The following is a 115,343-nucleotide window of genomic DNA, read 5'->3' as shown; positions in this document are numbered from 1 at the left end:
GCGAGTTCGGATCCGTCGTCGACGAGTTCGTACTCGGTGGCGTGGTCGAGCAGTACGTTGGCGGCGCCGGCCGACACGAACGAACTCGCGGGGAAGGTCGGGATCGGGTATTCGCCCCAGCCGCCCTCGGCGGTGAGCCCGCGCTCGGTGACGGCGAACTGCCCGGCGGATGCGGACACGGCCGCCGGCTCGGGCAGCGGCACGTGGAAACGCAGCCGGTGGTCGGCGGACTGGTTCAGGAACGACGTGGAGACCCGGACGAACGGCTCGCCTGCGCGCACCTCCACGAGTGTCTCCACCGGGGTCGGAACGGTCTGACTGCTGCGCAGGTCGCGCTCGGAGGAGAGCGCGGTGGGCCAGTCGTAGACGCGGGTGACACGCATCCTCGACCGCAGCGGGCCGTTCTCGATGAGCTCGACGGCGACATCCGCCGGCTCCTCCACGAGCAGGTCCTGTGCCGGCGGAGCGTAGTTGTAACTGTCGCCGCGGTCACCGCCGTCGACAAGGCGGCCGACTCCGTGCAGTACGGTGCCGTCGGCCCCCGTCACGTCCAGGGTGCCGTCGGCGGCGACCGCGACCTCGACCAGTCCGTTCGAGAGCGCGCGGGCCCTCGCCGTCGCGGGTGCGAACGCCGTCGACGGCGCGGCGGCCCGGTCGCTCGGTCCGACGCGGAAACTTGCAAGCCCGGAGGCGGGGACGTTCACGGGCACCAGCGCGGTCGCGCGGGCTTCCTCCAGTGTCAGCACCCTCCACTCACCGGGGTGCTCGGCGGCCGCGGCAGCGACCTTGAGGCGCAAGGTCAGCAGGTCGAACGGTCCGCTCGTCGGTACCTCGGCGAGGTGGAAGACGAGCGACCCCGGGGTGAGTTCGTAGTGGTCGATCAGACGCCCGAAGAGCTCGCGGCGGTGGATGCGGCGCAGCACACGTTCGAGCTGCGCGGCGTCCATGCGCTCGTCGCTGAGCACGGTCGGAGCCTTCGAGACCAGCTGCACGGGCTGCGCCGAGCCGTCGGCGGCGGTCGCGGCCAGAACGGTTCCCTCGGGCGGGGCCAGGACATCCACCTCCACCAATGCCGTGCGCGGGAACGGCAGTGGGTTGGCGACGAGGTGGCCGTCGCTCGGCACCAGGGCGGCGGGCTCGGCGAGGGCCGCATCCCGGACCGCCCGTGCGGTGTGCGTGGCTTCGGCGAGACGCGCATCGACCTGATCGCAGGTCTCGTCGGTGCCGGAGCCGACGACCGAGTCGTGCGCCGTCGACTCGATGATCTTGTGCCACGCGAGCGAGAGGAACGGTGAGTCGTCGCGCCGGGACCACAGGGCGTTCACCCGCTCGGCGTGGTCGATGGTGCGCTCGGCGACGGCCATGCGCTGCTTGAGCCCGAGCCGCACGGAGAGCACGCCCGGGAGAATGTTTCCGCGCACATGGCTGCGCAGCTCACCGGTGACGACGGCGGAGACCTCGTCGCGCACGTGCTCGCGGATGTACTCGTCGAGCGTCGCCATCGTGATGGCGCGCTCGTCGCCGGCCGCGCGCCGCAGCCAGGTCGCGAGTTGCGGGTCGGGCGCGTTGTGGTCGGTGCCGGCCATCGCGAGCACCGGGTCGTCACCCCACCGATCGGCCGTCATCTGCGCGTACTCGTCGAGGGCGCGTCCGATCTGGTCGGGCACGAGCAGGACGTCGAGGCCGTTGTCGTAGCCGTCGAAGAGGAACTCGGTGCGCACCTCGGAGCCGTCGGGAGCGCGCCAGCGGAAGGCGTGACCGTCGACGGAGCCGGGCACACCGCGCCACAGCGCCGCATGCTCGATCCCGGCGCGCGCCAGGATCTGCGGCATCTGCGCGACGTGGCCGAACATGTCCGGCAGATAACCGATGCGCATCGAGCCGCCGAGGTCCGCTGCGGCCGCCCATCCCATCTGCAGGTTGCGCACGATGGTCTCGCCGGAGCAGAGGAACTCGTCGAGCAGGATGAGCCACGGGCCGATGGCGAGCCGGCCGCCGGCGACCAGGGCCACGACCCGATCGCGGTTCTCCGGTCGCATCTCCAGGTAGTCCTCGACCGCGGCCATCTGCCCGTCGACGGTGAACCGGAAGTCCGGGTTCGCCTCGGCCGTGTCCAGCACGGTGTCGAGAGCGGCGACGAGCCGGTGCCGGAACACCTGGAAAGGCTCGTACCATTCCCGGTCCCAATGGAAGTGGGGCACGAAGACGGCGGAATTGCGCATGGGGAGCGGGACCTTCTGTGCTGGCGGGGCGATGCGGAGGGACTGGAGAGCGGGGGTGCGGAGTCACTTGAGGGAGCCGGAGGCGAGTCCGGTGCGCCAGAACCGCTGCAGGAGCACGAACAGGATGATCACCGGCACGATCGACACGAGCGAGCCGGTGATCACGGATTCCTGGAGGAGCGGGGCACGGGCGGTCTGGCCGTTCCACTGGTACAGGCCGAGCGTGATCGGGAAGAGCGACTCCTTCTGCAGCATCACCATCGGCAGGAAGAAGTTGTTCCAGATGGCGACGAACTGGAAGAGGAATATGGTCACCAGCGACGGCGCCATCAGCCTGAACGCCACCGAGAAGAACGTGCGGAACTCGCCGGCGCCGTCCAGGCGCGCCGACTCGAGGATCTCCTGGGGGACGGCGGCGGAGGCGAAGATGCGGGCCAGGTAGACACCGAACGGACTGACGATGCTGGGCAGGAACACCGCGAGGTAGGTGTTCACGATCCCGGTGGCCGAGAACAGAAGGAACAGCGGGAGCGCGAGCGCGGTGGTGGGCACGAGGACGCCGCCGAGGATGACGGAGAACAGCAACTCGCGGCCCCGGAAGGTGAACTTGGCGAGCGCGTAGCCGCACAGCGCGGAGATCAGGGTTCCGACGGCCGCGCCCAGCACCGCGTAGATCACACTGTTCAGAGCCCACCGCCCGAATATGCCGTTGCTGCGGCCGAACAGGGTGCCCAGGTTGTCGAACAGGTGGAAGTGCGAGAACACCAGCCCGTTGGTGGAGGCGAGGTCGCCCTGCGGTTTCGTCGCCGCGACGATCAGAAAGTAGATCGGCAGCAGGAAGTAGATCGCCAGGAGGAACATCAGAGCCATGGCAGCCGTGCGGCTGACGCGGCTTTCACGGATCAGGGGATGGTTGCTCACAGTCCCGCCTTCTTCGAGGTCAGTCGCATGAACCCGAAGCTCAGAACGAAGGTGATGACGGCGATGACCACGGAGATCGCGGCTGCCTGGTGGTAGTTGTTCCCGGATGCCACCGCATACGCGAGCATGTTCGGTGTGTACGTGCTCGAGATGTTCGAGGAGATCTGCCGCAGCACGGCCGGCTCGGCGTAGAGCTGGAGCGTGCCGATGATCGAGAACACCGTGGTGAGGATGATCGACGGGGCGATGATCGGGACTTTGATCCGCCACGCGATCACCCAGTTGCTCGCGCCGTCGAGCTTGGCGGCTTCGTAGAGCTCCTGCGGGATCGACTGCAGCGCCGAGAACATGATCAGCATGTTGTAGCCGGTCCAGAGCCAGGTCGAGACGTTCGCCGCCGACCACAGCACGGCGCCGGGGCCGAGGAAGTCGGGCTGGAAGCCGATGCCCTTGAGCAGGTCGACGACGGGGCTGAGCTGCGGCGAGTAGAGGTACGACCACATGATCGCGGCGATGACGCCGGGCACGGCATACGGCATGAATGCCGAGATGCGGAAGAACGACTTGAGCTTCAGCAGGGGCGTGTCGAGCAGCAGCGCCATGGTCAGCGCGACGAACAGCATGACCGGCACCTGCACGATGCCGAAGAGTCCGATGCGCCCGATGCTGGACCAGAACTCGGTGTTCTGGAACACGTGCACGTACTGCTCGAAACCGCCGAACGTCGTGTACGACGTGCCGTACTGGCCGCCGGTGCGGCGCACGACGAGGAAGCTCTGCCAGATCGCGTAGACGATCGGCACCAGGTAGAACAGCACGAACGGAAGGAAGAACGGGATCAGGAACGCGACGATGGTGCCTGCCCGGGGGCCGCCGCCGTTGAGACGACGGCGGACCCCGGGCGCCGCCACCACGCGCGTCGCGCGGGTTGCGATGTCCGTCATGCCGCGGTCACTTGCCCGCTGTAGCCGGGATCGCCTGATCCTTCATCGACTTCAGCGCGGCCGCCTGAGCGGCCGAGAGTGCGTCGGTGAGCGTGCCGTCGCCGGCCGCCGCCTTGGCCATCGCGTCCTGGAGCGCCAGGTTCACCGTCTTCTGGGTGGGCCCCCAGGTGAAGCTGGTGTCGATGTTCTTGGACGAGTCGGCGAAGACGTCGAAGATCTTCTCGTTGTTGTAGTACGGGACGCCCCGCGAGAGCGCGGGAAGCTCCAGACCGGCATTGGCTGCCGAGTAGAGGCCGCCCAGCTTGTTCTCCAGCGCGAGGGCTTCCGGGTCGGTGTTCAGCCAGGAGTTGAACTTGACCGACTCGTACAGATGCGTGTTGCCCTTCATGAACGCGACGGTGGATCCGCCCCAGTTGCCGGATGCGGCGCTCGAGCCCCACGTCGGCATCGGAACGATCGACCACTTGCCGGCCTGGTCGGGCAGGTTGTCGCGGAACATGCTGTAGCCCCAGGCGGCGCCGACGTAGCTGGCGATCTGGTTCTTCTGGTACGCGGCGTACATCTGGGTCGACCCGTGGGCGAGGTCGGTGCGGACGAGCTTGGCGGCGATCAGCTTCTGCCAGTACTCGGCGACCTGCTTGCTCTGGTCGGAGTCCACGGTGACGTGCCACTTGTCGCCGGAGTAGTCGTACATCTCGGCGTTGTTCTGCCACAGGAGTCCGTTGAACCACTCGGCGTTGTTCGGGTCGAAGAACGTGATGCTGAGCTTGGGGTCCGCCTTGTGCAGCTTCTGCGCCTGCGCTGCGTACTCGTCCCAGGTCTTCGGGATCGCGAGGCCGTGCTGCTTGAAGATGTCGTTGCGCACGTAGAGTGCCATCGGGCCCGTGTCCTGCGGGAGGGCGAACACGCCGGTGCCGCCGAAGCTGGTCTGCGACCAGGTCCAGGGCACGAACTTCGACTTGGCCGCGATGGCTGCCGAGCAGGCCGAGGCGTCGACGAAGGCGTCCTGGGAGCGCAGGTTGGGGAGCTGGTCGTAGCCGACCTGCGCGAGCTCCGGTGCCTTGCCCGCCTTGAGGGCGTTGCCGAGGGTGCCGTACTGGTCGTTGGAGATGTTCTTCGTCTCGACCTGGATGTTCGGGTTCTTCTTGTTCCACAGGGCGACGACCTGGTCCATGCCCGGAACGGTGTTCCAGTACTGGAGGGTGACCTTGCCCTTCGCGGGCTCACAGGAGGCTGCGGACGCATCACCCGACGAAGCGGGCGACGAGCACCCGGCGAGTACGGCGATGCTGGCTGCCGCGGCGACGACGGCCAGGCGGATGCGCGTGACTGTGCTGCTCATATTTTCCGTTCCAGAGAGCGACTGGCGACGGCGTCGCCAGCCGGGTCGACGTTGACACCTCAGGCAAGTGGTTCCGGGATGCCTTCTGGTTGGAATGGACAGGACGCAACGGTGTCGGTACAAGCGCCGAGCGCCGTGGCAGGAAGGGACAAACACCATGTATTTCCGTCCCCGTGAGCGTTCACGTGAACGTTCACGGGAGCGCTCACGGGGGCTTGAATAATTGTTCGGAAGTGTGCGCTCCGGTGCGATCGAGTGTCAAGACTTTTGGGTCGCGCACGAGTCCGGCAGGTTAAGCGGACCCGGCCAACCGCAACTCGGCCCGGACGACGAGGTCGTCGGCCCCGAGCGGGTTCGCCCCGGTCAGCAGCCGTGCGACCTGGTCGATGGCGAGCGCGCCGAGCTTTCGCGTGTCGAGGGCGACGCTGGAGAGCGGGGGCTCCACGAGCGCGCCGAGCCTCAGACCGTCGAAGCCGATCACGGCGAGATCCCGGGGGACGCTCCTGCCGAGCCGGCGTGCCTCGCGCAGGGCGCCGATCGCGATGATGTCGTTGAAGGTGAAGACCGCGGTGACGTCCGGATGAGCGGTGAGCAAGGCCTCGAGCGCCGCTCCGCCGCCGTCGGCCGACTGGTCCGCGCCGACCACCATGCCCGCGTCGATCCCGTACGCCGCCGCGGCCGTCGCGAACCAGTCGCGCCGGATGCTCGGCTCGGCGCGGCCGTCGTGATCGAGCATGCCGATCCGTGTGTGGCCCTCAGCGACCAGGTGCGCAACCGCGGCGTGGACACCCTCCTCACCGTCGATCCGGATCGAGCTGAACCGCGGCGTGTGGTGCTCACGGCCGATGAGCACCACCGGGATGCCACGGGTGAACACCTCGAGTTCGTCCTCGGAGCAGCTGAAGTAGCCGATGACCGCATCCACCTGTGAGCCGATCACCTGAAGCGTGCCGAGCTCCTCTTCCGCCCTGTCCGCGGTGTCGTACACGACAACGTGCCAGCCACGGGCCCGTGCCGCCTCCAGCGCCGCCGCGGCGACCTCGGTGAAGAACGGGTTGAGCAGGTCCGGAATCACCAACCCGATGGTGGTGGTGTCCTGCCGGACCAGGCCGCGGGCGAACCGGCTCGGCCGGTAGCCGAGCTCGCGGGCGGCGTCGAGCACGCGCTGTTTGGTGGAGCCATCGATCTCGTCCTTGTCGTTCAGCGCCCGCGACACGGTCTGACGGGACACACCGGCGGACCGGGCGACGTCATGGATCGTGACCTTCCGGGGTTCCGTCCCCGACGACGACACCATGTGTACCTCCCGCTGCTGGCGGGTGCCGATGCCCCCGCAGGGCCCGAGTATGCACGTGCCGGGCGCGGCTGCGCGATATCCGGTGCCCTTGCGGATGTGCCCTCCGGACGCCGGCAACGTGTCCTGGCCTCGGCCGATGCAGTGCGGTCCCGCCGGTACCGGGGACGATTCGGGGGGACGATGGCCTTGATGATCTGCAACTCGGCCGACAGCCGCACAGCATCTGCGGTCTCCGGTCGGCCTGAGCGGCGTCCGGCCCCTCAAGGGCGTGGTCGATGCGGGCAACGGCATGGGCAGGCACACCGTGCCGGCCGGACTGCCGCTGGAGCTGGTGCCCATGTACGTCGAGCTGGACGGCGCCTTCCTCCACCATGAGGCCAATCCGCTCGATCCGGCCAACATCGTCGACCTGCAGCGGCGTGCGGAGGGCGCGGACCTCGGGCCGGCCTTCGACGGTGACGCCGACCGCTGATTCGCGGTCGGCGAGCACGGCGACCCGGTCTCCCCATCGGCCCTCACGGCGCTGGGGCCCGCGCGCGAGCCGGCCCGCGACGGCGGCACCGGCACGGTCATGCACAATCTGATCACCTCTTGGTCCGTGCCCGAGGTGGTGAAGGAGCACGGAGGCACACCGGTGCGCCGGCGATCATCCGCACCGACGTGCGACACATCGGCGGGCGACGGCCACCACGGGCGCAGCGCACGGGCCAAGTCGCCCATGCTCGGCCGTCCGGCCTGGTCCCGGGCGGGCGACGAACGCCGCGTACGGCGCGTCGAACAGTCCTCAGCCCTGGGCCGGCTCCGAGCCGCCGTATGCGTCGTGCCAGTTCCACCACTCGTACGGCGCGGTTTGGGGGTAGCCCTCGGGCGAGTCCTCCCATGCCTCCTGACGCCCGAGCGCGGTCATGTCGAGGTAACTCCAGGTGGTCCCCAGCGCCTCGTCGCCGCGGACGTTGATGAAGTACGTGCGGAACACGCTCTCGCCATCGCGGATGAACGCGTTCGTGCCGTGCCACTCGTCCACACCGAAGTCGGTGTCGAACTCGTCGGTCATGGTGTACCAGGGCATCGTCCAGCCCATCCGTGCCTTCACACGCTCGATGTCCGGCTGCGGCGCACGCGAGGCGAAGACGAGCGTGGTGTCGCGGGCGTTCAGATGGGAGAGGTGAGCGACGTGATCGGCCACCATGGAACAGCCGACGCACGCGTGGTCGGGCCAGCCGCTCACGCCGGGCTCGAAGAAGGCGCGATAGACGATCAGCTGACGACGGCCTGCGAACAGGTCGAGCAGGCTCGCTTTACCCTCGGGTCCGTCGAACTCGTACCCTTTCTCCACCGCCACCCAAGGCATGCGCCGCCGCTGCGCGGCGAGCGCGTCGCGGGCGCGGGTCAGCTCCTTCTCCTTGACGAGCAGCTGCAGGCGCGCTGCCTCCCACTCCTGAGGCGTGACGATCGTGGGTGTCTTCATGGTGGTGTCCACTTTCCGGTTCAGGTCCACGCTGATGCGCCGGGCCAGGGGTGTGAGCTGGACGCGGCTCGGCCGGAGTCCCTGCATTGGTATCCATATTGACTGTGAATGTCAGGTTTACTCAGCATTGACATCTTCGGGATCGTGGCTCGAGGCGCTCAGGAAGCGGGCATCGAGCCGTCTCCGCGCGGTTCGGCGAAGCGGCGGGTACGGCGCGTACGGCGGGTGCCTTCCGGCGGGCGGGGGCGCGCCCGACATCGCCCAGCGCACGCAGGTGGCGGCCGAGAGCGGACGTGGCCAGGTGGATGATCGCGGGTCATTCCCGCGGCGAGGTCACGGAATTCGCCCACCGGCGCACTCGGATGCCCGGCTTGGTGCCGCGCATTGGCGGCCGGGCTCTCGAGGGCGCGGCCGCGGCCGGGCTACGCGTCGGCTTCCTTCAGCCGGGCGATCTCGGCGGCGTGCTCGCTGATCCGTTTGCTGACGGCGCCGGTGGTGTAGAGGACCGTCCCGGTGACGGCGAACGGCACGGAGCCGCCGAGCACCGCGAGCAGTTCGGGCCAGTCGCGCTCGGCGACGCACGAACTGCCTTCCGCGGCCGCCGCGTTCGCGTCCGAGCGGTCGGTGAAGAACGGCGAGTCGCAGTTCACGGGGTCGCTGTAGCCGTCGTCGAACTGGTAGGGCGTGAAGAGCAGGACGGCGAACCACACCCACAGGAGTCCCGCAACGCCGAGGAGCACCGCCCCCCACAGTTTGGCCCGCCCCGCCTGTTCGCGGAAGTCGCGGTCGTACAGAAGATGCAGTTGCGTCATGGCGTACGAATCTACTGGGCGAGCTCAACCCGCCCGCCATCGCGTCGGGGCTGCCGGCACCTCGGCCGGGAGCGGGGCTCGTGGCCGACGCTGATGTGCGGCGAGCGGTGGCGCCGACAGACCGCAGCCGAGGACGCGGTCCTGATCCAGCGTGAGACCGGCACCCCCGAATCGGCGATCCGCACCTTCACTACCGAGGTCTCCTTCGAAGGGCAGGACCTGGCACTCCGCCAAGGTCAAGGGCTCCGGCCTGGAGCGCACCGTGACCGTGGACCACCCGCCCCGCTCCTCGGGCGGCTCGGCCTCGCAGCCAGAAGAACGACACCCTTGGTGTTGTCGGGCGCCAGGGCACCGGCCTTGGGGGTTCTGCCGTACCCCCGGTAGACCGCGCCGCGGATCACAGTGTGCTCTTCCGCGGTATCCGCACCAGTGGTGCTCTGGATGCATCACTGTCGCCGGCCAACATGGCCGGTGCAGATCGCGTGGCCAACGGCAGCACCCCGCTTCCCACCAGTGCGAGGTGCCGCCGCATCGCCGTCAACCGCCGAGCGCAGCTCAACCGCCGAGTCAGTGCTGCGACTTCCCGTCCAGACTGAACGACGCTGCCGCCCTCTGGCGGACGCGCGTAGACCTCGGGCATCATCGCTGTGCTCCACCTGCACTCCCGTCCCATCAGAAGTACGGGCACCAGTAGCAGCACCGTCATCAGTTGCACGGTCAGCACGGTCAGCAGGAGGGAAACCGCAACATGAAGATCCGCACGGTCCTGAGTGCGCTTGCGCTCGTCCTCGGCGCGCTGTTCGCCCCGGGGTTCGGCGTCGTCACCGGCGCCACCGACGCGCACGCCGTCACCAAGATCAGCCATGGCACCGCGACCTCGATGTTCAGTTCGTCCGGAATCACCTGGTCCTCGTCCGGCGGCTGCTCGAACCGGAACAATCCGACCTGTACGTCCTTCGAGCAGCTCAACCTCGCCACCGCGAAGGGAGCTCAGACGCTCAGGAGCGCAAGCGGCTGCGCGCTCAACATCACCGGCGGTACGGAGACCGGGCACGCCGGCGGCACGTACTCGCACTGGAACGGCTACAAGCTCGACTACAGCAAGTACACCTGCGTCGGGAACTACATCAAGAACAACTTCACCTACATCGGCCTGCGCGGTGACGGTGCACCGCAATGGAAGTCCGCGTCCGGAAACATCTACGCGGACGAGGGCAATCACTGGGACGTGACGTACTACAACTGCGGCGGCTGCTGAGCCGTACGCAGGCGTCAAGACCCCGGGCGCCGCGCCCCTGCCGCGATGCCGTTGATTCATTCGGGGCCCACGTGACGTCGGCCTTCGCGACCCGCTTGGGCTCGTGAAGGCTGACGTTGGCCTACTTGAGGCGGCTTCGAGCCCACGGCCTTCACGCCCCAGCACAGGGGAAGTTTCCGCGGCCCCGGCCCGCTGAGGCAGGGGCCGTCCATGCGTCCGGCCCCTCGACGACTGAGCGTCGAGGGGCCGGAGTTGGTAGCGGGGGCAGGATTTGAACCATGCGACCTCTGGGTTATGAGCCCAGCGAGCTACCGAGCTGCTCCACCCCGCGTCGGTACGTCCACTGTACGCCAAGTCCTGGTCCGGGACACGGATTTTTCTCCTGGTTCCCGACCTCGACGCCGCGTGGGGCACGGAAGCGGCGCCTGACCGGGTGCCGGATCGCCTGGCGCGTGTGCGGGGAGTGCGCCGCGGGGCACCGCGTCCCTTCGACACCTCTGCCGACGCATCTCGCACGTTCTTGACGCGGCGCTAGCTTCTGCCCCGGCGGTGCAGTCGTGCCGACAGATGGTGTTGCAGCGGCTGACCGACCGCAGCGAGGTCGTGGACGAAGTCGAGTGTGTCCTCGTCCGTCAGGGTGTAGCGGCGACGGGTGGCGTTGACCTCCTTGGCGGTGGGAGCGAGAGCCACCTGATGCGTGGTGAGGTCGACCGCGCCGTCGTCCGCACGGCCGACCGAGATCTCCGCGATGCCGGTGGGCTGGGTGATCAGTGCCTCCACGCGCCCGTCGGGCTGGAGCCGCCACCAGCCGCTCTCCCGAGCCGACGGCCGCAGCGGGGTGCCGTCCGCGTCGAGGAGCCAGGCGCGCGCTTCGTAGTGGAGGAAGGGCCTCCCGTCGTGGCTGAAGGTGACCTCCTGCGCGTACGTAAACTCCTCGGCGAGCGTCGGGTACTCGCCGCGGCCCCGGCCGACCCAGGTGCCGATGAACCCGATCAGCGGCGTGAGCAGTGCGTGCGGCGCAGGTGCTTCGTCCGGTCGAAGGGCGTCGGGATACGGGTGCTTCCGGGCGGGGTCGAACATCATGTGCGCTCCTGGGTCGAGGCCGGTGCCGGGTGGCAGCCTAGGGCGTCGATCCGCCGGCGCCGGTCGGCGGACGGCGGGTGCGCCGGCCCGTTGCCCGGGCGGAATCAGCTGGACGGCGTCCTTCTGATACCCGCAGGCCGGCCCGACCCGGCAGGAGCGTGTTCCCGCAGTTGTTCATTGCCTCGGGACTCTCGGGCGCGATCCGGCACCAGCCTGCACGCTGACGTCGACGACGATCGTGGCGATCGGCACAGGCGCCGAGGAACCGCTCTGCCGCCTGGTCGACGGCGGGGCCGGCGACCTCTGCGACGCCGTCCCGCAGCTCGCCGACGAGGTCGGGGCCCGCAAGCACCGACCGTGGCCCGCCACGCCTGTGACCGGTAGAGGCGCACCTTACAACCGGCGTCGCAACCGTCCGGAGGAGCCTTGCACGGCACGGGCCCTGTGCCCCTCCCTACGCCCGATCCTCAGCCGGGTCGCTTGGCCATGATGACAACACCCGGCCCGCTTTGCTCATCCGCGGGGAGCCGAAGTTCGGCGACCGGGCGCAGTCCGGCCTGCTCCACCAGGTCCACGAGTTGTTCCGGCCGCCATTTGTGTGTCGTCCAACGAACGGGTACACCTCCGTAGGCCTCGGTGCGCACCGCGTCTTCGTCGCCGACGTGTGTCGCGGTGATGAAGTGTCCGCCTGGCTTCAGGGCGCGAGCGAACAGGGCGAGAACCTGAGGAAGGACGTCACGGGGGAGGTTGAAGAGTGACCACCACCCCACGCTATCTCTGCGAAGGCGGACTCGCCTCCGGCGCCCTCGTCCCCCTCCACGAGACCGACGACCCGCCCATCAACACCGGCTACCTCGTTCAGCGCCCGGGCGCGCCCGAGAACCCGCACGTCACTCGGGTACGCGACCACCTCCTCGACCTGGCCGCCACCTGGTGACACCGCTTGCGGCGGCCGCGCAGCCGCAAAGGGCCGCATCCGGGGAAGACGGCCGCGCATGTGTAGCGGTTGCCGTCGGCGCGACATCGCCCTGCGGGTAAATGGCGTTCGTGCACGCCCGCGTGGCCTGGCCCCAGCCGATCGTCCGTCGGAGGAAGAGTGTTCGGACGACGCAGCGGCCTGCAGGGGCCGTCCCACTCGCCAGACGTTCCTCACTGTCCCGCCCAGACCCCGAACGGAGCATGCCGGGTCACTCCTTCGGCGGAACATGAGTGGACAATGCGCGTGCAGGTCCGAGGAACGTGGAGCCGGTCACGGCGAACCCCACTTCTGAGGCTCCCCTTCGATGCCGTCAGGACGCTTGGCCGTCAAGTCGGCAATCGGGTGAAGGGCTGTCCCCTCACCGAAAGTGCCTGCGCCGGCCCCCAGCGCGGCAGGGAGAGATTGATGGAGCAGGGCGTCCGTCCGCCAGGACTGGGGATTGCGACACCGAGTGTTACGGCGTCCCGAGTCCACGCCGCGTCGGCACGGCGAACTCGAGTGGCAGCCCCGCAGTGGTCGGCGGAGACTGACATCCGTGTTGGTCTTGTGACCAGGGAAGAACTCACAACCTCGTGGCTTCCGAGTCCGATTGCTGATTCCTGCAGTCAACCGGAACGCGGGGGTACCGGGTGCCCGGCCAGAGCGGCCGATGGTGGTCGAAAATTCCACGAGGAGTTCGCATGGTGGAGAAATCTGTCGAAGTGTTGACGCCCGGGCCGGATGAACCTGCGCTCACCAAGCGCGGTGACTCCGCCCCGGTGGCGGACACCGAGAGAAATCTCGCGGCAGTACTGGCTGACGTCGTGTGCGTCGAGACCGTGTCGGTCGACAGCAATTTCTTCAGTGACCTCGGGGCCAACTCGCTGCTGATGGCCCAATTCTGCGCACGGGTGAGGAAGCGGGCGGACCTGCCGTCGGTGTCGATGAAAGACATCTACCAGTACCCCACGATCCGGAGCCTGGCGACGGCACTCGCGGACACAGCTTCTCCCCCTCTCGAACCATCGGTCCCGGAAGAGCCGGAGCCGGTCGCACCTGCCAGCACACTGCGGTACGTCCTCTGCGGTGTGGCACAACTCCTGGTCTTCCTCGGCTACTCCACCGCCGCCGGATTCATCGCCGCCCGCGGATTCGAATGGGTCGCCGACGGTGCGGACCTGGTCGACTTCTACATACGATCCGCCCTCTTCGGTGGCGCAAGCTTGCTGACCATGTGCACGTTCCCGATCGTGGCCAAATGGATCCTCATCGGCCGGTGGCGACCGGGCGAGTTCCCGGTATGGGGTCTGACCTACCTGCGCTTGTGGACCGTCAAGGTTCTGATCCACGCCAACCCGATGGTCTTCTTCGTCGGCAATCCTCTGTACGTGCTGTATCTGCGTGCCCTCGGCGCGCGGATCGGCAAGGACGTCACGATCCTGTCCCGCACCGTGCCGGTCTGCACCGACCTGCTCACGATCGGCGCCGGCACGGTGGTCCGCAAGGAGGCGTACCTCCACTGCTACCGAGCGCAGGCGGGACGAATTCGGACCGGTCGGATCACCATCGGCCGGGACGTATTCATCGGCGAGAAGACCGTGCTCGACATCGACACCTCGATGGGTGACGGGTCGCAACTCGGGCACACATCCGCGCTGTACAGCGGCCAGACGGTGCCGGCCGGCGAACGTTGGCACGGCTCACCGGCAGAGCCCACGGACACCGACTACGTGAGGATCGAGCCGACGGAATGCGGCCCGCTGCGCCGGGCCGGCTACGGCCTCGTCACCGTCCTGCAGACGTTGTTCCTGTACACACCGCTGACCATCGGCGGCGCCTACATGGTGCTGACCGCGATACCGGCGTTCGGAAGGATGCTGGCTCCGGGCAGGGTGGATTTGACGACGCCGGTGCTCTACGTCGACGCGCTGGCGATATCCGCCGTGTTGTTCTTCGGAGCCGTCATCGTGGGCCTGGCCGTAGTGGTCACCGTTCCCCGTCTGCTGAACCTGGTGGTCAAGCCGGACAAGGTCTATCCGCTGTACGGATTCCAGTACTCGGTGCACCGCACGATCGCCCGCATGACCAACATCAAGTTCTTCAAGTGGCTGCTCGGCGACAGCTCCTACATCGTCCACTACCTGCGTGCCCTCGGATACAACTTGTCCCGGGTCGAGCAGACCGGGTCGAACTTCGGCACCGAAGTGCAGCACGAGACCCCGTATCTGAGCTCCGTCGGCAGCGGGACGATGATTGCAGACGGACTTTCGATCATGAACGCGGACTTCTCGAGCACGTCGTTCCGTGTGACCCGGGCGTCGATCGGGGCACACAACTTCCTGGGAAACAACATCGCCTATCCCTCGGGGGCCAGGACGGGCGAGAACTGCCTCCTGGCCACGAAGGTGATGGTTCCGCTGGACGGCGAGGTGCGCGAAGGGGTGGGGCTACTCGGCTCACCCTGCTTCGAGATTCCCCGGTCGGTGGAGCGCGACACCCGCTTCGACCACCTACGGGCCGGCGATCAACTGCGCCACAATCTCGCGGCGAAGAACCGCTACAACATCCGCTCGATGGTGTACTTCCTGTTCGTGCGGTGGATGTACGTCTTCGTGCTCACCGCGGTCGGCCTTGCCTCCGCAGATCTCTACGGCTTTCTCGGGTCAGTGGTGATCGCCGCGTTCCTGGTCGTCTCGCTCGCGTTCTCCGCCCTCTACTACGTCCTGGTGGAGCGCTGCATCACGGCCTTCCGGGCGCTACGACCGCAGTTGTGCTCCATATACGAGCCGTACTTCTGGTGGCACGAACGCCTCTGGAAGGTGCCCGACGAATACCTCGAGGTGTTCAACGGCACGCCCTTCAAGAACATGATCTGGCGGCTCCTGGGGGTCCGGCTCGGCCGCAGGGTGTTCGACGACGGCTGCTATCTGACGGAACGGATGCTGACCACTATCGGTGACGACTGCATGCTCAACGCGGGAAGCAAGATCCAGTGCCACTCCCAGGAGGACGGCACCTTCAAGTCCGACCACAGCACGCTCGGCAACGGTTGCACCCTCGGCGTCGGCGCCCACGTGCACTACGGCGTGACGATGGGCGACGGCGCAGTGCTCGCGCCGGACTCCTTCCTGATGAAGGGCGAGGAAGTCCCCGCCCACGCCCGGTGGGGCGGAAACCCCGCGACAGAGTCGGAGGTACCCAGCGTCAACTCGCTGCATCCCGACAGCTCCGAGGCAACGGTCGCGGTGATCACATAGCGGCCGGACGGATCGGCCGGGCGCCGGGTCGCGGCGTTCGAGCGGGGGTCGGCGGAGTCCCCACACGAGCCGGAACCGCATAGGGGGCGAATTCGTCGAAGCGGCAGTGACTCACCGGAAGGCACGCCATGACGGCAACCCGTTCGCCCCTCCTCCTCGCGGCCGCCGCGCTTGCGCTCGTCACGGCCGGCTGCGGCTCCGAAGCCGGGTCCGAACCGTCGGCGGGCCACGGTGCTCGGACACCGAAGTCAGCCGCGTGGACCGAGCCGGGCCGGTACTCCTTCAGACTGCTGTCCGAAGGCGGGGAGCGGAACGGCCTCGGGCAGTACCGCATCACGGTGGAGGACGGGAAGGTCGTCAAGGCGGTCGGCCTCGATGAGCAGGCTCGGCGCACCGTCACGGCCGGTCTGCAGAGCATGCCGACACTGGGAGATCTTCTGCAGGAATTCCGACAAGCCCGTGAGGACAGGGCCGACGTCGCGCGAGCGGAATTCGCGGCCGACGGACACCCCACCGAGATCCATCTCGACTGGCGCAAGAATTCCATCGATGACGAGGCCGACTACCAGATCACCGAATACCGGGTGCATCGGGTCTGAACCGGCTGATGGCCCGGATCCGGGTGACGTAGTGGCAGCTTCCGTGCCGCCGTGTGCCGTTGAATCGTTGGCCGGTCCCCATCATCGCCACGTGGCGAGGCTGTGGACAAGCCGACCACTCCCTCAACGGGCGTGCGTCGCGCCTGCTCTGGCAGCGGTGCCGCGTCGGAGTGACCGATGACCGAGGGCGGGTTCACTGTGGGCGCAGGGTCGGGCATCGCTCGGCGGAACCGGTCCGTACGTCATCACGTCCGCCTGTCTGCCGATGGATCCGCGGCTCGGTGACGGCACCCGTTTCCCGGGCCGGGTTGCCACCCCACCCCGCGTGTGCGGGAACTTCCTCGCCCTTCATCAGGAACGAGTCGGCGGCCAGCTGGGCGTGGTCGCCGATCGTGGTGCCGTAGTGGACGAACGCCCCGACGCCGAGGGTCACGCCCGCGCCGAGCGTGGCGTAGTCGCACTTGAAGGCCCCGTCCTCCTGCGAGTGGCACTGGATGATGGACCCGGCGTTGAGGGTGCAGCCGTCGCCGATGCTGACCAGGGTCCGCTCGACCAGTGAGCAGCCGTCGTCGAAGACCCTGCGGCCGATCCTGACGCCCAGCAGCCGCCAGACCAGGCTCTTGAACGGGGTGCCGTTGAAGAGCTGCATGTATCGGTGGGTCGTCAGTTTCCAGAACCGTTCATGGCGCCAGAACGGTAGCTCGTAGATCGAGCAGTACAGCGGTTTCACCGGCTGCAAGATCGTGACGATCCGTTCGACCAGCGCATAGAAGACAACGGTGAACATCAGGGTGAGCAAGGTGGTCAGCGCGATCGCCGGTACTCCGGTGGTGTGGTAGAGGTCCACGGCGGCCATGGCGATGAGGGCGACGACGAAGAAGTGGAACCAGCGCATCAGCAGGTACAGGCTCGCGGTGAGCGCGTTGTGCTTGTTCTTGGCTGCCAGGCGGCGGCGTAGTTCGTCGCCTTCGGCAAGGTGGTCGAACTGCCTGTCGCGCTGCACCGTGCGCGGGATCTCGAAGCTGGGCGAGCCGAGCAGACCCACGCCCGTACGGACGGGCCCGTCGATGGGGACCATGACCTTCGTCCCGAGCAGGCAGTTGTCTCCGGTGCGGCCGCGTGAGGGGTAGGCGATGTTGTTGCCGAGGAAGCTGTTCGGCCCGATCGAGGCCGGGGAGAGGCGGAAGGACGTGCTGGAGAAGTCTGCGTTGATGATCGACAGGCCGTCGGCGACCATCGTTCCGCTGCCGACCTGGCTCAGGTAGGGGGTGTCGTGCTTGACCATCGAGCCGAAGTTGGACCCGGTCTGCTCGACACGGCACAGGTCGTAGCCGAGGCAGCGGAGGTAGTGGACGATCGCGGAGCTGTCGCCGAAGAGCAGGACGAAGAACCTGACATTGGTCATCCGCAGGAGTGCCCGCTGCAGACCGTGGTGGAATCCGTACAGCGGGTAGATCCTGCCGGGCCTGATCGCCGGGCTGAGTATCCGCGGCGCCGTGTTCACCGTCACCAGAGCGACCAGCAGACCGCCGAAGAAGGCCACCAGGGAGGCGGTGAGCGCATCCAGGTAGAACCCCGGGCTCGTGAAGGCCGGCTCGGGGTTCAGCAGGACGTCGAGCCGCGGCACCGCGGTGAGCACGATGCTCACGCCGGCCAGCGCAAGCGGCAGGTACACACCCAGCACGACCAGAAGCTGCGCCGCGGTGTAGAGGGTCTTGCGCAGGGTGCCGCACTCGGTGGGCTCGACCGCCCGGAAGTCGGTATTCGTCGGTTGCGCCGGCGAGCCGTGCCACGACTCACCGGCCGGGACGGCCTGCCCGGATTGGAGGGAGGAGGCGTGTCCCAGTTGGGCCCCGTCCCCCATCGACGTGCCGATGTCGAGGACGGTCTGCTCGCTGACGGTCACATTCCGCCCGAGAGTGACCGGACCCGTCTCGATCACCCCGGCATGCGCTCGGTAGCAGGAGAAGAACACGTCTTTGCGGACGACGGTGCCTTCGTCGATGGTGAGCAGGTCGGTTCCCACCGGCACATTCCTGGAAAGGATCGCGACGCCGCGGCCGATGCTCGCGCCCAGCGCCCTCAGATACAGCACATACAGCGGCGTGCCGACGAACAGGCGCATCGGACTCGTACGGATCAGGGACTTCACGCACCAGAAACGCACGTAGCCGAGACTCCACACCGGTATTCGGCGGGCAGTGAAGCGGCCGATGAGCGTCCACTTGGCCACGACGGACAGGGCGCACAGGCCGGCGAAACTCATGCCGGCGAACAGTGCCGACCGCAGATAGAAGTCGGCCGTACCCGAACCGTCCAGGATCCACTCGAAACCGCGTGTCAACACCAGGGCGCCGAGGAAGGACATGCCAAGGAAGATCAGCACCTGGAGCACCCCGCACACGACGTATTGCCACGGGCCGGCCGCCGCCGGCGGCACTGCCCCGGCCGACTCGTCGGCCGACGGATCGGCAAGCGTCCCGGGCTGTGAAGGGACATGCGAGCGGGCCGGAGAGGCCTCAGGAATGCCGAGTGCGGCCGCCAGGCTCTGGACCGTGGGGTTTCGGTAAATGTCCTTCATCGACACGGTGGGCAGGTCGTCCCGCTTTCGCACCCGTGCACAGAACTTGGCCATCACCAAGGAATCGGCACCCAGGTCGGTGAAGAAGTGACCGTCGACCGGCACCCGCTCCATCTCCAGAACACCGGCCAACACCTCCGCCAGCAGCACCTCCGTACCGACCGAGGACCCGGAAGGCGACTCCACCACCACGCCGGACGGCACGTCCGCCTGTGCCGGAGAGGGACCGGTCTCCGCGAAAGCTGCGGCCAGACTCTGAATCGTGGGATGCTGGTATACGTCCTTCATCGACACGGTGGGCAGGTCGTCCCGCTTTCGCACCCGTGCACAGAACTTGGCCATCACCAGGGAATCGGCACCCAGGTCGGTGAAGAAGTGACCGTCGACCGGCACCCGCTCCATCTCCAGGACACCGGCCAACACCTCCGCCAGCAGCACCTCCGTACCGACCGCCCGCGCGTCCGTGGCTGTGTCGTCTTCGGCGGACACCATGTCGGCCGGAGTGCCCGCGGGACCGTCAACGCTGTTGTCGATCACGACAGTTTCCCCAGGACGTTCGGGTCGGCACCGGCCCGTACGGCCTGCGCCCGGTGGCCCGTTACCGCGGCTGCCGGAGCACGGCAGCCGAGCGTCGCAAGGTCATGAGGCCCGTTCTGGTCCCAAAAAGAAGAAAACATGTGTTGCTCACCTGCAGTCGGTGCAATTCACTGTCAGTTTTCCTCGGAATCGTCTGGTGCGGCCGCACGTGTCCTGCGGTAGCAGCGTCAATTGCCGATCCCGTCTCGCTCTCCGGTGGCCAAATACTCCTGTATCCAGTAGGCCTCATCGGACGAGCTCTGTCCTGCTACTGGACTACGGGACTTGACACGACGAACCGGCTCTGGTAGCTGGCGGCACACCTCGGGTCGGCCTTTGGCGTAGCCCACCGCATGCGCGCCGAGCCAGGGCGTCGCGGGGCGACGGGACGATGCGGCTGCGTCTGGTGGTTCTGCTGGTGGACCAGCTGGTTGCCTTGTTCTCCGAGATCAATGCCCCACTGAGCGGCGGGCAGCTTCAAGCCGTCAGGGCAGGGCGACCGCGGTGGTGTGCACGGAGCGGCGCAGGCGGGCGGCGTCCTGGCTGGGTGCTGCGCCGAACTGGCGACGGTACTCCCGGCTGAACTGCGAGGGGCTGTCGTAGCCGACGCGATGGCCGATCCCAGTCACGTCGTTGGGGCGGGTGGCCAGCAGCAGCCGGGCTTCCTGCAGCCGGATCTGCTTTTGGAACTGGATGGGACTCATCGCGGTCACCGCCTGGAAGTTGCGGTAGAAGGCGGACACGCTCATGCCGGACAGCTGCGCCACGTCCTCGACCCGGAACGCCTGCGCGTAGTGCTCCCGGATCCATCGCACCGCCCGTGCGATGTGGCTGAGGCTGCTGTCGGCGAGGCCGAGCTGGCGCACGATGCCGCCCTGTTCGCCGGTGATCAGCCGCCACAGGATCTCGCGTTTGACGAGCGGGGCGAGCACCGCCCGGTCGCGGGGCTCATCGAGCAGGCGCAGCAGCCGGATCACCGCGTCCAGCAGCTCAGCCGGCGCGTCGCTGACGGCGATGCCCGGCAACGCGCCGCCACCGGCGCGGGGGATGTCTCCCGGTGCGGCCTGCAGCAGCAGCTCGGCGACGGCGGACGGTTCCAGCGTCAGCCCGAAGCCCAGAGCAGGGCGCTCCGGGCCGGCCTCGGTGAAGTGCCCGGTGACCGGCAGGTCGACCGACGCGACGAGGTACTGCCCGTCGCGGTACTCGTACACCCGATCACCCAGCGCGAGGCGTTTGGCTCCTTGGGCGATGACCGCCAGCACCGTGCCGGACGTCGACGGCGTCGGCGGGTTCGGCCGCTCGACCTTCGAGATGAGTACGCCGTCGATGGCGGTGGTCCAGTCGGGCTGCGCATGCCGGGCAAGCAAGGTGCGAAGCTCGTCGAGGTACATGCCCCGATTGCAGCACACCAACCGCGTAGTGCTCCCGTGCAGGCGAGGATCGTGCAAGAGCCGGCGAGCATCGTTCTACCGTTTCCGCTGGTCACGACGGTGAAATGGAATGGTCGGATTCCCGGGGGGCGGGCAGCCGGTTCCTGATCGAGGATTCCACGTCCGCATCGCATCGCCTGAGCAGGAGAGTTGTCGTGATCGCCGAATACGGATTCAACGCCACCCTGACCGCCAAACCCGGAATGGGTGACCATCTGGTCGACCTGTTGCTGACCGGACTGGAGGAGGGCAACCCGGGCGCGAGCGAGCACTGCGTCGTGTACCTCGTCTGCCGGTCGGCGTCCGACCCCGACGTCGTCCACATCACCGAGGGCTGGACCAGCAAGGAGGACCACCGCCGGATCTTCGCCGGTGAGGCCGCCGAGGCCATCGTGTCGCGGATCGCGGGGATGCTGGCCAAGGAGTCCGAGTACACCGACTACGTTCCGGTCCGTGGCATGGCTGCCTTCCGGGATCGCTGATCGGTACGTCGATCCTTCGTCGGTCGATCCTTCGTCGATCCGGTCCTTCGATCCGGGCCGACGGCACCCACCGTCGTCGTCTCCCGGCACGCCCGGCAGACGTGCGTCATGCGGCTGCAGCAACTTGCTGACCGGCCGTCACCTTCCCTGATCACCCGGCAGAACCCACAACTCCGCCGAAAGGACCCACCATGTCCCTGGCACGACCCGACCTGGACCCCGAACTGAGCGCGCTGCTTGCCGACATGCCGCTCATGTCACAGCTCAGCACAGAGACGGTCGCGCAGCTGCGCCGGCTCCCGCCGACGCCGGTCGAGACCTTCCTCGAAGGTCGTGCGGTCGACCGGTGCGAGGTCGCCGTTCCCAGCCCGGACGGCGCGCAGATCCCGCTCTCGATCTTCAGCCCCGGCGGGGCCGGTCGCACCGCAGGGGCGCCGTGCATCTACTGGATGCACGGCGGCGGGATGATCATGGGGGACCGTTTCTCGCAGATCGACATCCCGCTGGAGTGGCTCGAGCGGTTCGGCGCGGTCGTGATCTCCGTGGACTACCGGTTGGCGCCCGAGGTCACCGGTACGACTCTGGTCGACGACTGCTACCAGGGTCTGCTCTGGGTCGCCGAGCACGCCGACGACCTGGGCGTGGATCCCGCCCGCATCGTCGTCGCGGGTGCCAGTGCGGGTGGTGGCCTCACCGCCGGAGTCGCACTGATGGCGCGCGACCGCGGTACTCCGCCGATCGCCGCCCAGATGCTCATCTGCCCCATGCTCGACCACCGCAACATCACGACATCGAGTCGGCAGTACTCCGGCGGGCCCGGTGTCTGGACCCGCGAGATGAACGAGTTCGGATGGCGATCAGTCCTCGGCGAACTCGCCGACGAGGAAGTCCCCAGCTACGTCTCACCTGCACTGGCCGACGACCTCTCGGGCCTGCCCACCACTTACGTCGACGCCGGCTCGGCAGAGGTCTTCCGCGACGAGGACGTCGACTACGCCACCAGGATCTGGGCGGCCGGCGGACAGGCAGAGCTTCACGTCTGGGCGGGAGGCTTCCACGGATTCGACGCGCTGTGTCCGCAGGTACGCGTCTCGGCCGCGGCGCGCCGGACGCGCAACGACTGGCTCGCTCGAGTTCTGAGCCCATCCTCCGCGGTATAGCGGGGTTCGGTGGGAGTCAGCGCGGAGGAGTACCTGCCTCGGCAGGCACCTCGCCGGCCCGGCCTTCGGCACGCTGAGCTCGTGCCGCCGGGAGCGTTCCAGGACCACGATCGGCGCGCCGGACATCAAGATGATCAGGATGATCGGGAAGATCGGGATGCATGCGCGGGCATTCCTGTTCGGCCCGGAACGCCTCCTGAGAGCCTTCTCGCCGGCACGTGCGCGGGCGTCGGCCGCTTCCCTGGGCAGGGCGCCGATCGCGGCCGTGAAGGGACGGCGCCGGCTTCGGCCGACGCCACCGCCGGAACGCCGGTCGGCCTGGGTTCCGGGTGGCGCACGGGGACAATTCGCGTGTTAACTGGCCCTGTCGATGAGAGATGAGGTCGACCATGCCTCGTGAACAACGACACCGGCGATTCGGCCCGTGACCGGCACCGACGGGGCGGGCCGAGCGGACAGCTTCGAGAGGGCCTTGTTCGAACAGGCCAGGGCCGGCATCGAGGTGTACGACACCGACCTGCGGATTGTCCGGGCAAACCCCGCGATGCTGGCCATCCGGGGTCTGCCCGCAGGGATGGTTGTCGGTGCCAAGCTCATGGACCTGGATTCGGGAATGCCGCTGTCGCCTGTCATGCGCGAGGTGCTGGAGACCGGAGCCACGGTGTTCGAGCGTCCGGTGCCCGCCGATCCGGGAAGTCGACGTGAGTATGCCGTCACCGGGTACCCCCTGCAGGACGACGGCCGGCTCATCGGCGCCGCCGCGATGATGCATGACGTGACGGAGCAGGTACGCAAGCAGAAGGAGCTGAATCTTCTGAGCGTCGCGCGCGCCAGGATCGGCACCTCCCTGGACGCGCTGCGCACCGCGCAGGAGCTCGCCGACATGGCCGTGCCCGACTTCGCGGACGCCATCGCGGTCGACCTGCTGGAGTCCGTGCTCACCGGGGACGCGCCGCTGGGCCCGGTCACCGTCCGGCTGCCGATGAGACGTGCCGCGTTCAAGGCCCGTGGGGGGGAGTACGGTGCCTACCCGGTGGGCAGCGCCAGCTACTACGCCACCCCCACGCCGTACACGCAGGCACTGGCCGATCTGCGGCCGCGGCTGGTCACGTCGTTGCCCGCGGCCGGTGACTGGCTGGTGCACGACCGGCTGCGGGCCGAGTACATCACCCGCGCGGGCGTGCACTCGCTCATCGTGACCCCGCTGACCGTACACGGGCTCGTGTTGGGACTGGCCAGTTTCTACCGGGCCGGCACCCGCCCCCAGCGCTTCGACGAGGAGGACCTGTCGCTCGCAAGGCTGCTCGCCGATTGCACGGCGGTCTACGTGGACAACGCTCGCCGGTTCACCCGTGAGCACACGGTGGCGACCGCGCTTCAGCGCAGTCTGCTGCCGCGTGTGCCTCCCGGGGTGGCGGCGGTGGAGTCCTCCTACTGCTATCTGCCGGGGCGCTACGGTGCCCACTGGTTCGACGTCCTCCCCCTGTCCAGCTGCCGGGTGGGTCTGGTGATCGGATATGTGCCGGGGGAGGGCCTGCAGGCCTCCACGACGATGGGTCGACTGCGCACCGCCGCCTCCACCCTGGCCTCGATGGACCTGCCGCCCGACGAACTGCTGACCCACCTCGACGACGTGGCCCAGAGCCTGGCGCGGGAGCAGGACGCGGACCCGATGACACTGCACCAGGCACGGCCGCCGTTCACCGCCTCGTGCCTGTACCTGACGTACGACCCGATCACCAGGCGGTGCGCGGCGGCTTCCGCGGGACACGAGAGTCCCCTCCTCACCAGCCCGGAGGGCGTCGTCAGCACGCTCGAGGTGCCGCGCGGAGCAGCGCTCGGCCAGGGCGTGCCGTACGAACTCCTTACCACGGAAATACCGCCCGGAAGTCTGCTGGCCCTGCATTCGGACGGCAGCGCGGGCCGCTATCCGACGGAGGCCGCCGACCGCGTCGCCCGACTGCGCGACGCCGTGGCCGACCCCACGTCCGCCCCCGATGAAATCTGCGACACCGCGACGTACAGAGTGCTGCGCGGAATCCCGCAGGACGGGGCCGCGCTGCTCGTGGCCAGGACCCGGTGCCTCCCTCCGGACCGCATTGCCTCCTGGACCTTCCCGCCCGAGCCGCTCTCGGTCCGCGAGGCCCGGCGAGCGGCACATGGCCGGCTGGAGGAGTGGGGACTGGAGGAACACGCCCCCGTCGTCGACCTGGTCGTCAGCGAACTCGCCACCAATGTGATCCGGCACGCGACCGGGCCGATCCGGCTGCGTCTGATCCTCGACCGGACACTGACCGTGGAAGTCCGCGACGACGCCGACACCGCCCCGCACTTGCGCCATGCCCGCCTGCAGGACGAGGGAGGGCGCGGCCTGTTCCTCGTCGCCTCGCTCACTCGGCACTGGGGCACGCGGTACGAGGAGAACGGAAAGATCATCTGGGCCGAGCAGGCCCTGACAGGCGCCTGACGTCGGACCGCGCAGGACGCCGCTCCCCCGCCGGCCGCTCCCCCGCCGGCCCTCAGAGCACTCGCAGTGCCCCGCCGTCCACGGGCAACATCACACCGGTCATGCAGCCCGCGGCCGGCGAGAGAAGGAAGGCCGCAGCCCTCGCGAACTCTTCGGGCTCACCCATCCGCCGCAGGGCGTTGTCCGGCGGCCCGCCGCCCGTCAGCCCCGCGAGTTCCTTCTGGCGTTCGGTGGCTATGTACGCGGGCATGATGCCGTTCACCCGGATCTTGGAACCCCCCAGTTCGTCGACGAGTGTCTTGGCCACCATGGCAAGCCCGGGGCGCAGGCCATTGGAGACGGCCAGCCCGGGAATGGGCTCGCGGACCGAGGACGACAGGACCAACGCGATCGACCCACCGGCCGTGAACATCCTGGCGGCGGTTCTCGCCAGGCGCAGGGCCCCCAGGAACGTCGACTCGAAGGAGTCCCGCCACTCCTGGTCCGCGACCTCCATCGCGGGACCCACGGGCGGCCCGCCCACACTGACGAGGGCGCCGTCCAGACGGCCGAAACGACGCATCGCCGTGCCCACGACCTTTTCGGCGGAGTCAGGGGCGGCATTGTCCGCGACCACGCCCACCGCATGGCCGTCACCGCCCAGGGTCCGGGCAGCGTCCGCGACGGATTCACCGCGCCCGGTGACGACCACCTTGGCTCCTTCGGCCGTCAGCACCTTCGCTGCGGCAGGTCCCAGTCCACGGCTGCCGCCGGTGACCACGTAGACGTGGTCCTGCAATCCGAGGTCCATTGCCCTGTTCCAATCCGTGGGGAAGAGCGGAAAGAGGACGCAGGTGTCGCGCAGGGGCCTGCCCGCGCGTCCCCGGGAAGGTCCTGCACGTCCGATGCCACCCTTCCCGCCGAGGACGCCGGACGCCGGGGCCGGTGCGGTCCGTTCCGTTCCATGAGGACGGCGACATGCCGGCTCGCCCGGCTCCGGACAGCCGGTGCGCGCGATTCCGACCTCACCTCCCGGCCTCAGCCGGCATGTTCTGTTCCTCACCCGGTTCGGGCAGCACCCGACCGCCCTCGACAGCGGAGCGTGCGGGACTGTCCTGGATCACCACCAGGACGCGGTCCTCCGCCACCCCGGCGACGCGGGAAGCCGCCGCGGACAACTCCAGCGCCAGACGAGTCAAGTCCTCCTGCGGATGGCCGCGTCGCGCCCAGCCACTGAGCAGCAACGGTGTCCCTGGCTCTCCGCCGACGAAAACGCTGTCCACCGGCAGTTCGGAAAAGACCACGTTGACGTAGGCGGGCGGCACATGATTGATGGCTGCGTGAATCCTGGTGATCTCGGCGGCCAATGCGGCCTTGGTCTCGGCCGTCAACGTCCCCTGGGCGGTTGTGCAGGTGTAAATGGGCATGTCGGCTCCTGGAGTCGATCACCATGCGTCCGGGCGGCCCGGCCTCAGGGAGGTGGGGCCGCCGGGTCGGCGCCGACGTCCGGCCGGGTGGGACACGGCGGTGAGCTCACCACTGTCCTGAATCGGCACGGTCACCTCGGAGCGCCTCACAGCGTCTCAGAGCGCGGTCTTCTGCGGCTCGGTGGTCACCACGATGACCGTGGGCCTGGCCGACTCCACCGCGGCCGTGAATTCCTTCTCGAGTTCATCGGTGGTCGTGACATCGACGGTCCGGCAGCCGAACCCCCGCCCAACGGCGGCGATGTCCATGTCCGGAAGGTCCAGACCGGGCACCCCTGGAGTCTCCTCCAGTTCGGCGAAAGACTTGAGGATCGAGTATTCGTGGTTGCGCATCACGACGTACACGATCGGCAGGTTGTGCTGCGCGCCAGTCCACAGACCCTGGATCGAGTACTGGAAAGACCCGTCCCCGATCAAGCCGATCACCGGACGTCCTACTCCGCGGTCCCGGTCGCCGAGGGCGACGCCGACGACGGCCGGCAGGGCCCAGCCGATGCCACCGCTGGGGGTGGCGAAGAACGAGTCGGGCTCGACCGTGGGCAGCCACTCAGCATGCTGCCCCATCGTCGAGGTGGACTCATTGACGAGGACGGCGTGCTCCGGACGACACTCGCTGAGGGCCGCATAGACCTCGGCCGGCGTCAGTGGGCTGCTCGGGGTCTCCGGCAGCTCCCGGGGACGCGGCATCGGCTCCGGCTGCGCACGACCGTTGCCGTCACCCACCATCTCGGTGAGGAGCTCGATCGACAGCCGGGGGTCGCCGAGAAGGCTGTCCCCGACCCGGGCCGCCGCGGCGACCGCCGGGTCGTGCGTGATGTGGAGCAGTTCGGTCCCGGCTGGGAGGATGTCGCCGGGAACGTACGGGTAGTACCGGAACACCTCGGCCCCGATCACCACCACCAGATCGTGTCCGGTGAGCCGGTCGCTGATCGCCTTGACCGACATGCCCACCGGCCCCTGGTACAGCGGGTGGTCCTCGGGGAACGACGCGCGGTCCGAGAGCGGTGCACTGTAGACCGCGGCCTTCAGCTTCTGCGCCAAGGCGACGCCGGCCTGCCATCCGCCGGCGCGATCCACGTCGGGCCCCAGGATCAGAGCCGGCCGCTCACTCGCGGTGATGCGCTCGGCGAAGCGCCGCAGACGCTCGCTGTCGGGCGCGTAGGTCCGGCTCACCTCGCGCACGACGGCGCGTCCGTCCAGGGGGTGGTTCCAGTCGTCGAGCGGGATGGAGAGGAACACCGGGCCTGCCGGTGGCTGCAAGGCCATCGCGTAGGCCCGCATGAACGCCTCGGGCACGTCCTCGGCGCGGGCCGGCTCGTAGGACCACTTCACCCACGGCCTGGGCATGTTCGTCGCGTCGCGGTTGCCCAGGTAAGGCTCGCCGATCAGCAGCTCACGATGCTGCTGGCCGGCCGTGACGATCAGCGGGGTGTGCCCGTGGTGAGCCGCGACAAGGTTGCCGATGCTGTTACCGAGCCCGGCGGAGGAGTGCACGTTCACCAGTGCGGGACGACGAGTTGTCTGGGCGAATCCGTCCGCCATGGCGATGACGGAAGCTTCCTGAAGGGCCAGGACGTACGTGAAGTCGTCCGGGAAGTTCTGGAGGAACGTCTCCTCGGTCGACCCCGGGTTACCGAAGACGGTCGTCAGCCCCAGTGACCTCAGCAGATCGTACGTCACGCTGTGGACGGTCGATTTCTTGCTCATGATAGGCAGTCAGCTCCCAAGCCCGGAGGGCATAACGCCCAGCCTCGGCAGAGCAACGCCGTGCCGTGCGGCAAGCCTCCGGCTACACGTCGAGGCGGCCTACAGTCGAGGCGGCGCGTTGGACGAACAGGGGCAGCCAGGCGCTCTTCGGGTTCCCTTCCGCGTGTTCGCGGAGTCAGCCGCGCGCAAAGCGCACGGCCGTCGGATCCGTACCTCTCTGCCCGCAGCGTCATGGCCGGGTACAACGAACTCAGCGATTGAGGGCCATGCGAAGAGGGTCGAGCATGGTGTGCCGGATCTCCTCCGGAAAAGATAACGCGCAGGCGGTACGGGCTTCCGGACGCATCCGGGACACCATTCCGACCGTAGCCGCGTGATCCGGCATCCGCGACTCGGGCGGTGACCGGTACGTCATCAGGTGGTTCGGCGGCCGGCCGGGATGCGTCCCTTGCGGGCCTTCGCGAGGGCCCCAGCCCTGCCTGCTCTCCGGGTCTCACCCGGGGTCGCGGCCGGGCCGCCCGCAGTCGCCTGGGACGCCTGGGACGCCTGGAACACAGCGCAACGCGCCGGAGTTGACCCGGCCGACGTCTTCCTCCGGCCCTCACCGTGATTCACGGGAATCGCCGGGACGACGAGCAGCTCGGATCACCGTCCGAGTCCGGAGAGCCCATTGCCGAGGATGGTGGCGCCCAGAATCACCAGCACGAGCACCATGATCACGGCGCTGTTGGCGACCATGAACTGCCGCACACGGTCCAGAAACGACGCCGCGTGCCGTCCCCCGGCGAGGTGGGCGATCACGGCGCCGACGACGGTGCATGAGCCGAGGCACGCAAAGACGATCATGGCCACGGCGAACTCGGTGCCGTGAACGCCGGCTTCGATGATCGATGTGACGGCCGACGCCGTCAGCACGAAGTTCTTCGGGTTCGCCCCTGACAGCAGCACACCCAGGACCAGCGCCCGCCCGACCGTCGCATCATCGAGCGACGCCATCCATCTCGGCACCTCGACCTCGTCGTCCGCGCGCGGTCGAACCCACCACTTGCGCATCCCCAGCACGATGAGCACCGCACCGACGAACACCCGGAGCCAGTCAGCGACCGCCGACGAGGGGCTGTCGGGATCGTCAGCCCCACTGAGCACCAGCACGACCAGTGCGGCAATGGCGGCAAGCCCGGCAACCCAGCCGACCGCGAACAGGGGGCCGTTGCGACGACCGTGCCCACCGACCAGGATCAGCACGACACCGATCAGTGGGAACGGGCTGAGCGCGACCGCAAACGCCATCGGCAGCAGGGCCCCGATCGCCTGAAGCAGCAACGGACGACCCCTTCGATCCGGGCAGCAAAGGCTCAACCCGTGCCTCCTGCACGTCAGCCGGCGGCACACCGGGCTAACGACCGGCTGACCCACGAGAAACGGCCCTCAAGGCTGTCTCCCGAAGCCCGGCAATGGTCCCGGGCCCGACGGCTGGACGGCCGGGCAGCACAATCACCTGCGTGTGCGTCGCCGCCGTCCACCACCTGCCGTTCGCCGACGCGCTGACCCTCTTGCGCCGGCACCTCGCGCCCGGGGAGCCCCCATCGTCGTCGGACTGTACCGAGCGCACTCCCCCGGTGATCGCCTGCTCGGCGCCGCTGCCGCTCCGCCGAACGCCGCCACGGGCTGGATCAGGAACAAGGGCCGCTCTGCGTCCCGGCCCGTCTTCATGACCGCCCCGACACGGCCGGCGACCATGAGCTTCCCCCACATCGTGCGCGAAGCCCGTCGCGTACTGCCCGGCGCGCGATTGCGCCGCCGACTGTCCTGGCGCTGCACACTCGTCTGGCACCGGCGCTGAACGGCCAGGCGTCAAGGCCCGTGCAGTCACGGAAAGGTGCCGTGCGGAATGCACCGAGCGGCAGCCCGCTCGCCGGTATGCATCTGCACGCGCTGGACGAGCTCGGGCAGCGCTCCTCGGCCCTGCCCTCGTCCCGCAAGGCCAAGGAACTGCTCGAAACCGTGGCCCGTTCCCTGAACCAGGTGCCCGAGGACGACGAACGCCTGCCCCGGCTGCGCCACAAACTGGCGTTCCACCTCGGCAAGGCAGGTCTCCATGAGGCGGCATTGGACCAGTTGCGCCGCATCGGCCCCTGGTGCGGCGCGGCGCCCTGGAACAAGGAGGGAGATCCTGTCGCCGCGTTCGACCTGGCCCGGGGCATCGCCGCCAAGAAGGCCGGAACGAACCCGCCGCCGACGTCCCGGGGCTAGAAGAACCGGCCACGGCCACTGCCCAGCGGCATGAGCCAGGTCTTCATGATCCCTTAAGACCGCGTTCGCCCCGGCGCATGGGATCAACTCGCAGCCTGGTATGCGGCTAACCTTCGGTGGTACCAGCACGCCGGGGGGTCAACAGCCATCCCGGTCGACCCGAACTCATACACCGAGGGCGCGTTGCGTGAGAACGAGATGTCCATGTTCGGCGTCTCTGCGGAAGAGGAGGAGCTTTACCGGCACTTCCTGCGTAATCCAGACACCACGATCGAAGACCTCCGTAAGCTCGGCGACGAGGGTCAGGATCCGGGGCGTTGTCTGGAGAGGCTGCGTCAGCTCGGGCTCATCCATCCCACGGGAGCCGGCGGGCGCATCACTCCCGCCGACCCGGAGGTCGCCGTGGCGCGGCTCACCGACGCCCGACTGCACGCGCTGCTGCAGGAGTTGCAGCGGGTCACCCACTCCCGGCACGTCGTGCAAGGGCTGCGCGCGGAGCAGGGGGCGTGGATGGCACCTCAGGGCATCGAGCAGTTGCACGGTCTGGAGGAGATACGCAACCGGATCGAGGACCTGGCCTTCTTCGCACGCGAAGAGATTCTGTCCGTCGAGCCCTACACCAGGCTCTCGCCCGAGAACATCGAGCGGTCACGGCCGCTGGATCTGCGATGTCTCAGGAGAGGGGTACGGATACGCAACGTTGTCCTGCGCGCGGCGCTCGACCACACACCGACGGCAAGCTACCTGCGCGAACTCGTCTCCGAGGGGGCGGTGATCAGAGTGGCCGAGAACATCTCGGAGCGGATTCTGGTCTATGACGGCGAGACCGCGCTCGTGCCGGTCGACCCTCAGAACACCTCACGCGGGGCGCTTCTGGCCCGCAGCAACGGACTTGTCTCGAACATCATCGCCCTGTTCGAGAAGATCTGGACGCAGGCAGAGGATTTCCCCACCACGGCGGACGTCGGCGACGAGCAGCAGCGACTGACCGGCACCGAGCGGCGGGTTCTGGTGTCGATGTGCTCGGTGGGCAAGGACGAGGTCGGGGCACGTGACCTCGGCGTCTCCGTAAGGACCTACCGGCGCCATGTCGCCGACATCATGCAGAAGCTGGGTGCGGCCAACAGGGCTCACGCGGCGCTGCTCGCCCGCGAGCGTGGCTGGGTGTGAAGTTGTTCCGCTGTCGCGGCCACGGTCCCCGCAGGCTGTCAGGCGTGGTCGCGGGACCAGCCGCGCAGCGCCGAGTCCGCGAGGACCTGGGTGACGGCGTGGCTGACCGCGGTGCGGTCCGTGGTCGCGTCGAGTCCGATCCGCAGGCGGATGCGGTCGGCCGCGACTTCGGGGATGCAGGACCAGTGGCCCGGTAGGAGACCCAGCAGCCGGATCACGGTGGTCTCCCCCACCGGGGCGGACCGGTCGTCGCGGACCGCGACGACGTCGACGTAGTCCACCGGGCTGGTCGTCATCATGTTTTTCCCTTCGTGTCACTCGGCGCTTGCAGTACGCGCAGTGTGGCAGCGGCCATGGCGGTGATACCGGCCGGGAGGGCGTTTCGCACGTCGGGGGCGAACTCCGGTGAGTGGTTGGGCGGTACGGGCGTGATGCCGTCCCCAGCAGCCCGCCACTGCCGGACCCCGGTGGCCCCCAGTATCCAGTACGCCGTCGGCACTCCGTCTGCGGCGAAGCGGGGGAAGTCCTCCGTGGCCGTGGACCCGGGCCAGTCGGTCACACGGTGCGGTCCGAAGGCCTCCTCGTGGCTCTGCCGGGCCAGCAGGCTCACTGCCGCGTCCGGCATCAGCACGGCCGACTGCGAGGTGACGGTGAACTCCGGTTCCTTGGGGCAGCCGGAGGCGGCGCACTCCGCCCGCACGATACGTTCCACCGCAGCCATCAGCCGTTTCAGCGTCGGGTCGGAGAACGCCCGGACGGACAGGGAGAGCCGTGCCTCGTCGGGGATCACATTGGGCCGGTCACCGGCGTGCAGCGAGCCGACTGTGAGCACGACCTGTTCGGTCGGAGAGGTCTCCCGCGACACCAGCGTCTGCAGCCTCAGGACCACGGCCGCGGCGGTCACCACGGGGTCGACGGCCAGGTGCGGGGCCCCTGCGTGACCGCCTCTGCCGTGGATGACCACGTCCAGCGCGACGCTGCCGGACATCACGGGCCCTCGCCCGTGTGCCACCGTGCCCGCGGGCAGCGGGGCGCAGTGCTGGGCCAGGACCGCGTCCGGTGTGCCGAAGCGCTCGTAGAGGCCGTCCGCCAGCATGGCGTCGGCTCCGGTGAGGATCTCCTCCGCGGGCTGGCCGACCAGGATCACGGTGCCGTGCCAGGTGTCGCGGCTCTGGACCAGGAGGGTGAGGGCGCCGGAGGCCGCCGCCGTGTGAAGGTCGTGACCGCACGCGTGCATGACCCCGGCGGTGGTGCTGGCGTAGGGCAGGCCGGTGCGTTCGGTCACGGGCAGGGCGTCGAGTTCGGTGCGGACCATGACCGTGGGGCCGGGCCCGTTGCGCAGCACGCCCACCACGCCGTGGCCGCCCACGCCGCGGGTGACCGTGCAGCCGTCCTGCTCGAGCCGCCCGGCGAGGACGGCTGCGGTGCGGGCTTCGGCGCCCGACAGTTCGGGATGGGCGTGCAGGTCGAGATAGAGTCCCAGCGCGGATCGCAGTACGTCACGTGGGATGTCGGTTTCGGTCATCGGCGCCTCAAAGCCTCTTCCTGTTGGCTGCAGGGGGCGGTGAAGGTGTCGCCGGCCAGCATGCAGGACCTGTGCGACAGACCTTCGGCGCTCCACTGACAGCAGATGTCAGCGGGGTGTCAGTGAAAGCCGAGGTGTGGTGAGAGGACGTGGGACTGCAATGGCTCCACGAGGGAGCCCTGCCGGAACCGCCGGTGGGCCCCGGTACCCAGGGAGAAGCCATGGCCACGAAGCCCGAGCTCGCCACCCTTGCCGACGAGATCCTGGAGCTGGAGTCGGAGACCTTCGAGATCTCCGACTACTCCGACGCCGCCGAGGTCGTCCTGGCCGGTTCGACGTCCTGCTCGTCGACCTCGACCTGCTCCAGCACCACCAGCACCACCTCCTGCAGCGCCTGACGCGGGACGTCCGGACATCCGGACCACATCCCCTTGTGCGACCCCGTCGCACAAGGGGATGTTCCACGCCCGGGCCCCGGCCGATGCGGGCAGGTTCACGGGAACGGGTGCGGAACGGCCTTGATCCCGGACTCGGGAAGGACACTCTCGCGCCGCCCCGCATCCCGCAGCGCGGTCCGCAGCCGTGGCATCAGCAGGGCCCGCTGCCGTGACCAGCCGAAGTCCAGCGGCAGGATGCCGGGAACGGTCGTGCTGACCGTGTACAGCCCCATCCGTTGCTGCTCCGGCGTCGTCTGGTCCACCGCGACGACGTCGTACCCCGCGCCCACCAGTCGGTCCCGCACGAACCGCAGATCGTCCAGCAGGTCCTCGGTCCGCGGGCGGACGTCCGCCCAGTCACCGAAGGCCTCGTCGAGCGGCAGCACAGCCGTCGGCTCGAGGAACTCCCCCGCGTGCACGGCCATCTCCGGCAGTCCGAAGAGCTGGGCGTGGTCCTTGAGGTGCCGCACCTTGGTGTAGTCCCGAGCCATCGCCTGCAGCTCGCCCTGCCGTTCGGCGACCTGGTAGGGAAGGTGCGGGATGTAGGTGAGGACCTCGGAGAGGGCCGATTCGACGGTCTCCTCCGGGTCGAAGCCGGCAGCCGCGCTGAACGAGAGCGTTCCCGGCCCACCGTCGCGGCGCACGGCGAGCGCGGTGACCACCGGTACGGCGAGGTCCATCCGGGTGTCGAAGGCATGGACGTCGTAACCGTGCAGCGCGGCCCGGTCGATCATGGCCCGGATCGCGGTGCGGCAGGTGCTCAGATCGATCTCGGTCAGCCGCGCCCGGCCGTACCAGGTCAGCAGGAACGCGTCCCGTTCGATCAGTTCGAGCAGGGCGAAGAGGATCGCCTCCTCAGGACTGCCGCCGGTCGCACAGCCGTTGGAGCATTCGAAGACGAAGTTGTCCGCCTCCACTCCCGCGCTGTAGTGCGCGAGCCGCGCCGGGACGAGCAACGGGCGGTCGTCGCGCAGTGAGTGGCCCCACACCCAGGGGATCTCCCTGGCCGGGTCGAACGGGCTGACCAGGGGGTCCTGCTCGTAGGTCTCGGGCGCGTAGAAACCGCACTCGGCCGGGTCGAGGACGGGGACGCCGTCCGCGGCAAGTGTGTCGTAGGAGGCGGTGACCGGGGTGGTGCCGCGGCGGCGGTGCGTTCCGGCGTAGCGTTCCAGGCCCTCCAGGTGGGCGAGGGTGCGGCTCGTGGCGTAGCTGTTGGCCTGCCCGCTCCAGGTGACGTCGTTGAGGCCGGCGTAGCCGCGGACGAAGTTCGTGCCGGCGACCGGCGCGGTGGTGGTGGACGACGGGTTGATCCAGGTGCTGGATCCCAGCGCCCCGCAGACGGGGTTGGCCAGCGCCGTCTCCGGCAGGGCGTACGAGCCGATCGGCCGAAGCCGGTAGCTGCCGGGAGCCGGCTTGGGTGAGGGGCTTAGCCGCATGTGCGCGGCCTCGGCGGTCTCCGGGATGTCCGACACGCAGGAGGGGCACAGCGGTTCGGGCAGCAGGGGGAAGGTCGCGGTCGCCAGGGTCGTGAGGTCGACGCGGGTGACCTGCGGCAGCGCACGATCGGCCGCGCCGGTGGCCGCTGGCGTGTGGTGCCCGGTGAGGGCCGCCTGGTAGACGGACCAGACGGCGTCGATGGTGTAGGGCGTCAGCAGCGGCCATGGAGCGGCGCCCTGCGGCTCGCCGCCCAGCTCGAGGGCCTCGCGCTCCGAGCGGCTGCGCAGCCGCTGCCAGCGCATGGCGAGACACTGTCCGCAGGCCGCGTCGTCGCCGCCCCATGGTCCGACCAGCACCGCGCGGGCGGTGAGCTGGACGTTCGCCGAGGGCCGCAGGGTGGCATACGGATCCGGGCGGCCGAAGCCGAGGACGTCGGCCGCTCCCAGCGGGACGACGAGCGGCGCGGGCACGTCGGTGCGGCCGAGTGCCGTATGGCGCGCGGCCAGTTCGTCCTGGAGCAGCGTGCGGCCCTGCTCCAGCGGCGCGTCGGCGCGGGTGGCAGGCGTGGGGACGGCGGTCGTCACGACTGGTCGCTCCAGCGGAACGTCTTGAGGGCGATCGCCCCGAAGACGACGGCGAAGGCGGCGAGCACGCCGCAGTCGACGGCGATGTCGCCGGTGCTGCCGCCCGTGAGCGCGGCCGAGATGCCGTCGTTGAGGTAGCGGAGGGGAAGGGCCTGGGAGAGGGTTTGCATCCAGTCCGGCATCATGTCGAGCGGGAAGAACGAGCCGGAGAGGAACGCCATCGGGATCATGAGGCAGTTGGCGACGGCTGCGACGGCTTCCGGGGTCTTGGCGTAGGAGCCGACGATCACGCCCAGCATCAGGAAGGCCGTGACGCCGAGCACCAGGACCGGCAGGGCCCACGGCCAGCTTCCGGCGACGCTCAGCCCGAAGAAGGGCAGCATCGCGACGGCAACGAACATGACGGTCTGGACGGCGCCGATGGCGATGGCGAGGACGTAGCGGGACGCGAGCACCGCGGAAACGGGCGTCGGTGTCATCCGGATGAGGCGCAGGATGTCGTCGCGCCGCCATTGCATGAGGACGAAGGCGACGCCGAAGACAGCGGCGTTGCCGACGCCCCAGGAGAGGACGCCGGGTGCGATGTAGTTGATGTACGGCTTGCCGCTCTCCTCGACGTTCTGGCCGTGGAAGATCAGGCCGAAGACGATCAGGAAGAGGAGCGGGAAGGCGAAGGTGAAGAAGAGCGTGGTCTTGTCCCGGGTGTAGGCCCGGTATCCGGCCTGGCTCAGCGCGGCGTAGGCGCTCATGGTCGCAAGTCTCCGTAGGTCCGAAGGGGGCGGGGCGTGGTGGGGGTTGCGGCGTGCGGCCCGGGGCTACGGCTTCGGTTCGGCCGCGCCGGTCAGCTCGAGGTAGACGTCCTCGAGGCTCGCGGTGCGGGTCTGGACGCCCTGCAGGCCCGCGATGGCGTCCACGGCGGCCAGGACGTGGCCGGCGTCCATGGTCTCCAGGACGATCGTGTCGCCGTCCAGCGTGGCGTGGTCGACGCCCTGGATGGCGCGGGCCGCCTCCAGCGTGAGCCGATCGGCCGGTACCACCAGGCGGGTGGTGGGACTGCCCTGGGCGATCAGTCGGCCGGGGCTGTCCAGAGCGGCGATCCGGCCGTCGACGAGGATGGCCACCCGGTCGCAGAGCGCCTGGGCCTCGTCGAGGTGGTGGGTGGTGTAGATGATGGTGCGGCCTTCTCCCTTGAGGTCGCGGAGCACCTGCCACAGGGCCCTGCGCGCCTGTGGGTCCAGTGCGGCGGTCGGCTCGTCCAGGAAGATCAGCTCGGGTCGGTGGACGAGCGCGGACGCGATGGCCAGGCGCTGACGCTGGCCGCCGGAGAGATCGTCGACACGGATGTCGCCCTGCTCGGTCAGGCCCACCGAGGCGAGGGCGCGCTCGGCGGCCTCCCGGTCCGTGCGGTAGAGGGCGGCCATGGTGCGCAGATGCTCACGGGCGGTGAGGCGCACGAAGAAGGCGGACGACTGGGTCTGGACGCCTATCTGCGGCAGCAGCGCGGGATTGCGCGGCCAGGGGCTGTGACCGAGGACGGAGACCGTGCCCGAGTCGGCCTGGCGCTGGCCCTCCATGATCTCGACGAGTGTGGTCTTTCCGGCGCCGTTGGGGCCCAGCAGACCGAAGAACTCCCCACGCGGGACGGTGAGGGAGACACCGTCGACGGCCTGGATCCTGCCGTAGCGCTTGTGCACGTCGTCGAGGGCGACGGCCGGGCCGTCCTGCGGGCCGGGGGTGGGGGGCATGGAACTCTCCTTCAGTGCGTACACGATCGGTGTGGTTCGGGCTTCACGGTCTGCGGACTGCGCCCGGCGGTCGGCCGGGAGCGCCTGCTCATTGGGCGGCGGTCAGGAAGTGGTGGACAAGGAACACAGCGGCTGTTGCCAGCGCGCCCAGAACCAGCAGCGTGCCCAGTCCGTAGGCGATGTAGGCGCGGCGGGCGCGCCCCGGGTAACCGGTCGCGGCCTGGTCGCGCCGGATGGCGAGCCGTACGTACGCGCCGGTGGAAGCGGCGAGTTCGGTGGCCCCGAGCAGCTGGCCGGCGATCTTGTAGCCGTCGAGCGGAGGCAGCGGGATCAGCATGGTGAATGCCTGCAGGCTGCCCAGGAGAAGGAGCGCGCCCAGTGCCTGGTGGGTGGCCGGGTCGAGCGGGGCCAGCGACCGCACCGCGAAGAACGGCAGCAGGAACAGCAGGTTCATCACGGCGCCCGCCCCTGCGGTGGCGATCCGGCCCCATCGGCCGTGCAGATGGAGGAAGTTGTCGACGGTGCAGTACATGATCACCACGGGCAGCCGCCAGCGCAGCCCGATCTCCGTCACCCGTCCACCGTAGTGCCGGGCCACCACGCCGTGGGCCAGTTCGTGCAGGGCGGTGCTCAGCCACAGCAGCGTGGCAACAGCCATCAGCAGTGCCGGATTGGTGAAAAGGTCCGCGGTGGCGTCCAGCAGCTCGCCGAGGCGCATCAGCAGGTTCACCTCCATGACGGCCACCAGCGTCAGCAACGGCAGCAGCGTCCAGGGCGACAGCAGGAAGCGGGTTGCCCGGTGCAGCCGGGCCGCCGTCGCGTCCGCGTCGGCGACCAGCCGGATGCTGCCGCGCAGGAGGCCGCGCGCGGGTGCCTCGGGTTGCGGGCTCTGCGGCTGCGGGTGTCCCGGGACGGTCGTCGGCCCGCCTGTCAGCAGCCCCCGCGCACCGAGCATCGCGAGGATCGGCTGCCAGTTCGCGTCGGCCAGGCGCCGCCCGAAGTGTCCCGCGTACTGCGTTCCCAGCTCCTCCAGAGTGCGAGTTCCGTCCATGCGGGAGATCAGGAAGTGTTCCTTGGTCCCGACCTTGAACGACTGCCCGCTCTCCGTGTTCTTGATCAGGTGAACGATGTCGGGGCCGTGCAGCAGCGGTTCGCTGACCAGCACGCCGGCACGGAGTTCGGGACGGTAGTGGGCCGGACTGACGGCGGCGGTCACGGCATCTTCCCGGGCAGCGTGTCGTGCGGCGTTCCGGGCAGCGTTTCGCGCAGCGCGCGGCCGAGTACATGGGCCAGATACGCCTCGTCCCTGATGGTGACGTGCAGCCTGTTGTTGGTCATGTGCATGTAGGGAGAGAGCAGCAGGGGAAGCGCGACGGCCGGGTCGGTGACTTGTTCGTCCCGCTCGCCGTCCCAGGAGCGGAAGACGAGGTCGCCGTCGGTCGCCAGCTTCTCGGCGCGTCCACGCAGTTCGGCGCAGTGCTCGGCCCAACCGGCCAGGAACTCGGGCAGTCGGCCCGGCTCGCCGTCGCCGGCGGCGGCGCGGATGCGGGCGAAGTGGGCCGCGAGACGGGGCGCCATCGCGGCGTAGTTGCGGTCGTACTCCTCACTGCCGATGAAGCCGGTGCCGGGGAAGGCCCGGTGCCAGAACTCGTAGTAGCTGTCGAGGTAGTCGGCCAGCTCCGAGTCCCCCGGCAGGAACGTGCCGGACATGACCATCATCAGCTGCGCGGAGGTGCCGAGCAGGACCGTGCGTAGGTGGAGGTTCTTCGTGCGGAAGGCGTCGATGACCAGGTCGCTGGAGTGGCGGAAGTGCCACTCGGCAAGTTCGATCCCGGCGGGGCCGCCGTACTTTCCGTACTCCGGCTCGTACGGTTCGGCGCTGCGGGAGTTGTTGGGACGCAGCCGCATGCGGCCCTGGTCGTCCGTGTAGTGGCCGCGCTCGGTGCCCGGGAACTCGATCTCGAAGAGGGTGTTGTAGAAGTCGTTGAGGAATCCGGAGTCGACCTCGTAGAGCGCGGGCCGGTGGGCGAGGAAGGCGTCGACCGCCTCCTCGGTGCGGCGCCTCACCTCGGACTCGGCCCGGGGCGAGGACGGCTTGAGCCTCAGCCGGACGTGGGGCCCCTCCAGCCAGTAGTTGATGAAGAAGTAGCCCGCGATCAGACCCTCGGCCTCCAACTGCTCCACGAGCGGGCGGACGCACTGGAGGAGCATGGGACGCGGATTGGCGGCGTAGAAGATGTGGGTGGCCTGCCAGGCCCCGGCAGTTCCGGTACCGGTATCGGGTGCGGGTCCCGGTGCGACGGTGGCGTCGGACCCCGAAGCGGCACCCTCGGTGCCTTCGGTGTGGGCGTCGGCGGCGGTGGCGGTCATCCTCGGCTCTTCCGTCGGGTGGGGACAGCGGTCTCCACGGCCAGTTCGGCGACATGGCGGCCCCGCTCGGACATCACGTGAAGGGCGTCCTCGTCGGGCAGCATCTCGCGGAAGACCACACGGGCCTCCGCGGTCTTGAGCAGCCCTTCGAACGCCGTCAGCGACAGGGGGCTGTCGAAGTCCAGGTACTGCGGTTTGGCGCTGGTGGCGCCCCGGGATCCGCTGTCGGAGACCGTCGCGAAGACCCGGTCCGGCAGCCGGTGTGCGCGCCGGAACGCGTGCCAGCCGAGGAACCAGTCCTCGTCAACCACCCCGGGTGACTGCAGCGGAAGCACGGCCGCGGGCGCGCTCCAGCTGCGCCGGCTCAGCACGACACTGCCGTGGCGTACCCGTGGCCTGCGGGTGACCCCCGTTGAGGGCTCGCTCTCCGGGACACCGCCCCAGACGTTCACCGGAGCCATCGAGGTGGGCGAGAGCAGCAGCAGTGTGCGGGGCAGTTCGGGCAACGCCAGCGGCACCAGATAGCCGAGATAGACCGGGACCACCTGGCGGCCCAGCCGCTTCGACCGCAGGACGAGCAGGTCCGCCTGCTCGTCGTGGGCGATGTACAGGTCGTCCAGGTGGAGACTGAACTCCTCGGGAAGCGTGGCCGTCTCGCCCGGACAGACGATCTCGTACTCGGTCAGCCTCCCGTGCAGATTGAGGTTGCTGGTGACCGGTCCGCCGGTGACCTCGGCGAGCACGGCACCGTCCGGGCAGAGGTCCGTGGCGCGGCGCAGCAGCCGCTCCTCGAGTCCGTCGAAGCAGTGGGCGAACCTGCTGAACGGGAACGACACACCGCCGTAGGAGCGGTTGAGGACGACCAGTGGGTCACCGCTGCCGGCGACGGCGAGCTGGACATGGTGGCTCATCGGGGCGAACGGCTCGGTGATCGTGGTGAGTTCGTCGGACACGTCGGTGAGGAAGGTGTCGTCGAGGACGATCTCCTCGCCGTCCTGTCCTGCCTCCCACAGGGTGCGCATCCGTGTCACGAAGGTCTGGCGGGCGGCATCGAGGGCCTTGAGCTGGGGCAGGCCCAGCCAGTTCTCCTCCGGAACGTACTCTCCCGCCGCGTCGAAGGCGGTACGCCGGGCGGTGAAGGAGATGTACTGGTCGAAGAAGTCCTCGTGGAAGTCGTGCACCAGCTTCAGCAGGTCGTCGCAGCGCCCGCCCTGGCCGTACCGGGCGAGGAAGAAGCCCTTGAACGTGATGCGCTGGGGCAGGGTGAGGTCGAACGCGGGCAGGATCCGCTCCACCGCGGCAAGCGGGGCGGCCGCGGACCGCGTCCATGTGTCCAGGGCCAGTTCGCCGCCGCGGCCGGCGGCCGCGTCCTCGTAGAGCACCGTCTGCGGCACCCTGCCGCGTTCGGCGCCCAGTTCCTCCTGGATGGTGCGCAGGTCCTCCCGCAGCCGTGTGAGCAGCCGGCGCCGGCCGGCCGGGTCCGCGTCCGTGAAGCTGTCCACGCAGGCGAGCGGCGCGTCGAGGCGGTCGGCCAGTTCTGCGGCCCACGGGCGGCCGAGTTCACGCAGCGATCGCTGGAAGGCGCGCAGCGGATCGACGTCGTGGACGCCGGTGCGCAGGCTGGGCACCTGGACCATGCCGAGGTCCAGCAGCGCCCGCAGATACTGCTCGGCCTCGCCGGGCGGAGCGCCGCGGTCCGCGGCGAGCCAGTCGGACAGCTCGCCGTAGCGGAGGCTGCCGCGCTGTTCGAACAGTCCGATCAGCCGCTCCAGGGTGCCGCTGCGGCGCAGGAAGAACAGCCGGTCCTTGACCGCGTCGAAGGTGACGGCGGTGTCGTCGTCGCCGGTGGTGATCCAGCGGCGCACATAGCGCACCCGGTCGTCGTCGCGGCCCCATCCGGGTGCGAGTGCCACCGGCAGGTCCGCCCGGCGGGCCGGGTCGGCGACAACGGCCTGGGCGAGACGGTCGAGCGCGGTCACGTTGAGACGGGCACGGCTCGTCCAGTGCTCGTCGATCCGCAGCCCCAGCCCGCTGCCGGCGCCCGTGCCGGTGCCGTAGGCACCACAGGTACCGTCGGCGTCGCCCGACTCGATCGACTCGACCGACTCGACCGACTCGACCGACTCGACCGACTCACCGAAGGTGTCCGTGAACTCGCCGGGCATCACTCCGGTGAAGGTGCTGAACGGGCTGGTCTTGCAGGCGGTGCGGTACAGGTACGACAGCAGCGAACGCTCCATCTTCCGCTGCTTCTTGGTGAGCGCCCGGGTCGGCTGCGCGGCGAGCTCCCGCAGATAGCCGTCGAGCTGCGCGTCGAGCGTGGGGGACGCGAGCAGCAGGCCGTTGCGCACTCGCTCCTCCTCCGCCAGACGGCCCAGCGCGGCGCGACTGCGACCGGTCTCGGCCGCCAGCAGCGCGGCGCCTGCCGCGCGGAGCGCCGCGAGTGCGTGCCGGTCGGTCAGCCACCGCTCTAGCGCCCCACCGGCGGCCGCGTCCAGCGCGGCGACCTGGGTGACGGCGGCGTCCGCGTCCCGCGGCAGCCGGTTGTTGAACACCTCGCGGCGCAGTTTCAGCAGCATCCGCCGGGACGCCTCGTCCTCGTTGCGGCCGATCAGACCGTGCAGCAGATCGCCGACCGCCTCGCCGGCGGCACGCAGCCGCTCGGACTCGCGCAGTACGTCGTCCGCCCAGCGGCGGCTGTCGGGACAGCGCAGCTCTCGCACGGTGTCGACGGGCAACCCGGCGACGCGGAGCATGAACGGCATCGTGGTCCTCCCTCTACCGGTACCCATCGGTCAGGCGATCTCGTACCGGAAGTCGGCGGGGGCGGGCCGCTCATTGCCGACCATCATGATCAGCAGCGGGTACTCGCCCGTCTCCCCCAGGCCGAGTTCCTCGATATAGGAGACGTTGTCGAACCCGAGCGCCACACCGCAGCCCAGCTGCAGGGCGGAGGCTGCGGTGTAGAGGCTCTGGGAGATCGCTCCGATGGCCGCGTTGACCAGCCGGTAGCCGCGGTCGCCCACGGCGTCGAGCACGGCGGTGGTGCGGATCGTGGGCACCAGGACCGCTGCGGCCTGCTCCAGGTTGTAGTTGGCCAGGAAGTAGTTCTTCTGCAGGAACTCTCCGGGCGGGCCCGCCTTGACCAGCCGGAGGGTGTGCGTCGCCGGATCGTAGGCGTAAACCCCGGCGGCCACGCCGTCGACATGACTGACGAACGCGTAGAGCGCCGCCAGTCGGCTCGTGCCGGTGTCGCCGCCGAGCGCGGCGCCCCTGGCCGCTGCCGACAGGCACGATGCCAACTCTTCAGCATCCATGGGGCGTTGGGCGTCGAAGCGGCCGAAGCTGCTGCGGCGCCCACGCAGCGCGGTGCGCACATCGGTGTCCAGCGGCCGTGGGGCGGGAAGCGCCACGGCCGGCCTGTCCGCCCTGGCGGCGGGGGCCTCCGCCGGGGCGAGCGCGTCGAGGGCGGGCCGCTCGGCGGCCCGCTCCGACGTGACGGCCTGCATCCTCGTCACAGCGTCGAAGGTGAGGACGGTGCGCGATCGCTCCACGTCGCGGCGGCGGACCTCCGCCGACTCCGTCATGGAAACGGGAACGGACGCGGGAGCGGGCGCGGGCGGGGCCTCGACGCCCTTCCAGCGCAGCGGCACGACCGCGAACACGCCCTCCTCCTCGGTGCGCAGGCCGAGCAGCCGGGCCAGCCGCTCCTCGTCGAACCACATCAGCGGCTCGACCGACAGGCCCTGCGCCCGCGCCCACATCCGCCAGGTCTGCACCACGGTCCCCACGTCCATGGTCACGGCGTGGAACGAGAAGGAGTTGTACTTGAACGCGTTCTGCCAGTACTTGATGCCCAGCACCAGGAACTGGTCGGTGTCCGCCCCCGGGGCGCCGCCGCCGAGCGCCTCCCGTACCTCACCGGAGACATCCCCGGTGAGCAGCCGCTGCATGGCGTGGTGCCGGGTCGCGTAGTAGTGCACCCCGGGCGGTACTGGTCCGCTCGGGCCGCAGACCCAGTAGACGCTGACCGGGTAGAGGCCGCCGCCGGAGGCGGTGCCCCGCGACCAGTTGGCCAGCGGATAGAACGGCAGCGCGTCGAGGTCGGTGTTGGCCTGCACCCCGAGCCGGCGGCCGGTGAGGCCGTAGGAGTCCCGCAGCATCCCTGACAGGGTCGCCAGGTCGAACGCCCCCTCCGGGGCATCAGCTCCGGGCCCCGCCAGCCCACGGTCCAGCGTCGCACCGGCCGGGTAGTCGCACGCGGGCAGCGGCAGGGCGTCCGCGCCCGGGTAGAACTTGGTCTTGCGTGGGCCGTCGGCCCAGTTGGGGACGAAGTCCGCCGGGGGCATCGGGACCCGGCCCCGCTGCATGATCGCAGCGGCGTAGTCATGGGCGTACCCCATGGTCTGCTCCTTGTCCGTGCAGTGCCGGGCCGGGCCCGGTCAGGGGAAGGGATGGGGTGCGGGGTTGAGGTCGGCGGGGACGAGGTCGCGCTCGCGCAGCCCGGCTTCCCGCAGTGCGGTGCGCAGCCGGGGCATTCCGAGGGCCCGCTGGCGTGTCCAGCCGAAGTCGATCGGCAGCAGCCCCGGCACCAGCACGCTGACGGTCCGCAGGCCCATCTCCCGCTGCTCGGGCATGGTCTGGTCGACGACGATCACGTCGAATCCGGCGCCGGTGACGGTGTCGACGCAGCGGGCGAGGTCGTCGCGCAGATCGGCCGAGACGGGCGGCACCGAACCGTTGCCGTAGAGGGCGGCCATCGAGTGGAGAGGCCGGCGGGGCTCGCCGGGCTCACCGATCAGGAAGTGGGCGTGCCGGCCCATCTCCGGCACGCCGTAGGCGAGGGGATGGTCGTGCAGCGCCGCCACCTGGGAGAAGTCCTCCGCCATCGCGCGCAGCCGCTGTTCGTCGCGCTCGGTGCGGCCCTGGAGGTTGACCGCGTCGGTGGCGATCTCGCACAGCGCCCCGGCCAGGGCGGCCTCGGGGTCGAGTCCGGCTCCGGCACCGAAGCACATCCGGCCCAGGCCACCGTCGTGGCGGACCGCGACGGCGGTGACGACCGGGATGGGGAAGGAGATCCGGGTGTCGAAGAACCGTGCCTCGTAGCCGTACATCGCGAGCCTGTCGACCATGTGGCGGGTCGCGGGCCGGCTGCTGGTGCGCGGGTCGATCTCCGGGAGCCGGGCCTGCCCGTACCAGGTGAGCAGGAAGGCGTCCCGCTCGACGACCTCCATCAGGCCGAAGTAGACGGCTTCCTCCAGGCAGCCGCCGGAGGCACAGCCGTTGGAGCTCTCCTGGACGAACCGGTTCTCCAGGCCGGGCGCGTGGTAGTACGTCAGCACCTCGGGCACCAGGACCGGCCGTGCGTCGCGCAGCGACCAGCCCCACACCCAGGGGAGGGCGCGGTCGGGGGTGAAGGGTTTCACGTGCGGGTTGGCGCGGTGGAAGGCGTCGGAGTACAGCCCGCACTCCCGTGGGTCGAGCGCGTGCTCGCCACGCGCCCGCAGCCCGTCCAGTGAGTCGTGGACCTCGGCGCGCTTGGCACGCGAGCGCATGCCGGCATACCGCTCCAGTCCTTCCAGTACGCCGATCCGTAGGCTGTCGCCGAAGGTGTCGGCATGACCGCCCCAGAACGTCTCGCGCAGATAGGTGCCGGACCGCATGGAGAAGCACCCGATGGTCGCGGAGGTGGACGTGGAGGACACGTCCAGGACCACCGACGGGCCGAGCGAGCCGCACACGGGGTTGGCGAACGCCTCGACGGACAGGTCGTAGTCGTCGATGTCACGGATGCGGAAGCTGCCCGGCCCGGTCTTCGGCGCGGGGTGCAGGGTCAGCGCGGCCGTTTCGGCCGTGTCCTGCTCGGGTTCGGCGCAGCGCGGGCACTCCGGATCGGATACCAGCGGATAGTGGCGGACCGTCAGGGATCGCAGGTCCACGAGGTGTACGGGCGGGAAGCCGCCGGTGTCCGGCCCGCCGCTGGAGGTGAGGGCGGCGATCAGTGCGGCCAGCGCGTCCGCCGTGAACGGCGTGACGTACGGGGACGTGCCCGCCGCCCTGGTGCCGGAGCCGAGTTCCAGTGCCTCACGCAGCGCGATGGACCGCACGGCCTGCCAGCGGCGCTCCAGGCAACGCACGCATGGGCGGCGGCCGTTGCGGCCGGCTCCGGGGAGGGGCCCGACGACGGCGTGGTGCCCGTAGATCCGGACGGGTACGGGCCCGGCGGCGTCCGGGACCGCGCCTGCGGAGGCGCGCGCATCCGTGACTGCGGGCTCGACGGTGGCGGGGATCGCCTGCGGGGTGTCGGCCGCGAAGGCGTTGTGCGCGCCCAGCACGGCGACGTCGAGGGGCGTGTCGGCCGCGTGCAGGGCGAGCGTGCGGTGGAGCATCTCGGTCAGCTCCTGGCAGGACCGCTCCCAGACAGCTGTGGACCCGGTGGACTCGGTGGGTTCAGCGGGCATCGGTGCCGTTCCCATGGCCGGCGGTGAGCAGGATCCGCGCAGTGTGGATGCCGCCTGCGGGCAGGTCGGCGGGGGTCGTGGCGACGTACAGCACGTCCCGCCCCGAGGTGCGCAGGCGATTCAGCACCGCGTCGAACGTCGTTCCGGGCGCATCTGCCGCAACGGGTGCGGCGGTCACGACGATCGTGCCCGCGGCCAGGTCGGTGACCAGCGGGTCGCCCGTGTCGATCTCCCCGTCGACGTCCTCGGCGGTGTCATCGGCCGCGAGCTGCACCTGGCCCAGCAGGTCCCGTAGTGCGGCGCACGCCGCCTGACGGCGGTTCAGGCCGGCGGCCACCGCCCAGCGGGCGTCGCCCCCGACACCGCTCTGTCGCGCCAGGACCACCTCGGCGGAGGAACGCGCGCCCTCACCGAGGTCCAGCAGCTCCGCCTCGAGGCCGAGATTGACGGCGGACCTGAGCAGGAAGACCAGCTCCGGGTCCTGGTCCTCCCCCGGGATGACCGGCGCGACCGGTGTGCCGCCCCGCACCGCTCGCAGCAGCGCGTCGTGCGCCAGCGTCGACAGCAGTCCGCGTCCCGCCGCCTCCTGGGCGCTGCCGCCCGCGCCCGCACCTGCGGAACTCGCGAGGACCACCCGGTCGCGGTTGTAAGGGCCGAACGGGCGCACCGCTGCCGCCGGCACCCGGACCTGCTCCTTGGACAGCAGCGAGGTGGCGGCGACCCAGGCGGTGACATCGGCGGCGGTACCGGTGCCGCTGCCTGTGGTGAGCGACTCCGGCCCGACGGCGGGCAGTTGCTGCGCGTGCGCGGTACCACGCCGCACCGGCACCACGTGCTCGACGTAGGTCTCGGCCGCCGCGTACATGGCCCTCATCCGTGCCCCGGCGAGATGGTGCACGTCGAACGCGGCGATGGTGCGGCGTACGCCGTTGCCGACGGCGACCTGGACGCGGCTGACCTTCAGCGGGGTCTGGGTGAGGGGTTCGTCGTCGAAGCGGCCGAAGACGCCGGCGAACGGGCGGACCAGGGCGTTGCTGATGCGGTTGAGCTCGTCGACGACCGCCTCCGCCTCGCGGGCGGTCTCCACCGTCGCGGTCTCGGGGAGAGCGAGCGCTCCGGGAGCCTCGGGCAGGGGCTCGGCCTGCGCGTGGGCGGCGCAGAGCGTACAGCGCGGGTGGGGCTGCACCGGCTCGGCGACCACGTCGAGCGACTGGAGGTTCTGCACGAGGATCTGACGGTCCGTCTCGGCCGGCAGGGCCCCGGTGGCGATGCGGAAGATCTCGTAACCGAGCAGGTTGCCCACCATGGCGGCGACCGGGCCGAACAGCGGGCCCCGTCCGAGCGTTCCGGCGTCGGCCGTGGCACCCGCCACCTCGCTCCACACGCCGGCCGCGGCGCCCGCGTCGTGGTTGCCGCCCAGCCGCAGCACTGCGCACGACCAGCAGCCGGCCGAGCCGGCGGTGCTCAACGGCCCGACCACGGCCAGCTCGCCGAAGGTCCACACCGGGATCAGGGTCTTCCCCCCGGGCACGCCCTCCCTCAGCAGCCGGTGGACCCGCGCAGCGGCGCCGGCGCCGGTCACCAGGACCGCGTCGTACTCCTCCAGGGCCGGCCAGTCGGCGTCGAGAGCCACGGCCTCGATCCGTACCGGGCAGCCGTCCTCGGCGGCCTCGGCGGCCTCCGCCGCCACCTCCGCGGCATCACCGGCCACGGCGATCCGCGCGCAGCCGTTGCGCACCAGGCTCAGCGCGCACCAGCGGGCCACCGCGTCGTCGCCGAGCACCGCGACAGCAGTCTCACGAAATCGCCCGAAGCGCCGCGGAGCCTGGTCGGTGTAGTGGTCGACATAGGCGATCTGGGCGCCGAACCGGCGGGCCACGGCCTCGTCCGGGCCGCTCTCCGGGCCGTCGTCGCTCTCCGGTATGTCCCGAGCGAAGCCCCGCTCGTAGAGCGTCTTGACCAGCTCGGCCGCCATCATCTGCTGCTGCGGGCCGAAACCGGCGCAGATCTCGGCCAGCCGGTGCAGGCCGGTCAGGTGGGGCACCATCAGCGACGCGAAACGGTAGGCCGTACGGCCTGTCAGGTGGAAGCCGCCGTCGGCGTTGTGGAAGAGCACTCCGCCCGGGGTCCGGGTGAAGAGCACATCGCGGCGGATACGGGGCCGTGTTGCGGCAAGAGAGTCGAACACCGGTCTCGCGTCGTCTGCTTCGATGACATCGGCAGCCATGACCTCACACCTTCTGCGTGGGAGAGTTTCGTCGCGGGTCTTTTCTGCGCGCGTAGACGCGCAGCAGTTCATGCGTCCGGTACGGGCCCGGAGGTCCTTCTTCGAGCAGGCCGGCGTCGGCCAGCCGCTCCAGTACGTCCTCGGTCTCGCCGACGGGCAGCCCGAGCAGCGCCGAGCAGTCCGTGGCATGGAACTTCTCCTGGCCGAGCCGGCCGACGTGCAAGAACGCCTCGGCCGCCTGCGGACCGAGCCGGTCGAGCGCCGACGCGAGCACATGGCCGACGGACAGGTGGGGCGATCCCGGCAGGGACAGCCCGGCGAGCGGGTCCTCGCCGAGCCATTCCGCGCAGTCCGCCAGCGACAGCGCCGGACGCGTCAGCAGCCGCGCCGTCACGATGCGCAGGGCGAGCGGATAGTGGCCGCAGGCCTCGGCCAGCTGCCTGGCCGCCTCCGGTTCGGCGGCCACCCGGTCGGCGCCGAGCGTCGCCTGCAGCAACTCCAGGGACTCCTCCTCGTCGAGCGGCGCGAGCCGTTGCACCCAGCCGCCATGGGTGGCGATCAGACCGGCGAGACCCATCCGGCTGGTCACGACGGTCGCAACGTCCGGTCGTAGGTGCAGCAGGGGCCGGACCTGGTCCGGGTCCACGACGTCGTCGAGCACGAGCAGCGCCCGGCCGACCGGTTCCGACTCCCGCAGCGCGGCCGTCACCGCCCCGGCCGCCTCGGCCGCGGTGCGCGGCGTCCCGTCCGGGCGAACCATGCTCACGAACAGCCGTCCAGCGGGAAATCCGTCGCGCACCAGATGGGCCACATACTGGGCGAGCGCCGACTTCCCGATGCCCGGCGCCCCCGACACCAGCACCATCACCGGCTCGGGGCCGCCCTGTTCCCCAAGTCGCGCGGCGATCGCCGCGGCCTCGGCGGCCCGGCCGGTGAACGACGGCACCACCGGCACCGCAGTGACGAACGGCGTCTCGGCGAAAGGCGCCTCGGACGCCGCGACCGTGTGCCCGGTGCGGCCCGGGTCGGCCGCGCTGCCAGGGTGGCCCACCACAACGGACGGCCCGCTGCGACGGGCCGTGCCGGCGGTCCCCACAGCCGTCCGATCGGCGTCCGCCGTGGGAGCGGCCATCAGTTCACCGCGGACCACGGCCGCTCCTGCGAGCGCCGGCCGGAGGGAGACGGCACGTTCCTGCCGTTCACCGGGCCTGCGGCCCAGGTCTTCCCCGCGCAGGATCGCCAGCTCCAGCTCCCGTAGCGCGGGAGAGGGATCGACGCCCAGCTCGGAGCGCAGATACTCCTTCACCTTCCGGTACTCGGCCAGCGCCTCGGTCTGCCGCCCGGTCCGGTAGAGCGCCTCGATCAGCTGCTCGCGGAAGCGCTCATGGCCGGGGTAGGCGCGGGTGGCGCTCCACAGCTCGACCAATGCGTCACCGGAAAGGCCCAGTTCGAGCTGCAGGTCGCAGACGCGCTCCACGGTTCGCAGCCGCTCCTCGGAGAGCCTCGGTACCTCGTCGCGCTGCAGCACGTCGGACCGGACATTCGCCAGCAGCGGACCCTGCCACAGGGTGAGCGCCTCCCTCAGTGTGTACAGCTCCATGTCCCGGTCGTGAGCGGCTCCGGCGGCGAACCGCATTCGCTCCCGGAAGTCGATCAGATCAAGGGCGTTCGGCCCGGCGGTGATCCGGTAGCCGCCGGGCACGGCCTCGATCGGTGTCTCGGTCACGCCGTGCTTGACGAACAGCCGGCGCAGGCGCAGCACACAGGTCTGCAGAGCCGCTCTGGCGGTGGCCGGCTGCTCCTCGCCCCACATGGCCCGCTGAAGGTATTCGACGGAGACCACGGTGTTGGAGTGGAGGAGGAGCGAGGCCAGCAGGATGGTGGGTTTCGATGGGGGCAGGACCACGGTGCTCGGACCGTCACAGATGCTCAGCGGTCCGAGGAGCAGAAACCGCATCGCCCTTCGCCTAGTCCCAGCCGTTGACTTGCTTGCACAGGGCGAGCACCGGCTCGGGCAGCACGACCCCCTGCCGCGCCGCGGCCTCCACGCCTCTACAGAACGCCTGGGCCGCTTCCTCCTCGAGACCGTGGCCGCCGGTGTGGTGCTGGGACGCGGCCTGCGGCGCCGGGGATCCGGGAGCGGGGCTCGCGGTGGCAACACCGGCAGACATGACGAGCGTTGTGGCCGCAACACCCAGCGCAAAAACGGCACGCACACCGCGGGCGCGCTTGTTCGCAAGTGACATCAGGTACACGTCTGCTCCCTGTGGCTCACGTAATGAGGGTTTTCCGCCAGGTGCGACCTTGCCAGCACCCGGGCGGCCACAGCGGCCGGGAAGTTGTCAGCATGATGCACCGGCCGCTGCAGCTTCGTGTCACCGCAGCAAGACGCGCGTAGCTGGAACACCTGGACGGGCGCACGCGCATCCTCCTCGGAACGTCGACAACGAGCCTCGCCGTATGCTGCAGACCGGCTGCGGACGGAGGGGCCGGACACGGTGAGCGATTCGTTCTTGCTGATCTGCGACGACCAGCCGCACAGCGTCGTTCTGACTGCCCCTGGCCCCCGGGCCATCGAGGTCGTGAAGCTCCTCCACAGGCGGACAGGGCTGAGTTCGTGGCGCTGCAAGGCCCTCTTCGGACAACTTCCCGTGACCGTCCTCGAGAACGTGCCGGAGGAAGTCGCCGACGCCGTCGCCAGCGAACTCCGTGGAGCAGGTGATCGTGCCGAAGTGAGGCGGTAGGGGTCCGGCACGGTCCTCGCCACAACAACCATCGTTCAGGGCGCCGTGCAGCGGTCAGTTGGTGGCGGATCGTGACGTTCGCACCGCGGGCGCGGATACGGCCGCGCGTCCTACGGGTGGATCACAGGTAGTCGAAGAACCGGGTCCACCACGTCGCCCCCTCGCTGTACTCGCCCAGAGGCGTCACCCCGTCGTAGGGGCGGCACAGGGCACGTTCCGGGATCAGCACGTAGCCGAGGGAAACCACCGCGGCCTCGGCCGTACGGCGGTCGGCTGGAGTCAGGGCGCCTTGCGCCTGTGCCTCGTCCAGGTCCAGGTAGCTGCCGGGGTTCTCCGCGGCGACGACGGCGAAGGCACCGAAGTTGCTCAGCCGGAACGTGATCCGCTTTCCGGCAGCGGCCATCTCGGCCGGGACCACGACATCCCCGTGAAAGCTCGCGTCCTGAACTGCGGTGTCGACCACGCAGCGGCAGTCGAAGCCGGTCTCCAACCGCTCGACCAGAGCGTGGACACGTGCGAGGGCCCGACGGTGGTCGAAGCCGTCGGGGAACTCCAGGTGATCGGGGCCCGCCGTCCGGTCGACCGCACGCAGTACCGCTTCGACGTCCGTCTCTGTCACCACGAGTGTGTACTGTCGCACACACTCTCTTCGGCGGTGGCTCCTGTACGAAGGTGCGGCACCTGGTGGTGGTCGACGCCTCGCCGAGGGTCTGCTGCACGCGGAGCGGTTCCCGATGACCACCGTGCCCATTCCCGCACCAGTTTTCCCCGAAGAGGGCGCCCTCGCGGTCGCCGACCAGCCACTCACCCAGGTGGCGATGCCTTCAAGCTTCCCGGAGCCCCGGCCGCGTCGAGGGCCCTCGGGGTCACCGCCGGGGCAGGCTGCCCTCGCGGGCCGGCGGATCTCGTCCGCGTTGGCGCTCCTCCGGATGAGTTCTATGGTGAGAAGTGGTGCAAGGCTCTCCCACGAGGTGTTCACAACGGGAAGGGACATGATCATGTCCGAAGCCACCCGTCGCCGTCCGCTCCGGCGGACGCACGACGATGCCGCAGGCATCACGGCCACCATCAACCGGGCAGCGAACGCCGCGGGCGTTGCGGGTCGGGCCGCAGCGGATGCCGTGAGGCACCCCCATGCCGTTGTGGACCGGTTCCGGCATCTGCCTCACGCGCTGCCACTGGTCCGGCAGGCGGTGACCCCCATCCTGACCGGACGGGTGCGCAACTGGCGTGGGGAGTACGCATACACGTTGGGTGAGCAGGCATTCGTCTACGGTCTTCCGTACATCTACAACGCCCGGCTCCGCCACCAGTGGGTGACCCAGCCCCGTGACCCGGCGGCAGTGCCGTACGCCGCGGTCAACCATTTCTGGCACGCGCAGCGACTGCTTGACGCCTCGTACCGGGACGGCGGATGTCCGAACAACGACACCCTGTACTCGACCGCGTGGGTGGACCTGCGCAGCGAGCCGGTCATCCTCTCGCACCCGGACATGGGTGATCGCTACTTCTCCTTCGAACTGATGGGCATCACCTCCGACAACTTCGACTACGTAGGTCAGCGCTCCACTGGATCAAAGGCCGGCCATTTCGCGATCGTCGGTCCGGACTGGAGCGGGAAGCTTCCCGCAGGTGTGCGCCGTGTCGCGACCGCGCCGAGCCCGTGGATCCTGATCCTCGGCAGAACGCTGGTCGACGGCGCGGACGACGTGCCGAACGTAGCGGCGCTCCAAGCCCAGTACCGGCTCACGCCGCTCAGCTTCTTCGGCCGGGACGGCGGGGCCGTAGACCAGGCGCGGCTCCCGGCGAGCCGCGAGGTACTGGCGCCGGCGGACCCCGCGCAGGATCCGCTCGGCCCGTGGAAGACGCTCAACGCCATGCTGGCCGAGAACCCGCCACCGGCGCATCACGCAATTCTGCTCCAGCAGTTCGCCGAGGTCGGCATCGGTCCCGGTCTCGATGTCGAGGCCCAGCCGGAGGCGGTCAAGCAGAACCTCGTCCGGGCCGCGGCTGTCGGTGTCCCGATGCTCAAACAGCAGATGCTCAGCGGTGATTGGGCACATGTGGTGAACGGTTGGCACTATCCGCCGCCGCAGATGGGCCGCTTCGGCGACGACTTCCTCAAGCGCGCCGCCGACCAGTCGCTGGCGGGCATCATGGCCAACGATCCCGACGAGGCGGTCTATCTGCTCAACTACGACGACGCGGACGGGAACAAGCTGTCGTCCGGCCGGTACACACTGCATTTCGGCGCGAGCGCGACGCCGCCCGTCGATGCCTTCTGGTCCCTTTCCGCGTACGGCGACGACATGAACCTGATCCCCAACCCGGTCGACCGCTACTCGGTCGGGGACCGCACGCCCGGACTCGTCATGGACCCCGACGGTGGTCTGACCATCCATCTGCAGTCCACATCACCGGGAGACGACCGCGAGCCCAACTGGCTCCCCACGCCCGAAAACGGCACCTGGTTCGTGATCCTGCGTATGTACCGGCCGCACCGCGAGGTCGTGGACGCGGCGTGGGAATGCCCTCCGCTCACCCGCGTGGACTGACCCGTCAGTGCTGGACGGAGGCCTTGAGCAGGAGGATTCTGCGCAACTGCCGACTCCGGGGCGACGCGTCCACCCCGCCATGCCGGGCAGCGCACCGTGACGGCGGCCAGGTACTCACCGTTCGCGCGGGTCGATGCGCGTGCGGCGCGCCTCGGCCGGAGAGGCGGTGTGCCGTGGAGGATCGTTCGGGTGGCGGGCCGCAGGCCCGCCCTCCGGTGCCAGTTCCTTCCGTGAAGAGGCCGCCTTGCCCCTGACCGACACCATGTCTGCCGCCGCCCCGTCATGAGGAGTACAGAGGCGAGCGGAGGCGAAGACCGTGAGGGCCGCTACGGTGAAGCCGTCTTCCGTCCGGAACAGGCGGGCGAGGACGAGCGCATCGACCTCGGCGCACTGGCCTACGACGACACGACCCTGACGCGGCTCACGGAACTGGGCGCCGGCCCGGGCTGGCACTGTCTGGACGTCGGTGCCGGCACCGGCTCCGTGGCGCGACTCCTGCTGAGCCAGGCCGGTGTGGCGGACGTACTCGCCGTCGACCGCGACGTGCGCTTTCTCACCGACCGCCCCTTCCCGGGCCTCACCGCCATGGAGGCGGACATCACCGACCCGGCCTTCGATCCCGGTCGACCCGGTCGGTTCCAGCTGGTCCACGCACGGTTCGTCCTCATGCACCTGCCCTCCCCTGACAAGCTGATCACGAAGCTGAGCAGCCTCGTCGCCCCCGGTGGAGTCCTCGTCCTCAGCGACGCGATCGACCTGACCACGGAAACGGCGCCCGTCACCCCGTACACCCGGGTCATGCGGGCGATGTGGCAGGGCCTCCGTGACACCATCGGCACGGACATCACCTGGGTGACGCACTGCCCGCAGCTCCTGCGCACGACGGGACTCACCTCGGTGGCCGCCGAGATCCATGTGCCTCCGCTGCTGCCCGGCAGCCCCATCAGCCGCTTCTGGGCCGACACATGGGAGCGCGCGCGGGGGGCGATCGTGGCCACCGGGCTGGTCGGCGACGAGGCGATCGACACGGCAAGGCGCTATCTGGACTCGCCCGACTGTGCAGCGTTGTCACCAGGGATGATCACCACATGGGGATGGAAGCCCGCGGATGCAGCATGGAGGGCTCCGCGGGGGTAGTGGCCCTGCCACCCGGCGCGGCGTACGCATGCGTACGCCTCTTGTCCAGCTGGTACCGCACGCGTGACCTGCTGTCCCCGGGGCCGCCCGGGTACCGCGAGCGCGGACGACGGGACAGCCGTCGGCGCCGGGCCCGGCATCTGCCGGGTGTGCTGCGCGTGCGTGCGCGCCTGCCGACGATCAGTGGCTGGTCGAGCCGGGCTCGGAAGGCTGGTCGGCCCGGAACGGCGCCGCGGCGCGCGCCGCAGGGCTCCGTCATCGGCCCAGGGCGGAGCTGCTGGCCGACACGGTGCTCTGGGAACGCGAGCAGGGTCTGGACCGGGAACGACGAGCCGGCCTCAGCGCCCAGCGCGAGCGCGAGCTGCTCGACGCTCTCGGCTGACGGCTCCGGCCTCCCCCTGTTCGCGCCATGCCTCGGGGCGACGCCGATTGGTGCCTCGTCGATGTGAGGTGGAAACGCAACGTCGAGGCGCCTGGTGAGCCGGTGCCTCACCCACGATCAGCAGGGCATCTCGCTGCGGCACGAGCGCCAGGGCGAGACCTGCTTCGGCAGCATGGTGTCGCGGGATGCGTCTTGCCTGACTCGAGCTGAGGGCGAGGCTGCGGCTGCGGCTGCGGCTGCGGCTGCGGCTGCGGCTGCGGACAAGGAATGCGGCAGTGCCTCGCAGGGGCCCACCTTGCGAGGCGTCCGCGGCATCGACCGTCGTCGGGCACCCGGACGGGTTGGGGTACGGATCCGTGCGAAAGCCGGGTCGCCGGTCATCGTCGTGCGCAGAGGAACACCCGGACCCCCAGCTGCGGGTCCCGCAGCCGGGGATGGGGCGCTTCGCGGGCTCGCCCGACGACGCCGCCCTCGACGAGGCCGTAATGTCGCCGGCCTATACGAGCTCGGGAAGGAGGTCGGCGACCTGGGCGGCGAACTCGTCCGGTGTGACGATCTCGAGGTTGAGCTGCTCGGCCTTGGTGCGCTTGGATCCGGCGCCCTCGCCCGCGACGACGAGGCTGGTTCGCTTGGAGACGCTGGAGGACGACTTGCCTCCGGCGCGTTCGATGAGCTCGTTCATCTGGTTGCGGGTGAGGTCCGCGAGTGGGCCGGTCATGGCGCCGGTGACCACCACGGTCATGCCGACCAGCGGTCCCGCAGGAGCGTCCGGCTCGTCGGGATCCGCGACGGGGGTGGCAGGGGCGGGGGTGGCGCCGGGTTCGGTCATGTTGACCCCGGCGGCGATGAGCTTGTCGATGACCGGTGCGAGTTCGGCGAGCTCCGCGACGATCACCGGGGCCTTTTCGACGCCGATGCCCTCCACCTGCTGCATCGCCTCGGCGTCCGCCTGCCGGATCGCGTCCATGGTCGCGAAGTGGCGGGCGATTCGACGGGACATCGAGCGGCCGGTGCCACGGACGCCGAGCGCGCACAGCACTCGGTTGAGCGGGCGGCCCTTGGCCTGCTCGATCGCGGCCAGCAGGTTGTCGGTACTGGTCGCGCCCATGCGGTCCAAACCGAGCAGCTGGTCGCGGGTGAGCGTGAACAGGCCGGCGATGTCGGTGACCAGGCCGGCGTCGACGAGTTGCACGACCCGGGTGGTGCCCAGGCCTTCGATGTCGAGCTGGTCCCGGCCTGCCGCGTAGGAGAGGGAGGCGACGAGGTGGCAGTTGCGGCCGCGCTCGCAGCGCCACCGCTGCTCGCTGGTGTCGATGCCGGATCCGCACTGCGGGCACACCTCCGGGAAGGCGATGGGCTGTTCGGTGCCGGTGCGCAGATGGGCGACGGGGGCTTCGATGCGCGGGATGATGTCGCCCGCCTTGTAGACCATGACCTGGTCGCCGATGCGCAGATCGCGGCGGGTGATGTCGGCCGGGTTGTGGAGGGTGGCGTACGTGACGGTGGAGCCGTCGATCTCGACCGGTTCCAAGACCGCGCGCGGTGCGATGATCCCGGTGCGGCCCACCGCCCATTCCACGTCCAGGAGCCGGGTGATCTTCTCGACAGCGGGCAGCTTGTACGCGATCGCCCACCGGGGCGCACGGGACCCGGATCCGGCGGCCTGCTGGTCCTCTGCCAGGTCCGCTTTGACGACGATCCCGTCGATCCCGAACGGCAGCTCGGCGCGGAGGGCGGCGATCTCCTCGACGCGGGCAAGGACCTCGTCGGTCGTGGTCACCGTGCGGCCCGGCACCGCGGTGTCGGCCGCCGTGTGCACGCCCAGAGCGGCGGCGTACTCGATCAGCTCCCCGTGCGGGAGCCGTTCCAGGCGCTCCGCAAGCGGTGCGTCGGTTGCGGGCAGCGCCAGCAGCCCGTAGGCGAAGAACGTCATCTCCACCCTGTACGCCCGGTCCTTCGCGCGCAGGGTCCCGGCCGCGGCGTTGCGCGGGTTCGCGAACGGCTCTCCCCCGTGCTGGACGCGGGTGGTGTTCGCGGTCTCGAACTGGTCGGTGGTCATCAGCACCTCACCGCGCAGCTCCAGGCTGACCGGCTCGGTGAGCCGGTCGGGCAGGCCGACGACGGTTCCGGTGGCGTGCGAGACGTCCTCACCGGCGGTCCCGTCTCCACGGGTGATCAACCGGGTCAGGCGACCGTTCTCGTAGCGGGCGGCGATCGCCAGGCCGTCGAGCTTGGGCTCCACGCTCCACTGGGCGACGGGCCGCCCGATCCGCCGCTCGAGCGAGGCGGCCCAAGCGGTGAACTGCTCGGCGGAGAAGACGTTGTCCAGTGACAGCATCGCCGTGGTGTGCGGGACGTCCCCGCCGACGGCGCCGCCGGCGACCTTACCCGTCGGCGAGTCCGGCAGCACCTGGTCGGGGTGCTCCGCCTCCCAGTGCCCGATCGCACGTACCAGCTGGTCGTACGCGGCGTCGTCGAGGTCACTGTCGCCGCCCGTGTAGTACGCGGCCGCTGCCTTCTGTGCGTCCTCGACCGCCTGCGCGTACGCGGCAGCATCGGCAAGGACCGGAGTCGTTGTCATGGGTGTCATCGTGCCGGGTCGCACTGACAATCGAGTTCGACCGGCCCGCGAGGGGGATCACCGTCCGGTCGCCGATCCCTCGCTCGCACGCGAGCCGTCGGAGCTTGGTCCCCTGGAGTCGGCGGTGAGGTCACGGCCGAAGTCCGTCGCCTCGCAGTACTCTCCCCTTGCCATGGGACCGGTCGTGCCCCTGTGTCAGTGCCCTGCGGCAGGATGACCGCCGTGAACACCGAGACATTCATACAGGTCTGGCAGCGGCTTCTCACCGACCCTCACAAGTCGTGGGTGCTGTTCGAGCACGGCACCTGTGTCGTGCTGACCGCTCCGGACGGAGAGCTTGCCGAGCAGGCCACAGGGATCCTCGAGGAGTTCGGCCCTGTCCGTGTCGGATCACCGGCAGCGGACTTCGGGGTGATCGACCTCGAGGATGCCGAGGGGTGGGTCGTCACCGGGGACCACCCTGACATCCTCACCTATGTCGGCCGTGGTGAGCCGCATGATCAGTCGGACATCGCTGTCGGGTTGTACGGGCGTTCCAAGCGCGATCGGGACGGCACCGAACTTCGTATCGTCCATGTCGAGGACAGGCGGGGCTCGGCGGGGCCGGCCTAGGGTGCCCGCAGCGCGCTCCGGATGACCGCCCTGCCCCGGGCCGGGGCGGGGCGGGGTACCGGCGCGGTTGCGGCTCCCTTCCTCGGCCGGTGCACGCCGGGCCCCTCACCAGGTGTCGAGGAATCCCCGGCGGCCCGTCTTCGCGACGTCCGCCCGATGCCCGTCCAGCGCCGCCAGCACCCATTCCCGGGAGGCGGCCGGGTCGATCACCGCGTCGATCTCCAGTGCGGCGGCGGCGTTGACCGCCTTGCCGTGCTCGTACAGCTCGGCGACGCGTTCCTCGAACGCCCGTTGCCGTGCCGCCGGGTCCACGATCGCGGCGAGTTCCTTGCGGTAGCCGAGCCGTACGGCGCCCTCCAGGCCCATGCCGCCCAGCTCTCCGCTCGGCCAGGCGGCGGTGGCCAGCGGTGCGCGGGTCGAGCCGCCCATCATGGCCATCGCACCGAGCCCGTAGGCCTTCCGGAGGATCAGCGACACCAGTGGTACGCGCAGATGTGCGCCGGCCACGAACAGCCTGGCGAAGTGGCGCACCGTCGCCGTCCGTTCGGCGTCGGGGCCCACCATGAAGCCGGGCGTGTCGCAGAGGGAGACGACCGGCAGCCCGAAGGCGTCGCAGAGCTTGAGGAAGCGGGCTGCCTTGTCGGCGGCGTCCCGGTCGATCGCACCACCGAGATGACCGGGGTTGCTGGCGATGAGCCCCATCGGGCGCCCTTCGACGCGGATCAGCGCCGTGATGATCCCGGTGCCGAAGCCGCTCCGGAGCTCCAGCACCGATCCCGTGTCCGCGAAGCCCTCCACGACGTGCCGGATGTCGTAGGCGCGACGCCGGTTCTCGGGGACGGCATGGCGCAGCAGCCGTGGATCGGGGGCCTGCCAACTCTCCTGCGGTCCCTGGAAGTAGGACAGGTACGTCCGGGCCGCACGCACCGCCTCCGCCTCGTCCTCGACAGCGATGTCCACCACACCGTTGGGCACCTGGACGGACAGCGGGCCGACTTCCTCGGGCGTGTACACGCCGAGCCCACCGCCCTCTATCATCGCGGGCCCGCCCATGCCGATGGTCGCGTCCGGCGTAGCGATCACCACGTCGCAGCAGCCCAGCAGCGCCGCGTTGCCCGCGAAGCAGCGCCCGGACGCGATGCCGACCAGCGGCACCAGGCCGCTCAGCCGGGCCATCTGATGGAACGTCATCACGTCCAGACCCGCTACGGACGTGGTGTCCGTGTCACCGGGACGGCCTCCGCCGCCCTCGGCGAACAGCACCACCGGAAGCCGTCGCTCGGCCGCGAGCTGCAGCATCCGGTCCGTCTTGCGGTGGTTCTGCAGCCCCTGGGTCCCGGCGAGGACGGTGTAGTCGTACGACATGGCGACGACCGGGGATCCGGCGATCCTCCCGGTGCCGGTCACCATGCCGTCCGCCGGGGTGGAGACGATCAGGTCCTGAAGTGGGCGCCGTTGGCGCTGTGCGGCGACGGCGAGTGCCCCGAACTCGGTGAAACTGCCGTCGTCGCACAGGCCGGCGATGTTCTCGCGGGCGGTGCGCCGCCCGATCCGGTGCCGTTTGGCGACCGCCTCCGCGCGGTGCTCGTCCAGTGTGACGGCGTGCCGTGCCCGTGCCTCTGCGAGATCGGGGCGCACGGCATCGAGATCCACCGCCGCGGAATCCGGCTCCATGGTCGCGGGACCGTCCGCGGGGTCCATGAGCACCAGTGGCTGCCCTTCGGAGGCGGTGTCGCCCACCGCCACGAGGACAGCGTGTACGGTTCCGGACTTCCCGGCGCGGACGACGTGCTCCATCTTCATCGCTTCCAGCACGAGCAGTTGCTGACCGGCGGTGACCGGCTGCCCGGCCGTCGCATCGACGGAGACGACCGTGCCGCTCATCGGCGCCGCCACCGGGGCGTCGGCACCGGCCCCGGCATCGGCGGCCGCGGACACCCATCCGGCCCGTCCGTCGGCCGACCGTTCGGCCGGCTGTTCGGTCAGCTGCTCGGCAAAGCCGGTGTCCGTGCCGCCGGCGCAGAACTCCGGATCCCGGAGCACCGCGTCCAACAGCGGAATCCCTGTCCTCACGCCCTCGATGCCGAACTCGCTCAGTGCCCGCCGCGCCCGCTCGCAGGCCGCCGCGAAATCCGCGCCCTCCGGCACCCGGGCGATCACCTTCGCGAGCAGCGGGTCGTAGCGCGTGCCGGTGGCGTCCCCGGTCCGCATCGCCGTGTCCACGCGAACGCCAGGACCTGTCGGCACCTCGAACCGGGTCAGTGTGCCCGGCTCCTCGGCGTACACGCGTGCCTGCACGGCGAACCCGCGCGGCGGTGCCGGCGGCCGGCCGAGGCCGAGCGAGGCGAGCGTCCGACCGGCTGCCAGCCGGAGTTGCACGGCCACCAGGTCGACGCCGGTCACTTCCTCGGTGACCGTGTGTTCCACCTGGAGGCGCGGGTTGGCCTCGATGAAGTGGAACTCCTCGCCGCTGACGAGGAATTCGAAGGTGCCGAGCCCGGTGTAGTGGGTCTCTCGCGCCATCCGCAGGGCGCAGTCGAGCAGCCGGTCGCGCACCGGCGCGCCGAGGGCGGGGGCCGGAGCGGTCTCGATCAGCTTCTGGTGGCGCCGCTGGGCGCTGCAGTCGCGCTCCCAGAGGTGGGTGACGGTGCCGGACGTGTCGCCGAGCACCTGCACCTCTATGTGACGGGCGCCCGCCTGCAGCCGTTCCACGTACAACTCGCCACGTCCGAAGCCCTGCTCGGCCTCCGACCGGCAGCGTTCCCAGGCCTCCTCCAGCTCGTCGGCGCCCCGCACCGCCCGGATGCCGCGCCCGCCTCCTCCGCCGACGGCCTTCACCATCACGGCGCCGCCGGGCCCGAGCCCGGTCAGGAACTCCCGGGCCTCCGCAAGACTTGTCGGCCCGTCGGTCCCGGCGAGCACCGGCACCCCGAGCCGCGCCGCCAGTGCCCTGGCGCGGGCCTTGTCGCCGAAGAGGGCGATCACGTCGGGATCGGGGCCGACGAAGGCGATGCCCTCGGCCGCGCAGCGCGCCGCGAAGTCCGCGTCCTCGCTGAGGAAGCCGTACCCCGGGTGCAGCAGCCCGCACCCGGCCTTCCGGGCCGCCGCCAGCACAGCGGCGCCGTCCAGATACGCGGCCGGCCCCGTGCCGGGCAGCGGATGCGCCTCGTCGGCGAGGCGCACATGGGCCGCCCGCGCGTCGTCCTCGGCGTACACGGCCACTGTCCGCATCCCCGCCTCCGCCGCGGCCCGGAGCACCCGGACGGCGATCTCCCCGCGATTGGCGACCAGTACGGCGTCAGAACCCATGAGCCCCTCCAGCAAGTCCGGCACGAGACGGCGCCGCCATGCTCATTGACATTGGCGTCAACGTCAATAAGCTCGCCGCGTGGCACGCAGACAACAGCCCTGGGCGACCAGGACCGCACGCGACCGCACCGACGCACCGACGCGGACCCAACTGCTCGACGCCGCCGAGTCGGTGTTCGCGCGCCGCGGCTACGGGCCCGCGACCATCGCCGACATCACGGCCGATGCCGAGCTCTCACGGGCGAGCTTCTACGTCTACTTCGCCTCGAAGGAGGAGATCTTCCGCGTCCTGGCGGGACGCGTACGGGACGCGTTCCTCGCCGCGCAGGACGTGCCGGGCGTCGATCCGGACGACGCACACGCGGTCGCCGAGGCGTCCACGGCCGCCTTCATCTCCGCCTACGCCCGGCACCTGCCACTGCTGCGGCTGATCGAGCAGCAGGCGCAGACCGACGGCGAGGTCAGGGAGTTGTGGGAGGAGATCCAGGAACGCCCCGTCCACCGTGCCGCCCGCTACATCCGCAGGCTCTCCGCCGAGGGCCGGCTCGCCCCCGTCGCCGATCCGCTCTCTGTCGCCCGTGCCGTGGGCGGGATGAGCATCCAGTTCGCCCGCCTCGTCGCCCAGCGGCCGAAGGAGCACGACGCCGCCGTCCGCGATGTCACCGCCATGTATCTGCACCTGCTCGGAAGAGGAGCCGCACGATGCGAACCGGCCGGACCGAGGAGTACCTGATCGACCTCCGCGCCCGCCGGGCCAAGGCCCGTCGGGGCAAGCAGCCGGGGACCGTGACGCATCGCGCGGGCGAGCGGACGGTGCCCGGGTTCGTGCCCCACCCGGCAGCGGACTGAGCGCCGACGCCCTGCACGAGTGGGCGACCGAGGTCATGGCCCCGTACAAGGTCCCCGGGATCGAGCCGGTCGACGCCTTCCCGATGTCCGCGACCGGCAAGATCAGGAAGACGGAGCCGGCCGAGCGGGCCGGCCGCACCCGGCGTGCACCGTGAACACCGGCCGGGCTACGCGGCGGGGCATCGGGGCACCATGCCGAGGAGTGGTAACAGCCAACCGTCGCAGCCGTACGGGAGCGGACAGCGGCAGCTTCACATCGAGACCGGAGGGACGGGCAGATGGCGCCCACGGCGGCATACGACGAGATCGCAGACTGGTACGAACAGGAGTTCCTCGGCGGCCAGGGTGCCGAGACCATGGACGGCAACCCCGCCGGCCTCGGCCGTCTGCTCGACGATCTTCTCGGAGCGGGCAGCGGGATCTGTCTCGAGATCGGCTGCGGTACCGGCATCCACGCCGCCCGGGTGCGTGACCTCGGCCGGACGCCGATCGGAGTGGACCTGTCCGACGGCATGCTGCACCACGCACGCAACCGCCTGCCGACTGCGCGGGCCGACGCCGCGCGTCTGCCCATCCGCGACAACTCCGTCTCGGCCGCCATAGCGGTAATGGTGCACACCGACATGCACGACTACCCGACGGTGCTCCGCGAGGCGGCCCGGGTCCTGCGTCCCGGCGGGGTGTTCGTGCACATCGGCGTCCACCCCTGTTTCTGCGGAGGATTCATCGACCGCAGCGACCCCGACGCGGTGGTCGTCTCCCCCGGCTACCTCGATGGGGTGTGGACGAAGAAGTCGTGGACGGACCAGGGGATCCGCGACAAGGTCGGGGCCACGCACCTTCCGCTGCCCACACTGCTCAACGCCTTCCTCGACGCGGGTCTGGCGCTCGAAGGGATCGGCGAACAAGGTGCCCCCACCCCGGTCGTCATGACGGTCACGGCACGCAAGGCCGGATGACGTGCTCAGCCGTGCGACCGTCGGCCTGAGGTGATCCCTCCGGTCAACGGCCTTTCTGATCGAGGCCGCCGCCCCTCAGGTGCCGGAACGGGAGCCGGTGCCGTAGCGGGCGCAGTTCAGACGGGCTCCTCCACGGCTGGGGTTGTGATCGGGAGCGAGACCCGGAACCGGGTGTCGCCCGGGCTGGATGCCACGCGGATGTCGCCGCCGTGTTTGTTCACCACGATCCGGTAGGAGATGTCCAGGCCCAGACCGGTCCCCTCGCCCACAGGTTTGGTGGAGAAGAAGGGCTCGAAGATGCGCGGTCGGACGTCCGGGTCGATGCCCCTGCCGGTGTCCCTGACCTCCACGAACACATGGGCGTCGTCGTGCCAGGTGGCGAGTGTCAGGGTGCCGCCGCCGTCCATCGCGGCCAGCGCGTTGTCGATGAGGTTGGTCCACACCTGGTTGAGCTCCGCACCGTAGGCGGGGACGCGCGGAATGCCGCGGTCGTACTCCTTCACCACACGGACGCCCTCGGGGAACTTGGCCTGAAGCATCACAAGGGTGGCGTCGAGGAGTTCGTGGACGTCGACGGGCTGCTGGGCGGAGCGGTCGAGCTGGGAGTACTGGCGGGCCGCCTCGACGAGTCCGGAGATGCGCTGGACCGCGTCCTCGATCTCGCCCATCAGCAGTTCGGTGTCCACGGTGTAGGTCAGCCAGCCGACCGCGGCCCGGCGGTTGTCCTCCGACAGGTTGTCGGTGGCCTCGGCCAGCCATTCGGCGTCGATGCCGCCGGAGACCAGAACGGGAGCGACGTCCCAGGCGTTGTCGATCCCTGCGCTCTCGAGCCAGTCGCCGAGTTCGTCCTCGGCGTCGGCCGCCTCGATCGCCGACAGCGAAGGTGCGCCGATGGCCCGGCGCACCGCTGCGTCCTGCATTTCGACCAGCTGGTGCAGGCGTGTGCCGTCCACCCGGCCGTCGGCGATGAGCGCCAGTTTGTGCCGCATTTTCGACACTCGGTCACGCAGGGTTTCCGTGGCGCGCACGGCAGCCGCCGCCGGATTGTTCAGCTCGTGGGTCAGGCCTGCCGTCAGTGAGCCGAGGGCGACGAGCCGCTCGCGCTCACCGACGATGACATCGCTGGCGCGTGTCCCGAGAAACATTCCCTCGAGCAGGTGCAGGGCCATCGGGAACCAGGTCCTCACTGCGGTGGCGAAGTCGGCAGCGGGCAGAACAAAGAACTCCACTTCGGTGATCGCGCGCATCGTGTGGGAGTAGGCCTGGTCCACGCGGTCGCCGAGGTAGGCCTGTACGGCACCTGCGTAGGCGCCTTTCTGGTCGGTACGGCCGAGCTCGATCTCGTCACCGTGCACCAGCCGGCTGAGCGCGACGGCGCCACGGAGCAGCACGAAGAAACACGTCGCGTTCTCCCCCTGTGCATAGACGGTCTCCGACGCCTCGCGCACCTCGACGCGTCCGCGCTCGGCCAGCCAGGACAGCTGCTCGGCGTCGAGCGCCTCGAAGAGGAAGAGAGTGCCCAGCTCGTCCGGGGTCAGCGTGGTGCGCGGGGTCTGGGCGGTCATTGCGCCTCCAGGTAGCGGTGCACGAGCGTCACTGCCATGGCTCCCTCGCCCACCGCCGAGGCGACCCGCTTGACCGACTCGGCACGTACGTCCCCTGCGGCGAAGACACCGGGCACGCTGGTCTCGAGGTGGTACGGGGAGCGCACCAGCGGCCACCGGGGCGAGCGGCCCCCTGCCGCAGGCAGGTCAGGACCGGTCAGCACGAACCCGCGTTCGTCGCAGGCCACCAGGCCGCCCAGCCACTCGGTCTGCGGTTCGGCGCCGATGAACACGAACAGCCAGGAAGCGTCGACGGTCGTGGTGCTGCCGGTGCGGTTGTCGCGCAGGGTGAGCCGCTCCAGATGGCCCTCGCCGGTGCCGGAGTCCACCTCGGTACAGGGGTGGACTTCGATGTTGGGCGAGGCCTCGATCTGCTGGATCAGGTAGTGGGACATCGAGCGGGTGAGGTCGGGGCCACGCACCAGGAGGTGGACGCGCTTCGCGTAGCGCGAGAAGTAGACGGCTGCCTGCCCGGCCGAGTTGGCGCCACCGACGATGTACACGTCGTCGCCCCGGCAGTTGGCCGCTTCGAAGGCCGCGGATCCGTAGAAGACGCCGGCGCTCGTGTAGGCGTCGAGGTTCACTCCCGCGAGGCGTCGGTAGGAGACCCCGGTGGCGAGGACGACGGTGTGCGCGCCGATCGACGTGCCGCCGGCGAACCGCAGCACGCGTCCTGCTCCCGCGGCCTCCAGCGCCACCACCTCGGTCGCGCTGAGGATCTCGGCGCCGAAGCGGGCCGCCTGCCGCCGTGCGCGGTCGGCCAGCTGCGCTCCGGACACTCCGTCCGGGAAACCCAGGTAGTTCTCGATGCGGCTGCTCTGTCCCGCCTGACCCCCGGTTGCGCTGCGCTCGACCAGTACCGTGCGCAGCCCTTCGGAGGCCGCGTAGACGGCTGCGCCCAGGCCGGCCGGGCCCGCTCCGATGACGACGACGTCGTAGAAGTCGGCGGCGGGGCTCGTGCTCAGACCGACGTGCTCGGCGAGTTCCGCCTCCGTGGGGGCGTGCAGCACCTTTCCGTCGGAGGTGACCACCAGCGGGACGTCCGCGGTGGTGAGGCCCGCGGCTCGGAGCAGCTGGGCGCCTTCGGGCTCGTCGGCGGCGATCCACCGGTAGGGGACGAGGTTGCGCGCGAGGAACTCTCGTACGGCGAAGGAGGGCGCGGACCAGCGGTGGCCGACGACCCGGGTCTCGGGAGCCTCCAGGTCGGGGGTCGCGTCCCAGAGATCCAGCAAGGTGTCGAGGACCGGATAGAGATTTTCCTCCGGTGGGCTCCACGGCTTCATGAGGTAGTGGTCGAGGTCCACGACATTGATCGCGTCGATGGCCGCCCCGGTGTCCGCGTATGCGGTCAGCAGCACCCGCCGCGCCTGTGGAAAGAGATCCATGGCGGTTTCCAGGAACTGGACGCCGTTCATGGCGGGCATGCGATAGTCGGCGATCATCACGGCCACCGGTTCGCCTCGCAGTTTGACCTCGCGCAGGGCTTCCAGGGCCTCGTCGCCCGAGGACGCACGCAACACACGGAACCGGTCACCGTACCGGCGCCGCAGGTCACGAGCGATGGCCCGGGAGACCCCTTGATCGTCGTCGACGGTCAGGATCGTCGCTTTTGCCATCACCTCATCATGCGCCCGCGGCGGCCTTCACGCCTACCAGCCGCCCAACCACCGAGGGCCGTGCCTGCCTGCCGTCTCGGAGCGGCGCAGTCGGCACGCGCGCCCGGCACCGGCGGTATCGCGCGACGCGGCTGTCGGGCAGGTCCCGTCCGCCCCTGTCCGCGCGGCCGCGGCCAGGCCGAGACCATTCCACAATTGTTGAGGGTTCACCTATGCGTCCGTGGAGAGGACAGTGTCCCCGGACTTCGCTTCCCGCCCGCCCCGGGGAAGATCGTCCGGCTGAAACACCACGGACCCCTTCGCGGCGACGTGACCGCCTGCCACCGACTCACAACACACGGCCCGCGGACGGGCGCAACGCCGGCCGGGCGTACAACGTCCGCACGTTCACTCGTTGTAGGGAACGAAGTGGCCTCTCACGGCGGTCGCCCGACGCAGCGATGTGTCATCCGCCGTACAACACCCGTACCCTGCACTCACAACACCGGGCATCTCAAGATGCCCGCCCTCGCGTTTCAGGAGCACACCATGACAACGGCAGCCATCGCAGCGGACAGCATCGAGGCAACAACTTCCCTGCTGGAGACGGAACTTCCTCAGCTGGAGAAGCAGCAACAGGCGCTGGAGGAAGAACTTGCCGCGGTCTCGGAACGGTTGGATTCGGTCCGCAGAGCCCTGACGGCACTGACCGCCCTGTCCACCACCGCCATCCCGAAGCCCCGCACTGCCGAGTCCGACGTCCACGCCGGAGCGGAAGGAGAGGCGACCCCGGTCGAGCCGGCCGCTGAAACGGAACCCGCACCGGAGCCGGTCGCGGTCGACGGCACGCCGGTGGTTGACGACGCAGCGGCTCCGCAGAAGGCAGCGGCCCCCCGCAAGACCGGCGAAGACACGAAGAAGAGCGCCGCGTCCAAGGCGGGCGACACGTCGGCCACCGCAGGCCGCCCGGCGAAGAACTCCACCACTGCCAAGGCGACGAAGGCCAAGCAGACACGGGGCACCGCTCCCGCTGCAGCCGTTCAGGACGCCGGCGGCCTCACCGAGCAGGTGATCGCCGTCCTGGCCCGTCACGCCGACACTCCGCTGCGCGCCCGGGACGTGGCGCAGTCCATCGGCCGCGACGACACCACGGGCAGCATCAACGCGGTACGCAGCACCCTCGACCGCCTCGTCGCCACCTCCCGCGCCCACCGTGCCGGCCGCGGGCTCTACCAGTTCCCCGCCGCCTGACCTTTGCGGCCGACCTGGACCTCACGACCAGCGGCTCCGGGCGCCTGCGCGGCTGCACCGCCACCTCCATGGCCGTCCTTGTCGCGCGGGCGCGGGTGATGCAGCGGTGCCGCGGCTCGGCGAGAGCGCACCGGCAGTGGTCACTGCATCGGGTAGGTACCGGTCTGGACGGGCGGCAGGCTCAAGTGCGCCAGGTCGGGCGGCGCCGGAGTCGTCAACGGCCACAGCGGTGCCGCTTCCCCGTCGGCGGCCGCTGCCGGGGCGTCGGTCAGCCTCATGCGCTCGCGCAGACGTCCGTAGAAGTCGGTGGGCCCCAGCCGTACCGCTCGCAGCGGGCGCGGCGAGGCGTACACGCCGATCCACTCTCCGGGTCGGAGCACGCCGCGCAGCTGGCCGTCGATGCTGACCGCCGCGTGACCCGAACGTTCGAGAAGGCGTAGGGCGATGGGTTCGTCGGGGGCCGCGATGACGGAACGGTTGAAGGCCATGTGGGGAGCGACGGGGGTGAAGACCAGTGCCGCGGCGCGGGGCGAGATGACGGGTCCGCCGGCGGCGAAGCTGTAGGCGGTCGAGCCGGTCGGGGTGGCGACCATGACCGCATCGGCGGAGTACGAGGCCAGCAGTCTGCCCGCGAGGTAGACGCCCACCGACACCTGGTGATCGCGCGCCAGCTTCTCCAGGACGACGTCGTTGAGCGCGGTCGCGTTCAAGGCGATGCCCCAGCCGCCGCCCTTCGCGCAATCCGCGCGCACACGCGGTGGCGGCAGGAGCGGGCCCCGGCCGTAGCGCATCAGGGCGTCCATGCCTTCGGGCAGTTCCAGCGCGCATGAGGCGCGCATGGTGAGCAGCATGCGGCTCTCCGTGTTGCAGCGTTCCTCGTGGACGGCGTCCAGAGCCAGTCGTACGTCCTGGGCGGGTACCTCGGTCAGGAAGCCGACGCGTCCGAGATCGACACCGAGCACAAGGGCATCGTGCTCAGCGGCCAGGCGGGCGCCGCGCAGGAAAGTGCCGTCTCCCCCCAGGGTCACGATGAGGTCGGGGTCGCCTGCGGCATCGAGCTCCTCCTGGGCACTGTGCCGCTGTTCGCCTTCGTGCCACACGTCGATGTCCGTGCAGCGGACACCGTGGCTGTCACACCACGAGCGAACGACCCGAGCCGCCTCGACAGCCTCGGGGCGCCCTTCGTGGACGACGAGTCCGACTCGTGCCACTGCCATGTTCAGCCTCCTCGTATGGGCGACGCGATGTCCTTGAGGACCGTGGGTCGTCGCAGTGCCTTGGGTCAGGGTTCGGCTTCGGTGTGGTGTGTGGTGCATGTGGTGTGTGGGCGGCTGTCGGGATGGCCGTCGCCAGTGTGCATGCGTGCGTGCCGTCATCACCGGTGACACGGCGAGGGTGGACCGATCCCGGCGCGTTCGCTCGCCGGGGGTGGTTTCTGCGGCATGGATCTTCAGGGAGCCGCACAGGCCGAAGACCCGGTCCTACGGGAGCAACTGATCGTTCCGCCCGGACGGCTGCCGGTGCCCGCCGCGCCGGCCGGCATGGTCTACATTCTGCGCCCGACAGGGGCCTGGCGCGAAGCGCCGAGCCAGGTCACGGGTTGGCGGTGGGCGGCTTCGACGACGCGCACGCCGCGCCGGCGGCCAGACCCTGGCTCACCACGATCCGGCAGCCGTGGGACCGGATCAGCAGGGAGATGGTCCGGATGCTGCTCGCCCGGATCCGGGGGGAGGACACGGCCGGCGTCATCCTCCCGACGGAACCGGTCCGCCGGGAATCGGCTTGACCGGCCCTGGCGGAACCTACGGCCGGCCGGTGGGCGGGGCGCTCGTACGCGTCCCGCCCACCGGCGTTCCGACCCGGTCTCGCGGCGGTGCCGCGGTTTGCACCGCGCAGGAGGACGCGATCATCCCGGACAGGCAGGGAGCCACTACCCGACAGAACGGACATATCCGATAAAGGCCGACATGCGGGGAAACGGTTTGGGCCGATTGCACTGAATTCCCCACACCTGTGGCGGCAATCACAGATTGCACACCTTGCCGCCAACCCCCACCTTCCCGATCCTGAGAACCTAGGCGGAACCACCCATTCCATATGAACCGCCGTACACGGGACCACGCACTGAAAAATCACGTGAAAGGGCGGCACCATGCGGCTTTCCGCACTCCCCAAGCGAGCGGCTTCCAGGACGGTCCGCTGCCTCGCCGGCTCGGCCGCCACCGCCGCAGTCCTGTTCGCCACCAGCGCCGCCGTCGCGCCGACCCCGGCCGCCGCGGCGCCCGCGAGCGCGGAGCGCGTCGACGTCTGGATCAAGCACGCGCTGCTCGTCATGGAGGGCAAGGGAATTCCCGGAACGCACGAGGGAATCCGCCGGAATCTCATGCGCGAATCCAGTGGCGATCTCTACGCAATCAACCTGTGGGATTCCAATGCAAAGGCTGGAATACCCTCCAAAGGCCTCATGCAGGTCATTGACCCCACATTTCGGACATATCACGTAGATGGCACCTCGTGGGACATCTACGATCCCATCGCCAACATCACCGCGGCCTGCAACTACGCAGCCCAGCGTTACGGCAGCATCGACAACGTCAACGGACCCTACTGACGGGCGCCCCGATCCCGGCGCTCCCCGGCTCGCGGCAGCGAGCGCTCCACGAGGGTCGCATGCGTGAGGACGACGGCACCGCAGGCACGAGCCTGCGGTGCCGTTCGTGCGCCACAGGCTGGAAACCGGGGCTCGCTTCGTCAGGTGTGCGCCGCTCCCCGTCCGGCCGTGGCGCTCGCCCCGTGATCGCCGAGTTCCACGCACACCGCCGCAGGTGCCCGGTCAGCGGGTGAAGCTGATGTGTGCGGCGATCGGCAAGTGGTCGCTGCCCGTCGCCGGCAGGGACCAGACGCCGGTGACGGTCGCCGAACGGGCCATGATCTGATCGATCCGGGCCAGGGGGAAGCCGGCGGGCCAGCTGAAGGCGAAGCCGGAGTCCGCCGTCTGCAGCTGCGAGCTGACCGGAGCCAGCCCGCGATCGTCCACGGTGCTGTTGAGGTCTCCGAGCAGAATCACCTTGTCCAACGGTTCGGCTTCCACGGCCCTGCCGAGGAGCGCGGCGCTCTCGTCCCTCCATGCGGAGGCGAACCCGCTTCTCAGGCCGAGGCGCACCGAGGGCAGGTGCGCCACATGGACCGCGACGTCGCCGTGCGGTGTTCTGGCGGTGGCCCTCAGTCCGCGGTTCCAGCCCTCCGAGATGCCCCGCGGTTTGATGTCCAGCGGGCGCACATCGGTGAGTGGGTACTTCGACCAGAGCCCGACCGTGCCCGTGGTCGCACGGTGCGGATACTCCGGCGCCAAGACCGCCCCGTAGGCGGGCAGAGCGGAGGGCGTCACTTCCTCGAGGGCGATGAGGTCGGCTCGTGCCTTGATCAGCTCCCTGGCCGTGCCCGCCGGGTCCGGATTCTCGTCGCTGACATTGTGCTGAAGCGCGATGACATCGTGGGCCGAGCGGTCCCCGGGAAGCAGAAGGCCGCCGAAGACACTGAGCCAGGCGACAGCGGGCAGCACCATCGCCGTCAGCGCGACGGCTGAGCGACGCAGCAGTGCCAAGGCCGTCAGGACCGGGACGGTCAGGCCGAGCCACGGCAGGAAGGTCTCCAGAAGGCTGCCCGCACGGCCGATGCCATTGGGCACCACGGCGTGAAAGGCCAGCAGACAGGCGACAGTTACAGCGAGCAGCGCGAGAGCACGTCCCCGCCGCCAGGACAACAGCCGACGCTCGTCGTCGCCGCGCATCGCCCCGCTGCCGCTGCCGCTGCCCACGTGCAGGTGCAGGTGCCGCCTGATTGCCCCTCGGACACCCGAAAGGGAACTGCTTTCTGCCGCTCTCATCGTCCGCCCCTGCTCGCCCGGATCCGCCGTCACCGCGCCGCATCGTGACCGCGGGGCACGACGTCGCACCGTACGACGACGCAGGACGCACGCCTGCGGTTGCGAGCCGCACCGGCACGCACGCGCGTCGATCTGGTGTGACGAGCGGGAAAATCAGCTGCGCCGGGGCGCTCGGTCGGCCGACACTGATCAGGCCTGCGGGACGAGCCTTGGTCCCGGGCTGCTGCGCCCCTTCGCCTCTCACCGCCCGCCTTCCCTTCCCCGGTTCCCGGTTCCCGCGCGGGTTCCCGGTTCCCCCTCGTTTCTCTTGGAGTTCCCCCTTGCAGGCAGCCGTCACCGTCACGCCCGCCCAGATTCCCGAGCTGCTGCTCGGCCTCGCGGCAGTGCGGCCCGTCTTCCTCTGGGGAGCACCCGGTATCGGCAAGTCGTCCCTCGTACGGAACTTCGCCGAGTCCCTGGGACTCGAGTGCGTCAGCCTGCTGGGCACCCAGCTCGCGCCCGAGGATCTCATCGGCGTCCCGCAGATTCGCGACGGCCGGTCCGTGTTCTGCCCGCCCGAGGCGATCGCCAGGGACACGCCGTACTGCCTGTTCCTCGACGAACTCAACGCGGCGACCCCCGATGTGCAGAAGGCCTTCTACTCGCTCATCCTCGATCGCCGTATCGGCGCCTACGAGCTGCCCGCCGGGTCGATCGTGATCGGTGCCGGGAACCGGGCCACCGACAACGCCCTTGCCCGGCCGATCGCTTCCGCGCTCGTCAACCGGCTCACGCATGTGCATCTGCGGGCGAGCGCCACCGACTGGCTGCAGTGGGCGGCGGGTCACGGCATCCACCCCTGGGTGGTGGACCACCTCACCGACCGCCCCGACCACCTCTGGTCGCAGCCGCCCAAGACCGAGGAACCCTTCTCCACCCCGCGTTCCTGGCACATGCTCTCCGATGCGCTGCACTCCTTCGGGCCGGGCATCGGCGAGGAGACCCTCAAGGTCCTCGCGTACGGCACGCTCACACCCTCACACGCGGTCGCCTTCTGCGGGTACGCGAAGATCGTGCGCAACGCGTACGGCATCGAGGCGATCATCAAGGGTGACGCCTCCTGGCCCCGCCGGATCGAGGACCGCGATCTCCTCTACTACCTGGCGGATGCCTTCCGGGGCCGTCTCACCAAAGAACTGCCGGCGAGCAAGGAGCACGCGTCCGACTCGGTTCGCCAGACGGCCTACCGTGCGAAGTCGCTCCTCGTGCAGCTGGCCGAGATCTCGGTCGAAGTCGCCCAGACCGTCATCGCCGACGACGAGAACGGTCAGCCGGTCCTGCCCGCGTGGTTCCTCGTCGAGGCGGCACGTGACATGCCCCGGCTGGTGGAGGCCCGCCGATGAGCCGCCGCAAGGCCGAGAGGGCGGAGCGACCGGACCCGGCGGCCGAAGCGTTCGCCGCCGGCGCCGCCCTGGTCCGGCACAACCCTGCGCTCGCGGCCGTCAAGGCCCAGATCTGCCGCGACGTGAAGTGCGAGGAAGCGCCGGCCGACGGTCTGGCCAGAGTGACCTCCAACGGCACGATCCACGCGCACGCCACCCGCCTCGCCGAGCCCGCCGCCTGGGCATGGGCGCTGGCCCACTGTCTGATCCACCTCGGCTTCGGCCATGTCCCGGCCGCGAAGGGGCCGCGCGTCCAGCCCGACCGGTTCGACGTCGCGGCGCGCTGCACGGTCGTCAACCGGTTCCTGCTCACTTTCCCGGTCGGCCGGGCGCCCGACCACCTTCCGGCGTCCTACCCGGGCGGCGACGAGCAGCAGCTCGCGGCGCGCTGGCGCCGCGACGGCATCCCGCCCGAGTACCGTGCGTGTGGCACGGCGGGTGGCGAACCCGATCAGCAGTTCAGCTCCTGGGACGGCTGGAGCACACCCGAGGACTGGCAGCTCGCCTTCGCCCGCGCCCTGACCGCCACCATGTCGGCGGCGATGGACGTCGCGGGCGGCCACCGCGACAGTCTCACCGGCGCGCGGATCCGCAAGCAGCCCTGGGACCAGGCGCTGAGCTGGTTCGTCTCCTCGTACCCGCTGCTCGGCGGGATCGCCGCCGGTGTCCGCATCGTCGCCGACGCGGAGCTGGCGCGCGCCCACGGAATCGCTGTCGCCGCCGTCGACGCCGCCGCGGGCGAGATCTACGTCAACCCTCTCAAGCACTTCACGCTCCCGGAATGGCGCTTCGTCCTGGGTCACGAGATGCTGCACGCGGCGCTGCGCCACGGTGACCGCCGCGGCGCTCGCGACCCGTTTCTCTTCAACGTCGCCGCCGACTACGTCGTCAACGGCTGGCTTCAGGAGATGGACGTCGGTGAGATGCCCGAAGGGCTGCTGTACGACGCCGGGCTCAAGGACCTGTCGGTGGAGGAGGTCTACGACCGCATCACCACCGATCTGCGACGCCACCGCAGGCTGGCCACGCTCCGGGGCAAGGGTGCGGGCGACATTCTGGGCGAGCCGCTGCGCGCGCCCGCCGCGCCGGTGGACCTGGACGAGTTCTACCGCCGCGCGCTGCTGAACGGCCATGAGCTGCACACCGGACACGAGCGAGGACTGCTCCCCGCCGGGCTGGTCGAGGAGATCCGGGCTCTCGCCCACCCGCCCGTGCCGTGGGATGCCCGGCTGGCACGCTGGTTCGACGAGTTCGTGCCCCGCCCTGAGCCGGTGCGCAGCTATTCCCGGCCCACCCGGCGCCAGGCGTCCACCCCGGACATCCCGCGCGCCGGACGGTACTTCCCGCCGGAGGAGATCGCCCGCTGCACCTTCGGTGTCGTCCTGGACACCTCCGGTTCGATGGACCGACGACTGCTGGGCAAGGCGCTCGGAGCGATCGCCTCGTACGCGGACGCCCGCGATGTGCCCGCGGCCCGGGTCGTGTTCTGCGACGCCGCACCGCACGACGCGGGCTATCTGCCGCCCGCCGAGATCGCCGGCCGGGTACGCGTACGCGGCCGGGGCGGCACCGTACTGCAACCCGGCATCGACCTGTTGCACCGTGCGGAGGACTTTCCGCGCGGCGCGCCGGTTCTGGTCATCACCGACGGCTACTGCGACACCTTGCGGGTCCGCCGCGACCACGCCTATCTCGTTCCGCAAGGCGCCACTCTGCCGTTCACCCCGCGCGGCCCGGTGTTCCGGCTGCGGTGAGCGCACCGGGGTTCCGCGGCACGGCGCCCCGGTGCGCCGTTGACAGACGGCCCGCCTTCGTGAGTAATGGCCGAAACGATCACGCGTCGCCATCCGATCCGTCCGCCCGAGGGGTTGTTCCATGACCTACGACGTCACCGCCGTCCGCGCCCAGTTCCCCGCCCTCAAGGCCGGCTTGGCCCACTTCGACGGCCCCGGCGGCACACAGACCCCGCAGCCCGTCATCGACGCCGTCGCCGACGCACTCGCCAACCCGCTCTCCAACCGGGGAAGCAACACCCTGGGAGAGCGCAACGCCGAGGGCATCGTGACCGGCGCCCGGCAGGCCCTCGCCGACCTGCTGGGGGCGCAGCCTTCCGGCATCGTCTTCGGGCGCAGCGCCACGCAACTGGCGTACGACTTCTCACGCACCCTCGCGAAGACGTGGTCGCCCGGCGACGAAGTCGTCGTCAGTCGCCTGGACCACGACGCGAACATCCGCCCGTGGGTCCAGGCGGCGGCGAGCGCCGGGGCGACCGTGCGGTGGGCGGACTTCGACCCCGCCACCGGGGAGCTCACGCCCGAGGACGTAGGGGCCGTGCTCGGCGAGCGCACCCGGCTGGTCGCGGTGACCGCCGCATCGAACCTCATCGGTACCCGGCCGGCCGTCCCCGAGATCGCCCGTCTCGCCCATCAGGTGGGAGCGTTGCTCCATGTCGACGGGGTGCACTACACCGCCCATGCCTTTGTCGACGTCGACCGGCTGGGCGCGGACTTCTTCACCTGCTCCCCCTACAAGTTCCTCGGGCCCCACATCGGCGTCGTCGCCGGCCGGCCCGAGCTGCTGGAGACACTGCAACCGGACAAGCTGCTGCCGTCGACCGACGCGGTCCCCGAGCGCTTCGAGTACGGCACCCTGCCCTACGAACTCCTGGCAGGCGCGACCGCGGCCGTCGACTTCCTGGCCGGCCTCGGCCCGCGCCGCGACGGGACCCGCCGGCAGCGCCTGGAGTCCGCGAGCGCCGCGCTGGAGGGCCACGAGCACGCGCTGCGCCGGCGCATCGAGCACGGCCTGAACGAACTCGAAGCGATCACCGTGCACTCGCGAGCGGCCGAGCGCACTCCCACACTGCTGCTGACCATGGAGGGCCGCAGCACGGTGGAGGCCTACCGCTACCTCGCCGAGCGCCATGTCGCCGCGCCTTCTGGCTCCTTCTACGCCCTGGAGGCCTCCCGCCGCCTCGGCCTCGGCGACACCGGAGGGCTGCGGGTCGGCCTCGCCCCGTACAACGACAGCGACGACGTCGACCGTCTCCTCCAGGGCCTCACCGACTACCTGCGAACGTCCGCGACTCGCTGACCGCACGCCCACACTCCGACACTTCGAGGCGGCACCCGGCACGTCACCGTGCCGCAGATCGCATCCGGCAAGGACTTACCCACGGATACCCCTTTCCCTGCGGCAATACCTCCTCCACCATGGGCACTTGTTTCCGCCCGGTAACCGGCGTGGTTCCGATCGGCACGCGGGTCGGTCGGTCGTGACGTACTGAACGAGGAGTCAAGAGGGTGCCAGAGCTCCACCGGGTCGGTCCGGACCTCACGGACGGGAGAACGGACTGCACCACCCTGCCGGACGGGGAGATCACCGAACGCATCCGCTCCGGTGCTCCGCGGGCCTTCCCCGCCAACCAGGAGCTCAAGCGCCGCCATCTGCCCGCGGTCCTCGCCTACGCCCGGCTCTGCGGGCGCAACCAGGTCGCCGGGAACCAGCTGGCCGTCCAGGCCTTCGACCTCGCCGCCCGGGAGACCTCCCGGGGGATCGAGCCCCGGGGGAACTGGCGCCACCATCTGCTGATGCTCGTTCAGCGGGTGGGGCTCACGTGGGCCGCCGGCAGCCGGCGCGACCGGCTCGCGCCCGACTTCGTCACATGGATCGACAACACCGCCGACGTAACCGCGCCGGGTCTGCCGCGGGCCCGTCGTCCGCGGCCCGGTACCTCGTCCGCCATGCTCACCGGTTTCCACCGGCTGCCGGAGCTGACGCGGAGCGTCCTCTGGTACGCGGTGGTGGACGAGGAGCCGGACGGCACCGTCGCCACCTTCGTCGGCGTCCGGCCCCACCTCGTTCCCGAGCTGCGGCCCAAGGCGCAGGACGCCATGCGCCGGGCCTACATCCAGGCCTACCTGGAGCACGGCGAGGACAAGAGGTGCCTAGGGTTCCGCCGCATCATCGAGGCGGCAACGCGACCAGGGGACCGGCGGCACAGCGAGGACCTGGCGCTCCACCTGGCGGAATGCGCCAGGTGCACGCGGCTGGTCGCGGAACTGGCGCGGATGGCGGACGATCCCCGGGCCGTCCTTGCCGAAGGCCTGCTCGGATGGGGCGGAGCGGCGTACGCGGCCCACGGCCCCGTGTACGTTCCGCTCGACCCGGAGTCGTCCCAGCCCGACCGGTCCGCTGGGCTCGACGGGTCCGACGGCTCCGATGGCCCCGACGGGCCGAAGCGGACGGCCGGTGTGCCGGGGTTCACCGCCGCCGCCGCATCGAGGGGTCCGCGGCGGCTGCCACTGCCCGTCGCACTCGTGGCTGTGGGTGTCGTGGTCACCGTCGTCGCCGGCACTTTGCTGGCGACTGCCTCCGAGGACTCCCGCCCGGCCGAGGACCGTGCGGACCAGCCACCGGTCCAAGCGGCCTGGCCCACCGCCCTTCCCGTACCCACCCCGTCGACGAGCCCCGCTCAGCAGCCGTCGAAGCAGCCTTCCCCCTCGGGGAGCCCCACCGCATCGGCCTCCGCCCCCACTGCCTCACGCCCACCCTCTCCCTCGAAGCACGTGCCGCCCCGGCCAGCGCCGATCGTCCCGGGCGGCGGCTATGTCCAGGTCGTCAATGCGGCGTCCGGTCTGTGCCTGGACATCGCGGACGGCGTGATGGAGAACCGTACCGACGTCATCACCGCCCGTTGCAGTGGCGCCCGGACCCAGCTGTGGAGTCTCGACTCCCTCGGGCTTCTGCGCAGCAACGCGGATTCCGACTACTGCCTGGACTCGCGCGGTGACACCGGCCGCGGCGCAGGCATCTGGTCCTGCGCCTCCGTCAACGGCAAGAACGGCCTGAATCTGCGCTTCACCGTCGACAGCTCGGGGGCCATACGCCCGCACATCGCGCCGGACCACGCTCTGGAACCTCTGGGAGACTCCGAGGGCGGCTCCCTCGGCTTCGCCCCGGCGGAGGGGGACAGCGACCAGCGCTGGACTGCCGGCGCCTCCACGAGGGACTGAGGCCTGCCCCGTGGATCAGTAGGTGGTCCACGTTGAGCCGGTGTCCCAGCGGGAAGGAAGGTCCCGGCGTGGAAATTGTCCGGACCCGCACGCTCGATGACACCGTTGCGCCTCTCCAGAAGGCCCCTCAGCTGCGGGTGGAGCGGGAACTCGAGTCGCGCTTCGAGAGCCGCGATCTCCTCGGGGTGGCGGGCGACCGCAGGGCCGCGTGGTCAACGGGAGAGCGCACGGGGAGCCAGGACGCGAAACGGTCCCATGCGGCATCCAACGCGGCAAGGCCTCTGTCGGTCATGCCGTGACCCTGGACCGCAGCACTGACACGCCCCAGTGACCGCGGCTGATGATCCGTACGAAACCTCCTGGGCCAGGAGCCCGGACCCCGGCCGACCGCCTTCGACCGGTTCCGCCGCAACCCAAGGACGGCACCTGGCACTGACTCCTGATCGCGGGCGCCCGCCCGCTTCGCAGCGGAGCCGCGCCAGAACAATCCGTGCGGGAAGCACCCTCCCGGTGTGATCCCACGCATAGGAGCCGCATCACGTCCTAGGGGCGGTAGTAGATGCCGCCCCCTCGCCTCCCTGCCGCGCCAGGCCGTATCAGATGATTTCCGGCATTCCTCTGTAGTCGGGTAGTACGTCACACCTTTGCGCCGCAGGCCCGGCGCCCCTAACCATGGCTGACGTTCCGGGGAGCCACGTGGCGGACCGGGCGGCCCCCCGCCCGATTCCTTCGCTCCGGCCACGACGCGGAGTCCTCTCCGCACCCGCCGCACCGAAACCTGGTCGGCACTCCCCCCAACGTCCCCCCAGGAGAGCTTCTTCCCATGACTGTTCATGCGCAGACCTTCGGCCACCGCATCGCCCGACTCCGCAAGATCTCTGTCGCCGGCATCGCCACCGCATGCGCCGCGGCAGCCGCTCTCACGATGACGTCCTCGCCCGCCCACGCCGCCGAGCCGGCTTCGGCGAGCGCCTCGACGGCGAAGGTTTCTGCGGCCGACTCCGCCGCGGCGAAGAAGGGCAAGAAGGTCTACGCCGACAACCTGGACGGCTGGATCAAGGAGGCGCTCGACATCATGAAGGCCAAGGGCATCCCCGGCAGCTACGAGGGCCTGCACCGCAACATCATGCGCGAGTCCAGCGGTAACCCGAACGCCCAGAACAACTGGGACATCAACGCGCAGAATGGCACGCCGTCCAAGGGCCTGCTCCAGGTCATCCAGCCGACCTTCGACGCCTACCACGTCGCCGGCACCCCGCACGACCTGACCGACCCGGTCGCCAACATCACCGCGGCCGCCAACTACGCCGCCGACCGTTACGGCTCCATCGACAACGTCAACTCCGCCTACTGAGCACGTTCTCAGGGCAGGAGAACCTCCTACCCGCCGGCGGGACGGACGCGTTGTCGCCGAAGCGCCAGAGGCGGTGCTTCGGCGGTGAACGACCCGCACGAACGACCTTCGGGGCGTGGCCCCGTGGGGAAGCAGAGCAGCTCAGCCAGGGCCGGCAGTGATCTCACCGCCGGCCGGCCCGGCACAATCGGTCCACTGATGGGTAGCAACCCCTTGCGGCGCGATGATCGGAGCCCTTCCGTCAGGGCACCCCGCGCCCCGGGTTCCCCCGAATCTGCCGGTGTGCCGCCGACCGGGACCGGGACCGGGCCGCATGCCTCCCCCGCACCGAAGTTCCATGCCCGCACCGGCGACGGGCTCCGCAGCACACTCCCCCTCCCCTCGCTCGCCGCAGCCCCGGCGCCGACGGCAGCCTGCGTACCCTCGTCCGCCGCGGCATCGAGCCCGACCGCCCCCTCCCTGCCCGCCGCACACCCCACCGCCGGCCCGACGCGGCCGGCAACGAGAGCAGCAATTCCTTCTCGGGCGCGGCATTTCCGATGTGACCTGCGAAGCCGCCGAGACCGGCACGATGGGCTACTGATCGCACGGTCTCGCGTCAGCCTCTCCGTCGCGGCCGCCAGAACGGCACCTACCGTGCCGTCGACGGCATCATCCAGTCCGTCGCCAAGGGCCACGAGGACATCGGTGCCGGCACCATCAGCCTCGGCTCCGGCACGCTCACGAACTCCTGCGCGAGCCGTTCCTGTACCGCCTCCTACCGCAGCCGCGCCGCCGACCGGGCCGCAATACCCCGAGCCATCGACCCGGCAGTGACGGTGCTGCGCTTGCGGCAGGGCGACCAGGACACCGGAGGCGAGATCTACCGGAACGCCACCACCTCGTCACGCGCGACGGCGACGCGCGTCTCGTGTACGTCGACGTGACTCCACCCATGCCTCGAGGCGCGAGCTGCCTGTATGGATGACCATGCCTCCCCGCAGAGGGGCGGCCCGGCCCTCTGAGTACCTCGGAACGGGCAATCTGAGTACATCGCCCGATCCCCCGCCCATGGCACCACTGATCCAATCGGAGCCATGGCCCTCCACGTTCCGCGGCACCCCCGCGTCCAGCACGTCACCACCACCGGCACTGCCCTGGCCGCCGCCCTGCTCCCGCTGGTCGTCGGCGTTCTGCTGGCCAAGGCGATGGCCGCGGATCCGCTGACGCCGGTGAACGCGTTGATCACCAGCGGTGGCCGCCGTGCGCGTGTCTCACCGTCGCACTGGCGCGGATGCGGCAGAAACGCGCTGCGGCACGGGTGGAAGGCCGCTGAACGCATGCGGTCGCTCTGAGCGCCGACGTCGACGGGTTCCGCCGGCTGCCTTGCCCGCTCAGCTCAGAAGTGCTTGAGCGAACACCTCACGATGGGCCACCGGCCAGGCCTGCAGGCGGTCCCAACGCTCCCAGCCACCCCACTCGTTCCTCGCTCGCACGTGCACGGGATCGCCGGAGGCCACGCGATCGACGACGAAGGCCCGGCATGACTCGGTGGCCAGTTCGATGCCGACCGGAAGTTCGGCCCACTGCCGCGAAGAGAGGCCGTAGCCGTCGGCGAGGAGCCGCAGCCGAACCGTCATCTCCGGCCCGTTCGGGGACGAGACGGCGGCGAAGGCGGGGTCCCGCATCGGAACCCTCTGACGGGCGCCCATCGCCACATCCCAGAGCGGGCGCCCTGGAGCCGCCAAGTCAAAGTCGATCAGCGGCGGCACGGCCGTTCCGGAAGACAGTGTTCTCCGGGCACACGTCGTTGTGGCACAGCATCGTGCCTCCCTCCGGGTCGGCCAGGTCCCGGGGACAGTCGACGGAGGCGTCGACCGATACGGCCATGCCGGCGTCATGCGGATGTCGTAGCAGACTCCCCACCGACGTCAGGGCAGTTGCCGTCAGCGCCCACCGCGGAAACGGTGGCAGGGCCACATCGGCCGGGGATGCAGGTCAACTGCTCGCGGCCGTCGGCGGCGAGCTCCGACCGGGGCCGGAGCCGCCTCCGAACCGTGCCGCCTGAGCGCGATGACAGAGGCGTGAACGGGCGCGCGTTGCGCGGCGCCGGCCGGTCGACCAGCGCGCCCCGGCGGAGGACCACGCCCGCGTTCACCAAACCGCCGACCAGCGCTTCGCCGTCCTCCGCCCCATGGTCCGCCGTCACCTCGATCACGCCACCGCCGGACGTTCCGGCAGCCGAGCGCGATGGACGGCCCGCGTAGCGGAATCACCACCAACCACTTGCCGGGGAAGGCCACTTGTCTGATCGGACACCCTTCCCATCCCGGGTCGTGGTCTGAGATCTTGCGTCGACCCATTCGACACACGGCCCGATCGGCGTCACCAGCGCCACCGGGCTCTCGGAGGATGCTTTGACAACCCCCCTCATATCCGGCCGGCTGAGACGCTCGGTCGTGGCCGCGGCCGCTCTGGGTGCGGCCGTGACGTTCGTGACCCCCGCGGGTGCGGCCCACCCCGCCCCGGCAGCGCCCACGACGTCCGCGGTTTCCGCGGTTTCCGCGGACGCGGCTTCTGCAGGTACCGCGAGCTCCTGGGCCGCCGGCACCCGCGCCTATCTCGTCATCACCGCCCCGGGCGACACCTCTGCCGTGCGGAGCGCGGTCGCGGGCAACGGCGGCACGGTGTTCGCGTCCTACGACGCGATCGGCGTGATCGTGGCCCACTCGACGTCCGCGTCCTTCGCCGCCGCCATGCGCGGCATCGGCGGCGTCCAGCAGGTCGGCGCCACCCGGACGTCGGACGTCCCGGCCGATGCGTACAGCCCGGCGCTGCCCGCCACTCCCCCGCAGAGCCCGACCACCCTCACCGAGTCCAACCGCTGGGACATGACCCAGATCAAGGCCGACAAGGCGTGGGCCGTCACCACCGGTTCGGCCACGGTGAAAGTCGGTGTCCTGGACACCGGCGTCGACGACCTCCACCAGGACATCGCGCCCAACTTCAACGCGGCCGACTCCGTCTCCTGCGCCTACGGCAAGGCCGACACCCGGGCCGGCGCATGGCGCGACGTCGGCGAGCACGGCACGCATGTGGCGGGCACGATCGCGGCGGCCAAGAACGGCAAGGGTGTCATCGGCGTCGCCCCGGGCGTGAAGATCTCCTCCGTCCGGATCGCCGAGCCGGGCACCAGCATGTTCTTCGCCGAGAACACCGTCTGCGGATTCATGTGGGCCGGTGACCACGGCTTCAAGGTCACCAACAACAGCTATTACACCGACCCGTGGATGTTCAACTGCCCGGACAACGTGGACCAGGCGGCCATCATCGAGGGAGTCAGGCGCGCCCAGGAGTACGCGGAGGGCAAGGGCTCCCTGCAGGTGGCGGCCGCGGGCAACTCTAACTACGACCTGGCGAACAAGCGGACCGACACATCGAGCCCGAACGACTCGACACCGGTCAGCCGCACCATCACCAACGCCTGCATCGACATCCCGACCGAACTGCCCGGCGTGGTGACCGTCGCGGCCATGGGCAACGGCAACGTCAAGGCGTCGTACTCCAACCTCGGCCGGGACATCATCGACATCGCGGCCCCGGGTGGCGACGGCGCTTTCGGGGTGTACTCGACACTGCCGGGTGGCAAGTACGGCAACATGAACGGCACGTCGATGGCTTCCCCGCACGTCGCCGGCGTCGCGGCGCTGCTGGCGAGCACCAGCCCCGGCTCCACGCCGGCAGACCTGCGTGCCCAGCTGGCCACCCAGGCCACCGACACCGCTTGCCCCTCCGACAGCCGCTGCACCGGCACGACCGCCAAGAACGCCTTCTTCGGTGAGGGCCAGGTCGACGCGCTGAAGGCCGTCGGCGGCACCCAGCCGCCGGCCGCGTACTTCGAGAACACCGCCGATGTCGCCGTCACCGACAACACCACGGTGGAGTCGCCGATCACCGTGACGGGTGTCGGCGGCAATGCCCCGGCCACCCTCAAGGTCGGTGTGGACATCAAGCACACCTACCGCGGCGACCTGGTGCTCTCTCTCGTCGCCCCGGACGGCACCGTCTACACGCTCGAGGACTTCCCGAACAACGACGGCACCGACAACGTCGCCAAGACGTACACGGTGAACGCCTCGTCGGAGGTGGCGGCCGGCGTCTGGAAGCTGCGCGTCCGTGACCTGGCGTCCCAGGACACCGGCAAGATCGACGCCTGGAACCTCACCTTCTAGGCGCACGTTCGGTCGTAGGTCCCGGGGAGCAGTCGTGCGTACGCGACGTACGTGGCCTGGCTTCCCGGGACTGCGGTTCTGGGGCCCCGCCCGATCAGCCCGGGCCCCGGCCTCTGCCGGCCGGCGCGGCGTTGTCCCGCCGCGCACGGCAGGCCGCGCACGGGAGGTCGACGTTCACGGTCGGATTCATGCGGGATCACCGTGACCGGTGCCGTGCGCGCCTTTGTCGCAGGACATTGCAAGCCGACCGTGAAGGTGGTGCGCACGTCCTGGGACGACCGGGTTCAGACGGTGCGCGAGGGTCTTCTCGACGGTCAGGACAAGTGCGGCCGTACGAGCGCACTGGCGATCGGCTCACCACTGCGACGGGCATGGGCGATGCGCTCACGCACCTCGCGCATCGTCCGCGGCCGATAGCCGGGACCACAGCCACAGCCCGTGGAGGGGACGTTCGCCGCCCCAGTCGCCGAGCATTCCGAACGCCATGTGGTAGGCGACACAGAGGGGACTTGACCATTCCGTGCGGCGCCGACAGGGGGCCGCCGGGCCAGTCCCCGCTCGCCGCGATCGTGCGCCTGCCCCGGATTCATGCCGCCTCCCTGTCACCCTCCTGCGTCGCGGCGGGGTGTGGCAGTGACGAACCCACATCACCCGGCCGGAGCACCCCGCCCCACCGACCGCCCGGTGGGAGTCTCACCGATGTCCACCGCCTACGTCGTCGTCACCCTCCTGGCCGGCGCCATCGCCGGATTCTCGGCCGGCTCCGCCTTCCTCCGCGCCTCGTGGCTCGTGCAGCCCGTGGCCGACCACGGCATCCCCCGCTCGTGGTGGCCCTGGCTCGGAACTTCCAAGGCCGCCGGGGCCACGGGCCTCCCGGCCGGACTGTTCGTAACGGTCATCGGTGTCACCGCAGGAATCGGCCCGATGCTGCACTTCACCGGTGCCGTCGTCACGGTCATCCGGGCACGCTGGTAGGCGCACATCCCGTTCCCGCTGCTGTACGCGGCGCCGGTCGTCGACGCCCTGGTGCTGGGGTTCACCGCCTGAGCCGGGGACGCGACGGGTGCCTGGGTCGCCTGCCCCGGACGAGGCGCCCCGTCAGGGGAATGTGAGGATGGCGCCGCCTCCCGCCTTGACCGCCTCCACGGCCGCCTGATGCACGGCCCGGCCCGTGGCCTCGTCGGCCGCGGGCACGGGACCGCCCTGCATCGCGTACCACTCCGTCGCACCAGTGTGCTGCACGGTCACCTGGGCCAGGCCGTCGACCCAGGCCGTGTGCACCGTCAGGTCACCCATGATCGGACCTCCCTCGGTGGTCATCACACCGCCCGAACCGGCAATGATCCCCTGGGTGGTCCACGTCGCCCAGGTATCCACGGCGCCTCCGCAACAGAACCTCGCGTCGAACAATTTCGTCAGATTCGTCCATTCTCTCCGAATTCCCGTCGGGGCGCGCCCCTGCCCGCCATTCGGCCGACCGCCGGTTGCTCGCGCGGTCGGGCCGCGTTCGGATCGGGACGGATGCCCGTGATGACAGACGGACGCCCATGGGGTGCCGGTGGAGGGACGAACGTGCACATACCAGGTTCCATAGCGCGCCCTTGGCGTTGTGCGGTGACCACTTCGGTGGCGCTGATCTGCACGGCATTCACCGGACCGGGCCGCGCGCCGGGCGGCGGCGGACCAACCCCACCAGGCACTGCCGGCGCGTTGGAGTGGAGCCCCTGTCGCAACGCCGCCGGCTTCCAGTGCGCAACCGCCGAGGCGCCGCTGGATCGCGGAAGGCGACCGGTCCCGGGCGGCGTATCGGCACGCTGTTCTTCAACCCCGGGGGGCCCGGCGGAGCGGGAACCACGGCACTGCCGGTGTGGTACGAGCTGTTCCCCCCGGCACTGCGACAGCGCTTCGACATCGCCAGCTGGGATCCGCGCGGTGTGGGCGAGAGCACCGCCGTGCGCTGTTTCGACAGTGCGGAGGACGCCCTGGCCTGGCAAGGGCGCATCCCCGTCGGATTCCCGGTCGGGGAACAGGAGAGGGAAATCTGGATCAAAGCGCATGCCGCCCTCGGCAAACGCTGCGAGGCGCGTGATCCGGAGTTGCTGCGGCACGTCTCCACCGCCGACACTGCACGCGACCTGGACCGGCTCCGGGAGGCCGTCGGCGACCGGCAGCTCAGCTATCTCGGGGTCTCCTACGGGACGTTCCTGGGCGCCGTCTACGCCAACCTCTTCCCGGACCGGGTCCGGGCCATGGTGCTGGACAGCAACGTCGACCCTGCGAGCTGGGTGAACGACGGCTCGAGGAGCGAGCCCCGCCTGGGCACGTTCCTCCGAGGCGGTGTCGACCTGGAGGCGTCGGCGACGCTGAGGCAGTTCCTCACCCTCTGCGGGAACACCACCGCCGACCGCTGCGCCTTCTCGACCGGGACCCCGGACGCGACGCGGCGCAGGTTCGACCAGCTCATGCAGCGCTTCCAGCGGCGGTCGCAGGGCGCCTGGACCTACGCCAGGACCGTCGCCACCCTGCACGAAACACCTCGACCGCATCCATTCGGACTGGACGACCATGGCGACCACGCTGCAGGACCTGTGGCAGCACCGCACGCCGCAGGAACCCCCGGCCCCTGCGGGCCCGGCCTCGTATCCGGGTTTCGAACAGATCGAAGCGGTGCGGTGCTCCGAGAGCCCCAACCCGCGCAACCCGCGGCGCTACCCGGGCCTGGAAGAGTTCAGCTACGCCCGGGCGGGGGACATCGGACGGCTCGCGGCATGGGCGAGCGAGGTGTGCGCCACGTGGCCGGCGACCGCCGCCGCCCCCTACACCGGCCCGTGGAACCGCCCCGCCGCGCACCCCCTCCTCGTCATCAACACGACCCATGACCCGGCCACCCCGTACCAGGGGGCTCTGGCCATGACCCGCCGGCTCGCCAACGCCCGCCTGCTCACCCTCAACGGCTACGGACACACCGCACTGGTCAACTTCTCGGCCGTAAAACGACCGAGCGTGTTGACTCAGTCGTCTACGCCTTGTCGCGCTCCCGACTGCCCCCTACGACAGGGCGGTCACGGGTCGCATCTACCAGCAAAAAGGGAGGTTCAGGCCTTTTGTGGTACGGGTCCGTTGACGAGAACCCACGCCGAGCGTGCGCGGTTGCGCACGTTGACCCCGGCGACATGGTCGGCCGGGCCAGCGAGCCCGCACCGACGACAGCAGAAGGTGTCCCGGGTGGGACGGTTGTGCCTTGCCGTGTGCCCGCATCGGGGGCACATCTGCGAGGTGTAGTGGGCGTCCACCCAGATCACCGGCACCCCGGCCCGCCGGGCCTTGTACCGGATGTGTTCTTCGAGCTGGTGGAACGGCCAGGAGGAGAGCGCGGCCCGCTGGTCGCGGAAAGGCCGTACCCGGTCACGGATGCCACCCAGTTCTTCGAGGGCGATTCCGCGTCCGGTGCTCCCCCAGCGCTTCGCCTGGGAGGTACCCCCAGCGACGGCCACGATCTCCTTGCTGATCCTGTGATTGACATGAGTAGCGTGCCGGGCTTCCTTCTTCGCCCGGCGTTTGGCCCGCCTGGCAGCGGACCGGGTCCGCTTCGCCTGCAGTTCGGCTCGCTTGCGGGCGTGCCAGCGCCGGTACCGGCCAAGACGACGGCCCTGGAAGTTGGTCCCGTCCGACGTGGTGGCGAGGTTGGTAATCCCCCGGTCCACACCGACCCAGTCCACCGGATCAGTATTGAGCGGCGCTTCCGGGATGTCACAGGTGGCAACCAGGAACCACATACCGTCCCGGTGCACGAGATCCGACTCGCCCCGCCGGTATTTCTCGAGCATCGCCAACTGGCCGGGATGCCCGGTGTACCGGACGCCCTTCATCCGCCCGGCCACCGTCCAGACGCTCACCGTCCGCGCGTCGTATTGCCAGGACAGGATCCGGTCGTCATACGGCTGGGCCGCATCAGGCCGAAAGACGACCGGCTTCGACTCCGCACGCCTGCGCCGCCTCGACCCGTTTGGGCCGAGGTTTCCCGCCCGGATGTTGGCGCGCAACGTGGCGTAGGCGTCCACGACCTTCTTAACCACCCGCACGGCCGGCTGGGCAGCCAGCCCGAACTCCGCCTTCAGGCGCGCATAGACGAGCCTCTGCAGCTCGTTGCGAGAGGCGGTGCCCGTCTCGTACGCCACCGCCGATGCGGCATCAGCAGCCCGGTTGCACACGGCCAGGGTCGCCGCCAAAGCCGCCGCCACCTCCGGCGACGGCAACAGCTTCACCTGCACCACGACCTTCACCCCATCAACCTAACCCCCACCACCGACAACAGCCGAAAGCACAGGCCACGACCCATGCGCAGAGACCTCCGCCGCTCCGCGGCTCCGCTCCAAGGACCCATACCTCCCCGGCCTGAAGACTGGGGCCTCCTGGGAGAAATCAGGTGAACACGAGCAGCTGCGTCAACGCCCACGAGATCCGCTACTTCATCGACGGCGTGCTTCCTCCTGTCGGAGCCACGTGCCGGCAGGACACATCTCCGTTCGCCTTCCTCAGGCCGTACGGGGGCACCGACACCGGCGGCGGGGCGATGGCCGACCTGATGGAGAAGCACGTGCGGTGACCCGCCCCGGGAAGCCGTCGTACGCGACACGGCCCCCGGGACTCGGCACTTCGGCGTACGGTCCAGGTCAACGCGAGCCGGGGTCGAACAGCACCCCGGGGTTGAGGATTCCCGCGGGGTCGAGCGCGTGCTTCGCCGCACGCAGGGCGAGGGCGAACGGTTCCGGGCGCTGGCGGTCGTATCCGGGCCGGTGGTCGCGGCCGACGGCGTGGTGGTGCGTGACGGTCGCGCCGTGGTCGCCGAGGATCTGCATCGCGGCGGACTTGATCTCGTCCCACATGGCCACTTCCTCGCCGCGGCGGCCAGGGGCGATGACGGTGAAGTACGGCGCGGGCCCGTCCGGGTAGACGTGGGTGAAGCGGCAGTTGATCATTGCGTCGGCGCCGGTCACCTTGTGCGCGACGGCCCCCAGCTCCCGCCGCACGGCCTCGTACAGCTGTGGTACGCGGTCCCAGGTGCAGGCCGTCTCGAACGTCTCGGTGATCACGCTCATCCGGGCGAGCGCATCGCGGAGGTACGGCATGCGCAGGAACGCCGAGCGCCAGGTGCCGGCCGCGTCGGTGTCGTCGGCGCCCCGCGTCGCCGGTGCGAGGGAGCCGCCGTGGTCCCGGGCCAGGGTGACGAGTTCGGCGAGACGGTCGTCGACGGGACCGTGGGCCGACTCCACGCCGAGCACGAGCAGGCTCTGCCCCTCGCGGGCGACGCCGGCCAGTGCGGCCTCGCCGGGGTCGAGGAGGCGGCAGTTGGCCGGGTACAGGCCCGATTGCGCGATGGCGCGCACCGCGTCGGTTGCTGCCGTGAAGTCGCCGAACAGCACCGAGGCCGACGCCTTGTGGCGCGGGCGGTCCTGCAGACGCATCCATGCCTCGGTGATCACGCCGAGGGTGCCCTCCGATCCCAGGAACAGTCGGTCGGGCGACGGCCCGGCCCCCGAACCGGGCAGCCGCAAGGACTCGTTGACACCGGACGGGGTCACCACACGCAGCGACTCCACCAGGTCGTCGATGTGGGTGTGGAGCGTGGCGTAGTGCCCGCCTGCACGGGTGGCCAGCCACCCGCCGAGAGTGGAGAACTCGAAACTCTGCGGGAAATGACGCAGGGTGAGACCGTGCGGCCGCAACTGCCCTTCCAGCGCGGGGCCCAGGGCGCCGGCCTGGATCCGGGCCGCACGGCTGACGCGGTCGATCTCCAGCACACGCTCGAGGCCCGAAAGGTCGAGCGACACGACGCCCCTGTACCGGTCCGTGTGCCGGTCCGCGTCCCGGTCCGTGTTGCGGTACTCGACCCCGCCGACGACCGAACTGCCCGCGCCGTACGGTACGACGGCGACGTCCGCGCCCGCCGCCCAGTCGAGGACATCGACGACGTCCTGCTCGGTCACGGGAAAGGCGACCTGGTCGGGTGCTGCGGCGAGGTCTCCGTGCAGTGCCCGGGCGACGTCGCGGTACGCCTTGCCGTAGGTGTGGGCGGCACGGTCCCGCGGAGCGGCCGACATGAGGTGGGCGAGCGCCGAGGGCGGCGTGACGCGCACCTCGGGCAGGGTGAGGGAGGCGATTCGGGGCACGGACAGCGGAGTGGCCGCAGAGCCCGGGAGCAGCGCGCCGAGGGCGGTGCATTCGGCGTCGGGCAGTGCCTTGTCCTCGGTGCCCCAGCCCCACCAGGAGCGGCGCTGTTGAGACGCGTTCGAGGACGGAGCGGGCGGAGGCGAGGGCTGAATGCTGTCGACCACGTGATCTGACCTCTCGGTAATTTACCGCTTGGTAAATTACCGCAACGTATAGTCCTTGCCATGACCACCGCAAGAGCCTCGGACGACGCACCGCCTCCGCCCCGTCCCGCAACACCGGACCAGGGCCGCACGGGCGCGGGCCGCGGCGCCGGGACCAAGGGCGTTCCGCGCGCCCGGCGCGAGGAGCAGATCGTTGCCGCCGCCATGGAGGAGTTCGGCCGGCACGGCCACGCCGCCGCGTCGATGGCCTCGATCGCCCGGCGGGTAGGGGTGACCAAGCCGATGCTCTACACCTACTTCGGCTCCAAGGACAGGCTCTACCTGACCTGCCTCGAACACATCGCCACCCGCCTCATCGAGGCGATCGACTCCGCCATGGCCCGCGGACCTGCCGACGACCGCCTCCCCCAGGCGGTCCTCACCGCGGTTTTCGAAGCCCTGGAGGGCCGACGGCACGCCTGGTTCGTCCTGTACGACAGGACGCTGCCGCCCGGCTCCGAACTGCGCCTGGCGGCCCAGCGCCACCGCGAGGCGATCGACGAACTCGCGGCCTCCGGCACCGCCGCGCTGCTGCACGACCACGGCAACGAGGACCCCCTCGACGCGGACGCCCTCAAGCATGTCTGGACGGGCACGGTCAGCGCCCTCGTGGCCTGGTGGGTCTCCCATCCCGACCAGTCGGCGCACGACATGAGCGCACGCTGTGCGCGCCTGATCTCGGCCATCCGCAACGGCACATGACGAGCTCCCGGCCTTGCAGGCATGGGCGGCCGGTGCCGACGGCGGTGGCGGCACCTCGTAGCATCCGGTGATGACGAGCGCTGCGCTGACTCCGTGGTGGCGACACAGGCGCCCCATGCCCCACTCCACGCAAGGGGTTCCGGGATCCGTCGATCCGACCCGGATCCTCGACTGGCGCACCGCGGGGGTGCAGCGCCTGCTCGCGGACGCCCGCTCCGCCGCCCCCGCCGAGGCCGAGGAGGCCGACGAGCGGCTCCTCCTGCAGGCCGCGCACCGTCTCATCAGTGAGCGAGTCCGGCCGGTCTACGCGCTCGACGACGCCCGGTCCGCCTCGCGGACTCTGGCGCGGGGTCGTGGGTCGTGCAGCCAGCGTCTGGCGGTCCTCGAAGCAGTCGCACGCGCTGCGGGGGTGCCGACCCGGGTGCGTGGTCTTCTGGTGGACGGCTCGTTCTGGTACCCGCGGTTCCCGCGGCTGCGGCGCCTGGTGCCCGACACCGTCGTACTCGCATGGCCGGAGTTCCGGACCGGACCGGAGTGGGTGAGCGTGTCCGAGCTGTACGCGCCCCTCGGCACGCTCGGCGCGGCAAACCCGCGAGGTTTCACCAACAGCGGGCCTCAGACGCTCTTCGAGGCCCTTTCGTCGACGGCCGTGGACTGGGACGGCTCCACCTGCGACTCGGACAGCTGCTCGTCGTTCGACCTCTCGGCGGTGGTGCGGGAGGATCTCGGACGATTCTCGTCGCGGGACGCTCTCTTCGCGGCCCATGGCCAGACATTGTGCCCACCGGCCAGGATCATCGGCGGTGCGCTGATGGGCCGTCGGGCCGCCTCCTGAACGTTCCGCGTCGCCCCCGAGATCGAAATTCCGAGCGGCGCCCCGGGCCTTTGTACGAGGCGCAGCTTCGACCTCTGTTACCGACGCCTTTGGGCCGTCCGGAGGACGCGGGACGGGTGCCGCCCGGGGTGGCGCGGCTGGGTGGCAACCGCTTGTCGTTGATCTTTGAAGGGGTCGATGCATAGGGCAGCGGCACCCGGCGCGGATGTATCGGCGATGCGTGCCCACTACAGGGGAGCGTTACGGACATGTCCGTGTTTAGTAACGCGAATCGTTTCCCCCGCGTATATCGGCATCGGCGCGGCAAGGTGGCGGCACTCGGCACCCGCCGGGAACCCGATCTGCACCTGTGGCCCTGACCGGGCCCTTGTGCCTTTGCGTGAAGGGGCATGCTCATGCCTGTTTCCCGTAATGTCCGCCGCCTCATCGCGAGCGCCCTGGCGTCCGGCGCCGTCGTCGGGGCCTTCGCCGTGCCGGCCACGGCGCACGACGGCAACAACCGCCATCACGGGCAGCGTTCCTCCGTCGCCATCGGCGAAGTCCGCTACGACAACAACGGACGCGGCTACCACTCCCGCCGCAACCTCAACGCGGAGTGGGTCGAGGTGAAGAACAACGGCCGGCGCACGGTGAACCTGCAGGGCTGGACGCTCACCGACAACGACGGCAACCGCTACCGCTTCAAGCGGTTCCATCTGGACGGCCGTTCCAGCGTCAGGGTCCACACCGGCTTCGGCCGCGACAACCGCCACGACGTCTACCAGGACAGCCGCAACCAGGTGTGGAACAAGCGCGACAGGGCCACCCTGCGCGATGACCGCGGCCGCGTCGTCGACACCCTCTCCTGGGGTCGCGGTCACGACCGCGACCGTGACCGCGGCTATGACAACGACCGCGACGGCGACCGTGGCTATGACAACGACCGCGACGGCGACCGTGGCTATGACAACGACCGCAACCGCGATCGCGGCCGTGGCTATGACAACGACCGCAACGGCGACCGCGACAACGACCGCCGCCACCATCAGCGCTGACCCGATCGGCCGCGCCCCACGCGGGGCGCGGCCGTCACCCCCCACCGCGCGGCATGCCACGGCTGATCGGTCCGGCCGTGGCACGCCGCAGTCGCGCCTCAGGACGGGCAAGGACAGTGGCGAGATGCCACCGGGACGATCGAGCGGCAGCGTTCGTACGAGCTGATCCTGCTCTATCCGGCGAGCCGGAGCACCGGCCGTGACCGCAGCATCGAGGAGATCCGTACGGCGTACCGCGAGCTGTACGGGCAGGAGTCCGTCGCGCGCCTCGACGAGACGGTCCAGGCGGACTTCTGACTCCGTCCCCTCGGGTGACGCGCGATATCGCTACACGGAAGACGCATTTCATCATTCGAGATGTGCAGAAGAGACGCGAGGAAGCCCGGCGGGGCGCGTTCGAGGCACACCTTCGGATGGTTTATCGTTCACCTAGACGTGGATGCGAAAACACGGACTGCTGCGCTGTCGCACGTACCCGCATCCCCCCTGAGCCGCCCCGGCCGACCTCCCCCGACCGGCCGGGGCCTTCCTCGTCAGGACGACGCACCCCCGCCTTCCGCGAAGGCCAGGACGTGTTCGATCGTGTCCGCTTGCGCGGCGCTCTTGTCGGGGCGGTGTCGGATGACCCGCGCGAATCGCAGGGCCAGCCCCGCCGGATAGCGCGTGGAGCGCTGCAGGCCGTCGTACGCGATCTCGACGACGAGCTCGGGCCGTACACGGACGACGAAGCCGTCGTCGGAGACCGCCAGTTCGCGCAGGTGGTCCGTCTGCCAGCGCAGCATCGCGTCCGTGAGCCCTTTGAAGGTCTTGCCGAGCATGACGAACGTGCCGTCGGCCGCCCTGGCGCCGAGATGGAGATTGGAGAGGAGCCCGGTGCGGCGGCCATGGCCCCACTCGGCGGCGAGCACGACCAGGTCGAGGGTGTGGACGGGTTTCACCTTGAGCCAGGAGCGGCCGCGGCGGCCGGCGACGTAGGGCGCGTCCAGCGCCTTGACCATGACCCCCTCGTGGCCGCGCTCGAGCGTGACGGCGAGGAAGTCCTCGGCTGTGCGGAGCTGTTCCGGGGATCCGGGGTCGTCGACGACGAGGCGACGGACCCGCATGCGTTCGGGGATCAGACGGGCCAGCTCCGCATGTCGCTCGCGGCCGGGGAGATCGAGCAGGTCGGTGCCGTGGGCGGCGAGGATGTCGAAGTAGACGGGTGACAGGGGCACCGCGGCGGTCGCGGCGGCCACGTCCGTGCGCGAGCCCACGCGGGAGGCGATGTCCTGGAAGGGCAGGGGCCTGCCGGACGGGCCGAGGGCAATCACCTCGCCGTCCAGGATGAACTCGTCGCCCTGCAGTTCCCTTACGGAGGCGACGACATCGGGCAGTCGTCCGGTGATGTCGTCGAGGGAGCGGGTGTGGATGCGGACGTCATCGCCAAAGCGGTGGACCTGGATACGGATGCCGTCCAGCTTCTCCTCCACGCAGCAGGCTCCGAGCGCCTCGACGGCGTCGGCGACCGACGCGGCGGTGTGGGCGAGCATCGGCTGTACGGGGCGGCCCACGTGCAGCCGGAAGGAGGCGAGGACGCCAGGGCCCTCGGCGAGCAGGGCACCGGCCACGCGGGGCAGGGAGCCCTCGAGCATGACGGCGCGCCGCACGTCGCCGGCCGGGGCGCCCGCCGCTTTGGCGACGGCCTCCAGCGCGATGGCGTCCAGGGCACCCTGGCGCACCTCACCGGTCAGCAGCCGCAGGAGGAACTCCTGCTCGGGCTCGGTCGCCGCGCCCATCAGCTCCCCGACCAGGCTCTTCCGTTCGGCCTGGGCGCCCGCTCCGGCGACCTGGGCGAGAGCCGTGAACACGGCGTCGGCGCCACCGACGGTCAGGCTCGGCTCCTCGGCGGGCCGGGGCCGGTCCTTGAGGACACTCCAGCCGACGCCCAGCCGCCCCTGCGGGAGCCGACCGGCGAGGTAGGAGATCACCAGGGCGACTTCCTGCGGACGGGCATCCGCGAACAGCGACGCCAGGGCCGCGATCTTGCGCGTACGGGACGGCTCGGCGGCAACCTGTCGTGACGCGTCGGCGAGGCGGGCCAGCAACATGCCGCCATCGTGCCCGCCCTTGCCGCGCTACGCACGCGGCGGCGCGGAAGCGGTGGGTGCGGCCCCCTGCCCAAGGGTGAGGTGCAGAGCAGAGGTCCGGGCGGAGCGGAGCGGCTCAGGCGTCGGTGCCGAACGGCCGGTCCTCGGGCGCCGTCGTGCCACGCGGGCCGGTGGGAGCCGCGGGCACGCAGGAACAGCGGTGGACGGCGGGAGGGCAGGACTGCAGTTGGGCAGCACCGCAGATCCTGTTGGCACCGGTGACGGCAGTGGGTCAGCCGGTGGCGGCAGGCGACGGCTTGCGTAGGCGCAGCCGCGCAAGCAGCCCCTTGGACAGGCGCCTGGTCGACGCCCGGTGCCTACCACCCCCGTCCAGGCCCGGCCGCGCCGGGAGGCTCCACTCACTGCCCTGGCGGGGCGCTGCTACGGCCGGTGCTGTGTTGCCGCCGAGAGCCGTGGCGAGGGCCGTATAAGCGCCCGGCCCCGTGCCTGGGCCTGCGCCGGTGTCGGTGACGGCCTGTGTCCCTGAGGTGGTTCGGCAGAGGGGCGCAATGGCCGGTGCGCCGGGACGCGGCAGCCGCAGCCGCTCACCGTCCGGTCGAGGTGCCGGGCCCGAGGCGCGGGCTTCGTCCAGGGAGAGGGCCAGGCTCATCCGGTGCCACAGGATCTCGTCCGGGTCCTCCGCGAGCAGCAGGCGAACCGTGGCCTCGCGGACCGTCGGCGATTCCGTGCGCCCGTAGGGCGGTTCGGGGCGCAGGCGCTCCAGATGCGCTCGCTCGTACGGGTCGTCGACCACCTCCGCCACCTGGACCGGGTCCAGGAACGACGCGATCGCCGCCGTACGCTCCCAGGGGCCGTCGCACTGGCGCAGCAGAATGCCGAGGCGCCGGCCCCGCCAGTTGCGGGCGCGCCAGTCCTCACCCTCGTCGAGTCTCGCCCGCAGTGCCGGAGGGAACTTCCCGTCGAGCAGATCCGCGTTCCGCGCCGCGAACTCCTCCACTTCCGGCACGAGATAGAGCCAGACAACCGCGCGGTAGCGGTTCAGATAGAACCTGACGGGCGTGACGTGGCCCGAGCGGGCCAGCCTGGTGAAGCGTCTGGGAGTGGTGGAGATGAGCGCGGCCGCCTCGGCCGTGCCGACGGTGCGCACCCGCTCGCGCAGCGCGTCGGGAAAGCCGTCGGCCGCGCGCAGCCGCTCGATCTCCGCCCGGGCCACTCGGCCCCTTCCTGGCGGTTTGCCCTGTGCCACGCGGATGTGGCCGAGCTGCGCCGCGAGGTCGAACTCGCCGCGCTTCAGCTCCAGAGCCGTCGCGGCCCGCCCGAAGGCCACGGTTTCGGGCATGCCGGTGTTCGTGTCGGTCATGTCGGTCTCCCCCGTACGTGACGAATACTCTCAGTGACGACCGTAGCCCGGCCGGACGACTTCTCGCCGGGCCTGTGGACAACCCGGATCGCCGGGACGATCCGCGGGCCCGGCCCATGGCCAACCCGGCATGCTCCGGCACATGACGGCCCTGCCGGGCCGAGGCTCGGTATCGGCCTCGGCCCGGCCGGAGCCGAGCCTCGCGCCGCAGGTCAGGCGGCGTGAGGGAAGTCGGCGGGCACCCTCAGAGGTCGGAGAGCGTCACACGGCCCGGCTGGCGTGCGCCCACGGCGAGGTGCTCGCCCACGCGGTTCACCATCAGGGTCATCTCATAGGCGACCTGACCCACATCGGCCTCCGCCGCGCTGAGGACGCACAGGCAGCTGCCGTCGCCCGCCGCCGTGACGAAGAGCATCGCGTCGTCGAATTCGACCATCGTCTGTCGGGCCTTGCCCGCCTGGAAGTGGCGGCCCGAGCCCCTGGCGAGACTGTGCAGGCCGGAGGAGACGGCCGCCAGATGCTCCGCGTCCTCCCGTGCCAGGCCCGTGCTGGCCCCGGTGACCAAGCCGTCGTTGGAGAGCACCAGTGCGTGCCGTATGTACTCGACCCGCTTGGTCAGGTCGTCCAGGAGCCAGTCGAGTCCCTTGTCCAACGCCATGTGTTGTTCCTCCCCGTTCATGTGTTCCCCGTCGCGCCGTGCTGCGCGCAAGCCTTCCTCACTGTCCGCGTCCGGGCAAGGACTCGTTCCGGGCGCACAGCAGCGGGTGCTGCGAAGAGATGGCTTCCCCGTGCGGTAGTCCGCATCCGGGTTCAGGATGGGGCACATGTCGAAGCAGATGACGCAGGAGGAATGGCGGGCGTTCGTCTCGGAGGGGACGCGCACCGGGAAACTGTCGACCGTGCGCGCGGACGGAAGTCCCCATGTCGCACCGGTCTGGTTCGTGCTGGACGGTGACGACGTCGTCCTGAACACCGGGAAGCAGACCGTCAAGGGGCGGAATCTGGCGCGGGACGGACGCGTGGCGCTCTGCGTGGACGAGGACCGGCCGCCCTACTCGTTCGTGTTGATCCGTGGCAGCGCGGAACTCAGCGAGGATCCGGGCGAGTTGCGTCACTGGGCGACCCGGATCGCCGCGCGGTACATGGGTGAGGAGCGTGCGGAGGAGTTCGGTGCGCGCAACGGCGTGCCGGGTGAGCTCGTGGTGCGGGTGAGCGTCGAGCAGGTGCAGGGCGTGGCCGGTGTGGCCGACTGACCCGGAGAGTGGTCAGCCGACCGAGTTGAGCAGCCGGGCGGTGTGCATGCGCCCGGCGTACTCGACGAGGCGGATCAGCACTTCCTTGCCGGAGTCGCGGTCGCGTGCGTCGCACAGCACGACGGGGGTTCCGCGGTCGAGGTCGAGGGCGCGTGAGACTTCGTGTGCGCCGTAGGTGCGTGCTCCTGGGAAGCAGTTGACGGCGACGGCGAAGGGGATGCTGCGGTGCTCGAAATAGTCGACGGCGGGGAAGCTGTCCTCGAGGCGGCGGGTGTCGGCGAGGACGACGGCTCCGAGCGCGCCCTGGGAGAGTTCGTCCCACAGAAACCAGAAGCGGTCCTGTCCGGGTGTGCCGAAAAGATACAGGGACAGCCCTGAGCGGATGGTGATGCGGCCGAAGTCCATGGCCACGGTGGTGGTGGTCTTCTGATCGACTCCCCCGGTGTCGTCGACGGTCTGGCCGGCTTCGCTGAGCTGCTCCTCGGTCCGCAGAGGGCGGATTTCGCTGACCGCTCCGACGAGAGTCGTCTTGCCGACTCCGAAACCGCCGGCGACCAGTATTTTCAGCGCGAGAGCGGCAGATTCTGCGCCGGTGCTGCCAGAGAGCTCGGGGGCCATCGATCACTTCTCTCGTCGGGTGTGGGCCGCCAGGTGGAACCCCAGGTCAAAGCCATCGGAGCCGCCTCGAGGACGGCGGGCTGAGCGAGAGGCCGGCTCCAGTACAACTGTTCTTCGTGGCCTGAGCAGTATGACAATCAGGGCCTTGGGCCGGGTGGTGCGATCGCTTTTTGCGGGATGTGACTGTTCCGGTCGCAAAAGGTGCTCGAAAGAAATCGCAATTCGTGTGGGCACGACTGTTCGTCCGGCCGGGACTCAGCAGTACGGGAGGCGGCAGCGCGTCGCCGACGGTGTGCGGCGGCCACGGACCGATCGTGGTCGCCGCTCACGGTTGCCGTAGTAGCGCGCCGAGACCCCCGGCGGGGATGTCGCGCCCGTCGGCCAGTCTGTTGCCGCCCGCATGGACCCGCAGGACATCGGCGCCGTTCACCGCCGCCGACCTCAGCAGGGCGTCGTCGGCGCGGGCGGGCTCCGGATGGCGGGTGCCGAGATGGCCCGCGTCGCTGCGGTGCACCGCGATCTGGTCGGGTTCGGTGCCGACCCACACCCCGCGGTGGGCGTCGCGTCCTTCGGGACGGATGAGCAGCTCGGCGATGCGGTGCTCGCGGGCAGCCTCGACGAGGGCGGGGATTCCTTCGGCCCTGGCTGTGCCGAGGGCCCGGAATCTCTCGAGATCAGTGGCCTCGATGCGGCGCAGATGTTCCTGGCGGGAGCGCTGGACGTCCGTGTCGAGCAGTCGGGCGCCCGCGCCGCGGACGTGTCCGCCGTACACCGTGCCGACGGTGAGCGGACGCAGCGCCTGCGGCAGCCGCTCGACGACGGTTCGGCGTTCGCGCTCGCCGCCGACGAGAATGATCAGATCCGCGCGGGCCTCTTCCTGGCAGAGGGCCAGGGCTGCGGCGACATCGCGGGCGTTCTCGTCCCAGGTCGCTTCGTCCCAGGTCATGCCGTCCCTGGAGGTGGCATCCCCGCCGCCGTGCTCCCAGGTGTCCTGGGAGGAGGGACCCTGTTCCCGTACCTGCCAGGGGTTCTCGATGCTCATCCGGAAATGGCGCTCGGACCAGTCCGCAGTGGAGGTGCCTTGCAGGGGCCAGTCCTTGCCCTCCATCCGGCCCGCGGAGCGGCTGCCGAGCGGGCCCCGGATCTCGAGGTCGGCCCCCTTGCGGTTGATGTACGCGATGAGACAGACCGGTTCTTGAACGGCGAGGTCCAGCAACGGGGCGACCCGAGGCAGGGCCGACCAGTGGATCTCGGGTGCCGGTGGCGCGACCGTGAGCGGCGGGTCGAGGACGACCTCGCCATGCGCGGCGTAGATGGCCCGGCCGGCCGCGCCCACGGGGCCCGGCCATTCGGTCAGCGCTTCGCGGACGGCCCGTCCGGTGGTCTCGTCGGCGCCCTGGCGGTCCAGTTCCCGGCAGATGTCCCGGATGGCGAGCTCCCGCCCGCCCGGCGTCGCGTCGGCGGCGCCGGGCGTCGTGGCGACGCAGATGCTGGCCCACGGGCCGGGTCTCTCGTAGAGGGGTGCGAGATGTGCGAGTCGCATGACTCCGCTCCCAATGCCCCGGCTCAGCGTCCCGCGCCCGCCCCGGTGGACTGCTTGGCGAACTCGGCGGTGAAGGCCGCACAGAAGGCCTTGAGATCGGCCGGCTTACGGCTGGTGATCAGCGTGTTCGGCCCCTCGTGGCATACCTTCACCTGCTCGTCGACCCAGCTGCCGCCCGCGTTGCGGATGTCGGTGCGCAGGCTGGGCCAGGAGGTCAGCGTCCTGCCGCGCACCACGTCGGCTTCGACGAGGATCCAGGGTGCGTGGCAGATCGCGGCGACCGGCTTGCCCGCCTCGAAGAACGCCCGCACGAACGCCACGGCCTTCTCGTCCATCCGCAGCGCGTCCGGGTTGGCGACGCCTCCGGGCAGTACGAGAGCGCCGTAGTCCGTCGCTGCGCCTCCCGGGACGACCAGGTCTACGGGGAAGCTGTCGCCCTTGTCGAGGTGGTGGAAGGCCTGGATCCGACCGGGCCTCGTGGAGAGCAGCAGGGGTGTGTCGTCCGCGGCGGCGACGGCCCGCCAGGGTTCGGTGAGCTCGATCTGTTCGACGCCCTCCGGCGCCATCAGGAAGGCGATGTTCATGGTGGTCAGCGCTCCTTTCCCCGGTTCGCTGCGCCCCCGGTTCGCTGCGCCTCCGACTTCGCGGCGCCGGTCCGGCGGGTGGCCGGAACGCAAATGCGGGACGCTGGGGGACTCGGCTCGCGGGTACCCCCGTATCGCAGACCCATGCCCGCAGCGGCGTCGCCCTGTGCCACTGGCGCCGCACGACCCTGCGACACCCATTACCACGCTACGTCGACGACGACCAGTGCGCGGGGCGGGACAGTGCCCGGGGCAGTTTCGTCCGGGCATCGCCCCGCGCCTGCTGGAGCTGCGGCTGGGTGAGGAAGATGCTGCCGGTGAGATCGGCTCCACCGAGGTTCGCGTCGCGCAGATCGGCGCCGAGGAGGTCGGACAGACGGAGGTCGGCGCCGGTGAGGTCGGCGGCGATGAGGCACGCGCCGCGCAGGTCGGCGCCACGCAGGTCGGCGCCCTTGAGCCGGGCGCCGAGGAGGTCGGCCCCGCGGCGGTTCTTCCTGCGGCCCGGCGCCTCGGCGCGTACGAGTGCACTGGTACGGAGCAGCAGTTCGCCGACCTGCGCGCGGTGGGCGGGGACATCGGTGGCGAGCAGGGCGCCGGAATCACGGCCGGTCAGGGCTTCGGTCTCGTCGGTCAGACGGCGGATGTCCGCATGGAGCGGGCGGGCGGCGGGCAGGGTCAGTGCCTCCGCCAGGTACCAGAGCAGTTCGTGGAGTTGCCGCATCAAGGGGAAGACGTCGAGCATCTCACGTGCCGTGTCCGGAGCCTCGCGCCAGCTGTGCCCGCCGAAGGTCACCTGGGAGACCTTCTGGCCCGCACCGAAGCAGTCGTAGACCGTGCAGCCGGAGAATCCGCTCTCCCTGAGCCGGGTGTGGATGCCGCAGCGGAAGTCGTCACGGAGGTTGGTGCACGGCTGACCTGCGCGCTTGTCGAACGCGAAGTCGGCCGACGCGGAGAACGGCAGCGCCACGCAGCACAACCCGAAACAGTTCCCGCAGTCGGCCCGCAGGCCGGACCGCTCCGCGGTGGGCGCCGCGTCGTCGCGCGTGGCGGGATCCTGACGTGTTTCGGGCACGAGGGCTGTTCCTCATTCCTGGTCGAGCGGCCGTCGGCTCCAGTCTCCCAGGTCAGGAGCCTTGGGACGGGCCCGGGGCCGTATGACCGATACGCGGACGGGCGAGCCGTGCCGCGGTTCAGCCCTCCCGTTTCCCCAGCGTCTCGACGGCCGCGACCACCCGGTCCCAGAACTTCTCTCCGTCCAGGTCCACCGCCACCCGCGCATTGACGGGCCGGTCCAGGTACCGGTGCAGGTCCACGACCGTCGCTCCCCGCGTGTGCTGCCCGTGCAGCTCGACGGCCACGCTCGCGTCGACGCAGCGCACGATCGAGGGGTCGATGATGCGCGCCACCGCGACGGGGTCGTGCAGCGGCGGCGCCTCGAAGCCCCACAGCCGCCGGTAGGTGGAGGCGAAGAACGTCATCAGCTCGACGCAGATCCGCCCGAGTTCGGTGCCCAGTCCATCGAGGCGGGCGAGGACGTCGGGCGTGGCGAGTGCCTGGTGGGTGACGTTGAGCCCGCACATCGTGACGGGTACGCCGCTTCGGAGGACGATGTCAGCGGCTTCGGGGTCGACGTAGATGTTGAACTCGGCCGCCGGGGTGCGGTTTCCGCGCTCCGTGGAGCCGCCCATGAGCACGATCTCGCGGATGTGCGCAGCCGCGTCGGGATACCGGGTCAGGAGCAGGGCGATATTGGTCAGCGGGGCGGTCGGGACGAGAGTGACAGGTTCCGGATGCCTGGTCAGGATCCGGTACATCAGGTCCACGGCGTGCTCGGAGACCGCGTCCACGGTGGGTTCGCCGAAGCGGGGACCGTCCATGCCCGAGTCTCCGTGAACGTCGTCCGCCACGTACAGCGGCTGGACGAGCGGCCGCGCGCAGCCGGCCGCGATGGGCACGTCGGTGATTCCGGCGGCGGTGCAGATCCGGCGGGCGTTCAGCGTGGTCTTCTCGACCACCTGGTTGCCGGCGACCGTCGTGATCGCGAGCAGGTCGATCGCGGGATCCCCGGCCGCGAGCAGGATCGCGACGGCGTCGTCGTGCCCGGGGTCGCAGTCGATGATGATCGGGACAGGCACGGTGCTCCTCGGCGTCGTCGTCCGCTCCGATTCCGGCCCGGGTCCGGCTCCGGTCCGGCTGCATGTGTCGTCCGGCCCGGGTCCGGTCCGGCTCCGGATGTGGTTCCCGGTCGTGCGTCACCAGTGTGCCCCTGAGTCGGCCCGGATGCCCGCCGCTAGAGCGCTCTGAGTCCTTCGATCACCTCCCGGAGGATCCTCTCGTCGGGCAGTTGCGCGGGCGGCACGGGCCGGCTGACCGTGACGAGGCCGGCCTCGAGCAGGTCGCCGAGGAGGACGCGTACGACGCCGATGGGCAGGTCGGCGTCGGCGGCGAGTTCCGCGACGGACTGGGTCTCCGCGCCGCACAGCGTGAGCAGGGCCCGGTGTTCGGGGCCGAGGAGCGATTCATCGGCCCGGCCGGCCGCGTCCGGGGCGGCGTCGACGAGTGCGATGACGTCGAAGCGTACGGTGCCGGGGCCCGGCTGGGTACGCCCTCCGGTCATGGCGTACGGGCGGACGAGGGGGCCCGCTTCGGCGTCGTACCAGCGGCTGCCCTGAAGTTCCCGGTCGCCGTCGCCGGCTTCGTTCATGGCGTGGGGTCTCCCTCCGGTCAGCCGGCGGCGGGCGGGGTGGTGGACATCCGCGGCGGCGTGCGCAGGTGCTCGCCGACGCGCTTGACCAGGCGGGCCATCTCGTACGCGATGAGGCCGATGTCGGCGGTCACGGCGCTGAGGACGGCGAGGCAGGAGCCGTCGCCCGCGGCGGCCACGAAGAGGAAGCCGTCGTCCATCTCGACCATCGTCTGGCGTACGGAACCGGCGTGGAAGTGGCGGCCCGCACCCTTGGCGAGGCTGTGGAATCCGGAGGCGACGGCGGCGAGGTGTTCGGCGTCCTCGCGGGTCAGGCCGTTGGAGGCGCCGACGGCGAGGCCGTCGTTGGAGAGGACGACGGCATGCCGGACCTCGGTCACCCGCAGCACCATGTCGTCGAGCAGCCAGTCGAGCTCTCCGGACCGCTGGTACGGGGTGATCCTCTCGTGGTCGATCATGCGTCGTCTCCTTCGCTGCGGTGGCCGCTGCTGGGTGGGTTGCCGAGGGCATTGCCGTGAGCGCTGCTGTGGGTGGTCCGGCCGGGGGCGGCGCCGCCGCCGCGGGCCCAGCCGGCTCGGTAGGCCGCCATGCGGTCCCTGGCCTGTTCCGGGGTGCGTTCCGGGGTGTCGTTCGCGGTGCGGTCGGCCGCCTCCGGCGCGTCGGGACCGGGCGCTTCGCGCAGTTGGGGGACGAGGCTGGCCTGCCTGACCCGGCGTGGGAGGCCGCCCGCGTCGTCCTGGGGGCGGGTCTCGGGCTCGTAGTGGGCGTGCAAGTGCGGCTGCTGGTGGGACTCCGGCTGCGGGACGGGCTGGGGGCGGCCACGCAGCCGGAGCGCGATGACGCCGGGCGGCGGGGGTGGTGCGTTGTCGGGCTGCACTTCGAGGAAGCGGCGGCCTGTCACGGAGCCGGAAGGCCGCGGGGCGGACTGGTCGCCGTGCAGGACGGAGTGGGCGTCGGAGGGAGCTGTTCCGCCGGTATGGCGCGTGGACGCCGGCACGCCCGTGCCCGTGCCCGCGCCCGCTCCGGCACCCACTCCTGCTCCCGCTCCCGGCGGGAGTGCGCTCTGGAGCAGTGGCGTCGGGATCAGGACGACCGCGGTCGTGCCGCCGTACGGCGAGGTCCGCAGCCGCACCTTGATGTCGTGCCGCGCGGAGAGTCTGCTGACGACGAAGAGGCCGAGCCGGTCGCTGTCGAAGAGGTCGAGCGCCTCCGACTCTTCGATCCGGCGGTTGGCTTCGGCGAGGGCTTCCTTGCCCATGCCGAGGCCGCGGTCCTCGATCTCCAGCGCGTAGCCGTTGCCGACGGGTTCACCGCTGACGCGGACCTTGGTATGGGGCGGGGAGAACTGGGCCGCGTTCTCGACGAGTTCGGCGAGGAGGTGGGTGAGGTCGGCGACGGCGGCGCCGACGACGGCGCTCTCCGGGAGCTGCCGTACCTCGACGCGCGCGTAGTCCTCGACTTCGGAGACGGCTGCGCGCACGACGTTGGTGAGCGGTACGGGCATGCGCCAGGCGCGGCCGGGGGCGGCGCCGGAAAGGATGATCAGGCTCTCCGCGTGGCGTCGCATGCGGGTGGTGAGATGGTCGAGGCGGAACAGGTCTCCGAGCTCGTTCGGGTCCTCGGCACGGCGCTCCATGCTGTCGAGCAGATTGAGCTGCCGGTGGACAAGGACCTGGCTGCGACGCGCGAGGTTGACGAAGACCCCGGAGATGCCGCGGCTGAGTTCCGCGCGTTCGACGGCGGCGCTGAGCGCGGCGCGATGAACGGTCGAGAGGGCCTCGCCGACCTCGGCGATCTCGTCCTGCGGATGCGGTCCCGGCGGGGCTTCGGCCTGTACGTCGAGTTCTTCGCCGGAGCGGAGGCGTTGCATGGCGTGGGGCAGCTTGTGCCGGGCGATCTCCAGGGCGGTGTTGCGGAGGCTGACCAGTTCGACGACGAGGACGCGTCCGATGCGTACGGAGATGACGAGCGAGGCGGCGACGGCGGCGAGTCCGAGGAGGACGGCGGCGCCCGACGCGGTGACGAGGCCCTGGTCGAAGGGATCGGCGCGGTCGGCGGCGCTCTGCCGGGCGCCGGTCTCGATGTCGCGCATCGCCGTGCGGACGGTGCTGTGTGCGGCCCCCCAGGTGGTGGCGGGTACGGCTTCGGCGGCGCGGCGGCCGGCAGGGGCGATGAGAGTCCTGTCCTCGGCGGACTCGAGTGCCTGGTAGGCCCCTTGAGCGGTGAGTGCGCGCCAGGCGGCGCGCTCGGGGGCGCGCAGGTCGGCGACAGCGGATTCGGTGAGGGCGCGTCGGGTCTCGACGGCGCCGGTGAACAGCCTCAGACGCTCGCTGCTGAGGGTCCCGGCGGTCTGCGCGGAGGTGAGCAGGGCGTCCTCACGGGAGAGCATTTCGGCTCCGCGGCCGAACTCGAGGAGGACACGCGCGTCGGAGCCGGGTGCGGTGTCCTGAACGCCCGTGAGGGCGCCGTTGACGCCGAACGCCGAGGTGATGGCGGCGGTGTACTTCTCGTAGGTGCGGTTCCATTCGGCCTTGCGGGCGAGGACATCGGTGCGCAGGGCGGGTAGCGCCGCGGTCGCTGTGACGAATCCCTTGAGGCGGCCGGCGACAGCCGTGGGGAGGTCGCCGGCGTCGGCGACGGTGTGGGTGTCGTCGAGGGCGAGCTTCGCGAGGGCGGCATCGGTGAGTTTGGCCTCCTGCTGGAGGTCGGCGGCGCGCTCGGGACCTGGGGTGGTCAGCTGGCGGAGGGCAGCGCGGCGTTCGGCCTGCAGGGCGTTGACGGCTTCGGCGACGGGTTCGCGGACGCGGTCCTCGACGTCGCGGAGCTGACGCAGCCGTGCGACGTCCTGTGCGGTGGTGACGGTGGCGAAGCCCCACAGGGCGAGGAGGGAGACGACGGGCACCATCAGCAGCGAGACGATCTTGGCGCGTACGGTTCGGGGACGCAGCCCCGGGCGTTCACGGGGGCGCCCCTTTCCGGAGCGTGCCGCGGCGGGGCCGAGGTCCGTTCCCGGAACGAGCTCCTCGTCCGCGGGCGGTCCGGCGTGGGCGCGCCGGCCGCGCCTTGCCGGTCGCGCGGAGGCGGACGGATCGGGGCCGTGCGGTGATGGCGTGTCGGCGCCAGGGGTGCTGCGGGGTTTGCGCATGGCCTCCTCGTTCCGTATATCGGGTGGTGGGTGCGGCGGGCGGCCTTACGGGGTGGTCGGTGCGGCGGTTGGTACGGCGGCCGTTGACGCGGGGGCCGGTTCGGCCGCCGGTTCGGTGATCCGCTCGGCCGAGGCGTAGGCGGCGCGTTCCCTCGCCGTCGGGGAGAGGGCGACGAAGGCGGAGGTGAGGAAGAGGTACGACCCGAGGCCGACGGCGAGGGGGAAGATGAACTGCATGGCCGTGGCCCCGGGCAGTGCCTCGTCCGAGGGCTCGACGTGCACGCCGACCGCGAGCATGCCGGTGTAGTGCATGCTGCTGACCGCCGCGCCCATCACGAGCGACGCGATGGCGACTGCGACGGGTGACTTGATGTTGAGTGCGGCCCAGAGGGCTGCGGTTGCTGCGACCACGGCGATGACGACGGAGAGTCCGACGAGCAGCGGGTCGTAACGCACTTCGCCGTGGAGACTCAGGGCCGCCATGCCGAGGTAGTGCATGCTGGCGACGCCGAGTCCGGTGGTGAGGCCGCCGAGCAGCAGGGCCCGGACGCGGTCGCGGCTGTAGCCGACGGCGAAGACGCCGGCGCCGACGACGAGCATGGCGACGAGCAGGCTGAGGATGGTCAGCGGCACGTTGTAGCGGATGTCGCTGCCGGTGACGCCGAAGCCGAGCATGGCGACGAAGTGCATCGTCCAGATGCCGGTGCCTATGGCGGATGCGGCGGTGATGAGCCAGTTGCGGCGTGACGTCCCGGTCGCTTCGAGCGCGCGTACGGTGCAGCGGAGACCGAGGGCGGCGCCGATGCAGGCCATCGCGTACGACAGCACGGGGGTCAGCCAGCCGAAGGTGGCGTGGTCCAGGTGTCCCATGGCTCCGGGACGCTAGTCCTGCCAAGGGCGTGTGACAGGGGCGCATTTCGAAACCTGATGGAATATGACAGAGAGACGTTCCAGAACGATCGTGCCGAGCTCGAACATGTGCACCGAACGTCTGAGTGAGGGCGTCCGCAGAAGGCGTTGGGGACTGACGATGGGTCAACTGTGCGCGCGTGCGGAATCATGTGCGTATGACAGCCAACCACACACTCGTACAGGAGTTCTTCGGCGCCCGTGCGGCCGGCTGGGACGCGCGCTTCCCCGGTGACGGTCCCGCCTATGCCGCCGGTGCCGCGGCGCTCGGACTGCGCCCGGGCGACGCCGTACTGGACGCGGGCTGCGGCACCGGGCGTGCGCTGCCCGCGCTGCGGAGCGCCGTGGGGCCGGGCGGAACGGTCATCGGGGCCGATCTGACGCCGCAGATGCTCGACGCCGCCGTCGGTGCGGGCCGGGACAGGGACGGCAGGCTGCTGCTCACCGACGTGGCGAGGCTGCCGTTGCGCTCGGAGGTGCTCGACGCGGTGTTCGCCGCCGGGCTTGTCGCCCATTTGTCGGAACCGGAGGCGAATCTGAGCGAGTTGGCCCGAGTGGTGCGCCCTGGCGGGCGCCTCGCGCTCTTTCATCCGATCGGGCGGGCCGCGCTCGCCGCGCGGCAGGGCCGGCAGATCACGGACGGCGATCTGCGCGCCGAGGCCAATCTCCGTCCGGTGCTCGGCGCTTCGGGCTGGCGGATGGTGGCGTACACCGACGAGGACGCGCTGTTCCTGGTGCTGGCGGTACGTGAGGCCTGATGCGCCAGGACCGAGGCCACGTCAGGGCCCGCGGTGAGTCAGGACCGGGGTGCGTCAGAACCGAAGCGCACGTGCCACGCCTGCCCCATGGCGGCCGGGCCGTGCCGTGGCGACCGCGCGGACGAACGCCTCGGGGGCGTCGAACATGACGTTGTGCCCGGCGTCCGGGACGGTCACGACCTGCACGCCGGCAGCCACGAGTGCGTCCTCGCCGGAAAGTTCGCCGCTGAGCCCGCCCTGCAGATACGTGCGCGGGACCGGGCAGTCCATCAGCATCCGCCGCATCGTCGGGCTCGTTCCGCGCACGAGCGAGGTCGCGCTCCGATGGAGCGCCAGCGGGTCGGCGAGCCGCATGGTGGCGGCCCACGTGGGCCCGATCCGCTGCAGTACGCGTGCGAACCCGTCGCCGTGCACGAACTCCTCCTCCGGCAGGTCGGCGATGCCACTGCTGCCCGCGGTCACGGGCGGGTGCGGGTCGAGGTCGGCCTCGACGAGCACCAGGCGTGACACGAGCTCGGGCCGGCGGTGGGCGAGGACGATCGCCACCGCGCCGCCCATGCTGTGCGCGACGATCTCCGCACCGTCGCCGACCACACCCACACCCGGATCCGTACCCGGACCCGCCTCGTCGAGCGCGGCGGCCAGTGCGTCCGCGTGGTCCTCCAGCGTGTAGCCGAAGTCGGCGGGCCGGTCACTGGTGCCGTGCCCGGGCAGATCGACGAAGAGCGACCGGCGGCCCGCCAGGAGGGGATGGGCGGCGATGTGCGCGTGATAGACGGTGGAGGCGGCGCCGAGGCCGTGCACGTACACCCGCGTCGGCCCCTCCCCCGCGGACTCCGTCCAGCGGATGAGGCTTCCCCGTGCGTCGAACCTGGCCTGTCGCATCCGTATCACTCCACGTCTCTTCCGGCGCCCTCTTGGGTTCCGAACCATACCTCGGCCACGTAGTACTACGTCAACGATGTACCCCGCGGGTGCGGCAGAATGCGGGCATGCTGGAGCTGGCCATCCTCGGATTCCTGTACGACACCCCGCTGCACGGTTACGAGCTGCGCAAACGCATCACCGCGCTCACCGGGCACGTGCGCCCGGTGGCCGAGAGCACCCTGTACCCCGCCATCAAGCGAATGGAGAAAGGCGGCCTGCTGGTCCGCGAGAGCCAACCCGGCCAGGCCGCTGCACCCCGCCATGTCCTGAGCCTCACCGACGCGGGACGGCAGGCGCTGCTGCACCGGCTCGCCGAGCCCCTGCAGCAGGACATCACCGACGAGAACCGCTGGTTCACGCTTCTCGCCTTCCTCCGGCACCTCCCGGAAGCCTCGGCGCGTGCCGCGGTGCTGCGGCGGCGGCTGGAGTTCTTGGAGCAGCCCGCCAGCTTCTTCTACGAGGGCGACCGGCCGCTGCGGGCGGAGGAGCTCGACGACCCGTACCGGCGGGGCGTACTCACCATCGCCCGGGCGACAAGCGAAGCGGAACTGGCGTGGTTGCGGGCCATGTTGCGGGAAGACTTGTCGCACCGGCGGAGTACTCCGAACGGGTGAACGACCAGGCATGGGGGCCACTGTGTTCGACAGATTGATCGCAAGAATCCGCAAGCTCTTCGGGCCCGGGCCCGGCGGTGAGGCGAGCACGGCTGCGGTCCCGGCCGCGCGGGGGCGGCAGCACAACATCTTCGAGGCAGCGGCGACGTATGTGTCCGCATGCGCCGAGGACGACGAGCAGGGGATCGAGGAGGCGTCGAGCTGGGTGTCGCCGGAGGCGCTGTCCTTCGGGGTGAACGAGCTGGCCTGCCGGGCGGTGATCGCCCTCGCGCGCGAGCGCGACGAGTCCCCGCAGTCGGTGGCGCGCAGCCTGCTGGGGCTGCCCGTGGCCTGACGCGTGGACGGCTCGCGAGCCCGGGGCGGGCGCACGGTTCATATTCCCTGCCGCAGGCACTCGACGTCGGGGTTACCCACTGGTTAGGGTGCGCCGACGAACGATCGGATGGGGAGAAGGTGCTGTGGCCGGGACGGACGAGGTCGCCGACGACGACACGCTCTATGTGTTGACCGCCTTGCTGCTCACACCGGCGCAGTTCCCGAGCGTCCTCGGCGACGACTACCCGGCGGCGTGCGCCTCGCTGGGGCTCGAGCCGTACGCCGAGGGGTTCGGCCTGGTCCTCGGCCAGGACAGCACCGGCGGCCGGTGGACGGTCGTGGTCGACGACGTCTCGCTCGTCGCGGTCGCGATCGCGTCGTGGGACTGCGGGATGGAGTATGACCTGTCGCCCAGCGACCGGACCGTGGTCGCCGCACTGCCCGGCTGGCCGCTGGAGGTCGCGACCGTCGCTCCGGGTGTGCCCGCGCCCCATGATCCGGAGGACGACGGCGGTGACGGACCACGTCTCTCCCCGCCCGACACGGACACCTGGGGGCCTGCTCAGCGGCGGATGGGCGCGGACGAGATCGCCCTGCAGTGGGCGATCTGGCGCGAGCAGGTGGGCGACCAGGTGACGTTCGTCCAGCCCGGTGAGCGGACGGAGGACGGCGAGGAGCCGGCGAAGCCGCACGAAGGGGTGCAGCGGGTACTCAAGGACCTGCACGGTTACGTGGAGGTCGAGGCGCCGCCGCCCGGGCGGGTGCGGTCCAGCTTCGCCCCGGACGGGGCGCGGATGCTGCGCGCCGACGGGCCCGGCTGGTCCCTGGTGGCCAGGACCGACGACATCGCCTTCGTGCTGCTCGACGACGAGCCGGGCGAGGTGCTGCCGGTGGGGCGCGGGCCCGAGCTGCCGGGCCTGCTGGAGGCTCTGGACAAGATGGCCGTACGCCCCTCCTGAGCAGTCCTCCTGCGCAGTGGCTGTACGCCCCTCCTGAGCACATGGGCAGCGAGCGCGAGGTGTGGGCCGGGCCCATGGCCGTACGAGCACGGCCCCAGCACGATGTGGCGGCGCACCCACCTGTTCGCCGTCCATCCGGAGGCCTGCCGTCATGCGCCTGTCCCGCCCGCATCGCTCGTCCCGCCGATCCCGATTGCTCCATTCACCGCGGAGGACTCCGGTCCTCGCCGCGCTGCTGCTCGCCCTCACCGGGACATTCCTCGCGGACGCCCGCCCGGCAGAGGCCGGGGCCGGGGCCGGGGCCGGGTCCGGACCGGCACATGGCCACTGCGCCCGTCAGGACCGGCTCCGGATCGTCGGCGCGGACCATCAGGAGTCGGCCTGCCTCGGGGATCTGACGACCGCCGCGCTGGCCGGTACGCCGCACACCGACATGGCTGACCAGGCCGGCCTCGCGGCCTCCGGCACCAGGAATCCGTCCGGGGTGCCCGGCATCCAGATCGACGGCTACTTCCCCGACGATTCCCGCCTCAACGCCACTCACGGCTGGCGGCACGACGCCCAGTTCGTGATCCGGCTCCCCGACCGCTGGAACGGCGGGCTGGTCGTCACAGGGGCACCCGGCACCCGGAGGCAGTACGCGACGGACGCTCTCATCTCCGACCACGTTCTGGCGCAGGGGTACGCGTACGCCTCCACCGACAAGGGCAACACGGGAGCCGATTTCTTCACGGACGGCCGGCGGCCCGGTGACGCGGTCGCCGAGTGGAACCGCCGTGTCACCGAGCTGACCCGGGCCGCGAAGCACACAGTCCGTCAGCGCTACGGGCACGGGCCCGCCAGGACGTACATGACGGGCATCTCGAACGGCGGCTATCTCACGCGCTGGCAGCTGGAGAACCACGCGGAGCTGTACGACGGAGGCGTCGACTGGGAAGGCGTCCTGTGGACCTCGCGCGGGCCGAACCCGCTGACGAGCCTGCCCGTCACCGTGGCCAGAACCCTCGGCCGGGCCGATGACGATGACCTCCTGGCGGCCGGTTTCGCACCCGGCTCGCGGTTCCTGTGGCCGTACCACGAGCAGGTCTACTGGGGGCTCACCCAGAAGATCTTCCGCGCCGAGTTCGACCCGTCGTACGACCCGGGGTGCCCGGGAGCTTCCGCGGGCTCGACGCCGGAGCAGATCTTCGCGGTCTGCGCCTCGGACGCGGCGTACGACCTCGCCTCACGCCCGGCGTCCGTGCGGCAGGCGCTGGCTGAGGTGGCGCTGACGGGCCGGATCGGGAAGCCGCTGATCACCCTCCACGGCGATCTGGACACGCTGCTGCCGATCCGTCAGGACTCCGATGTGTACGCCCGTATGATCGACGGCCGTGGCCGCTCGGCACTGCACCGCTACTACACGATCGAGGACGGCACGCACACCGACGGCCTGTACGACAGGTACCCGGACCTGCTGCGCCCGATCCTGCCCTGTCACCGATCGGCGTTCGCGGCGCTGACCACGTGGGTGGAGGACGGCGTGGCACCGCCCTCGAACCGGACGATCCGCAGGCCCGTGGGCGGTGATGTGGTCAACTCCTGTTCCCTGAACTGAGTGCCGGACTCAGACGCGCGCCAGGGGCCGGTGCGGCCCGACCGGCAGCTCCACCGTGATCGTGTCGCCGGGCCGCACCAGACCACCCGTCCTCACGACGGACATGACCCCCGCCTTGTGCACGATGTTGCCCTCGGCGTCACGGCCGACGACCTGCTTGAGCAGGCCGTCCTGGAAGTGGTCGATCTGCACACAGGGGTTGCGCAATCCGGTGACCTCGACCACGGCCTCGTCGCCGAGTCGCAGCACCGTGCCGGTCGGGAGGCCGAGCAGGTCGATGCCGCGCGTCGTGACGTTCTCCCCGAGGTCACCGGGACGGACCGCGAAGCCCGCTTCCCGTACCTCGTCGAACAGCTCCTCGTGGATGAGGTGCACCTGACGGAGATTGGGCTGGGTGGGGTCCTTCGCCACGCGTGAGCGGTGCTTGACGGTCACGCCCGCGTGCACATCACCCTCGACGCCGAGCCCGGCGAGGAGGGTGATGCTGTCCCTGTTCGGTTTCGTGAATGAGTACGAGCCGTTGCTGCTGACCGTGGTGACCCGTCCACCGATGCTCATCGTGCGGGGCTCCCCTCTCCCGTGCCGGTGATCGTCCCGGACGACCGTAGCCCACTGCGGGACACGGCGAATCAGCCAGGTCAGCGGCCGATCTGCTTGCGGTTGTTGATCCGGCGGAGCCGGCGGCGCTGCGAGGGGTCGAGCGCGAAGTAGGCCACGGCGGGCACTCCGACGATCACCAGCAGCGACATCCAGAATCCGATGAATGGCCAGAGGATGAGGCCCAAGGCCACTCCCCCAATGGCGATCTTCGCACCTGTCGACATCTTCGACGCCTCCTTCGCGGCCACCGGCCTCCGGCCGCCGCTCCTGTGGTGAGAACGCGCTCGTGGGCCCGCCGGTTCCCTATCCTGCGACCTCGTGGGCGACGGTTTCCGCCGCACGCCGGTCGTCGCCCCCCGCCTCGCCGCGCAGCTCACCGCCGACCTCGTGCATATGGCCGAGGGCCTGCCGGTACGAGTCGATCAGCCCGGTCTCCGTGTAGGGCATGGCGAGCCTGCGGCAGTGGGCACGGACCAGCGGCTGGGCGAGCCGCAGGTGGGGGCGGGGCATGCTTGGGAAGAGGTGGTGCTCGATCTGGTAGTTGAGACCGCCGAGGAACCAGTCGGTGAGGGCGCCGCCGCGTATGTTGCGGGAGGTCAGCACCTGCCGCTGGAGATGGCCCCAGCGCTCGTCGCTCTCCGGGTCGGGCATGTCCATGCCCTTGTGGTTCGGCGCGAACGCCATGCCGAGATGGAGCCCGAGAAGCATCTGGTGGAGCAGGGCGAAGACGAGGGCCTGCAGCAGCGTGAGAACGCTCAGCAGCAGCGTGAGGTAGGCGACGACATGGAAGATGAGCAGTGCGCCCTCGATGGCCCGAGCGCCGGCCGCGGCCTTGCGTTCCCGTGGCCCGCCGTCCGCGGTCCCGCCTTCCTGGGCCCCTGAAAAGACGTGCCGGAAGCCGTAGACCTTGAGGGCCACACCCTCGAGGGTGGTCAGCGGGAAGAACAACCAGGCCTGATGCCGGGTCAGCCAACGGCGGAGCCCGGTGCGGCCCTTGGCGTGGTCCTTGGTGAAGACCAGGACGTCCGGGGCGACGTCGGGGTCCTTGTCGACGTGGTTGGGGTTGGCGTGGTGGCGGTTGTGCTTGTCGTTCCACCAGTCCTGGCTCATGCCCAGCAGCACGTTTCCGTGGATGAGCTGGATGATCCTGCCGGCCCGGCGGTCGGAGGTGATCTGGGCGTGACCCGCGTCATGAGCGATGAAGGCCGTACGCGCGGAGAACACGGCCAGCGGCACGGCCAGCGGGAGCACCCACCAGGACGGGCCGATGAGCACGATGCCGGTGACGACGGCGGCCAGGGCGAGCAGATTGACGGCGATGACGCGGGCGTACCAGCCGGTGCGGCGATCCAGGAGTCCCTGATCCCTGGCCGTGCGCAGCAGCGGCGCGAAATCACTGCCACGGGTCCTGCCTCCGGTCCGGCTTCCGGGTGGGGCTGCACGTTCCCCCGGCGGCAGTGCGGGCTCGCCGTCGAGCGCGGTGGCAGTGGCGGTCGCCTGGGACATGACGGTCTCCGGTCTCTCGGCCGTCGCGCCGGCCGGCGCGCTCGACTCCTGAAACTGCTCTGACCTGAAGAAACGTACGAATCAGCGGACCTGCGCGACCATGGCGCCACCACCCGGAAACAGTAGGGGGATCACCCGCAGCGCACGGTGGTGCTGGCAGCACCCCTACGCGGGAAAGTGACGTGGGTCACGAAGATCGCGCTCCCGCGGCAGGCATCCCGTCGGGTACCCTCGGCCGCTCCGGCCCACAGTAGTCAAATTTGAGGAATGCGTCATCGCTGTGCACATGCTCCCCGCGGCAACGCCCTCCGACATCCCCCACACCTCAGAGGGCCCAGAGGCCTCACAGATCTCAGAGACCTCAGCAATCTCCGAACTCTCCCGCTGCTCCGCGGTCTTCCTCCCCGCGGATCCGGCCCGCACGGGCCACTTCGCCTTCTGGCACGCCGACGGCAGCGAGCCGCCCGCCGGACCCGGCGGCGCGGTCGATGACCTGACCGTGGCAGCGGGCGGCCCCGACGGGGTGGCCACACATGCCGCACCGGCCCGGCTCCTGCCCGTACGAGACGCGCTGCCGGTCCTCACCCGGGCACGGACGTCCTCAGACGCCTCACCCGCCGCGGCCTTCTGGGGCGCCGCGACCGTCCTCGCCCTTCAACTCGTCGCGCGGGGACTGCTGTTGCCCGGACTCACCCCGAGCGACCACGACTCCTGGCGGGCCGGTCCGCTCACCGCGGAAGACCTGGAACGCATCCGTACGCTCGCCGCCTCCATGCCGCCCACCGCACACGCCGTCCCGCTCGACGCCTGCGCGGAACCGCTGCTGCTGCCCGAGCCGGAGCGGCTGCTGCGGGCTTTCCTGGACGCGGTCGCCGACGTACTGCCGCGCACGCCTGCCGCACCGCTCGCCACCGGCTCCGGCGCGTTCGCGGCCGATGAGCCGCATCGGCTGCCTCAGGCGCGCGCCTGGGCGCAGGATGTCGCGGCGGGCCACGACGCGGGCGTAAGGCTGTCGCTGCGCGTGGAGGTTCCGGGCCTGTCCGAGAGCACAGGCACCCAGGAGCCCGCCTTCCGGGCCGTGCTGCAGATGCACAGCGTCAGCGACCCGGCCCGTGTCGCGGACGCCGCGGCGGTCTGGGCGGGCGGGCAGGACGCCGCCTTCGGGCCGCGCGCCCGGATGGACGCCCTGCTCGCACTGCGCCGCGCGGCACGTGC

The 115,343-nt window shown here is 70.4% G+C and carries 91 protein-coding genes, 1 tRNA gene and 11 pseudogenes (2 of these 103 cut by a window edge); 47 read left to right on the top strand and 56 right to left on the bottom strand.

Annotated features, from left to right (window positions below; all coding sequences use genetic code 11):
- The 5 genes from ABT078_RS10240 to ABT078_RS10220 form a co-directional block, all read right to left on the bottom strand.
- Positions 1-2,222, bottom strand: the 5' portion of a protein-coding gene (locus tag ABT078_RS10240) for a glycoside hydrolase family 38 N-terminal domain-containing protein (RefSeq protein ID WP_351225862.1). It extends 508 nt beyond the left edge of the window; only the first 2,222 of its 2,730 coding nucleotides appear in the window; the start codon lies at positions 2,220-2,222; the stop codon falls past the left edge of the window.
- A gap of 63 nt (positions 2,223-2,285) precedes the next feature.
- Complete coding sequence (locus ABT078_RS10235) at positions 2,286-3,092, bottom strand: carbohydrate ABC transporter permease (protein WP_351226022.1); 807 nt, start codon at positions 3,090-3,092, stop codon at positions 2,286-2,288.
- 47 nt (positions 3,093-3,139) lie between these two features.
- The gene (locus tag ABT078_RS10230; protein ID WP_351225860.1) at positions 3,140-4,087 is read right to left on the bottom strand and encodes a carbohydrate ABC transporter permease; all 948 of its coding nucleotides are present in this window, start codon (positions 4,085-4,087) and stop codon (positions 3,140-3,142) included.
- 7 nt (positions 4,088-4,094) lie between these two features.
- Positions 4,095-5,429, bottom strand: coding sequence for an ABC transporter substrate-binding protein (locus tag ABT078_RS10225; RefSeq protein WP_351225858.1), 1,335 nt, complete (start codon positions 5,427-5,429; stop codon positions 4,095-4,097).
- Positions 5,430-5,721: 292 nt separating this feature from the next.
- Complete coding sequence (locus ABT078_RS10220; protein ID WP_351225856.1) at positions 5,722-6,726, bottom strand: LacI family DNA-binding transcriptional regulator; 1,005 nt, start codon at positions 6,724-6,726, stop codon at positions 5,722-5,724.
- Between the two features lie 214 nt (positions 6,727-6,940).
- Here ABT078_RS10220 and manB point away from each other — a divergent pair.
- Positions 6,941-7,372, top strand: a pseudogene (manB, locus tag ABT078_RS10215) (phosphomannomutase/phosphoglucomutase); the annotation flags it as partial.
- A gap of 138 nt (positions 7,373-7,510) precedes the next feature.
- Here the strand turns inward: manB and ABT078_RS10210 are convergent.
- The gene (locus ABT078_RS10210; protein WP_502981197.1) at positions 7,511-8,194 is read right to left on the bottom strand and encodes a DUF899 domain-containing protein; all 684 of its coding nucleotides are present in this window, start codon (positions 8,192-8,194) and stop codon (positions 7,511-7,513) included.
- A 422-nt stretch (positions 8,195-8,616) separates the two neighbouring features.
- Positions 8,617-9,006, bottom strand: a complete 390-nt coding sequence (locus ABT078_RS10205; protein WP_351225852.1) for a hypothetical protein — start codon at positions 9,004-9,006, stop codon at positions 8,617-8,619.
- 748 nt (positions 9,007-9,754) lie between these two features.
- On the opposite strand from ABT078_RS10205, the gene ABT078_RS10200 reads away from it, so the two are divergent.
- On the top strand, positions 9,755-10,264 hold the full coding sequence (locus ABT078_RS10200; RefSeq protein WP_351225850.1) for a hypothetical protein: 510 nt from the start codon (positions 9,755-9,757) through the stop codon (positions 10,262-10,264).
- 253 nt (positions 10,265-10,517) lie between these two features.
- Here ABT078_RS10200 and ABT078_RS10195 read toward each other — a convergent pair.
- From ABT078_RS10195 to ABT078_RS10185, 3 genes and pseudogenes are all read right to left on the bottom strand, one after another.
- Positions 10,518-10,595: transfer RNA gene (locus ABT078_RS10195), tRNA-Met, on the bottom strand.
- A 200-nt stretch (positions 10,596-10,795) separates the two neighbouring features.
- Positions 10,796-11,344, bottom strand: coding sequence for a nitrobindin family protein (locus tag ABT078_RS10190; RefSeq protein WP_351226020.1), 549 nt, complete (start codon positions 11,342-11,344; stop codon positions 10,796-10,798).
- 470 nt (positions 11,345-11,814) lie between these two features.
- A pseudogene (locus tag ABT078_RS10185) lies at positions 11,815-12,117 on the bottom strand (SAM-dependent methyltransferase); the annotation flags it as partial.
- On the opposite strand from ABT078_RS10185, the pseudogene ABT078_RS10180 reads away from it, so the two are divergent.
- The 3 genes and pseudogenes from ABT078_RS10180 to ABT078_RS10170 form a co-directional block, all read left to right on the top strand.
- Positions 12,105-12,284 (top strand): annotated as a pseudogene (locus ABT078_RS10180) (LysR family transcriptional regulator); the annotation flags it as partial. The pseudogenes ABT078_RS10185 and ABT078_RS10180 overlap by 13 nt on opposite strands.
- Positions 12,285-13,006: 722 nt before the next feature.
- Complete coding sequence (locus tag ABT078_RS10175) at positions 13,007-15,562, top strand: Pls/PosA family non-ribosomal peptide synthetase (RefSeq protein ID WP_351225848.1); 2,556 nt, start codon at positions 13,007-13,009, stop codon at positions 15,560-15,562.
- Between the two features lie 128 nt (positions 15,563-15,690).
- Positions 15,691-16,161 carry a DUF6174 domain-containing protein gene (locus ABT078_RS10170; protein WP_351225846.1) on the top strand — a complete coding sequence of 157 codons (471 nt, stop codon included), beginning with the start codon at positions 15,691-15,693 and terminating at the stop codon, positions 16,159-16,161.
- Between the two features lie 193 nt (positions 16,162-16,354).
- Here ABT078_RS10170 and ABT078_RS10165 read toward each other — a convergent pair whose 3' ends face one another.
- Complete coding sequence (locus tag ABT078_RS10165; protein ID WP_351226018.1) at positions 16,355-19,234, bottom strand: Pls/PosA family non-ribosomal peptide synthetase; 2,880 nt, start codon at positions 19,232-19,234, stop codon at positions 16,355-16,357.
- Positions 19,235-19,803: 569 nt separating this feature from the next.
- Entirely contained in the window at positions 19,804-20,709 is a 906-nt protein-coding gene (locus tag ABT078_RS10160) for an AraC family transcriptional regulator (protein WP_351225844.1), read from the bottom strand.
- 194 nt (positions 20,710-20,903) lie between these two features.
- On the opposite strand from ABT078_RS10160, the gene ABT078_RS10155 reads away from it, so the two are divergent.
- The 3 genes from ABT078_RS10155 to ABT078_RS10145 all read left to right on the top strand — a co-directional run bounded on the left by ABT078_RS10155 (position 20,904) and on the right by ABT078_RS10145 (position 24,857).
- Positions 20,904-21,230 (top strand): putative quinol monooxygenase, encoded by a 327-nt coding sequence (locus ABT078_RS10155; RefSeq protein ID WP_351225842.1) that lies wholly within the window; start codon positions 20,904-20,906, stop codon positions 21,228-21,230.
- Between the two features lie 191 nt (positions 21,231-21,421).
- On the top strand, positions 21,422-22,390 hold the full coding sequence (locus tag ABT078_RS10150) for an alpha/beta hydrolase (RefSeq protein ID WP_351225840.1): 969 nt from the start codon (positions 21,422-21,424) through the stop codon (positions 22,388-22,390).
- 424 nt (positions 22,391-22,814) lie between these two features.
- A complete protein-coding gene (locus ABT078_RS10145; RefSeq protein WP_351225838.1) occupies positions 22,815-24,857 on the top strand; it encodes a SpoIIE family protein phosphatase in 2,043 nt (680 codons plus the stop codon).
- Positions 24,858-24,909: 52 nt separating this feature from the next.
- Here the strand turns inward: ABT078_RS10145 and ABT078_RS10140 are convergent, their stop codons facing one another.
- The 4 genes from ABT078_RS10140 to ABT078_RS10125 form a co-directional block, all read right to left on the bottom strand.
- A complete protein-coding gene (locus ABT078_RS10140) occupies positions 24,910-25,647 on the bottom strand; it encodes an SDR family oxidoreductase (protein ID WP_351225836.1) in 738 nt (245 codons plus the stop codon).
- A 214-nt stretch (positions 25,648-25,861) separates the two neighbouring features.
- The gene (locus ABT078_RS10135) at positions 25,862-26,263 is read right to left on the bottom strand and encodes a tautomerase family protein (RefSeq protein WP_351225834.1); all 402 of its coding nucleotides are present in this window, start codon (positions 26,261-26,263) and stop codon (positions 25,862-25,864) included.
- 156 nt (positions 26,264-26,419) lie between these two features.
- Positions 26,420-28,030, bottom strand: coding sequence for a benzoylformate decarboxylase (gene mdlC / locus ABT078_RS10130; protein WP_351225831.1), 1,611 nt, complete (start codon positions 28,028-28,030; stop codon positions 26,420-26,422).
- Between the two features lie 645 nt (positions 28,031-28,675).
- The gene (locus ABT078_RS10125; protein ID WP_351225829.1) at positions 28,676-29,353 is read right to left on the bottom strand and encodes a GAP family protein; all 678 of its coding nucleotides are present in this window, start codon (positions 29,351-29,353) and stop codon (positions 28,676-28,678) included.
- A gap of 182 nt (positions 29,354-29,535) precedes the next feature.
- On the opposite strand from ABT078_RS10125, the pseudogene ABT078_RS10120 reads away from it, so the two are divergent.
- The 3 genes and pseudogenes from ABT078_RS10120 to ABT078_RS10110 form a co-directional block, all read left to right on the top strand.
- Positions 29,536-29,873: pseudogene (locus ABT078_RS10120) on the top strand (SAM-dependent methyltransferase); the annotation flags it as partial.
- A gap of 41 nt (positions 29,874-29,914) precedes the next feature.
- Complete coding sequence (locus tag ABT078_RS10115) at positions 29,915-30,283, top strand: hypothetical protein (RefSeq protein ID WP_351225827.1); 369 nt, start codon at positions 29,915-29,917, stop codon at positions 30,281-30,283.
- A gap of 198 nt (positions 30,284-30,481) precedes the next feature.
- Positions 30,482-31,453, top strand: a complete 972-nt coding sequence (locus ABT078_RS10110) for a LuxR C-terminal-related transcriptional regulator (RefSeq protein ID WP_351226016.1) — start codon at positions 30,482-30,484, stop codon at positions 31,451-31,453.
- 38 nt (positions 31,454-31,491) lie between these two features.
- On the opposite strand, the gene ABT078_RS10105 is transcribed toward ABT078_RS10110, so the two are convergent.
- On the bottom strand, positions 31,492-31,749 hold the full coding sequence (locus ABT078_RS10105) for a hypothetical protein (protein WP_351226014.1): 258 nt from the start codon (positions 31,747-31,749) through the stop codon (positions 31,492-31,494).
- On the bottom strand, positions 31,749-32,978 hold the full coding sequence (locus ABT078_RS10100; RefSeq protein WP_351225825.1) for an amidohydrolase: 1,230 nt from the start codon (positions 32,976-32,978) through the stop codon (positions 31,749-31,751). Before ABT078_RS10100 ends, ABT078_RS10105 begins: the two co-directional genes overlap by 1 nt.
- Before the next feature lie 221 nt (positions 32,979-33,199).
- On the opposite strand from ABT078_RS10100, the gene ABT078_RS10095 reads away from it, so the two are divergent.
- A complete protein-coding gene (locus tag ABT078_RS10095) occupies positions 33,200-33,376 on the top strand; it encodes a thiazolylpeptide-type bacteriocin (protein WP_351225823.1) in 177 nt (58 codons plus the stop codon).
- A 95-nt stretch (positions 33,377-33,471) separates the two neighbouring features.
- Here ABT078_RS10095 and ABT078_RS10090 read toward each other — a convergent pair whose 3' ends face one another.
- The 11 genes from ABT078_RS10090 to ABT078_RS10040 all read right to left on the bottom strand — a co-directional run bounded on the left by ABT078_RS10090 (position 33,472) and on the right by ABT078_RS10040 (position 50,410).
- A complete protein-coding gene (locus ABT078_RS10090) occupies positions 33,472-35,436 on the bottom strand; it encodes a TOMM precursor leader peptide-binding protein (protein ID WP_351225821.1) in 1,965 nt (654 codons plus the stop codon).
- On the bottom strand, positions 35,433-36,185 hold the full coding sequence (locus tag ABT078_RS10085; RefSeq protein ID WP_351225819.1) for an ABC transporter permease: 753 nt from the start codon (positions 36,183-36,185) through the stop codon (positions 35,433-35,435). The genes ABT078_RS10090 and ABT078_RS10085 overlap by 4 nt, the downstream gene beginning before the upstream one ends.
- 66 nt (positions 36,186-36,251) lie before the next feature.
- Positions 36,252-37,181, bottom strand: a complete 930-nt coding sequence (locus tag ABT078_RS10080; RefSeq protein WP_351225817.1) for an ABC transporter ATP-binding protein — start codon at positions 37,179-37,181, stop codon at positions 36,252-36,254.
- A gap of 88 nt (positions 37,182-37,269) precedes the next feature.
- The gene (locus tag ABT078_RS10075; RefSeq protein ID WP_351225815.1) at positions 37,270-38,397 is read right to left on the bottom strand and encodes a M50 family metallopeptidase; all 1,128 of its coding nucleotides are present in this window, start codon (positions 38,395-38,397) and stop codon (positions 37,270-37,272) included.
- Entirely contained in the window at positions 38,394-39,392 is a 999-nt protein-coding gene (locus ABT078_RS10070) for a lantibiotic dehydratase C-terminal domain-containing protein (RefSeq protein ID WP_351226012.1), read from the bottom strand. The genes ABT078_RS10075 and ABT078_RS10070 overlap by 4 nt, the downstream gene beginning before the upstream one ends.
- A gap of 155 nt (positions 39,393-39,547) precedes the next feature.
- Positions 39,548-42,316, bottom strand: coding sequence for a lantibiotic dehydratase (locus ABT078_RS10065; RefSeq protein WP_351225813.1), 2,769 nt, complete (start codon positions 42,314-42,316; stop codon positions 39,548-39,550).
- A gap of 30 nt (positions 42,317-42,346) precedes the next feature.
- The gene (locus ABT078_RS10060; RefSeq protein ID WP_351225811.1) at positions 42,347-43,954 is read right to left on the bottom strand and encodes a SagB family peptide dehydrogenase; all 1,608 of its coding nucleotides are present in this window, start codon (positions 43,952-43,954) and stop codon (positions 42,347-42,349) included.
- A gap of 39 nt (positions 43,955-43,993) precedes the next feature.
- Positions 43,994-46,012, bottom strand: coding sequence for a TOMM precursor leader peptide-binding protein (locus ABT078_RS10055; protein WP_502981190.1), 2,019 nt, complete (start codon positions 46,010-46,012; stop codon positions 43,994-43,996).
- Positions 46,002-48,239, bottom strand: coding sequence for a TOMM precursor leader peptide-binding protein (locus tag ABT078_RS10050; protein WP_351225809.1), 2,238 nt, complete (start codon positions 48,237-48,239; stop codon positions 46,002-46,004). The genes ABT078_RS10055 and ABT078_RS10050 overlap by 11 nt, the downstream gene beginning before the upstream one ends.
- 4 nt (positions 48,240-48,243) lie before the next feature.
- Positions 48,244-50,196, bottom strand: coding sequence for an AfsR/SARP family transcriptional regulator (locus tag ABT078_RS10045; protein WP_351225807.1), 1,953 nt, complete (start codon positions 50,194-50,196; stop codon positions 48,244-48,246).
- 10 nt (positions 50,197-50,206) lie between these two features.
- Entirely contained in the window at positions 50,207-50,410 is a 204-nt protein-coding gene (locus ABT078_RS10040; RefSeq protein ID WP_351225805.1) for a hypothetical protein, read from the bottom strand.
- Between the two features lie 327 nt (positions 50,411-50,737).
- Between ABT078_RS10040 and ABT078_RS10035 the strand changes: the two genes are divergently transcribed.
- A complete protein-coding gene (locus tag ABT078_RS10035) occupies positions 50,738-50,983 on the top strand; it encodes a ribosomal protein L7/L12 (protein WP_351225803.1) in 246 nt (81 codons plus the stop codon).
- A gap of 121 nt (positions 50,984-51,104) precedes the next feature.
- On the opposite strand, the gene ABT078_RS10030 is transcribed toward ABT078_RS10035, so the two are convergent.
- Positions 51,105-51,602 (bottom strand): hypothetical protein, encoded by a 498-nt coding sequence (locus tag ABT078_RS10030; RefSeq protein ID WP_351225801.1) that lies wholly within the window; start codon positions 51,600-51,602, stop codon positions 51,105-51,107.
- Positions 51,603-51,981: 379 nt separating this feature from the next.
- Between ABT078_RS10030 and ABT078_RS10025 the strand changes: the two genes are divergently transcribed.
- From ABT078_RS10025 to ABT078_RS10015, 3 genes and pseudogenes are all read left to right on the top strand, one after another.
- Positions 51,982-53,538: a DUF1254 domain-containing protein gene (locus ABT078_RS10025; protein ID WP_351225799.1), complete on the top strand. Its 1,557-nt coding sequence runs from the start codon at positions 51,982-51,984 to the stop codon at positions 53,536-53,538.
- A gap of 282 nt (positions 53,539-53,820) precedes the next feature.
- Complete coding sequence (locus tag ABT078_RS10020) at positions 53,821-54,675, top strand: class I SAM-dependent methyltransferase (protein ID WP_351225797.1); 855 nt, start codon at positions 53,821-53,823, stop codon at positions 54,673-54,675.
- Between the two features lie 184 nt (positions 54,676-54,859).
- Positions 54,860-55,057, top strand: a pseudogene (locus ABT078_RS10015) (oxidoreductase); the annotation flags it as partial.
- A gap of 496 nt (positions 55,058-55,553) precedes the next feature.
- Here the strand turns inward: ABT078_RS10015 and ligA are convergent.
- The gene (gene ligA, locus ABT078_RS10010; RefSeq protein WP_351225795.1) at positions 55,554-57,647 is read right to left on the bottom strand and encodes an NAD-dependent DNA ligase LigA; all 2,094 of its coding nucleotides are present in this window, start codon (positions 57,645-57,647) and stop codon (positions 55,554-55,556) included.
- Between the two features lie 204 nt (positions 57,648-57,851).
- On the opposite strand from ligA, the gene ABT078_RS10005 reads away from it, so the two are divergent.
- Positions 57,852-58,250: a hypothetical protein gene (locus ABT078_RS10005; protein ID WP_351225793.1), complete on the top strand. Its 399-nt coding sequence runs from the start codon at positions 57,852-57,854 to the stop codon at positions 58,248-58,250.
- Positions 58,251-58,355: 105 nt separating this feature from the next.
- On the opposite strand, the gene ABT078_RS10000 is transcribed toward ABT078_RS10005, so the two are convergent.
- Positions 58,356-61,559: an acetyl-CoA carboxylase family protein gene (locus ABT078_RS10000; RefSeq protein ID WP_351225791.1), complete on the bottom strand. Its 3,204-nt coding sequence runs from the start codon at positions 61,557-61,559 to the stop codon at positions 58,356-58,358.
- Positions 61,560-61,638: 79 nt separating this feature from the next.
- Between ABT078_RS10000 and ABT078_RS09995 the strand changes: the two genes are divergently transcribed.
- The 3 genes from ABT078_RS09995 (at position 61,639) to ABT078_RS09985 (ending at position 63,367) form a co-directional block, all read left to right on the top strand.
- Positions 61,639-62,292, top strand: coding sequence for a TetR/AcrR family transcriptional regulator (locus tag ABT078_RS09995; protein WP_351225789.1), 654 nt, complete (start codon positions 61,639-61,641; stop codon positions 62,290-62,292).
- Entirely contained in the window at positions 62,262-62,408 is a 147-nt protein-coding gene (locus ABT078_RS09990) for a hypothetical protein (protein ID WP_351225787.1), read from the top strand. Before ABT078_RS09995 ends, ABT078_RS09990 begins: the two co-directional genes overlap by 31 nt.
- 278 nt (positions 62,409-62,686) lie before the next feature.
- Positions 62,687-63,367: a class I SAM-dependent methyltransferase gene (locus ABT078_RS09985; protein ID WP_351225785.1), complete on the top strand. Its 681-nt coding sequence runs from the start codon at positions 62,687-62,689 to the stop codon at positions 63,365-63,367.
- A gap of 116 nt (positions 63,368-63,483) precedes the next feature.
- Here the strand turns inward: ABT078_RS09985 and ABT078_RS09980 are convergent, their stop codons facing one another.
- Together ABT078_RS09980 and ABT078_RS09975 are read right to left on the bottom strand one after the other, a co-directional pair.
- On the bottom strand, positions 63,484-64,932 hold the full coding sequence (locus tag ABT078_RS09980) for an ATP-binding protein (RefSeq protein ID WP_351225783.1): 1,449 nt from the start codon (positions 64,930-64,932) through the stop codon (positions 63,484-63,486).
- The gene (locus ABT078_RS09975; protein ID WP_351225781.1) at positions 64,929-66,587 is read right to left on the bottom strand and encodes an NAD(P)/FAD-dependent oxidoreductase; all 1,659 of its coding nucleotides are present in this window, start codon (positions 66,585-66,587) and stop codon (positions 64,929-64,931) included. The genes ABT078_RS09980 and ABT078_RS09975 overlap by 4 nt, the downstream gene beginning before the upstream one ends.
- 528 nt (positions 66,588-67,115) lie before the next feature.
- Here ABT078_RS09975 and ABT078_RS09970 point away from each other — a divergent pair.
- The gene (locus tag ABT078_RS09970) at positions 67,116-67,817 is read left to right on the top strand and encodes a hypothetical protein (RefSeq protein ID WP_351225779.1); all 702 of its coding nucleotides are present in this window, start codon (positions 67,116-67,118) and stop codon (positions 67,815-67,817) included.
- A gap of 140 nt (positions 67,818-67,957) precedes the next feature.
- On the opposite strand, the gene ABT078_RS09965 is transcribed toward ABT078_RS09970, so the two are convergent.
- Positions 67,958-69,034, bottom strand: coding sequence for an NAD(+)/NADH kinase (locus tag ABT078_RS09965; RefSeq protein WP_351225777.1), 1,077 nt, complete (start codon positions 69,032-69,034; stop codon positions 67,958-67,960).
- 383 nt (positions 69,035-69,417) lie between these two features.
- Between ABT078_RS09965 and ABT078_RS09960 the strand changes: the two are divergent.
- Together ABT078_RS09960 and ABT078_RS09955 are read left to right on the top strand one after the other, a co-directional pair.
- Positions 69,418-69,603: pseudogene (locus tag ABT078_RS09960) on the top strand (substrate-binding domain-containing protein); the annotation flags it as partial.
- A 366-nt stretch (positions 69,604-69,969) separates the two neighbouring features.
- Complete coding sequence (locus ABT078_RS09955; RefSeq protein WP_351225775.1) at positions 69,970-70,428, top strand: transglycosylase SLT domain-containing protein; 459 nt, start codon at positions 69,970-69,972, stop codon at positions 70,426-70,428.
- A gap of 222 nt (positions 70,429-70,650) precedes the next feature.
- Here the strand turns inward: ABT078_RS09955 and ABT078_RS09950 are convergent, their stop codons facing one another.
- A complete protein-coding gene (locus ABT078_RS09950) occupies positions 70,651-71,607 on the bottom strand; it encodes an endonuclease/exonuclease/phosphatase family protein (protein ID WP_351226008.1) in 957 nt (318 codons plus the stop codon).
- Positions 71,608-72,023: 416 nt separating this feature from the next.
- Between ABT078_RS09950 and ABT078_RS09945 the strand changes: the two genes are divergently transcribed.
- The 7 genes and pseudogenes from ABT078_RS09945 (at position 72,024) to ABT078_RS09915 (ending at position 80,827) form a co-directional block, all read left to right on the top strand.
- Entirely contained in the window at positions 72,024-73,085 is a 1,062-nt protein-coding gene (locus tag ABT078_RS09945) for an ATP-binding protein (protein WP_351225774.1), read from the top strand.
- The gene (locus tag ABT078_RS09940) at positions 73,082-74,878 is read left to right on the top strand and encodes a vWA domain-containing protein (protein ID WP_351225772.1); all 1,797 of its coding nucleotides are present in this window, start codon (positions 73,082-73,084) and stop codon (positions 74,876-74,878) included. Before ABT078_RS09945 ends, ABT078_RS09940 begins: the two co-directional genes overlap by 4 nt.
- Positions 74,879-74,999: 121 nt before the next feature.
- Positions 75,000-76,217, top strand: coding sequence for a cysteine desulfurase-like protein (locus tag ABT078_RS09935; protein WP_351225770.1), 1,218 nt, complete (start codon positions 75,000-75,002; stop codon positions 76,215-76,217).
- A gap of 209 nt (positions 76,218-76,426) precedes the next feature.
- Complete coding sequence (locus ABT078_RS09930) at positions 76,427-78,139, top strand: ricin-type beta-trefoil lectin domain protein (protein WP_351225768.1); 1,713 nt, start codon at positions 76,427-76,429, stop codon at positions 78,137-78,139.
- Between the two features lie 823 nt (positions 78,140-78,962).
- Positions 78,963-79,493: a transglycosylase SLT domain-containing protein gene (locus ABT078_RS09925; RefSeq protein WP_351225765.1), complete on the top strand. Its 531-nt coding sequence runs from the start codon at positions 78,963-78,965 to the stop codon at positions 79,491-79,493.
- A gap of 632 nt (positions 79,494-80,125) precedes the next feature.
- Positions 80,126-80,419, top strand: a pseudogene (locus ABT078_RS09920) (neutral/alkaline non-lysosomal ceramidase N-terminal domain-containing protein); the annotation flags it as partial.
- Between the two features lie 150 nt (positions 80,420-80,569).
- Positions 80,570-80,827 carry a hypothetical protein gene (locus tag ABT078_RS09915; protein WP_351225763.1) on the top strand — a complete coding sequence of 86 codons (258 nt, stop codon included), beginning with the start codon at positions 80,570-80,572 and terminating at the stop codon, positions 80,825-80,827.
- 39 nt (positions 80,828-80,866) lie between these two features.
- Here ABT078_RS09915 and ABT078_RS09910 read toward each other — a convergent pair.
- A pseudogene (locus ABT078_RS09910) lies at positions 80,867-81,690 on the bottom strand (phosphotransferase family protein).
- 241 nt (positions 81,691-81,931) lie between these two features.
- Between ABT078_RS09910 and ABT078_RS09905 the strand changes: the two are divergent.
- The 3 genes from ABT078_RS09905 (at position 81,932) to ABT078_RS09895 (ending at position 84,679) form a co-directional block, all read left to right on the top strand.
- Positions 81,932-83,704 carry a S8 family peptidase gene (locus ABT078_RS09905; protein WP_351226004.1) on the top strand — a complete coding sequence of 591 codons (1,773 nt, stop codon included), beginning with the start codon at positions 81,932-81,934 and terminating at the stop codon, positions 83,702-83,704.
- 258 nt (positions 83,705-83,962) lie between these two features.
- A complete protein-coding gene (locus tag ABT078_RS42625; RefSeq protein ID WP_502981189.1) occupies positions 83,963-84,121 on the top strand; it encodes a hypothetical protein in 159 nt (52 codons plus the stop codon).
- Positions 84,122-84,403: 282 nt separating this feature from the next.
- Entirely contained in the window at positions 84,404-84,679 is a 276-nt protein-coding gene (locus ABT078_RS09895) for a DoxX family protein (protein ID WP_351225761.1), read from the top strand.
- A 123-nt stretch (positions 84,680-84,802) separates the two neighbouring features.
- Here the strand turns inward: ABT078_RS09895 and ABT078_RS09890 are convergent, their stop codons facing one another.
- The gene (locus ABT078_RS09890; protein WP_502981188.1) at positions 84,803-85,000 is read right to left on the bottom strand and encodes a hypothetical protein; all 198 of its coding nucleotides are present in this window, start codon (positions 84,998-85,000) and stop codon (positions 84,803-84,805) included.
- Positions 85,001-85,251: 251 nt separating this feature from the next.
- On the opposite strand from ABT078_RS09890, the pseudogene ABT078_RS09885 reads away from it, so the two are divergent.
- Positions 85,252-85,923: pseudogene (locus ABT078_RS09885) on the top strand (alpha/beta fold hydrolase); the annotation flags it as partial.
- A 346-nt stretch (positions 85,924-86,269) separates the two neighbouring features.
- Positions 86,270-86,620: pseudogene (locus ABT078_RS09880) on the top strand (alpha/beta hydrolase); the annotation flags it as partial.
- 179 nt (positions 86,621-86,799) lie between these two features.
- On the opposite strand, the gene ABT078_RS09875 reads toward ABT078_RS09880, so the two are convergent.
- Complete coding sequence (locus ABT078_RS09875) at positions 86,800-87,987, bottom strand: RNA-guided endonuclease InsQ/TnpB family protein (RefSeq protein ID WP_351225757.1); 1,188 nt, start codon at positions 87,985-87,987, stop codon at positions 86,800-86,802.
- Positions 87,988-88,130: 143 nt separating this feature from the next.
- Here ABT078_RS09875 and ABT078_RS09870 point away from each other — a divergent pair, with 143 nt between their 5' ends.
- Positions 88,131-88,310: a hypothetical protein gene (locus tag ABT078_RS09870; protein WP_351225755.1), complete on the top strand. Its 180-nt coding sequence runs from the start codon at positions 88,131-88,133 to the stop codon at positions 88,308-88,310.
- A gap of 67 nt (positions 88,311-88,377) precedes the next feature.
- On the opposite strand, the gene ABT078_RS09865 is transcribed toward ABT078_RS09870, so the two are convergent.
- Positions 88,378-90,039, bottom strand: a complete 1,662-nt coding sequence (locus tag ABT078_RS09865) for an FAD-binding oxidoreductase (RefSeq protein ID WP_502981187.1) — start codon at positions 90,037-90,039, stop codon at positions 88,378-88,380.
- 60 nt (positions 90,040-90,099) lie between these two features.
- Here ABT078_RS09865 and ABT078_RS09860 point away from each other — a divergent pair, with 60 nt between their 5' ends.
- The 4 genes and pseudogenes from ABT078_RS09860 to ABT078_RS09845 form a co-directional block, all read left to right on the top strand.
- A complete protein-coding gene (locus ABT078_RS09860; protein ID WP_351225753.1) occupies positions 90,100-90,780 on the top strand; it encodes a TetR/AcrR family transcriptional regulator in 681 nt (226 codons plus the stop codon).
- A gap of 115 nt (positions 90,781-90,895) precedes the next feature.
- Complete coding sequence (locus ABT078_RS09855; protein WP_351225751.1) at positions 90,896-91,615, top strand: transglutaminase domain-containing protein; 720 nt, start codon at positions 90,896-90,898, stop codon at positions 91,613-91,615.
- Between the two features lie 395 nt (positions 91,616-92,010).
- Positions 92,011-92,649 (top strand): lamin tail domain-containing protein, encoded by a 639-nt coding sequence (locus ABT078_RS09850; RefSeq protein WP_351225749.1) that lies wholly within the window; start codon positions 92,011-92,013, stop codon positions 92,647-92,649.
- Between the two features lie 111 nt (positions 92,650-92,760).
- A pseudogene (locus tag ABT078_RS09845) lies at positions 92,761-92,946 on the top strand (DUF3574 domain-containing protein); the annotation flags it as partial.
- Between the two features lie 236 nt (positions 92,947-93,182).
- Here ABT078_RS09845 and ABT078_RS09840 read toward each other — a convergent pair.
- The 3 genes from ABT078_RS09840 to ABT078_RS09830 all read right to left on the bottom strand — a co-directional run bounded on the left by ABT078_RS09840 (position 93,183) and on the right by ABT078_RS09830 (position 96,754).
- On the bottom strand, positions 93,183-94,736 hold the full coding sequence (locus ABT078_RS09840; protein ID WP_351225747.1) for an ATP-dependent DNA ligase: 1,554 nt from the start codon (positions 94,734-94,736) through the stop codon (positions 93,183-93,185).
- A 271-nt stretch (positions 94,737-95,007) separates the two neighbouring features.
- Complete coding sequence (locus ABT078_RS09835) at positions 95,008-96,096, bottom strand: DUF6397 family protein (RefSeq protein ID WP_351225745.1); 1,089 nt, start codon at positions 96,094-96,096, stop codon at positions 95,008-95,010.
- A 244-nt stretch (positions 96,097-96,340) separates the two neighbouring features.
- Positions 96,341-96,754: a roadblock/LC7 domain-containing protein gene (locus tag ABT078_RS09830; protein WP_351225743.1), complete on the bottom strand. Its 414-nt coding sequence runs from the start codon at positions 96,752-96,754 to the stop codon at positions 96,341-96,343.
- A gap of 166 nt (positions 96,755-96,920) precedes the next feature.
- Between ABT078_RS09830 and ABT078_RS09825 the strand changes: the two genes are divergently transcribed.
- A complete protein-coding gene (locus ABT078_RS09825) occupies positions 96,921-97,349 on the top strand; it encodes a PPOX class F420-dependent oxidoreductase (RefSeq protein WP_351225741.1) in 429 nt (142 codons plus the stop codon).
- Between the two features lie 12 nt (positions 97,350-97,361).
- Here ABT078_RS09825 and ABT078_RS09820 read toward each other — a convergent pair whose 3' ends face one another.
- The 9 genes from ABT078_RS09820 to ABT078_RS09780 all read right to left on the bottom strand — a co-directional run bounded on the left by ABT078_RS09820 (position 97,362) and on the right by ABT078_RS09780 (position 106,813).
- On the bottom strand, positions 97,362-97,967 hold the full coding sequence (locus ABT078_RS09820; protein WP_351225739.1) for a GTP-binding protein: 606 nt from the start codon (positions 97,965-97,967) through the stop codon (positions 97,362-97,364).
- A 325-nt stretch (positions 97,968-98,292) separates the two neighbouring features.
- Entirely contained in the window at positions 98,293-99,510 is a 1,218-nt protein-coding gene (locus ABT078_RS09815) for a baeRF2 domain-containing protein (RefSeq protein WP_351225737.1), read from the bottom strand.
- Between the two features lie 23 nt (positions 99,511-99,533).
- Positions 99,534-100,094: a type 1 glutamine amidotransferase domain-containing protein gene (locus tag ABT078_RS09810; protein WP_351225735.1), complete on the bottom strand. Its 561-nt coding sequence runs from the start codon at positions 100,092-100,094 to the stop codon at positions 99,534-99,536.
- Between the two features lie 208 nt (positions 100,095-100,302).
- Positions 100,303-101,166: a pentapeptide repeat-containing protein gene (locus ABT078_RS09805; protein ID WP_502981186.1), complete on the bottom strand. Its 864-nt coding sequence runs from the start codon at positions 101,164-101,166 to the stop codon at positions 100,303-100,305.
- A gap of 118 nt (positions 101,167-101,284) precedes the next feature.
- Entirely contained in the window at positions 101,285-102,229 is a 945-nt protein-coding gene (locus tag ABT078_RS09800; protein ID WP_351225733.1) for a nucleoside hydrolase, read from the bottom strand.
- Positions 102,230-102,384: 155 nt separating this feature from the next.
- Complete coding sequence (locus tag ABT078_RS09795) at positions 102,385-102,798, bottom strand: DUF742 domain-containing protein (protein WP_351225731.1); 414 nt, start codon at positions 102,796-102,798, stop codon at positions 102,385-102,387.
- A gap of 20 nt (positions 102,799-102,818) precedes the next feature.
- Complete coding sequence (locus ABT078_RS09790) at positions 102,819-103,256, bottom strand: roadblock/LC7 domain-containing protein (protein ID WP_351225730.1); 438 nt, start codon at positions 103,254-103,256, stop codon at positions 102,819-102,821.
- The gene (locus tag ABT078_RS09785; protein ID WP_351225728.1) at positions 103,253-105,943 is read right to left on the bottom strand and encodes a sensor histidine kinase; all 2,691 of its coding nucleotides are present in this window, start codon (positions 105,941-105,943) and stop codon (positions 103,253-103,255) included. Before ABT078_RS09785 ends, ABT078_RS09790 begins: the two co-directional genes overlap by 4 nt.
- A 45-nt stretch (positions 105,944-105,988) precedes the next feature.
- Positions 105,989-106,813, bottom strand: coding sequence for an MHYT domain-containing protein (locus ABT078_RS09780; protein ID WP_351225726.1), 825 nt, complete (start codon positions 106,811-106,813; stop codon positions 105,989-105,991).
- 197 nt (positions 106,814-107,010) lie between these two features.
- Between ABT078_RS09780 and ABT078_RS09775 the strand changes: the two genes are divergently transcribed.
- Entirely contained in the window at positions 107,011-107,610 is a 600-nt protein-coding gene (locus ABT078_RS09775) for a class I SAM-dependent methyltransferase (protein WP_351225724.1), read from the top strand.
- 54 nt (positions 107,611-107,664) lie between these two features.
- On the opposite strand, the gene ABT078_RS09770 is transcribed toward ABT078_RS09775, so the two are convergent.
- Positions 107,665-108,495 (bottom strand): alpha/beta fold hydrolase, encoded by an 831-nt coding sequence (locus ABT078_RS09770; protein ID WP_351225722.1) that lies wholly within the window; start codon positions 108,493-108,495, stop codon positions 107,665-107,667.
- 107 nt (positions 108,496-108,602) lie between these two features.
- Between ABT078_RS09770 and ABT078_RS09765 the strand changes: the two genes are divergently transcribed.
- The 4 genes from ABT078_RS09765 (at position 108,603) to ABT078_RS09750 (ending at position 112,022) form a co-directional block, all read left to right on the top strand.
- Positions 108,603-109,151 (top strand): PadR family transcriptional regulator, encoded by a 549-nt coding sequence (locus ABT078_RS09765; protein WP_351225720.1) that lies wholly within the window; start codon positions 108,603-108,605, stop codon positions 109,149-109,151.
- Between the two features lie 34 nt (positions 109,152-109,185).
- Entirely contained in the window at positions 109,186-109,485 is a 300-nt protein-coding gene (locus ABT078_RS09760; protein WP_351225718.1) for a hypothetical protein, read from the top strand.
- A gap of 124 nt (positions 109,486-109,609) precedes the next feature.
- Positions 109,610-110,425 (top strand): hypothetical protein, encoded by an 816-nt coding sequence (locus ABT078_RS09755; RefSeq protein ID WP_351225716.1) that lies wholly within the window; start codon positions 109,610-109,612, stop codon positions 110,423-110,425.
- 151 nt (positions 110,426-110,576) lie between these two features.
- A complete protein-coding gene (locus ABT078_RS09750; RefSeq protein ID WP_351225714.1) occupies positions 110,577-112,022 on the top strand; it encodes a tannase/feruloyl esterase family alpha/beta hydrolase in 1,446 nt (481 codons plus the stop codon).
- Between the two features lie 9 nt (positions 112,023-112,031).
- On the opposite strand, the gene ABT078_RS09745 is transcribed toward ABT078_RS09750, so the two are convergent.
- The 3 genes from ABT078_RS09745 to ABT078_RS09735 form a co-directional block, all read right to left on the bottom strand.
- Positions 112,032-112,580 (bottom strand): MOSC domain-containing protein, encoded by a 549-nt coding sequence (locus ABT078_RS09745; RefSeq protein WP_351225712.1) that lies wholly within the window; start codon positions 112,578-112,580, stop codon positions 112,032-112,034.
- 80 nt (positions 112,581-112,660) lie between these two features.
- On the bottom strand, positions 112,661-112,846 hold the full coding sequence (locus tag ABT078_RS09740) for a tail-anchor membrane protein (protein WP_351225710.1): 186 nt from the start codon (positions 112,844-112,846) through the stop codon (positions 112,661-112,663).
- A gap of 79 nt (positions 112,847-112,925) precedes the next feature.
- Entirely contained in the window at positions 112,926-114,128 is a 1,203-nt protein-coding gene (locus ABT078_RS09735; protein WP_351225708.1) for an acyl-CoA desaturase, read from the bottom strand.
- Positions 114,129-114,408: 280 nt separating this feature from the next.
- Here ABT078_RS09735 and ABT078_RS09730 point away from each other — a divergent pair, with 280 nt between their 5' ends.
- Positions 114,409-115,343 carry the beginning of an SCO1167/SCO6262 family helicase gene (locus tag ABT078_RS09730; RefSeq protein WP_502981185.1) on the top strand. The gene runs 2,038 nt beyond the window's last position, so 935 of the gene's 2,973 nt are visible here — the first part of the coding sequence; its start codon is at positions 114,409-114,411; its stop codon lies beyond the right edge, outside the window.

It is taken from the genome of Streptomyces sp. NPDC002133, from assembly GCF_040296405.1.
Taxonomy (GTDB): Bacteria; Actinomycetota; Actinomycetes; order Streptomycetales; family Streptomycetaceae; genus Streptomyces.
The sequence above is the reverse complement of the archived record's forward strand: the minus strand, read 5'-3'. Positions and strand labels throughout refer to the sequence as shown.

Excerpts from the sequence above, each read along its gene's own strand:
- ABT078_RS10235 (WP_351226022.1), bottom strand. The coding sequence starts at position 3,092 with ATGGCTCTGATGTTCCTCCTGGCGATCTACTTCCTGCTGCCGATCTAC.
- ABT078_RS10230 (WP_351225860.1), bottom strand. The coding sequence starts at position 4,087 with ATGACGGACATCGCAACCCGCGCGACGCGCGTGGTGGCGGCGCCCGGG.
- ABT078_RS10225 (WP_351225858.1), bottom strand. The coding sequence starts at position 5,429 with ATGAGCAGCACAGTCACGCGCATCCGCCTGGCCGTCGTCGCCGCGGCA.
- ABT078_RS10220 (WP_351225856.1), bottom strand. The coding sequence starts at position 6,726 with ATGGTGTCGTCGTCGGGGACGGAACCCCGGAAGGTCACGATCCATGAC.
- ABT078_RS10210 (WP_502981197.1), bottom strand. The coding sequence starts at position 8,194 with ATGAAGACACCCACGATCGTCACGCCTCAGGAGTGGGAGGCAGCGCGC.
- ABT078_RS10205 (WP_351225852.1), bottom strand. The coding sequence starts at position 9,006 with ATGACGCAACTGCATCTTCTGTACGACCGCGACTTCCGCGAACAGGCG.
- ABT078_RS10200 (WP_351225850.1), top strand. The coding sequence starts at position 9,755 with ATGAAGATCCGCACGGTCCTGAGTGCGCTTGCGCTCGTCCTCGGCGCG.
- ABT078_RS10190 (WP_351226020.1), bottom strand. The coding sequence starts at position 11,344 with ATGTTCGACCCCGCCCGGAAGCACCCGTATCCCGACGCCCTTCGACCG.
- ABT078_RS10175 (WP_351225848.1), top strand. The coding sequence starts at position 13,007 with ATGGTGGAGAAATCTGTCGAAGTGTTGACGCCCGGGCCGGATGAACCT.
- ABT078_RS10170 (WP_351225846.1), top strand. The coding sequence starts at position 15,691 with ATGACGGCAACCCGTTCGCCCCTCCTCCTCGCGGCCGCCGCGCTTGCG.
- ABT078_RS10165 (WP_351226018.1), bottom strand. The coding sequence starts at position 19,234 with ATGGTGTCCGCCGAAGACGACACAGCCACGGACGCGCGGGCGGTCGGT.
- ABT078_RS10160 (WP_351225844.1), bottom strand. The coding sequence starts at position 20,709 with ATGTACCTCGACGAGCTTCGCACCTTGCTTGCCCGGCATGCGCAGCCC.
- ABT078_RS10150 (WP_351225840.1), top strand. The coding sequence starts at position 21,422 with ATGTCCCTGGCACGACCCGACCTGGACCCCGAACTGAGCGCGCTGCTT.
- ABT078_RS10140 (WP_351225836.1), bottom strand. The coding sequence starts at position 25,647 with ATGGACCTCGGATTGCAGGACCACGTCTACGTGGTCACCGGCGGCAGC.
- ABT078_RS10135 (WP_351225834.1), bottom strand. The coding sequence starts at position 26,263 with ATGCCCATTTACACCTGCACAACCGCCCAGGGGACGTTGACGGCCGAG.
- mdlC (WP_351225831.1), bottom strand. The coding sequence starts at position 28,030 with ATGAGCAAGAAATCGACCGTCCACAGCGTGACGTACGATCTGCTGAGG.
- ABT078_RS10110 (WP_351226016.1), top strand. The coding sequence starts at position 30,482 with ATGTCCATGTTCGGCGTCTCTGCGGAAGAGGAGGAGCTTTACCGGCAC.
- ABT078_RS10105 (WP_351226014.1), bottom strand. The coding sequence starts at position 31,749 with ATGACGACCAGCCCGGTGGACTACGTCGACGTCGTCGCGGTCCGCGAC.
- ABT078_RS10100 (WP_351225825.1), bottom strand. The coding sequence starts at position 32,978 with ATGACCGAAACCGACATCCCACGTGACGTACTGCGATCCGCGCTGGGA.
- ABT078_RS10095 (WP_351225823.1), top strand. The coding sequence starts at position 33,200 with ATGGCCACGAAGCCCGAGCTCGCCACCCTTGCCGACGAGATCCTGGAG.
- ABT078_RS10085 (WP_351225819.1), bottom strand. The coding sequence starts at position 36,185 with ATGAGCGCCTACGCCGCGCTGAGCCAGGCCGGATACCGGGCCTACACC.
- ABT078_RS10080 (WP_351225817.1), bottom strand. The coding sequence starts at position 37,181 with ATGCCCCCCACCCCCGGCCCGCAGGACGGCCCGGCCGTCGCCCTCGAC.
- ABT078_RS10070 (WP_351226012.1), bottom strand. The coding sequence starts at position 39,392 with ATGCTCCTCCAGTGCGTCCGCCCGCTCGTGGAGCAGTTGGAGGCCGAG.
- ABT078_RS10065 (WP_351225813.1), bottom strand. The coding sequence starts at position 42,316 with ATGCCGTTCATGCTCCGCGTCGCCGGGTTGCCCGTCGACACCGTGCGA.
- ABT078_RS10060 (WP_351225811.1), bottom strand. The coding sequence starts at position 43,954 with ATGGGGTACGCCCATGACTACGCCGCTGCGATCATGCAGCGGGGCCGG.
- ABT078_RS10055 (WP_502981190.1), bottom strand. The coding sequence starts at position 46,012 with ATGCCCGCTGAACCCACCGAGTCCACCGGGTCCACAGCTGTCTGGGAG.
- ABT078_RS10050 (WP_351225809.1), bottom strand. The coding sequence starts at position 48,239 with ATGGCTGCCGATGTCATCGAAGCAGACGACGCGAGACCGGTGTTCGAC.
- ABT078_RS10045 (WP_351225807.1), bottom strand. The coding sequence starts at position 50,196 with ATGCGGTTTCTGCTCCTCGGACCGCTGAGCATCTGTGACGGTCCGAGC.
- ABT078_RS10040 (WP_351225805.1), bottom strand. The coding sequence starts at position 50,410 with ATGTCTGCCGGTGTTGCCACCGCGAGCCCCGCTCCCGGATCCCCGGCG.
- ABT078_RS10025 (WP_351225799.1), top strand. The coding sequence starts at position 51,982 with ATGTCCGAAGCCACCCGTCGCCGTCCGCTCCGGCGGACGCACGACGAT.
- ABT078_RS10020 (WP_351225797.1), top strand. The coding sequence starts at position 53,821 with ATGAGGAGTACAGAGGCGAGCGGAGGCGAAGACCGTGAGGGCCGCTAC.
- ligA (WP_351225795.1), bottom strand. The coding sequence starts at position 57,647 with ATGACACCCATGACAACGACTCCGGTCCTTGCCGATGCTGCCGCGTAC.
- ABT078_RS10005 (WP_351225793.1), top strand. The coding sequence starts at position 57,852 with ATGACCGCCGTGAACACCGAGACATTCATACAGGTCTGGCAGCGGCTT.
- ABT078_RS10000 (WP_351225791.1), bottom strand. The coding sequence starts at position 61,559 with ATGGGTTCTGACGCCGTACTGGTCGCCAATCGCGGGGAGATCGCCGTC.
- ABT078_RS09990 (WP_351225787.1), top strand. The coding sequence starts at position 62,262 with ATGCGAACCGGCCGGACCGAGGAGTACCTGATCGACCTCCGCGCCCGC.
- ABT078_RS09985 (WP_351225785.1), top strand. The coding sequence starts at position 62,687 with ATGGCGCCCACGGCGGCATACGACGAGATCGCAGACTGGTACGAACAG.
- ABT078_RS09980 (WP_351225783.1), bottom strand. The coding sequence starts at position 64,932 with ATGACCGCCCAGACCCCGCGCACCACGCTGACCCCGGACGAGCTGGGC.
- ABT078_RS09975 (WP_351225781.1), bottom strand. The coding sequence starts at position 66,587 with ATGGCAAAAGCGACGATCCTGACCGTCGACGACGATCAAGGGGTCTCC.
- ABT078_RS09970 (WP_351225779.1), top strand. The coding sequence starts at position 67,116 with ATGACAACGGCAGCCATCGCAGCGGACAGCATCGAGGCAACAACTTCC.
- ABT078_RS09965 (WP_351225777.1), bottom strand. The coding sequence starts at position 69,034 with ATGGCAGTGGCACGAGTCGGACTCGTCGTCCACGAAGGGCGCCCCGAG.
- ABT078_RS09955 (WP_351225775.1), top strand. The coding sequence starts at position 69,970 with ATGCGGCTTTCCGCACTCCCCAAGCGAGCGGCTTCCAGGACGGTCCGC.
- ABT078_RS09950 (WP_351226008.1), bottom strand. The coding sequence starts at position 71,607 with ATGCGCGGCGACGACGAGCGTCGGCTGTTGTCCTGGCGGCGGGGACGT.
- ABT078_RS09940 (WP_351225772.1), top strand. The coding sequence starts at position 73,082 with ATGAGCCGCCGCAAGGCCGAGAGGGCGGAGCGACCGGACCCGGCGGCC.
- ABT078_RS09935 (WP_351225770.1), top strand. The coding sequence starts at position 75,000 with ATGACCTACGACGTCACCGCCGTCCGCGCCCAGTTCCCCGCCCTCAAG.
- ABT078_RS09925 (WP_351225765.1), top strand. The coding sequence starts at position 78,963 with ATGACTGTTCATGCGCAGACCTTCGGCCACCGCATCGCCCGACTCCGC.
- ABT078_RS09915 (WP_351225763.1), top strand. The coding sequence starts at position 80,570 with ATGGCCCTCCACGTTCCGCGGCACCCCCGCGTCCAGCACGTCACCACC.
- ABT078_RS09895 (WP_351225761.1), top strand. The coding sequence starts at position 84,404 with ATGTCCACCGCCTACGTCGTCGTCACCCTCCTGGCCGGCGCCATCGCC.
- ABT078_RS09890 (WP_502981188.1), bottom strand. The coding sequence starts at position 85,000 with ATGGGTGACCTGACGGTGCACACGGCCTGGGTCGACGGCCTGGCCCAG.
- ABT078_RS09860 (WP_351225753.1), top strand. The coding sequence starts at position 90,100 with ATGACCACCGCAAGAGCCTCGGACGACGCACCGCCTCCGCCCCGTCCC.
- ABT078_RS09855 (WP_351225751.1), top strand. The coding sequence starts at position 90,896 with ATGCCCCACTCCACGCAAGGGGTTCCGGGATCCGTCGATCCGACCCGG.
- ABT078_RS09850 (WP_351225749.1), top strand. The coding sequence starts at position 92,011 with ATGCCTGTTTCCCGTAATGTCCGCCGCCTCATCGCGAGCGCCCTGGCG.
- ABT078_RS09840 (WP_351225747.1), bottom strand. The coding sequence starts at position 94,736 with ATGTTGCTGGCCCGCCTCGCCGACGCGTCACGACAGGTTGCCGCCGAG.
- ABT078_RS09835 (WP_351225745.1), bottom strand. The coding sequence starts at position 96,096 with ATGACCGACACGAACACCGGCATGCCCGAAACCGTGGCCTTCGGGCGG.
- ABT078_RS09830 (WP_351225743.1), bottom strand. The coding sequence starts at position 96,754 with ATGGCGTTGGACAAGGGACTCGACTGGCTCCTGGACGACCTGACCAAG.
- ABT078_RS09825 (WP_351225741.1), top strand. The coding sequence starts at position 96,921 with ATGTCGAAGCAGATGACGCAGGAGGAATGGCGGGCGTTCGTCTCGGAG.
- ABT078_RS09820 (WP_351225739.1), bottom strand. The coding sequence starts at position 97,967 with ATGGCCCCCGAGCTCTCTGGCAGCACCGGCGCAGAATCTGCCGCTCTC.
- ABT078_RS09815 (WP_351225737.1), bottom strand. The coding sequence starts at position 99,510 with ATGCGACTCGCACATCTCGCACCCCTCTACGAGAGACCCGGCCCGTGG.
- ABT078_RS09810 (WP_351225735.1), bottom strand. The coding sequence starts at position 100,094 with ATGAACATCGCCTTCCTGATGGCGCCGGAGGGCGTCGAACAGATCGAG.
- ABT078_RS09795 (WP_351225731.1), bottom strand. The coding sequence starts at position 102,798 with ATGAACGAAGCCGGCGACGGCGACCGGGAACTTCAGGGCAGCCGCTGG.
- ABT078_RS09790 (WP_351225730.1), bottom strand. The coding sequence starts at position 103,256 with ATGATCGACCACGAGAGGATCACCCCGTACCAGCGGTCCGGAGAGCTC.
- ABT078_RS09785 (WP_351225728.1), bottom strand. The coding sequence starts at position 105,943 with ATGCGCAAACCCCGCAGCACCCCTGGCGCCGACACGCCATCACCGCAC.
- ABT078_RS09780 (WP_351225726.1), bottom strand. The coding sequence starts at position 106,813 with ATGGGACACCTGGACCACGCCACCTTCGGCTGGCTGACCCCCGTGCTG.
- ABT078_RS09775 (WP_351225724.1), top strand. The coding sequence starts at position 107,011 with ATGACAGCCAACCACACACTCGTACAGGAGTTCTTCGGCGCCCGTGCG.
- ABT078_RS09770 (WP_351225722.1), bottom strand. The coding sequence starts at position 108,495 with ATGCGACAGGCCAGGTTCGACGCACGGGGAAGCCTCATCCGCTGGACG.
- ABT078_RS09765 (WP_351225720.1), top strand. The coding sequence starts at position 108,603 with ATGCTGGAGCTGGCCATCCTCGGATTCCTGTACGACACCCCGCTGCAC.
- ABT078_RS09750 (WP_351225714.1), top strand. The coding sequence starts at position 110,577 with ATGCGCCTGTCCCGCCCGCATCGCTCGTCCCGCCGATCCCGATTGCTC.
- ABT078_RS09745 (WP_351225712.1), bottom strand. The coding sequence starts at position 112,580 with ATGAGCATCGGTGGACGGGTCACCACGGTCAGCAGCAACGGCTCGTAC.
- ABT078_RS09740 (WP_351225710.1), bottom strand. The coding sequence starts at position 112,846 with ATGTCGACAGGTGCGAAGATCGCCATTGGGGGAGTGGCCTTGGGCCTC.
- ABT078_RS09735 (WP_351225708.1), bottom strand. The coding sequence starts at position 114,128 with ATGTCCCAGGCGACCGCCACTGCCACCGCGCTCGACGGCGAGCCCGCA.